The sequence below is a fragment of the Sagittula stellata E-37 genome, from assembly GCF_039724765.1.
GTDB lineage: Bacteria > Pseudomonadota > Alphaproteobacteria > Rhodobacterales > Rhodobacteraceae > Sagittula > Sagittula stellata.
In genome coordinates this window covers 619,632-734,974 of sequence record NZ_CP155729.1, presented here as the reverse complement: position 1 = coordinate 734,974, position 115,343 = coordinate 619,632, and the positions used below count along the sequence as shown (strand labels likewise).

83 protein-coding genes, 4 tRNA genes, 3 rRNA genes and 1 pseudogene (2 of these 91 cut by a window edge) are annotated in these 115,343 nt (G+C 62.3%); 46 read left to right on the top strand and 45 right to left on the bottom strand.

The features are described 5' to 3' along the window. Together ABFK29_RS03360 and ABFK29_RS03355 are read left to right on the top strand one after the other, a co-directional pair. Positions 1-1,151: the 3' portion of a phosphoenolpyruvate carboxykinase gene (locus ABFK29_RS03360; protein WP_040604085.1), read on the top strand. Its footprint begins 448 nt before the window's first position; only the last 1,151 of its 1,599 coding nucleotides appear in the window; its start codon lies beyond the left edge, outside the window; its stop codon occupies positions 1,149-1,151. A gap of 159 nt (positions 1,152-1,310) precedes the next feature. Next, on the top strand, positions 1,311-1,853 hold the full coding sequence (locus ABFK29_RS03355) for a DUF3859 domain-containing protein (RefSeq protein ID WP_005854634.1): 543 nt from the start codon (positions 1,311-1,313) through the stop codon (positions 1,851-1,853). Between the two features lie 97 nt (positions 1,854-1,950). Here ABFK29_RS03355 and ABFK29_RS03350 read toward each other — a convergent pair whose 3' ends face one another. The 5 genes from ABFK29_RS03350 to pobA form a co-directional block, all read right to left on the bottom strand. Further along, complete coding sequence (locus ABFK29_RS03350) at positions 1,951-2,781, bottom strand: 3-keto-5-aminohexanoate cleavage protein (protein ID WP_005854632.1); 831 nt, start codon at positions 2,779-2,781, stop codon at positions 1,951-1,953. 103 nt (positions 2,782-2,884) lie between these two features. Next, on the bottom strand, positions 2,885-3,487 hold the full coding sequence (gene pcaG / locus ABFK29_RS03345; RefSeq protein WP_005854630.1) for a protocatechuate 3,4-dioxygenase subunit alpha: 603 nt from the start codon (positions 3,485-3,487) through the stop codon (positions 2,885-2,887). After that, entirely contained in the window at positions 3,487-4,209 is a 723-nt protein-coding gene (pcaH, locus tag ABFK29_RS03340) for a protocatechuate 3,4-dioxygenase subunit beta (RefSeq protein WP_005854628.1), read from the bottom strand. The genes pcaG and pcaH overlap by 1 nt, the downstream gene beginning before the upstream one ends. 14 nt (positions 4,210-4,223) lie before the next feature. Continuing rightward, positions 4,224-4,616, bottom strand: a complete 393-nt coding sequence (gene pcaC / locus ABFK29_RS03335) for a 4-carboxymuconolactone decarboxylase (RefSeq protein ID WP_005854626.1) — start codon at positions 4,614-4,616, stop codon at positions 4,224-4,226. Positions 4,617-4,663: 47 nt separating this feature from the next. Then, positions 4,664-5,842, bottom strand: coding sequence for a 4-hydroxybenzoate 3-monooxygenase (gene pobA / locus ABFK29_RS03330; protein ID WP_040603982.1), 1,179 nt, complete (start codon positions 5,840-5,842; stop codon positions 4,664-4,666). Positions 5,843-5,921: 79 nt separating this feature from the next. Here pobA and pcaQ point away from each other — a divergent pair, with 79 nt between their 5' ends. The 3 genes from pcaQ (at position 5,922) to ABFK29_RS03315 (ending at position 9,054) form a co-directional block, all read left to right on the top strand. Continuing rightward, on the top strand, positions 5,922-6,881 hold the full coding sequence (gene pcaQ, locus ABFK29_RS03325; RefSeq protein ID WP_005854622.1) for a pca operon transcription factor PcaQ: 960 nt from the start codon (positions 5,922-5,924) through the stop codon (positions 6,879-6,881). A gap of 158 nt (positions 6,882-7,039) precedes the next feature. Continuing rightward, positions 7,040-7,540, top strand: coding sequence for a YbjN domain-containing protein (locus ABFK29_RS03320; RefSeq protein WP_005854620.1), 501 nt, complete (start codon positions 7,040-7,042; stop codon positions 7,538-7,540). Between the two features lie 116 nt (positions 7,541-7,656). After that, positions 7,657-9,054: a tannase/feruloyl esterase family alpha/beta hydrolase gene (locus ABFK29_RS03315; RefSeq protein WP_005854618.1), complete on the top strand. Its 1,398-nt coding sequence runs from the start codon at positions 7,657-7,659 to the stop codon at positions 9,052-9,054. Between the two features lie 3 nt (positions 9,055-9,057). On the opposite strand, the gene ABFK29_RS03310 is transcribed toward ABFK29_RS03315, so the two are convergent. Continuing rightward, complete coding sequence (locus ABFK29_RS03310; protein ID WP_005854616.1) at positions 9,058-10,845, bottom strand: SLC13 family permease; 1,788 nt, start codon at positions 10,843-10,845, stop codon at positions 9,058-9,060. 335 nt (positions 10,846-11,180) lie between these two features. Between ABFK29_RS03310 and proC the strand changes: the two genes are divergently transcribed. Further along, the gene (proC, locus tag ABFK29_RS03305; protein WP_005854614.1) at positions 11,181-11,996 is read left to right on the top strand and encodes a pyrroline-5-carboxylate reductase; all 816 of its coding nucleotides are present in this window, start codon (positions 11,181-11,183) and stop codon (positions 11,994-11,996) included. Next, positions 11,989-12,327, top strand: coding sequence for a tRNA-binding protein (locus ABFK29_RS03300; protein WP_005854612.1), 339 nt, complete (start codon positions 11,989-11,991; stop codon positions 12,325-12,327). The genes proC and ABFK29_RS03300 overlap by 8 nt, the downstream gene beginning before the upstream one ends. A 22-nt stretch (positions 12,328-12,349) precedes the next feature. Here the strand turns inward: ABFK29_RS03300 and ABFK29_RS03295 are convergent, their stop codons facing one another. Next, positions 12,350-12,595 (bottom strand): hypothetical protein, encoded by a 246-nt coding sequence (locus ABFK29_RS03295; protein ID WP_005854610.1) that lies wholly within the window; start codon positions 12,593-12,595, stop codon positions 12,350-12,352. A gap of 122 nt (positions 12,596-12,717) precedes the next feature. Between ABFK29_RS03295 and ABFK29_RS03290 the strand changes: the two genes are divergently transcribed. Next, a complete protein-coding gene (locus ABFK29_RS03290) occupies positions 12,718-13,836 on the top strand; it encodes a beta-ketoacyl-ACP synthase III (protein ID WP_040603979.1) in 1,119 nt (372 codons plus the stop codon). On the opposite strand, the gene ABFK29_RS03285 is transcribed toward ABFK29_RS03290, so the two are convergent. Next, entirely contained in the window at positions 13,800-14,270 is a 471-nt protein-coding gene (locus ABFK29_RS03285) for a GNAT family N-acetyltransferase (RefSeq protein ID WP_005854606.1), read from the bottom strand. The genes ABFK29_RS03290 and ABFK29_RS03285 overlap by 37 nt on opposite strands. A 79-nt stretch (positions 14,271-14,349) precedes the next feature. Further along, the gene (locus ABFK29_RS03280) at positions 14,350-14,928 is read right to left on the bottom strand and encodes a thymidine kinase (protein ID WP_040604082.1); all 579 of its coding nucleotides are present in this window, start codon (positions 14,926-14,928) and stop codon (positions 14,350-14,352) included. 208 nt (positions 14,929-15,136) lie between these two features. Here ABFK29_RS03280 and ABFK29_RS03275 point away from each other — a divergent pair, with 208 nt between their 5' ends. Next, complete coding sequence (locus ABFK29_RS03275) at positions 15,137-15,598, top strand: hypothetical protein (RefSeq protein ID WP_005854602.1); 462 nt, start codon at positions 15,137-15,139, stop codon at positions 15,596-15,598. On the opposite strand, the gene rimO is transcribed toward ABFK29_RS03275, so the two are convergent. From rimO to ABFK29_RS03260, 3 genes are all read right to left on the bottom strand, one after another. Further along, positions 15,595-16,953 (bottom strand): 30S ribosomal protein S12 methylthiotransferase RimO, encoded by a 1,359-nt coding sequence (gene rimO, locus ABFK29_RS03270; protein WP_005854600.1) that lies wholly within the window; start codon positions 16,951-16,953, stop codon positions 15,595-15,597. The genes ABFK29_RS03275 and rimO overlap by 4 nt on opposite strands. 117 nt (positions 16,954-17,070) lie before the next feature. Continuing rightward, a complete protein-coding gene (locus ABFK29_RS03265) occupies positions 17,071-17,655 on the bottom strand; it encodes a GcrA family cell cycle regulator (RefSeq protein WP_347100046.1) in 585 nt (194 codons plus the stop codon). A 131-nt stretch (positions 17,656-17,786) separates the two neighbouring features. Continuing rightward, on the bottom strand, positions 17,787-18,926 hold the full coding sequence (locus ABFK29_RS03260; protein WP_005854596.1) for an ATP-binding response regulator: 1,140 nt from the start codon (positions 18,924-18,926) through the stop codon (positions 17,787-17,789). A gap of 382 nt (positions 18,927-19,308) precedes the next feature. On the opposite strand from ABFK29_RS03260, the gene betC reads away from it, so the two are divergent. Beyond that, positions 19,309-20,829 carry a choline-sulfatase gene (gene betC, locus ABFK29_RS03255; RefSeq protein WP_005854595.1) on the top strand — a complete coding sequence of 507 codons (1,521 nt, stop codon included), beginning with the start codon at positions 19,309-19,311 and terminating at the stop codon, positions 20,827-20,829. A gap of 51 nt (positions 20,830-20,880) precedes the next feature. Here betC and ABFK29_RS03250 read toward each other — a convergent pair whose 3' ends face one another. The 8 genes from ABFK29_RS03250 to ABFK29_RS03215 all read right to left on the bottom strand — a co-directional run bounded on the left by ABFK29_RS03250 (position 20,881) and on the right by ABFK29_RS03215 (position 32,170). Further along, a complete protein-coding gene (locus ABFK29_RS03250) occupies positions 20,881-21,882 on the bottom strand; it encodes a C45 family autoproteolytic acyltransferase/hydolase (protein WP_005854593.1) in 1,002 nt (333 codons plus the stop codon). Positions 21,883-21,893: 11 nt separating this feature from the next. Continuing rightward, a complete protein-coding gene (locus ABFK29_RS03245; protein ID WP_005854591.1) occupies positions 21,894-23,345 on the bottom strand; it encodes a biotin carboxylase in 1,452 nt (483 codons plus the stop codon). A gap of 15 nt (positions 23,346-23,360) precedes the next feature. Continuing rightward, positions 23,361-26,114 (bottom strand): aminotransferase class I/II-fold pyridoxal phosphate-dependent enzyme, encoded by a 2,754-nt coding sequence (locus ABFK29_RS03240; RefSeq protein WP_005854589.1) that lies wholly within the window; start codon positions 26,112-26,114, stop codon positions 23,361-23,363. Between the two features lie 48 nt (positions 26,115-26,162). Then, positions 26,163-27,131 (bottom strand): carbon-nitrogen hydrolase family protein, encoded by a 969-nt coding sequence (locus ABFK29_RS03235; RefSeq protein WP_005854586.1) that lies wholly within the window; start codon positions 27,129-27,131, stop codon positions 26,163-26,165. An 89-nt stretch (positions 27,132-27,220) separates the two neighbouring features. Next, complete coding sequence (locus tag ABFK29_RS03230) at positions 27,221-27,646, bottom strand: universal stress protein (RefSeq protein WP_005854585.1); 426 nt, start codon at positions 27,644-27,646, stop codon at positions 27,221-27,223. Positions 27,647-27,658: 12 nt separating this feature from the next. Continuing rightward, on the bottom strand, positions 27,659-30,424 hold the full coding sequence (locus ABFK29_RS03225; RefSeq protein WP_005854584.1) for a TRAP transporter permease: 2,766 nt from the start codon (positions 30,422-30,424) through the stop codon (positions 27,659-27,661). A 109-nt stretch (positions 30,425-30,533) separates the two neighbouring features. Continuing rightward, entirely contained in the window at positions 30,534-31,499 is a 966-nt protein-coding gene (locus ABFK29_RS03220) for a TAXI family TRAP transporter solute-binding subunit (RefSeq protein ID WP_415857456.1), read from the bottom strand. Positions 31,500-31,645: 146 nt separating this feature from the next. Continuing rightward, positions 31,646-32,170 (bottom strand): cupin domain-containing protein, encoded by a 525-nt coding sequence (locus ABFK29_RS03215; protein ID WP_005854582.1) that lies wholly within the window; start codon positions 32,168-32,170, stop codon positions 31,646-31,648. Positions 32,171-32,415: 245 nt separating this feature from the next. On the opposite strand from ABFK29_RS03215, the gene gabT reads away from it, so the two are divergent. Beyond that, positions 32,416-33,846, top strand: a complete 1,431-nt coding sequence (gene gabT, locus ABFK29_RS03210) for a 4-aminobutyrate--2-oxoglutarate transaminase (protein ID WP_005854581.1) — start codon at positions 32,416-32,418, stop codon at positions 33,844-33,846. A gap of 126 nt (positions 33,847-33,972) precedes the next feature. After that, positions 33,973-35,292 (top strand): aspartate aminotransferase family protein, encoded by a 1,320-nt coding sequence (locus ABFK29_RS03205; protein WP_005854580.1) that lies wholly within the window; start codon positions 33,973-33,975, stop codon positions 35,290-35,292. 397 nt (positions 35,293-35,689) lie between these two features. Here the strand turns inward: ABFK29_RS03205 and ABFK29_RS03200 are convergent, their stop codons facing one another. Then, positions 35,690-37,129, bottom strand: coding sequence for a DUF6880 family protein (locus ABFK29_RS03200; protein WP_040603973.1), 1,440 nt, complete (start codon positions 37,127-37,129; stop codon positions 35,690-35,692). A 220-nt stretch (positions 37,130-37,349) separates the two neighbouring features. Between ABFK29_RS03200 and ABFK29_RS03195 the strand changes: the two genes are divergently transcribed. From ABFK29_RS03195 to ABFK29_RS03165, 7 genes are all read left to right on the top strand, one after another. After that, a complete protein-coding gene (locus ABFK29_RS03195; protein ID WP_005854576.1) occupies positions 37,350-38,504 on the top strand; it encodes a tyrosine-type recombinase/integrase in 1,155 nt (384 codons plus the stop codon). Between the two features lie 335 nt (positions 38,505-38,839). Then, positions 38,840-39,850, top strand: a complete 1,011-nt coding sequence (locus ABFK29_RS03190) for a ParB N-terminal domain-containing protein (protein WP_005854574.1) — start codon at positions 38,840-38,842, stop codon at positions 39,848-39,850. An 83-nt stretch (positions 39,851-39,933) separates the two neighbouring features. After that, positions 39,934-40,257, top strand: a complete 324-nt coding sequence (locus ABFK29_RS03185) for a hypothetical protein (protein ID WP_157136372.1) — start codon at positions 39,934-39,936, stop codon at positions 40,255-40,257. 23 nt (positions 40,258-40,280) lie between these two features. Then, positions 40,281-41,738, top strand: coding sequence for a DEAD/DEAH box helicase (locus ABFK29_RS03180; protein ID WP_347100039.1), 1,458 nt, complete (start codon positions 40,281-40,283; stop codon positions 41,736-41,738). Next, positions 41,735-42,736: a ParB N-terminal domain-containing protein gene (locus tag ABFK29_RS03175; RefSeq protein WP_005854568.1), complete on the top strand. Its 1,002-nt coding sequence runs from the start codon at positions 41,735-41,737 to the stop codon at positions 42,734-42,736. Before ABFK29_RS03180 ends, ABFK29_RS03175 begins: the two co-directional genes overlap by 4 nt. Positions 42,737-42,990: 254 nt before the next feature. After that, positions 42,991-44,619: a hypothetical protein gene (locus tag ABFK29_RS03170; RefSeq protein WP_005854566.1), complete on the top strand. Its 1,629-nt coding sequence runs from the start codon at positions 42,991-42,993 to the stop codon at positions 44,617-44,619. Positions 44,620-44,640: 21 nt separating this feature from the next. Then, the gene (locus tag ABFK29_RS03165) at positions 44,641-46,188 is read left to right on the top strand and encodes an ATP-binding protein (RefSeq protein ID WP_005854564.1); all 1,548 of its coding nucleotides are present in this window, start codon (positions 44,641-44,643) and stop codon (positions 46,186-46,188) included. An 86-nt stretch (positions 46,189-46,274) separates the two neighbouring features. On the opposite strand, the gene ABFK29_RS03160 is transcribed toward ABFK29_RS03165, so the two are convergent. Together ABFK29_RS03160 and ABFK29_RS03155 are read right to left on the bottom strand one after the other, a co-directional pair. Further along, a complete protein-coding gene (locus ABFK29_RS03160) occupies positions 46,275-49,139 on the bottom strand; it encodes a DEAD/DEAH box helicase family protein (RefSeq protein ID WP_040603971.1) in 2,865 nt (954 codons plus the stop codon). 2 nt (positions 49,140-49,141) lie between these two features. After that, positions 49,142-51,634, bottom strand: a complete 2,493-nt coding sequence (locus ABFK29_RS03155) for a hypothetical protein (RefSeq protein ID WP_040603968.1) — start codon at positions 51,632-51,634, stop codon at positions 49,142-49,144. Positions 51,635-51,710: 76 nt separating this feature from the next. Here ABFK29_RS03155 and ABFK29_RS03150 point away from each other — a divergent pair, with 76 nt between their 5' ends. From ABFK29_RS03150 to drmB, 3 genes are read left to right on the top strand one after another with little or no spacing between them, the layout of a single operon-like run. Next, positions 51,711-53,969: a UvrD-helicase domain-containing protein gene (locus tag ABFK29_RS03150; protein ID WP_083803382.1), complete on the top strand. Its 2,259-nt coding sequence runs from the start codon at positions 51,711-51,713 to the stop codon at positions 53,967-53,969. Beyond that, positions 53,966-57,130, top strand: coding sequence for a helicase-related protein (locus tag ABFK29_RS03145; protein WP_198135665.1), 3,165 nt, complete (start codon positions 53,966-53,968; stop codon positions 57,128-57,130). Before ABFK29_RS03150 ends, ABFK29_RS03145 begins: the two co-directional genes overlap by 4 nt. A 1-nt stretch (position 57,131) precedes the next feature. Further along, positions 57,132-59,015 carry a DrmB family protein gene (gene drmB, locus ABFK29_RS03140; protein WP_157136371.1) on the top strand — a complete coding sequence of 628 codons (1,884 nt, stop codon included), beginning with the start codon at positions 57,132-57,134 and terminating at the stop codon, positions 59,013-59,015. Between the two features lie 131 nt (positions 59,016-59,146). Here the strand turns inward: drmB and ABFK29_RS03135 are convergent, their stop codons facing one another. From ABFK29_RS03135 to istA, 3 genes and pseudogenes are all read right to left on the bottom strand, one after another. Then, positions 59,147-59,542 carry a hypothetical protein gene (locus ABFK29_RS03135; RefSeq protein WP_005854553.1) on the bottom strand — a complete coding sequence of 132 codons (396 nt, stop codon included), beginning with the start codon at positions 59,540-59,542 and terminating at the stop codon, positions 59,147-59,149. Between the two features lie 92 nt (positions 59,543-59,634). Continuing rightward, the gene (gene istB, locus ABFK29_RS03130) at positions 59,635-60,363 is read right to left on the bottom strand and encodes an IS21-like element ISPkr1 family helper ATPase IstB (RefSeq protein WP_040604073.1); all 729 of its coding nucleotides are present in this window, start codon (positions 60,361-60,363) and stop codon (positions 59,635-59,637) included. After that, positions 60,293-61,862: pseudogene (gene istA / locus ABFK29_RS03125) on the bottom strand (IS21 family transposase). The gene istB and the pseudogene istA overlap by 71 nt, the downstream one beginning before the upstream one ends. Before the next feature lie 178 nt (positions 61,863-62,040). Between istA and ABFK29_RS03120 the strand changes: the two are divergent. Beyond that, complete coding sequence (locus ABFK29_RS03120) at positions 62,041-63,954, top strand: hypothetical protein (RefSeq protein ID WP_005854547.1); 1,914 nt, start codon at positions 62,041-62,043, stop codon at positions 63,952-63,954. Between the two features lie 243 nt (positions 63,955-64,197). On the opposite strand, the gene ABFK29_RS03115 is transcribed toward ABFK29_RS03120, so the two are convergent. From ABFK29_RS03115 to ABFK29_RS03075, 9 genes are all read right to left on the bottom strand, one after another. Continuing rightward, positions 64,198-64,274, bottom strand: a tRNA-Met gene (locus ABFK29_RS03115). Positions 64,275-64,338: 64 nt separating this feature from the next. Beyond that, positions 64,339-64,453 (bottom strand): 5S ribosomal RNA (rrf, locus tag ABFK29_RS03110). Positions 64,454-64,681: 228 nt separating this feature from the next. Then, positions 64,682-68,129: ribosomal RNA gene (locus ABFK29_RS03105) — 23S ribosomal RNA — on the bottom strand. A gap of 452 nt (positions 68,130-68,581) precedes the next feature. Then, positions 68,582-68,658, bottom strand: a tRNA-Ile gene (locus ABFK29_RS03100). 21 nt (positions 68,659-68,679) lie between these two features. Continuing rightward, positions 68,680-68,755, bottom strand: a tRNA-Ala gene (locus ABFK29_RS03095). 155 nt (positions 68,756-68,910) lie between these two features. Further along, a 16S ribosomal RNA gene (locus ABFK29_RS03090) occupies positions 68,911-70,359 on the bottom strand. Together the 16S, 23S and 5S rRNA genes with 3 tRNA genes alongside form the textbook arrangement of a ribosomal RNA operon. Positions 70,360-71,116: 757 nt before the next feature. Further along, positions 71,117-71,737, bottom strand: a complete 621-nt coding sequence (msrQ, locus tag ABFK29_RS03085) for a protein-methionine-sulfoxide reductase heme-binding subunit MsrQ (protein WP_005854545.1) — start codon at positions 71,735-71,737, stop codon at positions 71,117-71,119. 84 nt (positions 71,738-71,821) lie between these two features. Next, complete coding sequence (gene msrP / locus ABFK29_RS03080) at positions 71,822-72,724, bottom strand: protein-methionine-sulfoxide reductase catalytic subunit MsrP (RefSeq protein ID WP_005854543.1); 903 nt, start codon at positions 72,722-72,724, stop codon at positions 71,822-71,824. A 157-nt stretch (positions 72,725-72,881) separates the two neighbouring features. Beyond that, on the bottom strand, positions 72,882-74,447 hold the full coding sequence (locus ABFK29_RS03075; RefSeq protein ID WP_005854541.1) for an FMN-binding glutamate synthase family protein: 1,566 nt from the start codon (positions 74,445-74,447) through the stop codon (positions 72,882-72,884). Between the two features lie 119 nt (positions 74,448-74,566). On the opposite strand from ABFK29_RS03075, the gene ABFK29_RS03070 reads away from it, so the two are divergent. Continuing rightward, positions 74,567-75,022, top strand: coding sequence for a hypothetical protein (locus ABFK29_RS03070; protein WP_005854539.1), 456 nt, complete (start codon positions 74,567-74,569; stop codon positions 75,020-75,022). A 186-nt stretch (positions 75,023-75,208) separates the two neighbouring features. Beyond that, the gene (locus ABFK29_RS03065) at positions 75,209-75,697 is read left to right on the top strand and encodes a fasciclin domain-containing protein (RefSeq protein WP_005854537.1); all 489 of its coding nucleotides are present in this window, start codon (positions 75,209-75,211) and stop codon (positions 75,695-75,697) included. Positions 75,698-75,973: 276 nt separating this feature from the next. Here the strand turns inward: ABFK29_RS03065 and ABFK29_RS03060 are convergent, their stop codons facing one another. Then, entirely contained in the window at positions 75,974-76,204 is a 231-nt protein-coding gene (locus ABFK29_RS03060; protein ID WP_005854535.1) for a hypothetical protein, read from the bottom strand. A gap of 146 nt (positions 76,205-76,350) precedes the next feature. Here ABFK29_RS03060 and ABFK29_RS03055 point away from each other — a divergent pair, with 146 nt between their 5' ends. The 4 genes from ABFK29_RS03055 (at position 76,351) to ABFK29_RS03040 (ending at position 77,976) form a co-directional block, all read left to right on the top strand. Beyond that, positions 76,351-77,055, top strand: a complete 705-nt coding sequence (locus tag ABFK29_RS03055; protein WP_040603963.1) for a M48 family metallopeptidase — start codon at positions 76,351-76,353, stop codon at positions 77,053-77,055. A gap of 94 nt (positions 77,056-77,149) precedes the next feature. Beyond that, positions 77,150-77,416 (top strand): DUF6455 family protein, encoded by a 267-nt coding sequence (locus tag ABFK29_RS03050; protein ID WP_040603961.1) that lies wholly within the window; start codon positions 77,150-77,152, stop codon positions 77,414-77,416. Between the two features lie 3 nt (positions 77,417-77,419). After that, positions 77,420-77,755 carry a DUF6455 family protein gene (locus ABFK29_RS03045; RefSeq protein WP_083803381.1) on the top strand — a complete coding sequence of 112 codons (336 nt, stop codon included), beginning with the start codon at positions 77,420-77,422 and terminating at the stop codon, positions 77,753-77,755. Next, a complete protein-coding gene (locus ABFK29_RS03040) occupies positions 77,713-77,976 on the top strand; it encodes a DUF6455 family protein (RefSeq protein ID WP_005854529.1) in 264 nt (87 codons plus the stop codon). Before ABFK29_RS03045 ends, ABFK29_RS03040 begins: the two co-directional genes overlap by 43 nt. A gap of 89 nt (positions 77,977-78,065) precedes the next feature. On the opposite strand, the gene ABFK29_RS03035 is transcribed toward ABFK29_RS03040, so the two are convergent. After that, the gene (locus tag ABFK29_RS03035) at positions 78,066-79,049 is read right to left on the bottom strand and encodes a complex I NDUFA9 subunit family protein (protein ID WP_005854527.1); all 984 of its coding nucleotides are present in this window, start codon (positions 79,047-79,049) and stop codon (positions 78,066-78,068) included. 146 nt (positions 79,050-79,195) lie between these two features. Here ABFK29_RS03035 and ABFK29_RS03030 point away from each other — a divergent pair. Further along, positions 79,196-79,282, top strand: a tRNA-Leu gene (locus ABFK29_RS03030). 320 nt (positions 79,283-79,602) lie between these two features. Here the strand turns inward: ABFK29_RS03030 and ABFK29_RS03025 are convergent. The 4 genes from ABFK29_RS03025 to ABFK29_RS03010 form a co-directional block, all read right to left on the bottom strand. Beyond that, positions 79,603-80,784, bottom strand: coding sequence for a Gfo/Idh/MocA family protein (locus tag ABFK29_RS03025; RefSeq protein WP_005854525.1), 1,182 nt, complete (start codon positions 80,782-80,784; stop codon positions 79,603-79,605). 458 nt (positions 80,785-81,242) lie between these two features. Beyond that, positions 81,243-83,252 (bottom strand): DNA/RNA non-specific endonuclease, encoded by a 2,010-nt coding sequence (locus ABFK29_RS03020; RefSeq protein ID WP_005854523.1) that lies wholly within the window; start codon positions 83,250-83,252, stop codon positions 81,243-81,245. Between the two features lie 203 nt (positions 83,253-83,455). Further along, positions 83,456-84,466, bottom strand: a complete 1,011-nt coding sequence (locus ABFK29_RS03015) for a Gfo/Idh/MocA family oxidoreductase (RefSeq protein WP_005854521.1) — start codon at positions 84,464-84,466, stop codon at positions 83,456-83,458. 215 nt (positions 84,467-84,681) lie between these two features. Continuing rightward, positions 84,682-85,902, bottom strand: coding sequence for an ROK family transcriptional regulator (locus ABFK29_RS03010; protein WP_040603959.1), 1,221 nt, complete (start codon positions 85,900-85,902; stop codon positions 84,682-84,684). Positions 85,903-86,184: 282 nt separating this feature from the next. On the opposite strand from ABFK29_RS03010, the gene ABFK29_RS03005 reads away from it, so the two are divergent. The 14 genes from ABFK29_RS03005 to infB all read left to right on the top strand — a co-directional run bounded on the left by ABFK29_RS03005 (position 86,185) and on the right by infB (position 108,021). Beyond that, positions 86,185-87,210: a sugar ABC transporter substrate-binding protein gene (locus ABFK29_RS03005; RefSeq protein ID WP_005854518.1), complete on the top strand. Its 1,026-nt coding sequence runs from the start codon at positions 86,185-86,187 to the stop codon at positions 87,208-87,210. A 144-nt stretch (positions 87,211-87,354) separates the two neighbouring features. Then, positions 87,355-88,425: an ABC transporter permease gene (locus tag ABFK29_RS03000; protein WP_005854516.1), complete on the top strand. Its 1,071-nt coding sequence runs from the start codon at positions 87,355-87,357 to the stop codon at positions 88,423-88,425. After that, a complete protein-coding gene (locus ABFK29_RS02995) occupies positions 88,422-89,222 on the top strand; it encodes an ATP-binding cassette domain-containing protein (protein ID WP_040603957.1) in 801 nt (266 codons plus the stop codon). The genes ABFK29_RS03000 and ABFK29_RS02995 overlap by 4 nt, the downstream gene beginning before the upstream one ends. A gap of 173 nt (positions 89,223-89,395) precedes the next feature. Next, entirely contained in the window at positions 89,396-91,774 is a 2,379-nt protein-coding gene (locus tag ABFK29_RS02990) for a glycogen/starch/alpha-glucan phosphorylase (protein WP_005854512.1), read from the top strand. Beyond that, positions 91,771-93,975: a 1,4-alpha-glucan branching protein GlgB gene (gene glgB, locus ABFK29_RS02985; RefSeq protein ID WP_005854510.1), complete on the top strand. Its 2,205-nt coding sequence runs from the start codon at positions 91,771-91,773 to the stop codon at positions 93,973-93,975. Before ABFK29_RS02990 ends, glgB begins: the two co-directional genes overlap by 4 nt. 32 nt (positions 93,976-94,007) lie before the next feature. Then, positions 94,008-95,264 carry a glucose-1-phosphate adenylyltransferase gene (gene glgC / locus ABFK29_RS02980; protein ID WP_005854508.1) on the top strand — a complete coding sequence of 419 codons (1,257 nt, stop codon included), beginning with the start codon at positions 94,008-94,010 and terminating at the stop codon, positions 95,262-95,264. A gap of 7 nt (positions 95,265-95,271) precedes the next feature. Beyond that, the gene (gene glgA, locus ABFK29_RS02975; protein ID WP_005854506.1) at positions 95,272-96,711 is read left to right on the top strand and encodes a glycogen synthase GlgA; all 1,440 of its coding nucleotides are present in this window, start codon (positions 95,272-95,274) and stop codon (positions 96,709-96,711) included. Further along, the gene (gene glgX, locus ABFK29_RS02970; protein WP_005854504.1) at positions 96,708-98,792 is read left to right on the top strand and encodes a glycogen debranching protein GlgX; all 2,085 of its coding nucleotides are present in this window, start codon (positions 96,708-96,710) and stop codon (positions 98,790-98,792) included. Before glgA ends, glgX begins: the two co-directional genes overlap by 4 nt. Then, positions 98,789-100,729: a 4-alpha-glucanotransferase gene (malQ, locus tag ABFK29_RS02965; RefSeq protein WP_005854502.1), complete on the top strand. Its 1,941-nt coding sequence runs from the start codon at positions 98,789-98,791 to the stop codon at positions 100,727-100,729. Before glgX ends, malQ begins: the two co-directional genes overlap by 4 nt. 19 nt (positions 100,730-100,748) lie before the next feature. Then, positions 100,749-102,365: an alpha-D-glucose phosphate-specific phosphoglucomutase gene (locus tag ABFK29_RS02960; RefSeq protein ID WP_005854500.1), complete on the top strand. Its 1,617-nt coding sequence runs from the start codon at positions 100,749-100,751 to the stop codon at positions 102,363-102,365. Between the two features lie 294 nt (positions 102,366-102,659). Next, positions 102,660-103,229 carry a ribosome maturation factor RimP gene (gene rimP, locus ABFK29_RS02955; protein WP_005854498.1) on the top strand — a complete coding sequence of 190 codons (570 nt, stop codon included), beginning with the start codon at positions 102,660-102,662 and terminating at the stop codon, positions 103,227-103,229. A 3-nt stretch (positions 103,230-103,232) separates the two neighbouring features. Beyond that, a complete protein-coding gene (gene nusA, locus ABFK29_RS02950; RefSeq protein WP_005854496.1) occupies positions 103,233-104,849 on the top strand; it encodes a transcription termination factor NusA in 1,617 nt (538 codons plus the stop codon). A gap of 4 nt (positions 104,850-104,853) precedes the next feature. Next, on the top strand, positions 104,854-105,501 hold the full coding sequence (locus ABFK29_RS02945; RefSeq protein ID WP_005854494.1) for an RNA-binding protein: 648 nt from the start codon (positions 104,854-104,856) through the stop codon (positions 105,499-105,501). A gap of 9 nt (positions 105,502-105,510) precedes the next feature. Next, on the top strand, positions 105,511-108,021 hold the full coding sequence (infB, locus tag ABFK29_RS02940) for a translation initiation factor IF-2 (RefSeq protein ID WP_005854492.1): 2,511 nt from the start codon (positions 105,511-105,513) through the stop codon (positions 108,019-108,021). Between the two features lie 179 nt (positions 108,022-108,200). On the opposite strand, the gene ABFK29_RS02935 is transcribed toward infB, so the two are convergent. The 4 genes from ABFK29_RS02935 to ABFK29_RS02920 all read right to left on the bottom strand — a co-directional run bounded on the left by ABFK29_RS02935 (position 108,201) and on the right by ABFK29_RS02920 (position 111,251). After that, a complete protein-coding gene (locus tag ABFK29_RS02935) occupies positions 108,201-108,341 on the bottom strand; it encodes a hypothetical protein (RefSeq protein ID WP_005854490.1) in 141 nt (46 codons plus the stop codon). A gap of 182 nt (positions 108,342-108,523) precedes the next feature. Then, complete coding sequence (gene mutT / locus ABFK29_RS02930; protein WP_040603954.1) at positions 108,524-108,922, bottom strand: 8-oxo-dGTP diphosphatase MutT; 399 nt, start codon at positions 108,920-108,922, stop codon at positions 108,524-108,526. Positions 108,923-109,039: 117 nt separating this feature from the next. After that, positions 109,040-110,257, bottom strand: a complete 1,218-nt coding sequence (gene argJ, locus ABFK29_RS02925) for a bifunctional glutamate N-acetyltransferase/amino-acid acetyltransferase ArgJ (RefSeq protein ID WP_005863960.1) — start codon at positions 110,255-110,257, stop codon at positions 109,040-109,042. Positions 110,258-110,261: 4 nt separating this feature from the next. After that, positions 110,262-111,251, bottom strand: coding sequence for a peptidylprolyl isomerase (locus ABFK29_RS02920; RefSeq protein WP_005863958.1), 990 nt, complete (start codon positions 111,249-111,251; stop codon positions 110,262-110,264). A 170-nt stretch (positions 111,252-111,421) separates the two neighbouring features. Between ABFK29_RS02920 and secA the strand changes: the two genes are divergently transcribed. Both secA and ABFK29_RS02910 read left to right on the top strand, forming a co-directional pair. Then, positions 111,422-114,148, top strand: coding sequence for a preprotein translocase subunit SecA (secA, locus tag ABFK29_RS02915; protein ID WP_005863957.1), 2,727 nt, complete (start codon positions 111,422-111,424; stop codon positions 114,146-114,148). A gap of 195 nt (positions 114,149-114,343) precedes the next feature. Beyond that, positions 114,344-115,343 carry the 5' portion of a hypothetical protein gene (locus ABFK29_RS02910; protein WP_005863955.1) on the top strand. Its footprint extends 101 nt past the window's final position, so only the first 1,000 of its 1,101 coding nucleotides appear in the window; its start codon is at positions 114,344-114,346; its stop codon lies beyond the right edge, outside the window.

Sequence of the window (115,343 nt, the reverse complement as noted above, 5' to 3'; positions counted from 1 at the left end):
GCTTCACCGCCGATTTCACCATCATCAACTGCCCCAGCTTCAAGGCCGACCCGGCCAAGCACGGCTGCCGGACCGAGACGGTGATCGCGCTGAACTTCGAAAAGAAGCTGATCCTGATCGGCAACACCGAGTATGCGGGCGAGAACAAGAAATCCGTTTTCACCCTGCTGAACTACATCCTGCCGGGCAAGGGCATCATGGCCATGCACTGCTCTGCCAACCACGCGCCGAACAACCCCGTCGATACGGCCGTGTTCTTCGGCCTGTCCGGAACCGGCAAGACGACCCTGTCCGCAGACCCGGACCGCGTGCTGATCGGTGACGACGAACACGGCTGGTCCGACCGCGGCACCTTCAACTTCGAGGGCGGCTGCTACGCCAAGACGATCAACCTCTCTGCCGAGGCAGAGCCGGAGATTTACGCCACCACCGAGAAGTTCGGCACGGTGATCGAGAACATGGTGTTCGATCCGGAGACCTTCGACCTAGACTTCGAGGACGATTCACTTACCGCCAACATGCGCTGCGCCTACCCGCTGCACTATATTTCCAATGCGTCGAAAACGGCGCTTGGCGGACATCCGAAAAACATCATCATGCTGACTTGCGATGCCTTCGGTGTGCTGCCTCCCATCGCGCGGCTGACCCCGGCGCAGGCGATGTATCACTTCCTGTCCGGCTTCACCTCCAAGGTGGCGGGAACCGAGCGCGGCGTGACAGAGCCAGAGCCCACCTTCTCCACCTGCTTTGGCGCCCCCTTCATGCCGCGCCGCCCGGAAGCCTACGGCAACCTGTTGCGCGAGAAGATCGCCAAGCACGGGTCGTCCTGCTGGCTGGTGAACACCGGCTGGACAGGCGGAGCATACGGCACCGGCTCTCGCATGCCGATCAAGGCCACGCGCGCCCTGTTGCACGCCGCGCTGAACGGATCGCTGAACAGCGCGCCGTTCCGCAAGGACCCGAACTTTGGCTTCGAAGTGCCTACCCATGTCGAGGGCGTGCCGGACATGCTGCTCGACCCGCGCAAGACCTGGGACGACAAGGAAGCCTACGACGCGCAGGCCGAGAAACTGGTCGGTATGTTCGCAGAGAACTTCGCCCAGTACGTGCCCTACATCGACGACGACGTGAAGGCCGCAGCGCTCGGCTGACGCCCATCGCATAACATGAGCTCCAGTCCTTCGCGGTCCACCCGCGAAGGACTTTTTCGTTTTCAGGCGGTCTCTTGCCGTGGTGCGGAAATCCTGCCTGCGCCCACCTGCCGAGCCGTGCTAGATATAGGCGGCAACCGGTTCTCGAAAGGGAAGACCATGTTTCGCACCTGCCTGATCGCCGCCTTCCTGACGATGTCCGCTGCCGCCTCTGCGCAGGAGACCGGCGGCTTCGTGCGACCGCCGCTGTCCGATATGCAGTTCGGGGTGCATTGCGATGTTGCCAAGAACGGCAGCCGCGAGGAGCCGGGCACGGTTTCCGGTATCATCAACCTCATCGACCAGCACCAGACGGTGGACGTGGTAACGCAGATCGTTCCGGCGGAACTAGGCATTTCCTTCGGCATCGGCGCATGGCTGGACGCGGAGTCCGAACCACTGCTGTTAGAGGTTGTGGTGAGCCATCCGCCCATGGGCGAGAATGGCCAGGAAGTGGAGATCTGGTCTGCGCCGCTCGACCCCGGCGAACCGGCGGTCAACCTCTTCACGTTCGAGAAACCCTTCGAAATGGTGGAAGGGCCGTGGCGCTTCCAGCTCAGGAAAGACGACGAGGTGCTGCTTGAACAGAATTTCCTCGTCACCCCACCGGGGACCGTGCCCGCCGTGCAAAACGCGTGCTTCAGTGCGATGATCATGTCCTGAGCGCACACCGGGCATCCGGCCACACGCCATGCGGCGGCCAGATAGCCATCGTGCTTACCGTCGCGCCAATATTCCGGCCGCTTCCGGGATGGGCGCCTCAGGCGGCGCGCAGCCCCAGCATCTCGCGCGCCTGTGCGTAGGTCGCCACGGGGCGCTCGTATTTCTCGCAGAGTTTCACGGCGCGCTCCACGAGCGCGGCGTTCGACGGAGCGAGTGTGTCGCGGTCCCAGCGAACGTTGTCCTCAAGCCCCGTGCGGGTATGCCCGCCGGCGGCAATGCACCACTCGTTGACTTCGACCTGGTGCCGACCGATCCCGGCCGCGCACCATTCGGCGTCCGGCGCCAGCCGTTCGACCGTCTTGATGTAATAGTCGAAGACCTCGCGGTCGCAAGGCATGGCGTTTTTGACACCCATCACGAACTGAACATAGAGCTTGCCCGGGATACGCCCGTCACGGTTCATCTCGGCGGCCTTGAAGATGTGGCTGAGATCGAAGGCCTCGATTTCCGGCTTGATCCCGTAGGTCTTCATCTCGGAGGCGAGCCAATCCACGAGGTCCGGCGGGTTCTCGTAGACCCGGCTGGGAAAATTGTTCGATCCGACCGACAGCGACGCCATGTCGGGGCGCAGCGGCAGCATTCCGCCACGCGTCTGCCCCGCCCCGGAGCGACCTCCGGTCGAAAGCTGGATGATCATGCCGGGACAGTGTTTCTGGATGCCTTCCACCAGCCGCGCGAACTTCTCAGGGTCAGAAGTCGTGGATTCGTCGTCGTTGCGCACATGCGCGTGCATGATCGACGCCCCCGCCTCGAACGCGGCCTGCGTGCTTTCCACCTGCTCTTCGATGGAGATCGGCACCGCCGGATTGTCCTTCTTCTTCGGTACGGAGCCGGTGATGGCGACGCAGATGATGCAGGGTTTGGTCATGAACAGCCTCGGGCGTTGGTCCTTTTGGGACCTTCAGGATAGTGAGTATTTGCGAAACAGAGAAGCCGGGAGACCGCTAAAGTCCCCCGGCGTCAGGGTATCATCAGATATCAAAGAAGATGGTTTCATCCGGCCCCTGCAGGTGGATGTCGAAGCGGTAGGCATCGCCATCCTTCCGCGCCAGCAAAGTCGGGACGCGCGACTGATGCTCGATCCGGGTGAGAATCGGATCCTCGGCATTGGCCTCTTCTTCGTCGGCGAAATACATCCGGGTGTGCAGGCCGAGATTGATACCGCGCGCGACGATCCAGAAGGTGACATGGGGCGCCTGGAGGCGGCCATCCGGGAAGGGCACCCGGCCGGGTTTCAGCGTCTCGAAAGTGAATTCGCCGGTGTTCATGTCACCGGGCGAACGGCCCCAGCCGGTGAAGCCCTCGGCCCCGCCCTTGCCGGCGAACCTGCCTTCGGCGTCGGCCTGCCAGACCTCGATCAGGGCATCCTTCAGCGCGTTGCCCGCGCCGTCGATCACGCGACCCTTGATGGTGATGCGCTCTCCGGCGGGATCGCCGGTGATCAAGCGCGTGCCGAGGTCCTCCGGGTACACGCCCTCTATCCCGAGGAAGTTGGGCGTGCAGCCGATGTGAACGTAGGGGCCCGCCGTCTGCGAGGGGCTTTCCTTGGCACGGTGCGTCATCGGTCCGGTCATCACATCCCCTCCATGCGGTTTTCGAACATCGTCTGGCGGCGGCCGCGCAAAGTGATGTCGAACTGGTAGCAAAGCGCGTCCATCGGGATCGATCCGGCGCGGTCCAGCCGGGCGACCAGCGTCTCGATCGCCTCGCGTGAGGGGATGGTGCCGACGATGGGGCATTGCCAGATCATCGGGTCGCCCTCGAAGTACATCTGCGTGATCAGCCGCTGCGCGAAGCTGTGACCGAAGACGGAGACGTGGATATGGGCCGGGCGCCAGTCGTCCGGGCCGTTGGGCCACGGATAGGGACCGGGCTTCACGGTGCGGAACTCGTAGAAGCCGTTCTCGTCGGTGATACAGCGCCCGCAGCCCCCGAAGTTCGGATCGAGCGGCGCAAGGTAGCCTTCCTTCTTGTGGCGGTAACGCCCGCCCGCATTGGCCTGCCAGACCTCCACGAGCGTGTGCGGCACGGGGCGGCCGAATTCGTCGCGGACGGTGCCCTGAACGACGATGCGCGGCCCGATGGCCATTTCGCCGGGCGCGGCGAAGTTGGTGATCAGGTCGTTGTCCTTCGGTCCGAGAAGGTCATGCCCGAAGACCGGGCCGGTCTCTTCCGACAGTGACGTCGCTGCACCGATGGGCGCGAAGCGCGGACTGCGCGCGACGCTGGTCTTGTAAAGCGGGGTCAGCGCCGGCGGGTGCCAGCCCCTGTCCCGCGCGGTGTATCCGTTGGTCATTCGGGTCTTCCTCCTCAGGGGTGCGCGTTTCCCTGGTCTTCCATTTCGGCATAGGTCTGTTTGGCAAGTTTCAGAGCGTGGTTCGCCTTCGGCACACCGGCGTAGATCGCCACGTGCTGGAAGGCTTCGGCCACGTCCTCCTTCGATGCACCGGTGCGCGCGGTGGCGCGGATGTGCATCGGGATCTCATCGAAGCTGCCGGTCGCCGCCAGCACCGCCAGCGTCAGCATAGAGCGCTCCCTGTCGGTGATCCGGTCCGACGCCCAGACGTTGCCCCAGGCGGTTTCGGCGATCATCTCCTGGAACGGCGTGTCGAACGGCGTCTTGGCGGCCTCGGCCCGGTCCACATGGGCATCGCCGAGGATGCGGCGGCGCACTTTCATGCCTGTTTCGTAACGGTTGGTCATGTATCCTCCGCGGGGCGCGACGATCCTTTCGGAGATCGGCGCCCATCTCAGTATGGCAGGCCGACGTAGTTGATGGCCATGGTTTGCTGCGCGCTTTCGACAGTGGCGAGGTGTTCGATCTCGGCGCGCTGGATTCGCAGTTCGTAGGGATCCGTGTCGGGAAAGCGGTGCAGCAGCTTCGTCATCCACCAAGAAAAGCGCTGGGTCTTCCAGACGCGGGCCAGCGCGCGTTCGGAATATCCTCCCATCGCGGCGGCATCGCGTTCTTGGTAGCGCGCCTTGAGCGCCTCGAAGAGATAATGGATGTCCGAGGCCGCCGTGTTCAGGCCCTTCGCACCGGTCGGCGGCACGATATGGGCCGCGTCGCCCGCGAGGAACAGCCGCCCGTATTGCATCGGCTCGCAGACGAAGCCACGCAGGGGGGCGATACTCTTTTCGATAGACGGGCCGGTGACAAGCGTCTCGGCGATGCGGCTGGGGATGCGGCGCTTGAGCTCTGCCCAGAAGGCGTCGTCGGACCAGTCCTCGACCCTGTCGGTCAGCGGCGCCTGCAGGTAATAGCGGCTGAGCCTCTCGTTCCGCATGGAGCACAGCGCGAAGCCCCGCTCCGAATTGGCGTAGATCAGTTCATGGTGCGCGGGCGGCGTTTCGGACAGGATGCCAAGCCAGCCGAAGGGATAGACGCGTTCGAATTCCTTGCGCTTCTCTGCCGGGATCGCCCGGCGGGAGGGACCATGGAAACCGTCGCAACCGGCGATGTAGTCGCATTCGATGGTCTTGCGCTGGCCGTCGTGCGTGAAGGAGACCGTGCAGCCCTCATCGCCGTCCAGCGCGGCGTTGCCAAGCTCGACCTCGTCCACGTCGTGAAGCGTCAGACCGCCAGTCTGGTCGCGCGCCTCGTACAGGTCGCGCGTCACTTCCGTCTGGCCGTAGACCATCACCGAGGTGCCCGTGTGCTTGCGGAAGTCCACACGAACTTCCATGTCCTCGAAGGAAATCACCGTGCCGTCGTGCGGATAACCCTCGGTGTCCATCCGCGTGGCGACCTTGGCCTCCTGCAGCAGGTCGACGAACCCCTGTTCGAGCACGCCCGCCCGGATCCGGCTGAGCACATGCTTGCGCGAGCGTCGTTCGAGCACGATAGCATCGATACCAGCCTGATGGCAAAGCTGGCCCAGCAACAGTCCGGACGGTCCACCGCCAACAATGCAAATCTGAGTTTTCATGACGATCTCCCTTGGACGCATTTGATAATGAACTATTGCAGCTTGTAAATTGAGATTTGAGGCGATTTAGTTAACCATTATGACAACAATCTCCCGTATCACGCAGGTCAAGCTGCGCCATCTTGAGGCTTTTTCGGCCATCGCCCGTCTTGGCAGTCTGAAGGCCGCCTGTGCCGCGCTGCACCTGTCGCCCCCGGCGTTGTCCAAGACGCTTAAGGAACTGGAGGAGGGGCTTGGCACCACGCTGATGACGCGCGACCGGGGCGGCACCCGCCTAACACCGCAGGGCGCCCTGTTCCTGGATTTCACGAACCAAAGCCTGGCCGCGCTGCACCGTGGTATCGCAGGGGTCAGCGATCTTCGGGACGGAGGGCGCGAGACGCTACGCGTCGGCGCACTTCCCAGCGTCGCGGCGCGGCTGATGCCCGAGGCCGTCGCGCGCTTTCGCCGGGCGGCGCCGGACACGCAACTGATGTTGCGCGATGGCTCTCATGGGGTACTAACCGACGCGCTGAAGTCCGGAGCGCTCGACATGATCGTAGGGCGAATGGGGGCCGCGGAAGCCATGCAGGGGCTGTCCTTCACGCAGCTCTACCTCGAACCCGTGGTCTGCGTTGCGCGCGCCGGCCACCCCCTAACGAAAGCGCCTGTCAGCGTGGATGCCCTGGCGGACTGGTGCATCCTCTACCCGCCGGAAGACGCCGCGATCCGCCCGTTGCTGGATCGCTGGTGCCTGGCGCAGGGGCTGGCCCCCTTCCCCGAACGCATCGACTGCGTCTCCGGGGCGTTCGGGCGCAACTACCTGCGCGTATCGGATGCCTTGTGGTTCATTTCCGAAGGCGTCATCGCCCAGGACCTTGCCGACGGGAGGCTGGTGTCCCTGGACTTCGACCTGAGATTGACGGCGGGACCGGTCGGCCTCATGACGCGGCCCGACACGGTGACATCCCGTAGCCGGCAACTGTTCGAAAAGGCCCTGCGGCACGCCGTACACGATTCTACACTTTACGAGTCCGAATCGGAAAGAATCCACAAGTAAATTAAGTTATCAACAAAGTTTTGCTTTACACCGCCCCATGGCCGCAGGCACGATATCTAGCGAGGGCATGGGGTACGCCCCCAAGACCCTTGAGCAGGCAGCAAGTGCTGGGGCGCATACAACCACCCGGCGCTACAAAAGAAAAATGAGGTGGCGGCATGGCTTTATCCGAGCAGTATCTGACGGACGAATTGCATCCTATCGACATCGTCGAGAACATCGCCCAGTTCAACGACTGGGATTTCGACCGCGTGACCGACGACCAGATCGCCATGGCGGTCGAGGGGCAATGGCGGACGTATTCCGTCACGCTTGCATGGAGCCACCCGGACGAAACCCTCCGCCTGATCTGCACCTTCGAGATGGAGCCGTCGGCAGACCGCATGCATGTCCTGCACGAAGGGCTGAACGCGGTGAACGACCAGTGTTGGGCCGGCTGCTTCAGCTATTGGGAAGAGCAGCGCCTGATGGTCTACAAGTACGGGCTGATGCTTGCAGGCGGCAACATCGCCTCGGCCGAGCAGATCGATACGATGATTACCGCCGCCGTGCTGTCGGCTGAACGCTATTACCCGGCCTTCCAGCTTATGGCTTGGACCGACCGCAGCGCGAAGGACGCCTTGCAGATCGCCATGGCCGAAGCCTACGGACGCGCCTGAGCGCCCGATCAATGTCCGTTCCCGCGAAGGGCGCCCCGCACGGGCGCCCTTTTTTCTTGAGAACACACGCCGCTCCCGCAATTCTACCCAAGGGAGAAAGCCCAAGGGAGGACATCATGAAGACCACATTTGCCGCGCTGGCGCTATGCGTCGGCGCGACCCCGCTATTTGCCCAGCAATCGGAAACGGACTGCACCGCGTTGCGCGACGTCGTGTTCAGCGGCGGTTACGTCACTTCGGCGCGGGCCGTCGCGGCACAGAACAGCCTGCCCAGCTACTGCGAGGTGCGCGCAACCGCACTTCCCTCGATCTCGATAGAGGTGCGCCTGCCCCTCGAGAACTGGAACGGCAAGTATTACCAAGCGGGCTGCGGCGGCTTTTGCGGCATTCTCGGGCGGGCCGATGCCGGGGCAAGCTGGGTCAATGCCATGCGTCCCGGGCTGGAACTGGGCTACGCCACGGCCACCTCGGACAGCGGGCACCACGCGCTGTCGGTCGTCGACGCGGCCTGGGCGGCGAACAATCCCCATGCGGAGCGGGACTGGGGCTGGCGCTCTATCGGGGAAACCAACCGAGTGGCGGGCGTCCTGATCGACGCGTTCTATGGCGGGCAGGCAGAACAGGCGATCTTCCAGGGATGCTCCACCGGGGGGCGCATGGCGCATGTCGCCGCGCAGCGCTATCCGGAGATGTTCGACGGCATCATATCGGGCGCACCTGCGATGGATTACACCGGGCTGGTCGCCACGGCGATGGCCTTCTTCGTGCAGGCCAAAACCGCCGACGACGGCAGCCAGATCCTCGGCCCGGACGACGCCAAGGCAATCGGCGACCTCGTGATGCAGCAATGCGATGCGACGGACGGCACAGAGGACGGGCTGATCGAAGATCCCCGCGCGTGCGAGATCGACTACAGTTCCCTAGGTCTGTCGAATACCAAGATGGATGCGCTGATGAAGTGGCGCGAGGGGCCGCGCAACGCGGCGGGCGACCAGTTGTACCCCGGCGGCATCCCGGAAGGGTCGGAACCGTTCTGGTGGCTCTGGCTGACCGGCAACGCAGAGGGGGCGGCGCCGCTGGTGCCCGCGTTCACCACCGGCTTCACGCAATACATGGCCTTCGCCGACGATCCCGGCGCGGAATACTCGCCGCTCGATTTCGACATCGAGACCGATCCGGCCCGGCTGGAAACGATGGCCGAGGTCTACAACGGCGACAATCCCGATCTGTCGGCCTTCCGCGCGGCGGGCGGCAAGATGATCGTCTATCACGGCTGGGCCGATGCCATTGTGACCCCTTACAAAACCGTCGACTGGTACGAACAGGCATCCGAAGCTGCCGGGGGTGAGGAAACGCTGAAGGAAAGCGTCCGCCTCTTCATGGTGCCCGGCCTCGACCACTGCGGTATCCTGCCGGGGCCCGGCGGCATCAACGCGGCATCCCTCGACCCTATGGCGCCGATGGAACGCTGGCTGAACGACGACACCCCGCCGACGTCGATCATGGCCGAGTGACGCTCACATCGGAAAGAAAAAGCTGATCGCCAGCACGGCGGTCAGCCCGACAATCAGGTTCATCGGCACGCCCATGCGGAGGAAGTCGGAGAACTTGTAGTTGCCGGCACCGTAGACCAGTGTGTTGGTCTGGTAGCCGATAGGCGTGGCAAAGCTGGCGCTTGCCGAGAACATGACCGCCACAACGAACGGTCGCGGATCTACACCCAACTGTGCGGCGAGCGAGATCACGATGGGCGTGAAGATGACCGCCACCGCGTTGTTGGTCACGAGTTCCGTCAGGATCGAACCCACGGCATAGATCGCGATAAGCGTGACGAAAGGCGACAGGCCGTCGAGAAAAGGCATGAGCCAGCCGACCAGCAGTTCAACGGCACCCGTGTTCTCCAGTCCCTGCCCGACGATGAGCATCGCGAAGATCAGGACAAGCACACCGCCATCGATGGAATTCCACGCCTCGTCGTTGTCGATGCAGCGCAGGACGAGGATCGCAGCCACACCGATCAGCGCCAGGACACCAATCGGCATAAGATCGAGCGCGGCCAGAACGACGATGCCCACCAGCGCCAGAACCGCGATGGGCGCCTGCCTACGGCGATAGGCGCGGCCGCCCGGTGCCGTGACGTTCACCACGTCGCCCGAGCGCGTCAGTTCCTCGAACCCCTCCGGCGTGCCTTCCAGCAACAGCTTGTCAGCGGGCCGCAGATGTACGCCGGACAGATCCGCCCCGGCGATATGGCGCGGGCGGTAGGCACCCAACACGCGGACGCCGGCACGCCGCCCCAGGGCCAGATCGGCGATCCGAAGGTCGGAACTGCGCCGCGAGGGTGTGACGATGGCCTCGACCACCTTCACCTCTGCCTCCGGATCCAGTTCGATGGACCGCCGCAGGCCGACCCGCAGACCGGGCTGTTCCGCAAGTGTCAGGAGTTCGGACGTCTGCGCGATGACGATCAGCGCGTCGCCCCGCTCGATCACCCGCTTGCCGAGGTCGCTGCGTTCGATCCTGCCGCCGCGCCGGATACCGGTCACGCGAACGCCGGACCGCTGGAAGTCGGCGATCTTTCCAAGGGCCGTGCCGACATGCGGGTAGGCGGACCTGACGGTGATCTCGGACAGGAACGCCGTTTCCGCGTCCTCGGTGCCGCTTTCCTTCTGTGCCCGGTCTGGCAAGAGCACCTTGCCCAGGATCATCATCGTCAATCCACCGACGACGGCAACGGCCAGTCCGACCGGCGCAATTTCGAAGATCGAAAACGGCTTGATCCCGGCGTCCTTTGCCACCCCGTCAACGAGAATGTTGGTCGAGGTGCCGATCAGAGTGCATGTCCCGCCCAGGATCGCCGCATAAGACAGCGGGATCAGCAGCCGCGTGGGCGCAAGTTCCAAGCTTTGCGCAAGGCGGATCACCACAGGGATGAGCACCAGCACGACCGGCGTGTTGTTCATGAAGGCAGAGGCCGCGATGGTCGCGAAAATGAACAACCCGATGGCCATCATCGGGCGAGCCTGCGCCTTGTCGATGACAATGCCCGCCAGCGCGTCCAGCACGCCCGTCCGGACCAATGCACCGGAGACGACGAACATCGCGGCAATGGTGATGGGGGCCGAGCTTGAAAACACCGCCATGACCTGGTCGCTGGGGACCATGCCCAGGATGATGAAAAGCGCCGCCGCTCCGGAGGCGGTCACCTCGGGCGGGAATTTCTCGAACGTGAAAGTGATGAACAGGATCACGAGGATCGCAAGTGCGACCAGCGGCGCATCCGTTCCGTAAAGGTGGTCGAGCATCAAGGTTCCCCGGTTCACAGAATACACACCCTTCGGCACAAGTCCCGAGCACGGTCAAGGTTCCGCCCGGTCGATGGGACTGCGTGTGATAGTCTGTCCTTTTGCGCAGACGTGTGCCCCGACACGAAGCGAAGTCAATGGGCCGCGCAACCGCACGACCACTTCGCCATCGAACTTCGCCAGCCGCTGCTCATTTTGCAGAAGAGAGCTTCCTTCGGCTCGTGACGGCGGTGGACAGCCCGTCCCCATGCCGCTTTCCACGTCGCCCGCATTGCCCTTTGCCTCCGCTTGGGGCTACGTCTTGGCGGTGCCACTAAGCAGCAGGAGGAACAGGTATGAAAGACGGGATACTGGCCGAGAAGGGGCTTGTGCTGCTGGGCTGCGGCAAGATGGGATCGGCGATGCTGGAAGGCTGGCTCAAGCGCGGACTGCCGGCAAATTCCGTCTGGGTGACGGACCCCAACCCCTCGGACTGGCTGAAGGGTCGCGGCGTACACCTGAACGAGGAACTGCCGGCCGAGCCAGCCATCGTCCTGATCGCCGTCAAGCCGCAGATGATGGGCGAGGCGCTGCCCACGCTTCAAGCCATGGGCAATGGCAGGACACTGTTCGTCTCCGTCGCTGCGGGCATTTCCATCGGAACTTACGAAAGCATCCTCGGCAGCGACACCCCAGTGATCCGGGCCATGCCGAACACCCCCGCCGCGATAAGCCAGGGGATCACCGCCATGATCGGTAACAGCAAGGCGAGCGACGCTCATCTCGACCTCGCCGAAACGCTTCTGTCTGCGGTGGGAGAGGTCGTTCAACTGGAAGCGGAGACGCAGATGGACGCGGTCACCGGCCTTTCGGGCTCAGGCCCGGCCTACGTCTTCCATTTGATAGAATGCATGGCCGCCGCCGGTGAGGCACAGGGGCTTGCGCCGGATCTGGCCATGACCCTCGCCAAGGCGACCGTTGCGGGCGCGGGTGCGCTTGCCATGCAGGCGGATGACGACCCTTCGCAATTGCGGCGCAACGTGACCTCTCCGAACGGCACGACTCAAGCCGGTCTGGATGTGCTGATGAACGAGGAAGACGGGCTGGCGCCCCTGATGAAAACAACCGTGGCCGCGGCCGCCAACCGATCCAAGGAACTGAGCAATGGGTGAGATCACATTCGACGATTTCATGGCGGTGGACATCCGCGTCGGCACCGTGACCCGGGCCGAACCGTTCCCCGAAGCGCGCAAGCCCGCGATCAAGCTGTGGATCGACTTCGGGCCGGAGATCGGAGAGAAGAAGTCCTCGGCCCAGATCACGGTTCACTATGTGCCGGAAGACCTGGTCGGCCGCCAGGTTTCGGCCGTGGTCAACTTTCCGCCCAGACAGATCGGACCGTTCATGTCCGAAGTGCTGGTTCTCGGATACCACGACGCGGAAAATGCTGTAACGCTCGCGCGCCCAGACCACCCGGTCCCGAACGGCGCGCGGCTCTGCTGAGGACGCGCCGGACGAAAATGCGTCAGAGTTCAGGCGCCTTGGGGTCGGGGACGATACCCACCCCGCCTGAATAGTGCCAGTTGGGATCGTTCTTCTTGATCCGGACAGAGATGACTTTGCCGACGGGCCAAGCCGCCACGAGGCCGATCACGCCTGCGACTGCGAAGGCAGTCCAGCTATACCAACCGAAGATGAAGAAGACGATCAGCGCGGCGCCTGCGATGCTGGCGCCCGCGATGTGCGCGATGAAATACGCCAAGCGGTCCATGTCGTTGCTCCTTTGCGTCTGGGGACTGCAAACAAAACGCGCGGCACGGAGACGGGTTCCGCCACGCGCTGCTTGACACACCTCCTGCGGTGCGGATGCTGGCCGCAACGCAGGAGGAGACCATGTTCAGACCCGCCATCACGGGGCACGGGGTATTCACCCCATCCGAGAGCATCACCAATGACGAACTGGTGGCGGCGTTCAATGCCTATGCCGACATGTGGAACGAGCGGCACGCCGAAGACATCGCCAGCGGCGAGGTGCAGGCGATGGACCGGTCCACCTCCGATTTCATCTTCTCCGCCTCGGGCATCGAGCGGCGCTACGTGCTGGACAAGTCGGGCGTCCTCGACCCCGAGCGCATGTTCCCCCACCTGCCCGCCCGGCCCGACGAAGCGCCATCCATCATGGCGGAAATGGCCGTGGACGCCTGCGGCAAGGCGCTGGACATGGCGGGACGTGCCGGTGCGGACGTCGATCTTGTGATCTGCGCGGCGTCGAACCACGAACGCGCCTACCCTGCCATCGCGATCGAGATCCAGCAATTGCTGGGCGCACAGGGCTTTGCCTTCGACATGAACGTCGCCTGTTCGTCGGCCACCTTCGGCATGCAGGCTGCGGCGGACATGATCCGGTCGGGCAGCGTACGGCGCGCGCTGGTGGTCAATCCGGAAATCTGCTCTGGCCATCTCGAATGGCGTGACCGCGACTGCCACTTCATCTTCGGCGACGTATGCACCGCCGTCCTGATCGAAAACGCGGAAGAAGCACAGGGCGCGCGTTTCGACATCGTTTCGACCCGTTGCGCGACGCAGTTCTCCAACAATATCCGCAACAACAACGGCTTTCTGCGGCGGACCCACGACCAGATGGAAGACCGCCGCGACATGCAGTTCATGCAGAACGGCCGCAAGGTCTTCAAGGAGGTGCTGCCGATGGTCTCGGCGCATATTCTCGGCCACATGCAGGCGGAAGGCTGGGAAGCCGACGACCTGAAGCGTCTCTGGCTGCATCAGGCCAACAAGACGATGAACGATTTCATCGGAAAGAAGGTTCTTGGCCGCCCGCCCGAGGAAGGTGAACAGCCGAACATCCTGCAGGACTACGCCAACACGTCCTCGGCCGGGTCGATCATCGCGTTCTCGAAGAATTCCGGCGATCTCTCTCCCGGTGACCGTGGCGTGATTTGCTCATTCGGCGCAGGTTACTCCGTGGGGTCCGTGCTGGTGGAGCGCGGCTGAACCGGCTTTTCGAAGAAGACCCGGTCGAAACCGTCCTGCATCTGCCGATGCGTCTCGACGTAGCCGAGGTGCGGGTACATGGAGAGGTTCTCTGTCATCTTGGCGTTGGTATAGAGGCTGACACGGTCCAACCCCAGACGTGCGGCTTCCGACTCGCAATAGCCGATCAGCGCCTTTCCTATGCCCCGGCCGGAAGCGTCTGGCGCCACGCCCACCGCATCCAGCGTCATGTCGCGCCCCTCGGACCAGAACACGATGTAACCAAGCGGCGGTGGGCCGTCATGGACGTACACGGCACCCTGCCCGATCTGCGCTTCGATATCCGCATCCATGGGCGCGGGGCGACGCCCGATACGCGACACGTACCGGGCATAGGACGCCTCGGCGATCTCTTGGATCCGTGCAAGGTCCTTGACTGTCGCCCGCCGTATCACCCTAGGCACCGCGAGTTTGGAAGGCGTTCGCTTCGGCCAAATCGTAGCCCCGTGGTGACGGCCTGAGCCCTACCCATACCTAGCGCCCGACCTTTTGCCGCCAGTGACGGCGGCACAGGCTGACGTAGGTTTCGTTGCCGCCGATCTGGACCTGCGCACCGTCCAGCAGTGCGCGGCCCTCGGCGTCCTGCCGGATCACCATCGTCGCCTTTCGACCGCAGTGGCAAATGGTCCGCACCTCCCGCATAACGTCCGCCAGAGCCAGCAGCGCGGCCGAGCCCGGGAACAGTTCACCGCGGAAATCCACTCTCAAACCATAGGCCATGACGGGCACGTCGAGGTCATCGACCACGCGGGCAAGCTGCCAGACCTGTTCGGTCGTCATGAATTGCGCCTCGTCGACGAAAATGCAGGCCACTTCACCCTTCGCCCGCCGCGCCTCGATCATCTGAAAGAGGTCGGAATGGGTGCCGAAAACGTCCGCCTCCCGCGCGAGCCCGATGCGCGACCCGATCCGCCCTTTTCCAGCGCGGTCGTCGAAGGCCGCGATCATCAGGTATGTCTCCATGCCGCGTTCATTGTAGTTGTGCGCCGCCTGAAGAAGCAGCGTCGACTTGCCCGCGTTCATGGTCGAGTAATGGAAGTGCAGCTTGGCCATGATCCGCTTTTGCGTCAGCCAACCGGCGGTGGCAAGAGCGGCCAAGGCTGTCCTCGCCGGATCGCGGGGCGGCCTGCCTGCACCGGGTGTCAGAGTGAGCGCCCTGTTGCCAGTGGGTTGATTTCGCCATGACGTCGGCGCCTTCCGCGGGTAATGGGACTGCAACGCGCCACCCGCGCACCATGGCCCCCAAAATGAGAGAAACACGATGGCGAACGTCGGAAACTACCTGAAAAAGCACAGCGAAGCCCTGGTGAAAGACGTCGGAATAGAGCGTGCCTGTGCGCTTGCAGGCAAGTCCAAGGCAACACTGGGCCGGTACTACTCCAATCATGTTGAACACACGGAGCGCTTCATGCCGGTGGATGTAGTGGCGGCGCTGGAAGAGAAGGCCTCCTACCCGCATGTCACTGCCGCACTGGCAGAGCTCAAGGGCATAACGCTGCACTTCACCGAGGACCGCCGCAACGCGCGCACGCCGGGCGGGATGAACTCCGATGTGATCGCCCTGTCGCAACGTTTCGCCATGCTGATGGCGGAATATCACACGTCGATGGTCGACGGCGACATCTCGGTCAACGAAGCCAAGCGGATGCTGAAGGAAACCCTGGAAATCCAGAAGGTGCTGATCGACATCAAGATGCACCTGGAGGAGGAGACCGCCGGTTAGGTCAGCCGTCCCCAGAGGTCATATTCCCCGGCCTCGTCCACTTCGACCGTCACGATCTGACCCGGCTGCAACGCCCCGGCGCCTTCGTCGATGAACAGGTTGCCGTCGATCTCAGGCGCGTCCGCCTTCGTCCGACAGGTGGCGATGCCGTCCACGTCCACGTCGTCGACGATGACGTCCAGCCGTTGCCCCACCTTTGCGGCCAGCTTGGCCTCCGAGATCGCCTGCGCCTTTTCCATGAAACGCGCCCAGCGTTCGGCCTTCACTTCTTCCGGAACGTGATCCGGCAGCGCATTGGAGCGGGCGCCATCCACGTTCTCGTACTGGAAGCACCCCACACGGTCGAGCTGCGCCTCGTCCATCCAGTCGAGCAGATGCTGGAATTCCGCTTCGGTCTCGCCGGGGTAACCGACGATGAACGTGGAGCGCAGCGCAATGTCCGGGCAGTCCGCCCGCCACGCGGCGATCTCGTCCAGAGTGCGTTCAGCGGCGGCGGGCCGGGCCATGCGGCGCAGGGTGTCGGTGTGGCTGTGCTGGAAGGGGATATCGAGGTAAGGCAACACCTTGCCCTCCGCCATCAGCGGGATCACCTGCCGCACGTGCGGGTAGGGGTAGACGTAATGCAGCCGCACCCAGGCGCCCAGGTCGCCAAGGTCGCGGGCCAGGTCGACAAAGGGGAATTTCGCGTCGCGGTCCTTCCAGTCCGTCCCGTAGGCAGAGGTGTCCTGGCTGATGACCAGAAGTTCCTTCACACCGGCCTCCACCAGCTTTTCCGCCTCGCGCAGGACGGCGCGGGCCGGACGGCTTTGAAGGCGGCCGCGCATGTCGGGAATAATGCAGAACCGGCACTTGTGATTGCAGCCTTCGGAAATCTTCAGATAGCCGTAATGCCTCGGCGTGAGAGAGACACCGGTGGACGGAAGAAGGTCGATGAAGGGATCGGGCGACGGCGGCACCGCGCCATGGACGGCATCCAACACCTGCTCGTACTGATGCGGACCAGTCACCGCCAGCACTTTGGGATGTGACCCCGTAATGTACTCCGGCTCCGCCCCCAGACAACCGGTGACGATCACCCGCCCGTTTTCCGCCAGCGCCTCGCCGATGGCATCGAGGCTTTCAGCCTTCGCGCTGTCAAGGAAACCGCAGGTGTTCACGATCACCGCATCGGCGCCGGAATAGTCGGACGAAATACCGTAGCCCTCGGCGCGCAGGCGGGTCAGGATGCGTTCGCTGTCCACCAGCGCCTTCGGACAGCCGAGGGAGACCATGCCGATGGTCGGCTGGCCGTCGCGGACAGTGTCGGTGATGCGGGCGCGCGCAAGGTCGGGGCGAAGATCTGGGGGATTCTGCATGGGCCGCCTATACTGCACCCTTCGTCACCGGTGAAGACCCGGTCGTCATCCGCTACGAAACAAACGCCCTTGGCGGGCATCTTCCCGCCAATCCCCTCACGGCAATCGGGCGTGCAGTTACCGCCGCCGGTCGCGGCGCGCGCTCATCGGCTGGAACGCGACGCCGACGTGGGCCTCGCAGTAGGGCTTGCCCTGCTGGACGGGCAGCCCGCAGAACCAGAAGTCCTCCGTCGCGGGATCGCCGACCGGCCACTTGCAGGTCCGTTCGGTCAATTCCATCAGGGTCAGCTTCTTCGCCTTCTTTTCGACTTCGTTGACTTTCGCCAGCGCCTCAGGGCTGATCTCGTTGGTAGAAGGCTGCGGCGGCAGAGGCTGGCCCGCCGGAATGATCTGCTTGCGCGCCGGGGACTGCGGCGCGGGTGCGGCCGCAGCGGGTGCCGGCGCGGGCTCTGCCGGTTTGGCTTCGGAGGCAGCGGCGGGCTTCGGCGCCGGTTTCGGCTTGGCCGCCTGCGGCTTGGCTTCCGGCTTCGCTTCTGCCGGAGCGGGCGCGCTGCCCGCGCGGTTCGACAGCCCGAGGCGATGTACCTTCCCGATCACCGCGTTGCGGGTCACGCCGCCCAGCTCTTTTGCGATCTGGCTGGCCGACTGACCCTCCGACCACATCTTCTTGAGCATTTCCACGCGTTCATCTGTCCACGACATCGGAGCTTCCTATTGAAAAAGCGGCCGCGTTTGTCCCGGCCGCCTGACGGTCTATTCGTTTGAGGCCATATTCTAATCATCGCGCCCAAAGTTACAAGGCGGTGCGATTCTGCTGGGCGGCAGCCCGCGGGTCAGCGCAGCGCGCGGGCCACGTTTTTCAGGGTCGCCGAGGGACGCGTGATCTGTGTTTGGCCAACCTCCCCTTCCGGGCGCGGAAGATCGAGGACAAAGCGTGCACCCTCCCCCGGCTGGGAGATACAGCTCAGATGGCCGCCGTGGCGCGCAGCGATACGACTGCACGTCGCAAGCCCCAGTCCGCTGCCCGGAAACTCGCCTTCGCCGTGCAGACGGGCGAAGGGCTCGAAAACCTGGATCCGGTGCTCTTCCGCGATGCCTATTCCGTTGTCCGCGACTTCGATCCGCCAGCCGAAAGGCGTTGTCGCGCCGGTTATTTCGACGCGGGGACGCGCGGCACGATTGAATTTGATGCCATTCGCCACGAGGTTTTGAAGCAACTGCAGCAGCAGGACCGGATCGGCGTGGACGCTGGGCGCGTCGCCGACCAGGAGAAGGTCGGCCTCCCGTTCCATCAGGTCCGCGTTCAGCGCCATTCGCAGGTCCGTCACGATGTCCACGAGGTCTACGGTCGTTTGCCGGGGTTTCGCATCCGCCCTGCACAATCCGTAGAGCGACACGATCAGCCGCTCCATCCTCTGGGCGCCACCCCGGATGAACTCCAGAACCTCCGCATGGGTGTGCTTGTGTTCGGGTGCAAGGTCCTCGATCAGCATGTCGATGCCGCCGCCGACCGACCGCAGCGGCGCGCGCAGGTCATGAACGAGGACATGCGCAAAGGTTCTCAAGCTGTATTGCTGGTCGTCTATCCTGCGGGCCATTTCCGTGCGTTGAACGGCATTTGCCACGGCGCGGGACAGTCCCTCCGCCGTGATCTTCGTCAGCACGCAATAGTCCTGCGCCCCGCGCTTCATCACGTCGACCGCAATGCCCGCGTCCGCGGGGGCGGCAATGTAGACCACCGCCATGAACGGGCACGTCAGCGCGACTTGCGTCACCAGTTCCGGCCAGCACGGGTCCTCGCTGTCGGGGACGAGGATCACGCAATCGATGCGAGGCAACTCGGCGATCCGTTGGAGGCAGGCCCTCCCATCGGTCGTGAATTCCAGATCGGACGCCGGCGCACCCTCCTTCAGCATTCCGGCCACCTGGGACCGGCGGGCATCTGTCTTGCCCACGACAAGAAGCCGCGTCATGGTCGCGGACCGTGTGGCAGTCCGACCCGAAAGAAACCTTTGCGTTGGCGGTTCTTGGCGCAAGGCATGAGTCGGTAGCTCCTCCAACATTTGGTGCGAAAGCTGGCGGGATAGTCGCCAGCATGTGGACGTCGGGCCGCCCAACGCGAGACAGTGTCGCGGAACTGCGCTCGACCGCCTTCGGCTTTGTAGCCAGAGGACGGTTATCAAATGGTTATCCGCAGCACACCTGCACACCGGCCTCGCTTTCCGCTTGGCGGGTCCGCCCCACGTGGTGCAATGATGTGCAAATGAAACCGCGCCACCGGAAGAGCCTGCAGTACCAGCCGCCCCCACCCTTGGGCTGAACCCTTCATCTGCCCATTCATTCCGGAGAAAACACGTGACCCGTCCCAACATCGTCGTGATCATGGCCGATCAGCTTGCGCCGCATTTCCTTGGCGCCTACGGCCACAGGTCAGCAAAGACGCCCAATATAGATGCCCTCGCGGCACGCGGCATGCGTTTCGATGCCGCCTACTGCAATTCACCGCTGTGCGCACCGTCGCGCTTCGCCCTCATGTCCGGCCAGCTCATCAGCCGGATCGCAGCCTTCGACAACGCCTGCGAATTCCGCGCCTCCGTGCCGACCTTTGCCCATTACCTGAAGGCGCTCGGCTACCGCACCTGCCTGTCCGGCAAGATGCACTTTGTCGGTCCCGACCAGAAGCACGGCTTCCAGGATCGCGTGACCACCGACATCTACCCCGCCGACTTTGCCTGGACGCCCGATTGGGAAGCCCCCGATGAGCGCATCGACAAGTGGTATCACAACATGCAGACGGTCAAGGAAAGCGGCGTCGCCGTCGCCACTTACCAGACCGACTACGACGACGAGGTGGAGTTCGCCGCTCGCCGCTGGCTGATCGACCGTGGCCGCGACCGGGCCGCCGGGGATCAGACGCCGTTTTGCATGGTGGCCAGCTTCATCCACCCGCACGACCCCTACGTCGCCAAACCCGAATGGTGGGACCTCTATTCCGACGACGACGTCGACATGCCGGAGTACTCGCTGGCCCCGGAAGAGCAGGACCCCGGATCGCGCCGCGTGATGGACGGGATCGAGGCCAGCTACATTCCCCTCACCGATGAAGAGGTCCACCGCGCACGCCGCGCCTACCTGGCCAATGTCAGTTACTTTGACAGCAAGGTTGGCGCGCTGGTGAAGACGCTGGAAGACATCGGCGAGCTGGACAACACGCTGCTGGTCGTCACGGCAGACCACGGCGACATGCTGGGCGAGCGCGGATTGTGGTTCAAGATGAACTTCTTCGAACATTCGGCCCGCATCCCGATGATTATGACGGGACCGGGCGTGGCCAAGGGAGCCGCCCCGAACGCCTGTTCGCTGATCGACCTGCTCCCGACCTTCATCGAAGCGGGCGGAGGCGACACGTCGATGCTGGGCGAACCGGTCGACGGACGCTCCCTGATGCCGCTTGCGCGTGGGGAAAACGATCCGGTCGACGTGGCGATCGGCGAATACTGCGCCGAGATGACGCCTTCGCCGGTGTTCATGATCCGGCGCGGGTCACTGAAGTACATCCACTGCGATCCCGACCCCGCGCAGCTCTACGACCTTTCGAAGGACCCGATGGAGAAGGTGAACGTCGCTTCCGACCCGGCCTATGCCGACGCCGCATCCGCCTTTGCCGCCGAGGTGGCCGAGCGCTGGAACAGCGCGACGCTGCGGGAAGACGTGATCCGGACCCAGAAGTCCCGGCGCGCGCTGCATGCCGCAATGGAGGCAGGCGCTGGCGAGCACTGGGACTACAACCCGCCGCGCGATGCCACGCAGGAATACGTCCGCAACCATATGGACTGGGCCGTGGCCAATAACCGTTACAGGTTCCCGCCGCTCTGAGGGATGATCTGGGCAGGTCTGCCGCGTGCTGTGGCGGGCCTGCCGCTGCGTCTATGCGCCGCCCGGATAGTGCGCAGGGGCCGTGGTCATTTGCGGGTAGGCGATGGACATCACGCCCTCTTCGAAGGCGTCGAAGCTCTTCGACCATTGCCGGCCCGGCCAGAAGACCTCGACCCGGCCGGTCCGCGGCCTGTACGCGGCGGTGTAGAGCGTGCCGAACCCGCGGTCGAAGGCCAGCGAATAGAGCGGCGGACGCAGGAAAGCACGGATGAACTTGTCCTCCGGCTCCGGATGCAGCGTGAGCCTTTGCAACAGGTAGCGTTCACGTTCGACGGTCGCGGTCAGCCGTGCGTGGCTGCGCCATTCGACCCGCTCCTGGTGGTTGGTCGCGACGGCCGCGTGGGTGATCTGTGGCGCCCGGTCCGGGGCCAGATAGGCGGTCGCGAACCGCCGTTCCGCATCCAGCACGGTGACGTTGTAGCTCATGTGGCTGGGCACGCGCGCCAACACGTCGATGGCCTCGGGCACCGTGGTGCAAGTCTGGAGAATGTAGCGCAGCAAAAGCGGCACGCCGAACCCGACACCGGCTTCGCGCCGCCCACCGAAGGTCAGCGAGACCGCAAGCCCGTCCTCGTTCATCCCGTCCACCAGCCCGAACAGCCCGTCCGACATGCCGATCACCCGCCGCCCCTGCCAACGTGTCCGGAGCAGAACCGCATCGACCGCGTGCGGATTGTAGTCGTAGTTTCGCACCATCAACGGCTTGTCGCCGGGCCAGATCGCCTGACTGCACCCGGTCAGATACCGCGGCGGGCAGTAGAAACTGAGAAACCGCGCCTCGCGATCGCCCCCCCCCGCCAATTCGACCAACCGCTCATAGAGCGGCACGATTTCCGGCATGTGGGTGCGCATCGCGTTCAGACCTTCCATGTAGGTCGGACGCACGGCCACGCCTTCGCGCGCCCACCAGGTCAGGTAGGCGTTGCGGTATTCCGAGAAAAGCCCGGACCATTTCGGCCCGGGCTCATCTTCATGGATGGCGCGGAACAGCATTCCCTTGAAACCTACATGATCTTGAAGGCCGGGTCCTCGAACGCAGTGGCCGAGGGCAAAGCCCGTGCCTTGTAGCTGGCCTTGATGCCGTCAATCCAGCGCTTGGACTTTTCGGTCAACTGGAAACTCTGCGTCATGGACCGGCCACGGGTGACGAGGATGCCCAGATCGGCGCCTTCGTAGCGATAATCGCCCACATTGGAGATGCGGAGGAAGAAGGCCTCGTTCTCGGTCTCCACCGCGCGGCGGTGATAGTCGAAACGGTTGAATTCGACAGAACCGTCGTCGTTCATCCGGTAAATGCCGGACTGCGGCGCCTCGGTGATGATGTCGACGCTGTCTTCGGTGTGCTTGATGACCATCTGGCTCCAGGAATCGATCATGTCGGGATCGGCCCAGCGGGCGTTCAGTTCATCCACGTCGAGTTCGAAGGGCTTCTTCGAGAACTCCAGCAGGTGGAACAGGAAGAGCGGCGCGTCGGCATGGGCAAAAGCGGCGTGGTTCGTCATCGACGATGCGCCGGTGATGCGCGGGTTCAGTTCGCCCAACCAGATGTCGTCGTTCTTCTTGTCGATGAGGAAGTCCAGCTCGAAGTACCCCCGGTAGCCTTCCTTGCGAAGCTGTTCGCCGAACTGGAAGGTGAGCGCACGCGCCTTCTGACGCTGCTTGGGACTAAACGCGGTGGAGAAGATCTCGTTCCCGCACCAGCCGCCGCGATATGGTGTCAGTTCCTTGAACCCCACCAGTTCTGTCATCAGCGGGCCGACGATGGTGCCCTGCGACGTTGCGCACGCTTCGATCGCCGAACCGCGGCAGTCGATGCGCTTCATGATCTTGATCTCGCCCTCGCCGACGATGTCGTGCTCGTACTTGCGGAAATCGGCCTCGGACTTGATGAAGAAGGTGGTGTGGCCGCTGTCGCCAAAGGCGGACTGCAGCACGAGGTCGTCGCCCAGCCCCGCCTCCTCGCAGATCTCCTGCAGGTGCGCGTAGTCCTTCACTTCCGACAGGGTGTTCGGCACGGACGGCACATCGGCCTTGTTGCCGACGCGAACCGTCTCGATCTTGTTGTCCATCGCAGTGCGCAATTTGGCCTTGGGGAACCAGACCTCGCCGCCCAGGTCCTTGGCAAGCTTCTCGGTCTTTTCGTCGAACATCAGGAAGACGAACTTCGGCTTGCCGCCGCGTGACTTCACGAGGTCCACGACCTCCTTGTGTTGGAGCAGGTAGTTGTTGATGTCCTCGATGGACTGGAACTCGTCATGTGGCATCTCCGATGGCACGAAGACGTTCGGATGGCGCCCGTCGAAGCAATCCATGTAGCATATGTACTTGAAGTTCTTCACCCATTCGTCGAGCCCGAGCAGGTTGAAGTTCGTGGCTGACACGAAATAGATTGGATCCTTGTTGGTGTGGAAATACCGACGGATCTCAGAAATGTTCTTCAGTGTTTTCTTGGCCATTATGGTTCACCTCCCTCAGGATTTCTTTGACATCACGGCATCGAGCGCGGCTTTGGTAAAGACGCGCAGGCCGAGATCGGCCCGGTATCCGTGGATTTCGCTGACATCGAGCGCGCGCATGAATTTCAGGATTTCGGGGCTGATCACCTGCCCGGGCACGAGGATCGGGAAGCCCGGCGGGTAAGGAATGATGAAACTCGTCGATACGAGTTCCTCGCCGCTTTCGAGCCGCTCCATCAATGCGTCGTCCAGCGCGAGATAGTCGCAGTTGTCTTCTTCGTAGGCCAGGAAGTAGGCCGTCCGGATATCGCCCTCGGGCGTGTCGCCATCTGCACGGAAAGCGTCGTGGAACCGGCTGAAGTCAGGCAACGGCGGGACGTGTTCCACCAATGCGGCAACGCGGTTCTCGAAGGATCTCCGCTCCATCTTGGAGGCATCGTCCAGGAGATCGTCCAGTTCGTTCGCGATCTCCACCAGCACTTCGATGAGGTAAGCGACCGAAGACCGCGTCGTGCCGATGTTCGTCATGAACAGAACGGAGTTGCGCGAGGTCTTGTTGATCTGGATGCCGTATTTGTCCATCAGGATCTTGGTCTTGAAGGTGTCGCCGTCCCAGCCGGTGCCACCCACGGCAAGCGTGATCCGCGTGGGATCGAGCACGAATTCGTCCTCTGCCCACATCGCCCATTTGTCGGTCCACCCCTGCCGCGGATCGTAGTAATGCGTCGACTCGCTGGCCCGATACGTTTCCGGCACCACGTCCGCGATGGTCAGCACCTGGAAGTACTTCTCCAGCAACGGATGGGTCGAAACCGCGCGCCGGATCGACATGGCGCTTTCGACCTGCCGCTGCACGAACTCGAACCCCTCAAGCTCCACCTGCCTGCGCCCCACGTCGAGCGAGGCGATGATCTGGTAGTTGGGCGATGTCGACGTGTGGGTCATGAAGGCTTCGTGGAAGGCCTGTTCCACCTCGCCCTTGAAGTCCTGATCGTTGACGTGGATCATCGAGCCCTGTCGCAACGCCGTCAGCGTCTTGTGCGTCGATTGCGTCGCGTAGACCCGCACACGGGCATCGGGCGGCGGCACCAGCCGCGTGTTCATCCACTCTTCATCGCTGGCGTCGGCAAGCTTGGCCTGCTGCGCTTCCCAGGCTGCGGCGGTCTCTGGTTCTTTCAGCTTCTCACGCAATGTGTTGGCCGTCGCCATGGCGGTGCGCTGGCGGTAGGTCGGCTCGAACCGGGCGAACCCGAACCATGCCTCATCCCAAAGGAAGACGAGGTCCTTCTTGATGGCGAGGCATTCCTCCATCACCCGCTGCACGTTGTAGACCAGTCCATCGAACGTGCAGTTGGTCAGGGTTATCATGCGCACGCGGTCCAGCTTGCCCGCGGCCTTCAGTTTGAGCAGGTGGTGCTTGATCTCGGTCAGCGGCACCGCGCCGTACATCGAGAACTGGTGCAGCGGGTAGCTGTCCATGTAGACGACGTTCGCCCCGGCCAGCACCATGCCGTAATGGTGCGACTTGTGGCAGTCCCGGTCGACAAGCACGATGTCGCCCGGCCTGACCACCGCCTGCGTGACGATCTTGTTGCAGGTCGATGTCCCGTTGGTGGCGAAGTACGTGTGCTTGGCTCCGAACGCCCGCGCCGCCATGTCCTGCGCTTCCTTGATCGGACCGCGCGGTTCCAGCAGACTGTCGAGCCCGCCGGACGTAGCCGATGTTTCGGCGAGGAATATGTTGGGGCCGTAGAACGCGCCCATGTCCTGAATCCAGTGCGACCGGCTGATCGACTTCCCGCGCGAGATCGGCATGGCGTGGAAGACGCCCGTGGGTTGCTTGGAATACTCCTTCAACGCGGTGAAAAACGGCGTCTTATAGCGCCGGTTCACGCCGCGTAGGATGTTCAGGTGCAATTCCAGGAAGTCTTCCTGATTGTAGAAGACGCGCCGACAGATCCCCAGATCGAGACCTGCGATGTCCTCTGCCGAACGATCCGTGATGAGATACGCATCCAGTTCCGGACGGACCCGCGCGATCAGCCGACAGGCTTCGGGACCGTATTCGTGCGGCTGGATGGCTTCGACATCTTCAGGATCGCCGACACGCTTAAGATAGCGCGACAGGATCGGCAGGTCGTTGCGCGACTTCAGGGCCAGCCCCGGCCGTACCACCACCGCCTGGACGTTGTGGTTGAACAGGATGCCGATCAGCGCGTCCTCGATAGACGGGACGACGACCGGCTCGTAGATGAACGGATCCTCCGACCGGCGCATCCGCAACAGGCTGTGGCGCAGGAAACGCTCCTGCTGTTCGCTGACGTCATCGACGATCAGCACCTCGAAATAGGGACGCCCGAGCGCGCGCGCCTCCGGCGACAACGCGGCTTCGTCCTCGAAATCCTCGTTGTCGAGTTCGTCGGAGGAAAGCGGCACGGTGCGGCGGCGGTACGCCCCCGAGGCGAGGGCGCGCGCCACCCGGCGCACCGCCGTCAAAAGTTCATCGTAATTGCCATGGTTCAGCAACCTGCGCAGATGGGCAAAGCTGCTGGCCCCGGGAAAGGCCCAGTAGGCCTCGATCACTTCGAGCGAGTCGAAGAGGTGCTCGGCGGTCTGGAGCAGTTTTTTGCCCTTGCGACCTTCCGCGCCTTCACGCGACAACCCCTCGGCGGCTTCCCTGAGCGCGCTCCACCTGTCGGAACGAAGCTGGGTCGCGCTGTAGTATTCGTTGATCGACGGAAGCGATCTGTCGCCGGGTTGAGAGTTCATCGCAAGCTCCTCTTCTTACGCGTCCGCTTCTTCCATGGCGCCTCCGGATCACTCCGATCCGGTCTTGCCGTGGAAAACCGAGATATTCTGAGGTGGGGCGTCGGGGTGCTCGGAATATCCGAGCGCCGTCCGAGGATCCGATGTCCTCAGCCCGCGCGTGGCCCCCTGTCGCGGCATTTCCAATGGTCCAAGCGTGTTGAGATAGGCATCGGCACCACTTGCGCGGTTGTATACCGTGAAGTCGGCCTCGCGATCGCGGAAGCTCTTCAGCACCTGCCCCAGACCTTTCAGACCAGTCTCGCGCTGGCGGCGGACCTGCTCCAGGTCGACCTCGATCGGGAACATGTCCTCCTGCCCGGCCGACTGGTGCAGCACGGTGGCCGAAGGATCGACAACAAGCGAACGCCCGACCCCGCCTGCCGCCAGACCGTTCACGTCGAAGACGTAGCACTGGAACTGCGCAGCGGTCGCACGGGCGATGGCCAGTTCCGCGTCGCGATCCGTGGTGCCGGTCAGGACCGGGTGCAGCAGGACCTCCACGCCCTGGCTGGTCAGCTGGCGCGTGGTTTCCGGGAACCAGATGTCATAGCAGATCGACAGGCCGAAGCGGCCCACTTCGGGCACATCGAAAACGCAGAAGTTGGTCCCGGCAGAGATGCCCGCCTCATAGGGGCGGAAAGGGAACATCTTCGAGTACTTAGCCACGATGTCGCCATCGGGGTTGATGACCACAGAGGTGTTGAAAATGCGCCCGTCTTCGGTGCGCTCGAACATGGAGCCGGGGATCAGCCAGATCCCGTAGCGGCGGGCATCGTCCTGAAACTGTTGCAGGGCGTCGTTCGGGAAAGGCAGGGCAAAACGATCCAGGGGACCGTAGGGCGCCAGCTCGGAAAACAGGACCATCTGCGTCCAGGGAAAGCGGGCCATCAGGACTTCGATCCTGTGGCGCATGCCTTCTACGTTGGAATGCAGGGCCGCAACGTGCATCTGCACGCCCGCGATGGCGAAGGGTGTCATAAACGGACAGTCTCCAGTTGGTGTGGCCGACCGCCCCCAAAAGGGGCGGACTGGCCAGTTGTGTATGGCGCCGCGATGCGCCGTTGGGTTCAGCGCACCACCAGCACCGGTTGCTTTGCGTGACGCACCACCTTGTCGGCGTTTGAACTCACAAGGAAGGTCATCAGCTCTTCCGGCGGATGGGAGGCCATGACAATCAGGTCCGCCCCAAGGTCGTTGGCCGCAGACAAGATGTGTTCAGGGATATGTCCGTGACCGACATGGGCCAAGGCTTTGCTCCCTTCCGTCAACTTGCTGGCGATGAAGGCGTCGAGATCGGACTTCATCTTCTGCAAGGCCTTGGTTTCGAAGTCCGCTGGCAGGAAGGCAGCGATCGAGGCGGCGCCGATGTCGTGGACGATGCCGAGAAGGTGGATCGTACCCGTTTCACCGCTCAGCTTCTGCGCCATCGGCAGGGCCTTTTCCCAGGAAGACGGGTGGTTCAGATCAATCGGCAAGAGGATGTTGTCGAACATGTCCAGTCTCCTTCAGGCGTGGGCCACTTGCGGCTGGGGGCGGCGGCGACGCTGCAACCAGACCACAAGTGCCAGGATAAGCAGCGCCGGCAGGTACATCAGGTACTTGGACGGCTGCGCCTGTGGCGCGAGCACCTCGACGATTTCCTGATCCCAGTCGAGACCGACCTTCTGTGCGGGGCTGTCGAAAGCGACGTTGTCGATGATGACACTGCCATCGCGGTCGATGGTCTCGATCCCCGTGGCCATCAGCCTGTCGGCACCGGTCTCGCCCTCGGGCACCGTCAGAGGGGCGGTGAAGGTCACCGGATCACCCACGGCGTTCAGACCGTCCACGGTCAGCCTGATCTCGGTTCCCGGCTGCGCATCGCCAAGCGCCTGCTCGAACCGTGCCGGTTCGACCTGGGCAAAGGGCGGAGCCACCATATCCATCCAGAACCCGGGACGGAAGAAGGTGAAGGCGATGAGCAGAAGCAGCACCGACTCCCAGATCTTGTTCCGCGCCAGGAACCAACCCTGCGTGGCTGCGGCGAACAGCAGCATGGCGATGGTCGCCGTGATGAACACGAATATCCCGTGTATCCAGTCCACGTCGATCAGCAGCAGGTCGGTGTTGAAGATGAACAGGAACGGCAGCGCCGCGGTCCTGAGCGAGTAGAAGAACGCCACCACGCCTGTCCGGATCGGGTCGCCGCCCGACACAGCCGCCGCCGCGAAGGACGCGAGCCCCACTGGAGGCGTCACGTCGGCCATGATCCCGAAGTAGAAGACGAAGAGGTGCACGGCTATCAGCGGCACGATCAGGCCGTTCTGCTGGCCGAGGGTGACGATAACCGGCGCCAGCAGAGCCGACACGACGATGTAGTTCGCCGTGGTGGGCAGGCCCATCCCGAGGATCAGAGAAAGGATCGCGGTCAGGAACAGGATGGCCAGGATGTTCCCGCCCGACAGGACCTCGACCACGTCGGCCAGTGCCGAACCCACGCCGGTCTGGCTGACGGCCCCCACGATGATACCGGCCGTCGCCGTGGCGATTCCGATGCCGATCATGTTGCGGGCGCCCGCTTCCAGCCCCTCGATCAGTTCACGGAAGCCGTTGCGCATCGCGCCGCCCAGATCGCCTTCGCCGCGGAAGATCGCTTCTAGCGGACGTTGAGTGACAAGGATGAACACCATGAAGGCCGCTGCCCAGAAGGCAGACAGGCCCGGCGACAAGCGGTCCACCATCAGTGCCCAGACAAGGACGACGACCGGCAGCAGGAAGTGCAGACCGGCCCGGATTGTCGGACCGGGCACCGGCAGCTTCGTGACCGGCGCGTTGGGATCTTCCATCTTCAGCCGGTTTTCGCGGCAAGCCACACGCAGAAGGCCCACGTAGACCGCGACCAGCAGGGCGAAGACGATGTACCCCGCATAGGCACCGAACGCAGGACGAATCCAGCCCATGCCGTAGTAGACGGCGAAGCTGAGCGCACAGATCACGGCGATGGTGAACGCGAGGCTCATAAGCCACGCGACGAGCGGCTTGGGTTCGACCACGCGGGGCAGACCCTGCATGTTCGCCTTCATCGCCTCGAGGTGCACAATATAGACCAGCGCGATGTAAGAGATGACGGCGGGCACGAAGGCGTGCTTGACCACATCGAAATAGGGGATACCGACGTATTCGACCATCAGGAAGGCAGCGGCCCCCATGACCGGGGGCATGATCTGTCCGTTGACCGAGGACGCCACCTCGACCGCCCCGGCTTTCTCGGACGAAAAGCCCACGCGCTTCATAAGCGGGATGGTGAAAGTGCCGGTTGTCACCACGTTGGCGATGGAAGAGCCGGAAATCAGGCCGGTCATGGCAGAGGAGACGACGGCCGCCTTGGCCGGTCCGCCCCGCATGTGCCCCATGAGAGAGAAGGCCACCTGGATGAAGTAGTTTCCCGCGCCTGCCTTATCCAGCAACGACCCGAACAGCACGAACAGGAACACGAAGGAAGTGGAGACCCCCAGCGCGATGCCGAACACGCCTTCGGTTGTGATCCACTGGTGGTTCACGACCTCCGAAAGGTTGTTGCCCTTGTGTGCGATGATGCTGGGCATGATCGGCCCGAGGAACGTGTAGACGAGGAACACGGTCGCCACGATCATCAGGGCCGGGCCGAGCGCGCGACGCGTCGCTTCGAGAAGAATCATGATGCCGATGACCGCGACGACGAAATCCGGCGTGATCGGCGCGCCGACCCGTTGGGCAATCGCGTCATAGGCAAAGTAGAGATACAGCGACGAGCAGGCGCCAAGCACGGCGAGCACCCATTCCCATGGCGGCACGCGGTCCTTGGGGGATCCCAGCAGCACGGCGGCGATCATGCCGATGCCAACGAGCGGGATCCACCAGATCGCCGTGTCGTCCTTTGCGCCGTACATGAAGAGGAATGTCAAAATCGCCGGAACACCGACGCCGAGAATAAGCTGTACGGTCGAGCGGGCTGCCGGATAGGCGAGAAAGGCAAGGAACAACGCAAAGGCAAGGTGGAACGACCGCGCTTCGGTGTCATTGAAAACGCCGAACCTCAGCATGAAGGGCAGCGGGCTGGCAATCCAGAGCTGGAAAAGAGACCAGACGATGGCCGTCCAGGTGATCAACTTGCTGATCGCAGGCGAAGGCGACCTGCCGCCCGTGTCCGAGGAGGCGACCAGCTCGTCGATTTCCGCCTGGCTCAGTCCACTCTTCCCGGCGGCTGCGTTTTCCACGGCGGCCGCTTCGAATTGGTTGTCTCTGTCAGTCATATCCGTCCCCCGGTTGCCGCTGTTTTTTCAGCGCCGGCCCATCATGCGTGGGCTCGGGGCACCCCCGCGTTTTGCGGAGGTGCCGGTCTTTTGACTCAGGTTCTTGGGATCACTCGATCCAGCCGCGCTCGCGGTAGTATTTCTCTGCGCCCGGGTGCAGCGGTGCGCTGAGACCGGCAGAGATCATCTCTTCTTCTTTCAGGTTGGCGAAGGCCGGGTGCAGGCCCTTGAAGCGGTCGAAGTTGTCGAAGACCGCTTTGACGACTTCGTACACCACATCGTCCGGAACGTCGGACGACGTCACAAAGGTCGCCTTCACGCCGAAGGTCTCCACGTCATCGGGGTTGCCGGCGTACATGCCGCCCGGGATCACGGCCTTGGCGTAGTAGGGGTTTTCCGAAACCAGCGTGTCGATGGCCTCACCGGTCACCGGCAGCAGTTTCGCGTCGACCGTGGAGGTCGCTTCCTGGATCGAACCGTTCGGGTGGCCGACGGTGTAGATGATCGCATCCACCTTGTTGTCGCCCAGTGCAGCCGACTGCTCAGCCGGCTTCAGTTCTGAGGCGAGTGCGAAGTCCGCATCGGACTTGCCCATCGCGTTCAGCACGACGTCCATGGTGGCCCGCTGGCCCGAACCCGGGTTGCCCACGTTCACGCGCTTGCCGAACAGGTCGTCGAAGCTGGTCGCGCCGCTGTCGGCACGTGCCACGACGGTGAAGGGCTCGCTGTGAACGGAAAAGACGGCGCGTTCCTTGTCGAACTGCTTGCCCTCGAATTCGGACGTACCGTTGTAGGCGTGGTACTGCCAGTCGGACTGGGCCACGCCCATGTCCATGTCGCCTGCGGCAATCGCGTTGATGTTCGCGATGGAACCGCCGGTCGACGGCGCGGTGCACTTGATGCCGGTTTCAGCCGTGTTCCGGTTGACCAGTCGACAGATGGATTGCCCCACCACATAGTACACGCCTGTCTGGCCGCCGGTGCCGATGGTGATGAAACGGTCTTCGGCGGTCGCGACGGTGCCGATCATGGCAATGGCCGCGCCCAAAGTGGCGATTCTGAATGATTTCATCATGTTCTCCCTGTTTCTTGGACCGCTTGCTATTCTTGCATGCGGCCCCGTTGGTACGGAAAAGGCTAGCAGCCTTTCACAGCTTGACAAGCCAAAGTCCAAACCGACCCGCTTGACGCACGTCGCGACACGGTGTTGCGCCGGGGTTATCAAAACGTTGGCGGTGTGCAGGCACTGATGACCACGCATGGGGCATCGCTGATATTGCGGAACCGGTGCGGGAGCTGGCTGCTGAACAGATAACCGTCTCCCGGATTGAGCACCCGTATCTGGTCGGCGACCGTCACTTCGATCAACCCGGACACGACGATGCCCGCCTCTTCTCCTTCGTGCCGCAGCAGCTCCGGACCAGTGTCCGAGCCGGCGGGATATGTTTCGTGCAGGACCTGAAGCGAGTGCCGCGAGGCGTCGCCAAGTTGCCGCAAGGACACACGGGCAGCGCCGACGCCCAGCCCGATATCCTGCGGGGAAAGTTCGATGTATTCGTCCGGCGCGTAGAAGTACTTCGGCGTCTTGCGCTGTTCGACAACCGAGAAGAACTCGGACAGGTTCATCGGTATGGCGTCGAGCAGCCGCTTGAGAGAAGCGACGGAGGGGCTGGACTTGTTCTGTTCGATCAGGGAAATCGCGCTGCTGGTCAGTCCGGCACGACCGGCCAGGTCACGCTGGGACATTCCGCGCGATTCGCGCACTTCCCGAAGCCTTCCGCCAATGTCCAAGCGATGAATCTCCTTTGTCGTCTTGTCAATTTTATTAAGCGACGGGATTTTCAGACGGTCAACTGAATTCTTGAAGCAAGCGAATTCAGATAGTTGCAGGCGTCGCTCCGCTCAAGAAGGTGGCGGCCGCCAAATCGGTTGACAAATAAAGTGGCCAAGCATCAAGTATATTGATTGCATCGAGCGCAGGGAGACCCGCCATGACCACTGCAACTGAACCGCGCAAAGGCCGCTCCCGCAGCGCGCCCAAATCGTCGGCCACAACCGCAAAAAAGCGTCCCGTGACGGAGAAGGTCAAGTCGGCACCTTCGGTCACGAGCCGGACGTCATCCGCATCAAACGCAGCCCTGCTCGCCCGTCGCGAAGCCGCCGTCGCGCGCGGCGTGGCCTCTGCCGCTCCGGTCTTTGCCGACCGTGCCGAGAATGCAGAGCTCTGGGATGTCGAAGGCAACCGGTTCATCGACTTCGCCGGCGGCATCGCCGTGCTGAACACCGGGCACCGTCATCCCGACGTGATCGCCGCTGCCAAGGCTCAGGAAGACCGGTTTACCCACACGTCGTTCCAGGTTGTTCCCTACGAACCCTATGTCGCTCTGGCCGAGAAACTGAACGCACTGGCACCCGGCGACTTTCCGAAGAAGTCGTTGCTCGTCACCACCGGTGCCGAGGCCGTTGAGAACGCGGTCAAGATCGCCCGTGCCGCCACGGGACGCCCGGGCGTGATCGCCTTCACTGCCGGGTATCATGGTCGCACGCTGTTGACCCTTGGCCTGACTGGCAAGGTTTCGCCCTACAAGCGTGATGTCGGGCCTTTCCCGACCGATCTCTACCGCGTTCCGTTCCCGAGCCAGCGTGACGGTATCACTGTCGCCGATTCGATCCGCGCGCTCGAAACGCTCTTCCTTACCGATGCGCAGCCCGACCGGGTGGCCGCAATCATTCTTGAACCGGTGCTTGGCGAAGGCGGCTACCATCCTGTACCCGCCGAGCTGTTCCAAGCCCTGCGGGCAATCTGCGACCGTGAGGGCATCCTGCTGATCTCCGACGAGATCCAGGCCGGCTTCGGCCGCACCGGAACGTGGTTCGCGGTGGAACACTCCGGCGTGGCACCCGACCTGATCACCGTCGCCAAAAGCATGGCTGGCGGATATCCGATCGCCGGTGTCGTGGGCCGCGCCGACGTGATGGACGCCATGGCCCCGGGCGGTCTGGGCGGCACCTACGGGGGCAATCCGGTCGCCTGTGCTGCCGCGCTTGCCGCCATCGAGGCCATCGAGTCCGAAGGGCTTCTTGCCCGGTCGACCTCGATGGGAGAGGCCATGCGTGCGCGGTTCGCGGACATGGGTGCACGCGTTGCACCTTACCGGATGTGGGACATTCGCGGCATCGGCGCGATGCTGGCGGTCGAGTTCGTCACCGATTTCGAAACGGCCACCCCGGACGCGGCTTTGACCAAGGCAGTCGTGGCCCATGCCCTGAAGCGAGGGCTGATCCTTCTGGCCTGTGGCATGCACGGCAATGCCGTCCGCATCATGGTGCCACTGACCGCGTCGGATGCGATCATCGACGAAGGCATGGCGATCTTCGAGGCGGCGCTTGCCGCCGCCATGGCCGATCAAGCGGCCTCCTGATTGGCGGCCTGAACAACCTGAGACTGACAAGCCGGAGCAGCACAGCTCCGGCTTGATTGTTTGGGCCTTCGCAGGTCACGCTGAAGTTGGCCGTTTGCACGTCGTCCAGCCACACGGGAGCCTGTCATGTCTCACATTTTTCCACGCCATACCCGGCAAAGCCCCCCTGTCGCCGTCAAGGGCGATGGCTGCTACCTGATCGATGCCAGCGGAATACGGTATCTGGATGGATCGGGCGGCGCCGCTGTGTCCTGCCTCGGCCATAGCGACAGGACCGTCACAGATGCCATCAAGGCGCAAGTCGACGAGCTGGCCTTTGCCCACACCGGTTTTTTTACGTCAGCCCCCGCCGAAGCGCTCGCCGATCTGTTGATCGCCCACGCGCCCGAAGGTATCGACCGCGTCTATCTCGTATCCGGCGGGTCCGAGGCCACCGAGGCAGCAATCAAATTGGCACGCCAATACTGGGTGGAGAAAGGCGAACCGCAGCGCAGCAAGCTGATCGCCCGCAAGCAAAGCTATCACGGCAACACCATCGGGGCGCTCAGTGCTGGCGGCAACGCGTGGCGAAGGGCTCAGTTCGGCCCCTTGTTGCTGGACGTCAGCCACATAGACCCCTGCTATGAATACCGCTACCGGCATGACGGAGAAAGCTTGGAGGCCTACGGCCTGCGTGCGGCGCAGGCCCTCGAAGATGAGATACTGAGACTTGGCCCCGACACGGTCATGGCCTTCATGGCCGAACCCGTGGTTGGCGCGACAGCAGGGGCTCTGCCTCCTGCTCCGGGTTACTTCAAACGCATCCGCGACATCTGTGACCGCTATGGGGTGTTGCTGATTCTGGATGAGGTGATGTGCGGAATGGGCCGCACGGGATCTTTGTTTGCCTGCGAGCAGGACGGAATTGCGCCGGACATCCTGTGTATCGCAAAGGGACTGGGGGCCGGGTATCAACCCATTGGCGCGATGCTGTGCTCTGCCGAAATATATGGCGCTATCGAAGCAGGATCGGGTTTCTTTCAACACGGGCACACCTACATCGGCCACCCTACGGCCGCTGCCGCCGGACACGCGGTGCTGACGGCCCTGGTGGAGCGTGACCTCGTATCACGCGTGAAGGACCAGGGGCGGAAGTTGGAGGAGTGTCTGTTCGAACGTTTCGGCCAGCACCCAAACGTCGGAGACCTGCGCGGTCGCGGTCTTTTCCGGGGGATCGAACTGGTCGAGGACAGGAGCACAAAAGCCCCGTTCGACCCGGCGAAAGGTCTGGCTGGCAAGATCAAGAAGGCCGCGTTCGAAGCGGGACTTATCTGCTACCCGATGTCCGGAACGATTGACGGACGGCACGGCGACCACATCCTTCTGGCCCCTCCGTTCATCATCGAAGACGACCAACTGACGGAGTTGACGGACAAGCTGGCAGAGGCGGTCGACGCGGTGATTTGATGACGGATTGGATATATGAATGTTCGTTCCTTCGCGTGCCTTAATGCATATGACGACCAGACCAACCGTCAAACCACTGGAATCGTTGCGACCACCAATCTGCGCGAAACCTCGAACGACAAAAACCTTCCAAGGGGAGGTTTTTATTCAGTATATTTAGGGAAATTTGGTTGCGGGGGTAGGATTTGAACCTACGACCTTCAGGTTATGAATCGTGTCGAACGTATCATGAACAATCACTCGGAAGCGCGCGTTCTTTCGCAGTTTCCGACACTTGCCTATCCCGAGGGCGAGGCTCCGCTGCGCACGATCTGTCGGGATTGCGCAGCGTTTTTCGGCCTCGTGCTTCCATAATGCTTCCAACGGGCCGAGACCTGATTTTCCGGTAGCACGACCATCAGGCGGCGGTGAGCGACCAGAAGCCGAACTTCCTGCCATGCTCCTCCTTCAGCCGGGCGACATATGCGTCGTGCGTCTCGAACGCGCCGAAGTCCGGGATGTCCCGCGCGAGCCGAGCGCAGGAGACCACGTGCTCGGCGGCATAGCGATATCGCTTCGCACGGGATCTGGTGAGCGTGAAATCGATCATCGCGCGGAGCACCAGCGTCGCGGCCAGCGGATGACGCTCTGACAGGGCCTCCCCCGCGGGGGCGAGATACTCGTAGTGATCCCCGTCGATCTCGTCGTGCCGGGCCAGAAGGATCTCGGCGGCGCGATCCAGCGCCGGCCAGTCGAGGAAGAACTGCAGGGCGTGAAGAAGGCTCGGATAGGCCATGACTTGCGCCATCGCCCGCTCTTCGGCCTCAATGTCGTCGAAGTCGGGCAGCCGCTTGAGGTACGCCCGCAGGTAGCTGTCGGAGAGCGTGCGTTCGAAACAGTCCCACCGGAACGCCTGCGCCTCCTCGCCGCGACCCAGCACCTCCAGCGTCTGCAGGCGGATGTCCTGCCATGCCAGTGGAACCCGCAACCCGTCGCCGAGCTCCGCGCGCTCGAGAAACCCCAGCGCCTCACCCGCCCTGCCGGCCGCGAGCAGGCGCTGCGCGATCTCGGCCGCGATCTGCGGCACCTTGCGGGTCTTCGGATCGTACTGGGCGATGAAGCCGTCGACGTCTCCCTGCGCGTCGGCGATGTTCCTCAGCGCCATGGCGACCGTGCTGGTGCGCCCACGCGCCCGCATCTCGTGCTCATACGTGGTGCCGCCCGTGCCCCAGCCCACCGCTCTCCATTGGTCTTTCGGCGGCACCGGCACGGACGAACGACCGAGTTCTTCGGCCATCGATTTCAGGGTCGCCAGCCCCTCGGCGCCGAGCGCCGGAGCCATGATGCCGATCAGGCCGTCATACTGGCCATAGCCGTTGTCCTGCAGCGCATCGAGAACAGCGTCGGCGAGCGCCTTCGGGTCCGGCCGGACCTTCGCGGCGAGCCGGCCCAGATCGGCGCAGGCCTGGTGGAAGATTCCGATGACGGTGCCGCTGGAGTCGTCGCAGCGCTCGAACACCGGCCTGGCGAGCGCCATGAACCGCCACATGAGCGCCAGCGCCTCATCCAGATCGGCCGGCGCGATCTGCTCAACGATGGCGCGGCGCTGGGTTTCGAGATCCGTGACCAGCGCCTTGCGGTTCTTCCAGGTGATGAAGCTGCGCGCGCGAGCGATGCTGGTCAGGCGTTTGGTGATCTCCCACGCCACCTCCCTCGGGCTCTGGGCGCCGGCCAGCGCGAGCCGGAGCTTGCGCTTGGCCGCCGCGTTGCCGGTGCTGACCTCGATCAGCAATTGCGCCAGGCGCTCGGCGCCTAGCGCTTCGAGGTTCTTCGCATTCAGGGTGGTCTTGGAAGCCATCGGATCGCCAGTTTCTTTTTCACCGAGCCTATCAACGGTCCGCGGGCACCGGAACCTGCGTTCTGATTCGCTGGGCTCGTCGATTTCCCGCATCAGCGCGCCGAAACGCCTTGCGCGGAAACGCGAGGCATTTCCTTTTTCTTCGCAATTTCAATGTGTTCGTTGAATTCCGCCCACACTCCGGCACTGTGGAACGGCGAAAGAACCACCGAAGAGCGCCATGCCCAGGATCACCAAACGCCTCGTCGACACCGCGGAAGCCCGCTCCACCGAATACTTCGTCTGGGACAGCGAGATCCCTGGCTTCGGGCTACGGGTGCTGCCGAGCGGGCGCAAGGGCTACGTGGTCCAGTATCGCGCCGGACGCCGGTCCCGGCGGATCAGCCTCGGGCCCAGCACGGTGCTGACCTGCGAGCAGGCGCGCAACCGCGCCATCTCCATCTTCGCCGCCGCACGCAATGGCGAGGACCCCGCCGCTGAACGCGACGCTGGGCGCAAGGCGATCACGGTGAAGGAGCTGGCGGAGCGGTTCGACAAGGAGCACATCGCGATCCGCGTGAAGGCGAGCACGGCCAAGGAGTACCGCCGCAACCTCGAACGCTTCATCCTGCCCGCGCTCGGCCAGCTCACGGTCACGGGCATCACCCGGGCGGACGTGGCGAAGTTCCACCACGACCTCCGCCACATCCCCTATCAGGCGAACCGCCGCCTCGAAGTGGTCTCGAAGATGTTCGGCCTCGCCGAGATGTGGGGCCTGCGTCCGGACGGCACCAACCCGCGAAAGCACATCCGGAAGTATCCCGAGGAGAAGCGCGAACGCTTTCTCAGCGCGGCGGAACTGCGCCGGATCGGCGAGGTGCTGCGCGAGATGGAGGCGGAGGGGATCGAACTGCCATCGGCCATTCTCGCCGCCCGCCTGCTGATCCTGACCGGCTGTCGGCTGAACGAGATCATGACGCTGAAATGGGCCCACGTCGATCTGGCCGAGCGCGTTCTGCGCCTGCCAGATTCCAAGTCGGGCGCCAAGGTCGTCCATCTCGGACAGCCCGTCGTCGACCTGCTCCGCGACGCTCAGCACATCGACGAGAACCCGTGGGTCATCACCGGCATCCTACCGGGCAAGCGCCTGAGCGATCTCCAGCCCTTCTGGCAGCGCGTTCGCGCCCGCGCCGGGGTGAAGGACGTCCGCATCCATGACCTGCGGCACACCTTCGCGTCGACCGCCGTCGCCTCGGGTCAGGGCCTGCCCATGATCGGCAAGCTGCTCGGGCACACGCAGGTCCAGACCACGGCCCGCTACGCCCACCTCGCCGCCGAGCCGGTGCGGATGGCGGCCGATGCGGTCGCGCAGAACCTCAGGCAATCCTTGGGATAAAGTCGCGCTGACGCGCCCCTTTTCGATTGATCGCGCAGCATGCGCCAGTTGTTTGGCACATGCTAGGCATCGATCGACACTTGGTGGTCGAGACAGTTGGACAGCCGTCCGCTCACCACACTCCATACGCGCGTCATGCGACCCTCCGAAGCCATAGTGACTCTGGACAATGCCCGTCAGCTTGGGACGAAGACCGACCTTGTCGGCAACCCGCGAGGCGTGAGCCAGTCTCCGCCCAGTTGACCCGGACCGGCTGCTGTTGATTATGATGAAGTATAGCCGTTGTGGCCGTGAGCGCTTTGGCATGCCTAACCCGCCAGTGACGGAGGAAGACGATGACATCCGGCGAATTTCAGAACCTACCGATCGATCAAGTAAAGCTTGATACGACGAACCCAAGAATTCGCCGATTTCTTGAGATATTCGATGAGGGCGTGATCGGTGATCACCATATAGGCCTTGCTCTGAACGCGCCATCGAGTGATAGCCCAACAGCTCTGGCCGACACCACAACGCCCTCCAGGCTAAGAGAGTCCATCATTGCCAATCGCGGTATTCGCCAGCCGATCATTGTGGATAGGCGAGAAGACGGCTCGCTCGTCTGCATCGAGGGCAACACGCGGCTGTGGATTTATCGCGATCTCCACAAGAAGGGTGCTACCGGAGACTGGTCGAAGATACCCGCTCTGGTACACAACCGCCTAGAACCCGAAAGCATCGATGCCATTCGTCTTCAGGCTCATCTTGTCGGGCCGCGCCCGTGGGATGCCTACTCTAAAGCGCGATATCTGCACGAGCTACAGAACGTGGAGTTGATGCCTCTTGAGAGAATTGTCGCTCTATGCGGGGGCAATCAGAGGGACGTAACGCGCTCGATTCAGGCCTACGCCGACATGGAGGAGTTCTATCGCCCGTTGTGTGAAGCGGACGAGTTCGATCCGGAGCGATTTTCCGGTTTCGTCGAGTACCAGAGCCCTCGCGTTCAGGAGGCTATCCTCATGAACGGCTTTTCGGGCACGGACTTTGCTGAGTGGATTAAGGATCGCCGTATCAACACCTTGCAGGAGGTGAGGCAACTTCCTGCAGTGCTGAAGGACAAGAACGCAAAGGCCATCTTTCTCAAAGACGGAATGAAGATGGCGATCAGGGCGCTCGATCGCGAGACGGACAACGTCGAACTTCAGAAGGCATCCCTCGCACAACTGGCCGCTGCGATTGCCAGCAAAGCGTACTCGATGCCGGAAATTCAGTCGTTCAGGGAAGATGACGGAGCCACATTGAGGCACGTTGAAGCGGCGATAGATGCTCTGCAGACCCTGCAATCATTGATAGTTGATGCTGGCTGATGTCCGGTGAGTCCGACGAGCACGCTCTACTGGTCTCCAGGCTGACGGCATACGTCAGAAAGAAGCACGGTGGAGCCGGGAACTTGGCGTTATATCTGGATGATCAGAAGATGGGGCGCGAGCGCCCGCAGCGCATTGGCGGCCATTTACCCGACCTATACGCTCAGGATGTGCCCCGCACATTCGTCGTTATCGGAGAGGCCAAAACGCAGGCGGACCTGATATCACCTCGCTCCCATCGGCAACTTGCCTCTTTCGTGCGCTACCTTGCGTTTCATGAGGCAGCGTTCTTCTACTTGGCCGTTCCATTCATTGCCAGGCCCACCGCTACGAAGCTGGTGCGTGAACTTGAGGCCGCCTACGGAGCCGTAGGATCGCACATTCTGACGATTGATACAGGCTACTAGATATGCTGCGCCCGGACCCAAGATTGAACCTCACAGCCAGGTTTAAGGCGTTTCCTTACCAGCTTGATGCGGTCGAGGCCGTAAAGGGGTTGGAATACGCAGCCCTCTTTCACGAGCAAGGGCTCGGAAAGACTAAGATTGCAGTCGATCTTGCCTTGCATTGGCTGGCCGAGAGGACGGTCGATACGGTGATGATCATCACGAAGCGCGCGCTTGTAGAAAACTGGCGGCAAGAGCTGGCCAGTCACACGCACATAAAACCGGGAATCCTCAGCCAGGATCGTAAGCACAACTTCTTCGTTTTCAACTCTTCTGCCCGAATTGTGCTTGGACACTTCGAGGTTGTGCGCTCCGAACAGCCGCGCCTTGAAATGTTCTTGAAGACGCGCAGAGTAGGCGTGATCCTTGACGAAGCGCAGAAGATCAAGAACCCCTCAGCGGCGCTGACGCAGGCGTTTCATGAACTTCGGGAAGGCTTTGCGCGGCGGGTCATCATGACAGGAACGCCTGTGGCCAACCGGCCCGAGGATATCTGGTCACAAGTCTTCTTTCTCGATGGGGGCGAAGCGCTCGGCGAAGACTTCGAAGCATTCCGATCAGACCTGTCATTGGACAACGACCTTCACCATAGCCCAGAGCGCCAGAAGAAATTCGCGGATGCCCTCGCGTCTGTATTTGAGAAACTTCGGGCGTTTTCCATCCGCGAAACAAAAAAATCAACCGGTATCGAACTCCCTGACAAGGTGGTGCGCTCTGTTACCACCAACATGGCACCGCATCAGGCAAAGCTCTACGACACATATCGCGAGCAAGCACGCGCGGAAGTCATGCAGGGCGGGCAACTGGCCGAGGATGACGCTGAAGCCGTCCTAAAGCGTTTGCTTCGCTTGGTCCAGGTTACGTCCAATCCGGCGCTGGTGGATGAGAACTACAAGGAGGAGCCTGGCAAAGTCGCTGAGCTGAACCGTCTTGTGCGCGAGGCAACCGACGACGGTAGCAAGGTTATCGTTTGGACTTCGTTCGTGCGGAACGCCGAATGGCTGTGTCGCCGCTTGGCGGAGTACGGTGCGGTCAGAGTGCACGGTGAACTACCGATAGAGGTAAGAAACCGGGCCATCGAAGACTTCAAGAACCGCGAAGATATAAGCGTTCTTGTGGCGACACCGGGTGCCGCGAAGGAGGGATTGACACTGACCGTAGCCAACCATGCCATCTACTATGATAGGTCTTTCAGTCTGGATGACTATCTTCAGTCACAGGACAGAATTCACCGTATCTCGCAGAAGCGCGAGTGCTACATATGGAACCTCATCTGCGATGATACGATCGATTGCTGGGTGGACAGCCTGCTAAGTGCAAAGCGTCTGGCCGCACAACTGCTGCAGTCTGACGTATGCAAGGAAGACTATGAGAAGGCCGCCGACTATGATTTCGGTCGTGCAGTCGCTGAAATTTTGAACCCCGTTGCGGAGGCAGAATGAGTCCGGACGAAGATTACATCCTGATCCGGCAGAAGAAGATACCTGCGGTTACACGCGACATACCGCATGAAGACTTGAACTTCTGGCCTGACAACCCGAGAGTTTACTCCCTTCTAGACCGCAGCGAGGCTGAACCAGACCAGGATTCGATCTATCGTTCGATGCTGAAGCTGGAGCATGTCAGAGCGCTTAGGCATGATATTCTCGACAATGGCGGGCTCATCGACCCCATCATTGTTCGCGACTGTGACTTTGTCGTCATCGAAGGTAACAGCCGCCTTGCCGCCTACCGCTCCTTGGCGGCTGACAACCCCGCCAAGTGGAACCTGGTTCGTTGCCGCATTCTGCCTTCCGACATAAGCGACGCAGATGTCTACGCGATGCTCGGGCAGTACCACGTCAAAGGGAAGAAAGACTGGGCACCGTATGAGAAAGCCGGCTTCGTGTACCGTCGCCATGTCGATCAAAAAATAGACATTCCAGACTTAGCCCGCGAGCTTGGGGTTAGTCCGCAACATGTCAGACACCTGGTCAATGTCTTCCAGTTCATGAAGGACAACAAGGACGAAAGCCGGGAACGCTGGAGCCACTATGACGAGTTTTTGAAGTCTAGAAAAATTAAGAAGGCCCGCGATGAGATAGCGGACTTCGAGCAAAAGGTCGTAAGGCTTATCAAGTCTGGAAAAGTCCGCGCTGTAGACATTCGCGACCAGCTCCCGGTTATCTGTGAGACGCCCCAGATCCTAAAGAAATTTTCGAAGGGGGATGTGGATGTCGAGGAAGCCTACACCGACGCCAGGCATGCCGGCGGCGACAGCGTCGAACTCAGCAAGGTAAAGCGCTTCCGCTCTTGGATTTGCGAACCGGATGTGCTCGATGAGATTGTTGAGCATAATCCGGGAGTTCGTCAAAAAATAGAGTTTGAACTTAAGAAGATCGAATCCAGAATCGCAACAATACGAGAGCAGCTCGAGAAGGCGAAATCACCGTCGCAATAGGATCCGGTCAGGTCCACGTCACGGTGCCTGCATGCCTGCCGTTGGCCTACCCGCCCAGTTGGGCGCTACACCGCTTGCATTTTGTGCCAGCGATCTATGCACCTACACGATATAGTGCCCGGGCGATCAGGATTCGGTTGCGAACACCGTTCCGTCAGGTCCATACACAGACTGAGCTACGAAGTGACCACTGCTAGATCGACAAGCTGGCCTGCGGTAGGTAAGGTGGAACAGAACACGAATCGAGGCAGACCATGGCCAACAAGAACATCCTTCTTGTAGAACCGGGCTACAGGAACAAGTACCCGCCGCTGGGTCTGATGAAGATTGCCCAGTATCACGGCCCGAACGGCAAGCGGGACAATGTTCGGTTCGTGAAGGGCGAAGACCCCTCGGCCTATGAGACGGCCTGGGACCGCGTGTACATCACGACACTCTTTTCGTTCGAGTGGGAGCGCACTGCCCGCAGCATCGACTATGCCCTCGACCTCGTGGGCGGCCAGGCCCACCGCGTCTTCGTCGGCGGCATCGCGGCCTCGCTGATGCATGAGAACTTTGTCGACGAACCGCGCTGGCGTGGCGTGCGCTTCATCAAGGGTCTCCTGGGCGAGGCGCCGGCCGTCTCTCTCGGCCTCGACCCATTTGACGAAGAACTCTATGCCGATGACGTAAACGGAAAGCCCATCGAGGACCTAGTACCCGACTACAGCATCCTCGATCACATCGAGTACCAGTATCCTGTGAACGACGCATACTTCACTTATGCCTCACGAGGGTGCGTGCGAAAATGCGCATTCTGCGGCGTCCCGAAGCTCGAAGGTGGTCAGCGCGATACTAATTCGCTGAGCGAAGTCGTCCAAGGGGTGAGTAAGCTCTACGGCGAGAAACGTGACCTGATCCTGATGGACAACAACGTGGTCGCCTCGGCCAACTTTAAAGAAATCATCGCTGAAATTATCGATCTTGGATTTGAGCGAGGCGCCAAGCTCAAACGGGGACGGTACGAACTGCAGCGGCGCGTAGACTTCAACCAAGGCGTCGATGCGCGCATCCTGTGCAAGGACCCAATGTACTTGCAGCAGCTAGCACGGATTGCGCTCAAGCCGCTTCGCATCGCCTTCGACCATCTAGGTGTAAAGAAGCCTTACGCCCAAGCGATCCGCTATTCGGCGGATGCCGGACTGACAGAGCTTTCCAACTACATGCTCTATAATTTCAATGACAGCCCGGCTGATCTATTTGAGCGTATGCGGCTGAACGTGACACTCAATGAGGAACTCAACATACGCATCTTTTCTTTCCCGATGCGCTACCAACCGGTCACTCGGCCTGATCGCGGACATGTCGGAAAGAATTGGAATTCATATTACCTGCGCTCGATGCAGGTGATCTTGCAGGCAACGCACGGTATCGTCAGTGGTGCACCTGAATTCTTCCGGAAGGCGTTTGGCGACACCTATGACGAGTTCGAAAGCATTTTGCTTCGTCCGCATCACTACATCTTCAATCGTTACTGGTATGAACAGTACGACGGGCGGCCTGAGTTCGATGAATTCCAAGCGACGATGAGGGCGCTTTCGGACGATGAGCGCACCGAGCTTCTTGGCTTCCTGTGTACGCGCGATAAGAACGACTATGCGCGTGACCTGAACGAGCTTGCCGCCGGCAAGCTACGAGAAGCTGCCCGGTTCTTTGTACCCATGTCCAAAACAGATGAGGCGCGGATTTGGGAGGCTCAAAAGCGCCGGCGTGTTGAAGATATCAACGCCTATCTGGTTCCTGAGGATGAGCGAGTCGAAGATGCCGGCCTGACCGATGAAGATGTGCAGCCGACCACGAATACGAAGACACAGCTGAAAGACATCACGCAGGTTTACGCGTGAGAGAGAAACGGGAGCGGAGACATGGCTGAGGCGGCGCATATCGATGACGAAGGCTTTGACGATGCAGAAATCTTCGTCGGCAAGGACGTGTTGGAGCTTCTTAGCAGCTCCATGTATGTCAATCCGCTCTCCATCTTCCGCGAGTACATTCAGAACGCCACCGATGCCGTCGATGATGCGGTAGCTGCCGGACTTCTTGCTTCCAGTAACGACGGCCTTATCGAGATTAATCTCGATCACATCGACCGCCGAGTTGTGATCCGCGACAACGGCACGGGTTTGGCCAATCAGACCTTCGCCAGGCGAATGCTCTCCTTTGGCGCAAGTGATAAACGAGGCACGGACGCACGTGGGTTTCGAGGCGTCGGCCGCCTTTCTGCGCTCGGTTATGTTCAGCAGCTTGTGTTCCGCTCGCGCGCCAAGGGCGACACGAAGGTTCTCGAGGCCACGTGGGACGGACGCGTTGTTAAGCGCATGCTGGCATCCAATGATAGGGACTCCGACCTGCGCTCCATTGTTCGAGAGGCGGTGACGCTTAAGCGTCTGGAACCCGACGACTATCCAGCGCATTTCTTCGAGGTCGAGCTCATCAAACCGCGCCGTATCGCCAATGACAGACTGCTCAACGAGATTGAGATCGAGAGCTTCGTGAGCCAGGTTTGCCCCTGTCCGTTTTCGCCCGAATTCTCTTTCGGTGAGGAGATCGCTGATCTGCTCTCTCAGCATGGCCGCGCTGGCAAGGCGTACCGAATTCACATCAACGGATCAGAGGAGCCGGTCTACCGGCCCTATCGCGACCATGTCGAATACTCAGACACGAAGCGCGCTTCGCTGCGCAGCCTGAAGACCTTCAAGATTGAGAGCATCGATGGCGAGCCGGCCGCTGTGGGCTGGCTCATCCATCATGACTACCAGGGTGCGATTCCCGCGGCACAGGGAGTCCGGGGTTTGCGCGCTCGTGTTGGCAATATCCAAGTAGGCCATGATCGCCTGTTCCTAGAGATATTCCCTGAGGATCGCTTCTGTTCTTGGACCATTGGAGAGGTTCACGTACTAGATGGTCGTGTCGTGCCGAACGGCCGCCGCGACGAATTCGAGAGCAACGCACATCTCGACAATATTATCGCTCACCTAAGACCTGTTGGCGCAGAAGTGGCGCGCGAGTGCCGTGTCTCCTCACAAAAACGAAACCGCCTCAAGACATTCGAGCTCGCGGCCGACAAGGTCTACGAGAAACTTGATGTCCTTAAGCAAGGGGCGATTTCGGATCGGTTTGCCAAATCAATCAGAGCTGAGATCGGCACGCTTCTCTCCGAAATGAGAAAAGCTGTGGAGTTTGATCTTTTCGAGGATGTTGATCGTCGTGCAATGCGGTCACGCCTTACAACGATCGAGAAGGCAGTCGATGCCCATGCGAGGAAAGCAGAAGGCGACATTTTTGAGCACCTGCCTGAACGCAAAAGAGCCACCTACAAGGAAGTCTTTGATCTGATTTACGATTGTTCAGTCAACCAAGTGACAGCGAAGAGCCTCATCGATCGTATGCTTGACCGGCTATCAAGGTCCTAGGTTTTGGCTAGGTTTCCAGCAGATTTCAGGCGCGACGACAAAGTTGGTTCCTGCCTGCGATCTCTATTTTGATCAGTTTTCAACGTTCAAATCCGCTCGAATGGAATCAGGATCACCTGCCAAACTCTCGTATCAATCAGCTTCTCCTCCCCCACAATCCTTTCGAGCCGTCGCGATGCGAAAGCCCCCAGCGCCTCGGCCTCGCGTTCCACCCTCATGGCGCGTGCTTCCGCGATGCGCGCCTGCCGTTCGTCGGACGAAATCTGCGCACGGAAAGCAGCTGCGCGCGCTTGCGCCTCACTTTTCGCGCGGTGCGCTTCCGCCGTCACCAGTTCGGATCTGCGTGCGACCTGCCCCGGATCGGGTAGGTGCGGCTTGATGGCGTGGGCCTTGGCCCGCCTACGCATCGCGGCCTCCCGAAGTCGGGGGATGGTGTCCGGCAGCGTTACGGGATCGCCCACTACGAGCCTCCCTGTCTTAGCACGTGGATCAAGAATGGCTGTGACGTGGGACGCCGGCAACCGCTCAAGATCGCCCCCCTCAGGGTTGATGGCCAGTCCTTCCAGGATAAGCCGGGTCGGCGCAGCGAGGCGCAGCCAGCGATCGTCGGCCTGTGAGCCGGCGCGAGCGTAGCGACGCAGATGGCGCGCGTCCTCGCTATTCAGGCCGTGCATCAGCCCGTCCCACCGGGCGTCGTCGTCAATTGGCAGCGACAGGCTGCATGCCGCTGCCGTCACAAGAAGGGGGCGAACGTCGGACAGCGCGGAATGACCGGGCGGATATCCCACCGAGGCCACCGGAACTCTGTCCCGTTCGAGCGCGGTATCGGCCAGATTCAGGAACGCGGCGCAAAGCTGTTCATGAAATTCGTCGCCGTGGTCTATGAAGTGCAAGTGGCGGGCGTCACCTTCGCGGTCCGTGGCCATCCTGAGCGGAGGGTCGGAAAGATGGCGTCTGTGGTGTAGAAAAGCGACCTGACCGGATCGTGGATTGGAACGTCGGTCGCCTTCGTTCCGACGCTCGAGCAGTTCCAACGATAAGTCACGCGTTGCGCCGGAGGCTTTCACGCCGAGGTCCGCGTACCATACACTGCCGTAGCGTGCGCCGTCTACCGATTGGTCCTTCCATCCTGTCCTCACGTCTAAAAGGCTCGACGCCCGGAGCGCCTCCAGCCAGGCAAGAAGCTCGGCCTCTTCTGGGCCGCGCGCGCCGTGTTCCGGTCGCGACGGCCGCAATCCGCCAGGCAGGCTTTTGCGTTCCAACATGGCGCGATGGCGCGCGCGGGCCGCGTCGGCCGTGTGAGGGTCGTACTGCGCGAGGCGGGAGGCTGCCAGTTCGCCGGTGCCGTCCCCACCCATCAGCTCCAAGTCAGCCAAGGCTGCCGGTGCTTCCCGGCCCGCGGCCAGCGCGCCGAGGTGCTTCTCGATCTTTTCGGCGCGCTCCACGCTCATCGGAGGTGTTGGGCGCTCGAATACTCCTAGTCGTTCGAGACCATCGACGACGTCTGACTCGGGCGACCCTGCCCATGTGATGGCGTGTATGCGAATACGCCCCTGATCCTTTCGCGCCTCCGCCGCCAGCGCCGCGCCCGGTCGTAGCCGGTCCAGACGACCGACCAACTGATCGATACTGCGGACGGTCCAAGGGCAGGAATAGAGGACGATGGTCTCGCACCCATGATGGAGATTTAGCCCGGCTTCGGCCCAATCGCCCAGCAGTAGGATGTCGTCGGAGCCGCTCACGAAATCGCCGATCGTATCGACGTTGCGCCGGATTGCCGCCTCGGCATCGGCCGCGGTCTGCTCACCGCGCGCTAGACGTGCGATGCTTGTCTGTTCGCCTTCCGAAGAACTCTGGAGGTAGGCGGGCAAGATACGTTCCAGGCGGGCCATCGTGTCGTTGTCTCCCGCGACCACGAGTACACGCGCGTTAGCATCCTCCGCACGGATCAACGCTAAGAAGTCGAGCAGCGCGTCCAGCCGGGAGTCGCCAATGTTCGCATCCGCACTATCAGGCATCTGGTAAAAATCTTTGGGTAGGGCGGCAAGCGCGTCGCGAGACGCCCGGCCGAGGCGGTGGAGCGCCCGTGCGCGGCTTATGGGATCGCTGCCGACGGTGCGCGCCAATACCTTTCGCGCTGTGGCGGCAAGACCGGCCTCGCGGACGAAAGTCGGGACGTTGGCGCGCGTGTAGTCGCGGCGTGGCATGTAGTCTGGCAAATCGGCCCGCGACCACCGGCAGATGCGTCGACCGAATGCATCCCGCTCGAACGCGGTTCGAGCCTCGTCTGCGGACCGGATCGAGGCCGCGGCTGTCACCTCGTCCCGCCTGATGACCTCCGTTGGGTCGTCCGCAGTAGCGGTGCGAAGGGGCTCCAACATGGAGACGAACCAATGCAGCATTTCCGGTCGGCCAAGCTCCGGCGTCGCCGTCAAAGCAATAAACTGGGCGAAGGGTCGGGCGCGGGCTAGGGTGTCGCGCTGTGCGACTGTAAAGCTCTGCGGCTCGTCGACGACGAGAAGGTCGTAGTGTTCGGACCCATGCCTCAGATGCACCGACAACGACGATGGCTTGATAATTCTGACTGAGACGTCGGCCTCATCCTCCGAGGTGTTGCCGTCGATGAAGGCCGCGTCGCAGTGGCCACGAGTGGTCAACTCCTGTAGCCACTGGCCGATCAGATGGTCTGGAACCACGAGCAGCGTCCGATGGTCCGGGTCCTGGAGGCGCAGGGCATTTAAGATCATAAGGGTCTGCACGGTTTTACCCAGCCCCACGCCGTCGGCCAGCAGATGCCGCAGCTCGGGCGCCTCCAGAATTCGGGCCACATTGGCCATTTGGTGGGGCAAGGGATCTGCAGCGACCCCTAGCGCGCCTAGAAGCGCGTGGTCGCGCTCCACGCGCCGGCGGAGCGCCTGCACACCGTGGGCCATGCGCAGGTAGGCGTTCATAGTCATTCGACCTCCCATCGAGCAGTTCTGAGCCGCAGAGCGGCATAGCGAATTGCCCGGGCAGTCATCCGATCCTCGAAAAGCGCAGTGACGATCGGGAGCCAGTCGGTCATTGCGAAAGCACGCGGGTCGGTCCAGAGCGACAGTGCCACCGGGATGTCGCTTCCGGAGATCCGTCGCGCCTGGCGAGCAAGGCTCCCACGATCGATCCTGAAGTCTGCGATGGCGCGGGCGACTTCAAGTGTTTCGGCGTTTTGGTAGTCGATGTTTCGAAGCGCGTTGGAGAGGCGCGGCGGGAGGATCATCGCGGCAAGGACGTGACGGCCGCTGCTTCGGACGGCGTGAGCGACGGCGGCCTGCCAGGCCTCCGGTGCGTTGTAGGCCTCAAAGTCAACGGGAGGGGCCGACCGCTCTGTGCGCGCGGGTGTCAACGATTTCCAAGCGTTATCGATGCGCTCGTCTGCCCTTTCCGCCCATTTCTCGTCGAGCGTCTTCTCGAGGCAGCTGGGGGGCACAACGTCGGCGAAAGCGTCAGCCAGCGCCGCGAGCAAGCCATTCAGATCTGCTTCTCCGATTTCCTGTCCGACCTCCCGCAGCTCAGCTACCCCCGCCAAATCGAGGCGGATCACTGCTTCAGCGAGGCTGTCACGGAACCGTTTGCCTTCCGACGGCCTTGATTCTTCTTGCAACCAGATCTCGCCGCACATCGTATTCACAATCGCGCGTTCGGCAACCTTGGCGGCTCCTCGGGCCTGGAGCTCGGCCACCACGTGGACGGGACGGGCACTACTCCAGCTAAGCCAGGCTTCAGTTTCGGCGCGCAGTCCTGGGCAGCTGTTCGAACGGCCGAGTTGCCGATGAACGTCCGGCGCCGCGGGCCGTGAATCGGTCATCCGCAAGTGACTTGGCCCTGCAACGATGAAATTTGGAGCCGAAACCCCGTCAACCACGAGGAGCTGGGCCCCAGTGCCTTGGACATTCGCAACCGGGATCGCGAAAGGATCATCGGCAGGAACGCGGCGAACGGGAAGGTCTTTGGACCCGTCGGGTACGGAGGCACGCCATCCGTCTTCGGCCTCGTACCATCGAATCTCAAGCTGTTCTTCCGCGAGTGAAAACGACCGATTATCCCCATCCCACCGAATGGTCAGCATCGCCGCTCGTATCGTCTCCTCCTTGTCCTCGAACCCGCGCAACCCTGATGACAGGTTGGACAGGCCCGGGCCTCTCGCTGCAAGCCGCCCGGGGATGGTGGGCAGGGTTTCGCGGGAGAGAACGGCAGGAGCGCCTGGGATGCGCAGCTCCAGGCGCATCTCGACGTCCAGAAGTTCCCGCGGCCATGTCCGAGCGCGGTCGTCGTCGGGCGGCTGCGCGAGCGACACGAATACCGAGAGACGATCTTCACGAAGGTCCGCGAGCACCGGGATACCAGGCTCCATGTGCACCGAGATTAGCGAAGGGATTGGTTCGGGACGGGTGAACCTCATGCTGGTTGTGCGGCGTACGTTGCGCTCGTCTTGGTAGTCCAAAACTAGTTGTTCACCATCACTAAGAATCAGACGCGCGGTCTCCCCGGTGAGAAGGCGTTCGGGCTCAGACACTTCATGGCGGGTGAAGCGAAGTGGCGTACGGGCATGGAGGACGACAGGCAGGTCCGCTGCGAAGAGCCTGGCGCCGAGACGAAGTCCACCGCGAAGTTCAAACGGCAACGCCGCCGCGCCATCGTCGTCTTGAGGCCCGTGCGGCTCGACCTCGTCTACCATGGCACGAGACCGTTCCCGCTGGCGCCGTCGACGCTCCACTCTCGCGCGGACGAGGGTGTCGCGGATATGCATTGCGGACATCATGTCGTTTTCGAGCCGGTTGACGATCGATCGGGATAATCGCCTGTCGGGCGCGTCGAGTATCGCGGTGGCGACGGACTCCACTCGTGCCTCTCCTGCCGCCCAATCGTTGAGCGCCAGCAAACCGCTCCGTCGACAGCATTGCTGCACGGCCCGGACCAAAGCGGAATCGGCCGGATCCAGCATGGCGACCTCCAGAAGCGCCTCGCTCAAACCGGCATGGATCTGGCGAGGGGCCAGTGCGTTGGTGAGCGGCCACGCGATGTGCCGGAATGCGCGCGAAAATGGAGTGTTGTCCGGGTGAGCAAGACCGACGGCATGATGCGCACGAAGGTAATGGTCGGTCAGTGTCTCGCGAGCACTGGCGGACAAGTGCAGACCGAGTGCAGCTTCCAGGTGCGGCCAGTAGCCGGAAAGCAGCCCCCTGTAGGCGTAGCCGATCTCGGCTGTAAGCGCGAGCAACGGCCAGCTGATTCCGGACCCGATAGCTCCAGTAGCTCGAAGCCGTCGTGCGATCTTGGAGGCGAGAGTCCGTGCATCCTCCACGTTGAGCCCGTGTTCGATGGCATAAACCGGCGCTCCATCACGTTCTTGGGCTAGAGCACGGTAGCGATCTCCCAGATACGCATCGATTTCCTCGTAGCTTAGCACGCTTGCCCAACCCCACTCCGGCCAATATCATCTCAAGGACTCTGGTTGTGGACGAGGGACAAACGGGGAGCAGGTCATGTCAAGGATATTTTCCGATGGCTCTCTTAGCCTAACGGCCTCAACAGATGGCGTCGGTGCCCAATCGGTGGAGGACACGACACTTCAGGACGAAATGGTCCACGCGCTCAAGCGGGCTGGTGTCTCGACGGCCCCCGAATTGGCCAAAATGATCGGCGTGGAGATAGATGATGCCTTCCACGAGGCGCTCGCAGCGCTTGTGGAGCATTGTGTCGTGGTTCGCCACACCACGCGCAACACGCCGGTCTATGTGGTCGCGCATACAGCGGTCAGCGTCATAGCCGGACGGTCTCTTGCCAATGGGTCTGCCGAATTAAACGACGGTCTGAAAGACGACGTGGAAACGCTTGAAGAGCTGCTGGGTCCACCCTCTTGGCGATATGAGGCCTCCTCGCTCGACCAGTTCGTTGGGAACGCGCAGAACGTACAGTCCGACGACGCCTCGGCTTGGGTCGCGATGATTGAACGCGGAGAAGACGCCTTTTTGCTGGACGGCGACTTGAGTAGCAAGCCTGCTCAACTCCGACGTTTGTCGGCCCTGACCCTGCACTGGCCGGAGCATGCGAGGAAGGAGCTAAACGGACCCTTGCGGATATGGGCAGGTATGGCGTCGTCGGCTCAGACGGATTTCTCTCAGGATCGCGTTGTCGCCCTTCCGCCCGACGCTCGCGCTGTCGTCGTCGCCGGACCAGGCGCTGGCAAGACCTTCACGATCCAGCGACGCATTTGCCGCCTTCTTGAGTCCGGTCTCAATCCCTCAGCCATCTCCGTCATTGCCTATTCACGGACCGCAGTCGCAGAGCTCCTCGCGCGTGTGCCCGTCATAGACGGGGAAGTGGTAGACATCCGCACGCTTGACTCGATCGCCGGCCTGTTCGTCAGCCATGCGACCGAAGACATAGGCGAAACGGACTATGAAGGTACGGTGCGCCAGGCGACTACGCTCATCGCGCGGGACGACCGAATCGCGCGGCGATGGCTGGATGGCCGTCGGCATCTGATCGTAGACGAGGCGCAAGACGTTGTTGGCCCGAGGCGCGATATGCTGACGGAATTAATTGGGGCCTTACCTGGAGACTGCGGCGTCACAGTCTTCGGCGATCCCGCGCAGGCGATCTACGACTACCGCGCGCGTGAATTCGGCCACGCGGGACCGATGGCGATAGACGCGATTCTTACGGCATCCGGGTTCGAGCGGTTTGAACTTGGAGGGAATCACAGGACGAGTCGATCATCGCTTCGACGTCTCGCTCGCGAGGGGCGCGGGATCGCCCTCGATGCCGCATCCGGTCATGCTGCCTTATCGAAGATGCGCGAGCTTCTCTACGAGGTCAGCGATGGGCCGCCGCCTGAGTCTGCGGAGGCCCGGCCCGTTGCTGAACTGGCGTTATTCCGGTCGCATGCGGCGGCCGCTCGTCATGCGGCGCGATTGGGTGAGGTCGGAATGCGGGTGCGCCTTTCCGACGACGGTATCCAGCTGGCACCTGCGTGGCTGGGACGCGCGATGGAGCTGTTACAGGGCCGCGGCCCGAATGCGATAGAAGAAGTCATCCGGAGTAACCCTACCCTGCCCGCTACGACGAAGGTCGCAGAGGCGCTTGCGGTGGCGCTCGTCGATGGACGCTACGATGCCAAGCGTATGGCCGAGGCGGTGCGGACCGGGCGTGCCCCCGCCCCTGAGCCGCCCATTGGACAGATCGCATCCACGATCCACGCAGCGAAAGGAAGAGAGGCACTGGACGTTGAGTTGCATCTGCCGGAGCCTCGCGACGGCTTGTCGGATACCGAGGCTGCCGAGGAAGCTCGCGTTCTGTACGTCGGAGCGACGCGCGCCAGACGCCACCTCTACGTCGCGCCCGAAACCGGCACCATGCGCGTGACGAAAGAGCGACATTGGCGGGCCGCACAAACCGGTGTTCAGGTGCAGTTGAGGCCGTCCGACGCACTCGGGATGACGGTCCTTGGGCAGCCCGATGGCCATGTTCGGGCACCGCTGCTCCGTTGGCGGAGAGAAAGCGGATGGGGAGTTTTCGCAGAGGTTGATGACAACGAGGTAGAGCTGGCGCGCTTCTCCGAAACCTTCGGTCGAGAAATAGCGTCGATCTGTGCGGCCGTGCAAGCGATCCCCTTTGTTCCGGTCGCCAGAGGCCAAATCCGGGTGGAATGGTATACGATTGCCCGGGAAAAAGGCCTAGAAGTGGCGCCCGTCACCGATGGCTTCGTCTGGATTAATTTTAAACGACAGGGGAACCCATGACCAATCTTCATGCACCTGGCGAAGCCGATGCGCCCTTCCGTGTGCTGCTCGACCGGCTGGCTGAGGACCTAATCGGTCCAGCACCGCTGGCCGGGCCTCTGCCCGATATCCCCTCAGAAGCTTTTATGACAGGGATATTGTTTCCAAAGGCGTCCAGGAGAGAACCCTCGACCACACCCGATGTCGGAGCCGAAGTCGGAGGAAAGGAAGATAAAGCTGAAATCGGAACAGCTGCCAGAATCGAAACTGCGGCACGGCCAGCAGCCGCCGGGCTGTCTTTCGCGCTAGCGACGAGGGATGGGGAAATACCATCCGTATCGGTTGAGGTAACGGGCGCACGGTACGAGGATGAACAAGAACCGCTCGCAGATGATGACCACGGCGCAAGCCGGACACGTCGAGTATGGTGGAGACGGGCCGTTTCTACTGACTTGCCTATCTCAGTCGATGAGAACGATGAACTTAGCCTTTCCGACAATGGATCGGAAGGCTTTGACGGATTGCATCTGACCATCGTCCAGTCGCGGTTCGAACATGGTACGCCGGGCGAGAGCGCGCGTCTAATAACCGTTGTGGTGTACAACGAGGGCTCGGGGCTGACCGAGTCGCTCGATCGGTATGAACAGAACCGCCAGGCTCTTTTCGAATTTCGCATGACAATCCGAGCGGACGAAGGTTCACGGTTTATTGGGCGTCCGTTGCGCAGCGGACCAGACACCGATGATGCCGACGAGCGGTCGGCAGATCTTCTGTGGCGAGATACAGTTGAATACGCGGTGGGACATACTTGTGCCGCGGCTTGGCACCCGCGTGACGGCGCGGTGAAGGAAGTCTCGACAGCTTGGCTTCCATCGACACGCGTCCCAGACACGAGTGCCTTAGGTCATGTCTGTTTTGAAAGTGTCCGCGACCGTCTTGCGGCGAGCGTGTTGGCAGAGGGCGGCTCTGAGACGCTGGAGGTCTGCGAGGCGCTTGTCGACTCCTACGAAGTCTGGATCAAAGAAACGGGAAAGCGCCTCCGGACTCTGGACTTGTCCGCGGCAAGGGCGGAACAGGCTAAAACGCATCTTGAAATATGCCGGACGGCCGCGCGGAGGATGCGCGGCGGAATTGCCACCCTCCGAGGTGACGCCGATCTGATGATGGCGTTCCAGCTTGCCAATGCGACTATGGCGCGACAGCAGGATTGGAAAAACCTTAGAAAACCTGAAGAACAACGCCGAACATTGGTCTGGCGGCCGTTCCAGCTTGGCTTTGTACTTCTCTCGGCAGCCTCGAGCGTTGCACCCGACCACGAGGATCGGGGCATCATGGACCTGATCTGGTTTCCGACCGGCGGTGGCAAGACCGAAGCCTACCTTCTGCTGACCGCGTTCACCATCTTCGCGCGGCGGCTTAAACGAGGCTCAGAGGGTGAAGGCGTCTCGACAATCATGCGCTACACCCTGCGACTTCTGACACTGCAGCAGTTCGAACGCGCGGCGGCGATGATCTGCGCCGCCAATCTCGAATGGGCCGAGCGGGGCTTCGACACCACTCGGACGCCGATTTCTTTGGGGCTCTGGTTGGGAGAGTCTACAACACCCAACAGGCGGGGCGATGCCGCGAAGCTTCTCGACGGAGCGAACCTCAAGGACGTCGGACGACCCGATCGCTTAATAAAGTGTCCCGCGTGCGACGAGAGCCTGGATTGGCATTCTGCGGGCGACGGCGTCGAGGTTACCTGTGGGACGGATGGGTGCGAGGTTGGCGAGGCAGGGCCGCTGCCGATCTATACGAACGACGACGATGTATACGACGAACGTCCGTCGCTGGTCATCGGAACGGCTGACAAGTTCGCGCAGGTGGCACGGAACGAAAAAACGGCGGCTTTGTTCGGTGCAGGCGCCTACGATCCCCCGGACCTAATTGTGCAGGACGAGCTCCATCTAATCTCGGGCTCGCTCGGAACCTTGAGTGGCCTGTACGAGACTGCCATTGACATACTGGCAACCCGCGACGGGCACCCGCCCAAGGTAATTGGCTCGACTGCCACGATCCGGAGCGCTGCATCACAGGTTCGTGCGCTATTTGCTCGTCGGACTATGCAGTTCCCACCGCCTGGCATTGACGCCGGTGATTCCGCCTTTGCCGTCGTCGAGAAAGACCCGAAAAAGCGAGGGCGCCTATATGTCGGTGCATCGACCATTGGGCATTCAAAGCCTGAGATGCTGCAGGCAGTTTGCGGGTCATTGCTGCAGTCGGCTTCAGTGCTAGACGGCAGCGAACGCGACGCCGCGTGGACCCTTCTTGGGTACTTTAACTCGCTCAAGGAACTTGGAGGATCAGTCTCACTTCTTCAGGTTATCGCACCGGAGACGATGAGACGGCTGGCTGCCTATCGAGACGAGCCGATCCGGCCGGTCGACACACAGATCGAAATCACAAGCCGCATCGGGTCCGAACAAATCGGAGAGACGCTGGCAAAGCTTGAGCGGAGGCACGATGCGGTAGGGGCCATCGACGTTGCGCTTGCGACGAACATGATCTCAGTCGGTGTGGATGTCGGGCGGCTGGGTTTGATGGTGGTGGACGGTCAGCCAAAAGGTGTTTCCGAATACATCCAGGCCACTAGTCGGGTTGGTCGCGACCGGACCGATGGGTTGGTCATTGGTCTGTTTACCGCTTACCGCCCGCGCGACAGGAGCCGTTTCGAAACACACGCGACATGGCATTCCGCTCTGTATCGCGACGTTGAAGCGACTTCGGTCACGCCTTTTGCGCCTCGTGCAAGGAGTCGTGCCTTGCATGCGCCTTTCGTGGCCATCGCCGCGCACCGCCACCCCGAGCTTTGGCAGGCTCCAGGCAGGGCAGAGGGTTTCCGACTTGAATTGGAAAGTATCATCGATGAGATCGTATTACGCTTAGGTAACCTCGGCGAGCAAGAAGCCTGCGAAGCTGCCGATACCCGGGAAGAATTGATGAAGTTTCTCGACAGTTGGTGCAGACGCGATGGCCTGTCCACGTGGTGGAGTGATAAAGGTGACGCCTCGCTGCTGATGTCTATGGAGCAGGCCGTGCAACGTCGCGCTGCGGGGCGAGCCTCCCGCCAACCAAAGCCAACGCCGAATACGCTCCGAGGCGTGGAAGCGACGGTGCGCATCGATCTAGAAGGAAAGTAAAATGCCGACGGGAAACGGACCAAAGATGGGCGAACTGCGGCGGGCTCAACTGGTCTCGACCCACGGCCCCGGCGCTGTAGTGGACTATCTCGCCGCGAAGAACGCGCCGGTCTCTGGGGTCACGCTTGGATTGGATTTTTGGAGAAAAGACGAGTGCCGCAGGATCGTGGAGCCCGTTTTGGAAAGGCTCTTAGGTGTGCGTGAACTCTATGAGCCACCGGTTAGCCTTGGCCGCGGAGACGAAGAGCGCATTCCGGCCCTACCCGCCGTGCGTTTCCCAACCTGGCAGGAATGTCCCGAATGCCATGGCCTTCGTCATCAGAGCCAATGGTTCGAAGAAACAGGTGGAGCAGGGCTTTCCTGTCAAGCTTGCAGCAACAAAATGGGGAGAACCATTTATGTCGTCCCCGCGCGCCTAATGATTATTTGCCAACGTGGTCATCTGGAAGATTTTCCATGGCGGGAATGGATCGAAGACAAGCATGCTGATGGCTGTCGCCAAAGTGGCAAGCTAAAATTGCGGTCGCGCGGTGCCGGCCTTCGAAATCTTTATGTCGATTGTGCCGACTGTGGTAATGGGGACAGCCTGCGCGATGCCTTCACCAAGGCGCAGCAGCTTACCGGCGGCTGTCTTGGCGGGCGTCCTTGGCTTGGCGACGATGCAAGAGAAATCTGCGATGCGCCGGCGAAAGAGGTGGCGACCGCGCTGCGTGGCAGCAGTAACCTCTTCTTTCCCCACGTCGCTTCCGTCCTCACGATCCCGCCGTGGTCGGACACGTTCCGTGCGGTACTGGAGGAATACGACCTCTGGAGCCGGATACAAATTGCTCGCGAAGACTTTGCAGAGGACGGTGATGAACGGGATCTGGAGCGCGCCATCTTGAAGGTTGCAAAGCGTCTTGCAGAAATCACGGATATGCCCGAGCCGGAAGCGCGGGATCGGCTTGATGCAATGCTCACCATTTTGGATAGCCTGCCCGACGCTGAGACACCTGGCGCGGACATGGCGATCAGACGCGAGGAATGGCGGCAGTTCTGCGATGCATCCGCCCCGCCAAGCGAGACATTCGAAGTTCGCAAAGAGGCCGTTCCAGATGTGCTGGCTCCGTGGTTGTCCGAAGTCGTTCGCGTGCCACGCTTGCGCGAGGTTCGTGCTCTCAAAGGGTTCACGCGGCGAAACCCGCCCGACGGGACGGATGCCCAGACCGTAGCGTCGCTGTCTTCGCGAAAGATCAACTGGCGTCCGGCCATCGCTTCCTCAGGAGAAGGCATCTTCCTGGCGCTCGACGAGGACAAGGTGGCAGAGTGGGAAGAAGTGGACACGGTCAAAGCGCGCGCGCGGCAGTTGCACGACGCGTGGGTAGCAGACTGGCAAAATCGGTTCGGCCGCCCCGACGAAACTCCGCCGCAAGCAGTCACCGCACGGGGCCTTCTTGTCCATGCATTTTCCCATGCAGTAATGCTAGAGCTATCTATTACGTCTGGATACGGTTCGGCCTCTTTGCTTGAAAGACTGTATGCCAATGCGGACGGCACGCCCATGGCCGGCGTTCTGATCTACACTGCCACCTCGGACAATGAGGGGACGCTTGGGGGGCTCGAACGCGAAGGACTGTCGCAGCGTATTGCAGGAACAGTACTTCGCGCGCTCAGAAGGCTCGAGTGGTGTTCGTCCGATCCGCTCTGCATGTCTGGGGTCAGTACAACAAGCGACCCACTGAACGGTGCCGCTTGCCATTCTTGCCTTTTCGTTCCTGAAACAGCTTGCGAACTGTTCAACCGAACGCTGGACCGTGCAGTGCTCATCGGCGGTGCTGGAGTACCGGGATTCTTTGAAGGACTGTTGTCAACTACGATGGGGCCTTGCGGCCCTTCGCCTTCGTAGGATCCTTGCAGCCAAAGCAGCGCCAAGTATTTTTGTTGGCCTCGCCCCACCCTCCGCGTAGGTTCTGTCCGCATTCGTGGGATGCGGACGAAGCCGTCCTCCGGGCGTTGTGGGGCCATATCGCGCCTCCCTCAGCCGATCTTGCAGCCCCAGAAGGACGTGTGGTCGGCGGCGAAATACCCGTCCGCGACCCGGAAATACCCCTGCAGCTCGACGGTGTCGCCGGCGGTCAGCGGCACCATGGTCTGTAGCCAGATCGCGGTGGCGAGCGAGACGTGGGTGGCGGAGATTTCGCCGAGGGAGCCGCGGATTTCCGTCGTGCCGTTCAGGACCAGCCGCCCGCGCATGCGGGCAGTGGTACTGGCATTGACCTTGTAGAGCAGCGTGGCGCCGAAGAGGTAGGTGCCGTCCGCGGGGGCGACGAAGTAGTTGTTCGCGGCGTCGAATGCCCCCTGATCGTTGTAGTCGGTGTTGTTGAGGCCGATCTTCGTGTCAATCGGCAGGCAATCTTGACCCCCTATCGGCATCCAAAAAAGCCCCCCCTGGAGCGCTCGGGTAGCTGGCCCGATGCGGTGTAGCCCTCACACAGCGCAGCCGTATCGGGTCAGCGGGGACTTGGTCATTCACGGGTCTTGAAGCGCCAGCTCTCGTTGCCGGTTTCGACGATGTCGCAGTGGTGGGTCAGGCGGTCGAGCAGCGCAGTGGTCATCTTCGCGTCGCCGAAGACCGAAGGCCATTCCCCGAAGTCGAGATTGGTCGTCACGATGATCGAGGTGCGCTCGTAGAGGCGGCTGATGAGATGGAACAGCAGCTGGCCGCCGGTCTGCGCGAAGGGGAGATAGCCGAGTTCGTCGAGGATCAAGAAGTCGAGGCGGCACAGCAGGTCTGCCGTGCGCCCCTGTCGATCGGCACGGGCTTCGGCATCGAGCTTGTTTACCAGGTCTACGACATTGAAGAAGCGCCCCCGCTTGCCGCGCCGGATGCAGGCCCGGGCGATGCTGACGGCAAGGTGCGATTTACCAGTCCCGGTGCCGCCGAAGAGGACGACATTACGCTGCTGTTCGAGGAACTCACCGGCGGCCAGATCGCGCACCAAGGTCTCGTTGACCGGTGTTTCCTCGAAGCTGAACTCGTCGACCTCTTTCGCCAGCGGTAGCTTGGCGATCGTCATCTGGTATTTGATCGAGCGCGCCTGCTTCTCGCTGATCTCGGCATTCAGCAGGTCGCCGACGATCTGTTGGGGCTCGTGCTGACGCTTCACCGCAGTGGTGATGATCTCATCGTAGGCGGCCTTCATGCCGTAGAGCTTCAGCTGGCTCATCGCGTCCAGCACCTGTGATCTTTCCATGGTTGGGTCTCCTGAGGCTGTCGTAGCGGTTGCAATCGGCGACGGGCTCGCAAGTCAGTCGCAACGCGGCCGGCGTATCAATGGTCAGCGGCGGTGGCGGCTCCCGATGCCGGGCCAGGATGTTGATGACGACTGAGGCTGCGGGAACGCCTTCGTTCAGGGCCTCGGCGCAGGCAGAATCCACCGCATCCAGCCCATCGATCGGGATCATGCTGAGGATCTGGACCATCTGCCGGTCGCCGTTCGGCACCTTGCCAAGCTTGCGCTGCACGCGCCTGATCGCCGACGGCAGGTCCCAGTCCCTGAAGGGCGCGCCATTGCGAAGAGCACCGGGCTTGCGAGCCAGAACCGGAATGTAGTGCAACGGGTCGTAGATGGCCTTGTCGCGCCCGAAGGCTCGGGCGTGCTGCCCCACGATCTTGCCGTCCTGCCAGAACTCGACCCGCTCGGCATAGGCACGGATCTCGACAGGTCGGCCAACGGCCCGGCCGTCCACGGAGTAGCGGTTCTTGTCGAACCGGACGAGACAGGTCTTCGAGACCGAGGCTGGCACGGCATGGAAGCCGTCGAACGGACCGACGTAGGGGACAAGACTCGCGCGCTCGTCCTGGAATACCTCCCAGATCGTTCGATCCCGAAGCTCCTGGTGCGGGTTGGCCTTGGCCCAGGCAACACAGCGATCCTCGAGCCAGGCGTTGAGTTCGGCGTAGCTCTTGAACTTCGGCCGAGGCACGAAGAACCGCCGTCGGACAACGCCGACCTGGTTCTCGACCTGTCCCTTCTCCCACCCGGATGCCGGGGTGCAGGCAACAGGATCGACGAGGTAATACCCGCACATCTGCTGGAACCGGCGGTTGTAGGCGCGGTCACGGCCGACGAAGATCGTGTCCACCGCCGTCTTCATGTTGTCGTAGATGCCCCGCGCGCAGGCGCCGCCGAAGAAGGCGAACGCATTGTCGTGGGCGTCAAATACCATCTCCTGCGTCTCACGCGGGTAGACCCGCACGAAGAGCATCCGACTGTGGCAGAGGCGGACGTGCGCCACCTTCACCGTGGTCGTCGCGCCATCGATCACTACGATCTCATGGCTCCAGTCGAACTGGTAGGCTTCCCCCCGGATCGAAGCTCAGCGGCACATAGACCGCGGCAGATTCCACCTCTTCCTCCTTCGACCAGGAGGCCGCGTATCGCCGGACCGCATCATAGCCACCGTCATATCCTCGGGCCCGGAGTTCCTCGAAGATGCGGATGCGGGTCAGTCGCTCGCGCTTGGGCTTCCGCGCGTTCACCGCCAGCATCTCGTCAAGCATGTCTTTCCAGGGCCCGATCTTCGGCAACGGCTGAATGGTCCGCTCATAGGTGAGCTCCGTCGCACCGGACCGGATCACCTTGCGCACCGTATTCCGCGATACTCGCAGCTCCCGGCAGATCTGCTTGATCGACTTCTTGTCCTGAAAATACGCCCGCCGGATCTTCGCTATCGTCTCCACGACCAACATCCCACACTGTGCTCCCCGATGACCTCGGGGGCATCATCCACATCAGTGTAAGGGGGTCATTTTTGGACGCCGATCACCCCTCTACGGGGTCAAAATTGCACGCCTGTTCACAAGCGTCCGTGTAAAGCGGGTAGGCTACAACTTAACCGATTGGGCCTGGCTGCGGAGTGGCCAGGTAGTGTTCGACTTCGCGCGCGATGGGATCCTGGCGCCCCATCGCCAGAAGAAGTTCGTAGATGTCGTTGCCGAGCTAATGTTAGCCGACGACGACCTTGCGCGGCGTCTTCAAACACTGCTGCCGATTTGGACGCTACCCGAAGACCGGAAGGAGGCGCTGGAGTTCAAGCTGCTCTTCGCCGCGCTCGACCGGGCCAACTATCGGACCGTCATCGATACGGCGACGGGCGAGGAGAGCCAGCGCCTCGTGTACCCCGACGAACTGCGGCTCGAGGTGCAGTCTTGGCAGACCGAAAGCGCGCCAACCCTTGCGTACCTTCTTGTGCCAGACCAGTGCGAGCAGCGACTTCGGGGCAGCCACCCTCTTACCGACGATGAGGCCGCGTACCTCTTCAATCTACTCAAGGAGTGCGAAGCCGGGACCGAGGGGGACGATGAGGACGCGAAATCGAAATGTCGGTCCGCTGCAGCCGGCACCCTCATCGCACTGGGCGACGCTTGGCTCGTTCAGCATCCCGAAGCTCAGCAGCTCGCGTTCGAAGTCGTGCGCACTGGTGTGGCGGAAGTTGCGTCGACGGTAGAAGAGATTCGCGGACAACGCGCGGAGCGTTTTCGCGGCGAGCTGAAGTTCATCGCCCACGCGGTAATGCACCAGTGGCTCGCCGATGGAGACGGTGTTCAAGAGTGGGAGGCGGCCGTCGTGCGGCTTCTGACGAGCGGCGACACGGAAGCGACCGCCGTCTTAATCGGCGTTGCCTATGCCAACCGAGAACAACTTGGTGCGGCTTGGTGGCGGCTGCTCCGCGCCGGCCTCTTCTGGTCGGGACTTAACGTCCTCGCTCCGCACCACGGAGACGACGAGGAAGCGGAGCGCGCCTGGCTTATGTGGCTCGCGCGGCTGCGGCGCTTTCCGCTTCGTGGATCGAATGCGACGCCGGATGACCTCGACTTCGAGCGTATCGTCACAGGCGTAGAGCGGTTGGACTTCCGACGCCAGATGCGGCTTTACAATTCCGGCGCCCAGACTTGGCGCGGAAAGCCGGAACGCCGAAGGAGCGGCTCGCTAGACGACCACTTCCTCAGTGTTCTTTTCAACTGGCTTATCGATGGCGGTGGCACTGGCGACCGTCGCCTCGATACAGACTTGGCGCTGCGCATCTGGGACTACGACGCGACGCGCGCCAGGGAGCGGGAGAAGAACAAGTACGGCGAATACGACTTGCCAAGTCAGAACTTCGGCTACGACATCCTGTTGAAGCTAGGAGCCTTGACGATAGCGGCGCCCCAAGGAGAAGAGCGGGAAGTTTGGGAACCGGTTCTCTGCCACGGTCCGGCAGCGCACTACGCGCTGCAGCACTTCATTAGGGGATTGTTTCTACGTCTGGGGAAAGATGATGACGCGGAGGCATTCGAACGTGTCTGGCGCGCTACCGCGGAGTACGGCCTTGCCGCCGATTGGTCTCGACCAGGTCTCTGGTTCTACGGCGAACGCTTGATCTGCGACCTGCTCGGCTTCGGCAACGAGGGTGCGTTGGCCCGGCTGAAACCCGGCGCGGCTATGCGTATGAAGGATGTCTACGAGCGCTGGGCCGCCGCACACTTGGCTCGAGACGAAGAATGCGTCACCCGCTTCTGCCACTTCTTGACGACAAGCTTTGTAGCCACGCTTCGTCTTGACGGCCTACGCTGGCTGGCAGCCATGTTGAAGGAGCGAAAGCCCTCTGGTTACTGGTATCGTGAGGAAACAGGCGACGCGCTGGTGGAGCTTGTGGCGACGGCATTGACTTCCGACGGCCAGGCACTGTCGCAATATGATCAGGCGCGGCAGGCGCTTGTCGAGATTTCGGCTGCCCTTGTCGCCAAGAGCATTCCAAGCGCCCTGAGTCTGCATGAGCGCATCAAGCTGCTGCGATAGCCGGGGTCATTCCGGGTACCTAGCGGTCACGTAGTCAAAGCAGAACGGCTTCTTTCGGCCGAGAACGGCCACCGACGCTGAGGTGAGGCCTCGCCACAGGAGGGTGTCGAAGAACGAGCGCGCATTTCGCGGTTGCACGAACACCTTCGGCCCCTCTTGCTTCCACAGTGCTTCCACGGCCGGACAAAACGCAAACGCCGCCCCGGAGGGCGGCGTGTAAGCGTTTGAAAACGCGTAGGATTTTGGTTGCGGGGGTAGGATTTGAACCTACGACCTTCAGGTTATGAGCCTGACGAGCTACCGGGCTGCTCCACCCCGCGCCAATTCCGTGTATCACTGATACTTTCTCTGTATCGTTTATATAGATGTTTTGGTTTTTGCTAGGTTTGGCGGTGACCTACTCTCCCACGTCTTGAGACGCAGTACCATTGGCGCGGTGGCACTTAACGGCCGGGTTCGGAATGGATCCGGGTGTTTTGCTCACGCTATGACCACCAAACCGAGTAAAAACCAAAACCCGTTGCACTTTTGGGCATGGTGGCTTTTGGAGTATTGGCTATGCCGATCCCCTGTTTCCACGCTCCCCAATTCGGGTGCAACGGTACAATCAACATCGTTTTCCAAGTCAGTACACTTTGGAAGTGTATGCTTGTGTTCCGTAACCGGTTTGAAGTTTCACCGCGACGCTGTTTGCGCCGTGTGATTTCGAACCTTGCTGTTACTGGATCAAATCAAGCCTATCGGACCATTAGTACCGGTCAACTGAATGCATTGCTGCACTTACATCTCCGGCCTATCGACGTGGTGGTCTTCCACGGTCCTCAGGGATACCTTGTTTTGAGGGGGGCTTCCCGCTTAGATGCCTTCAGCGGTTATCCTTTCCGATCATAGCTACCCAGCACTGCCGTTGGCACGACAACTGGTCCACCAGTGGATCGTTCACCCCGGTCCTCTCGTACTAGGGGCAACTCCTCTCAAGTATCCTACACCCACGGCAGATAGGGACCGAACTGTCTCACGACGTTCTAAACCCAGCTCACGTACCTCTTTAAATGGCGAACAGCCATACCCTTGGGACCTGCTCCAGCCCCAGGATGAGATGAGCCGACATCGAGGTGCCAAACACTGCCGTCGATATGGACTCTTGGGCAGTATCAGCCTGTTATCCCCGGCGTACCTTTTATCCGTTGAGCGATGGCCCTCCCACTTGGGACCACCGGATCACTATGGCCGTCTTTCGACTCTGCTCGACTTGTCAGTCTTGCAGTCAGGCTGGCTTCTGCCATTGCACTCAACGAGCGATTTCCGACCGCTCTGAGCCAACCTTCGCGCGCCTCCGTTACGCTTTAGGAGGCGACCGCCCCAGTCAAACTACCCACCACGCAGGGTCCCGGACCCGGATAACGGGTCGCGGTTAGACATCAAGCAGAACAAGGGTGGTATCTCAAGGATGACTCCACCAGGACTGGCGTCCTGGTTTCAAAGTCTACCACCTATCCTGCACATGTTGTGCCTGATGCCAGTGCGAAGCTGTAGTGAAGGTGCACGGGGTCTTTCCGTCTAACCGCGGGAAGCCTGCATCTTGACAGGCAATTCAATTTCGCTGAGTCGATGTTGGAGACAGCGGGGAAGTCGTTACGCCATTCGTGCAGGTCGGAACTTACCCGACAAGGAATTTCGCTACCTTAGGACCGTTATAGTTACGGCCGCCGTTTACCTGGGCTTCAATTCAGAGCTTGCACCCCTCCTTTTAACCTTCAGGCACCGGGCAGGCGTCAGACCCTATACGTCGTCTTGCGACTTCGCAGAGCCCTGTGTTTTTAATAAACAGTCGCCACCCCCTGGTTTGTGCCCCCGGCACTCATGTACCGGGCCTCCTTCTCGCGAACTTACGGAGGTATTTTGCCGAGTTCCTTCAACATCGTTCTCTCAAGCGCCTTGGTATTCTCTACCAGTCCACCTGTGTCGGTTTAGGGTACGGTCTCATGAAGGGCTATTTCCAGGAACTGTCTTGGATACGCCCCAATCCGATAAGGGACGCACGCCGCCACAATCCGTCACATCCTTCTGGCCCAGGAATATTAACCTGGTTCCCATCGACTACGCCTTTCGGCCTCGCCTTAGGGGCCGGCTTACCCTGCTCAGATTAGCTTTAAGCAGGAACCCTTGGACTTTCGGCGAGAGTGTCTCTCACACTCTTTGTCGCTACTCATGTCATCATTCTCGCTAGTGATCTCTCCACCGGATCGCTCACGCGCCGGCTTCACAGAAAGCACTTATGTCTGCGCTACCGCTTCGCTACTTGAGCGCGGTTGCCCGCACCGTTCATAACGACGCGATAGAAGAGACAAAGTGCTATATCACACTACGCTCCGCTACCATGCTCTCGCATCCTCAGCTTCGGCTCGTGGCTTGAGCCCCGTTACATCTTCGCCGCAGGACAACTTGATTAGACCAGTGAGCTGTTACGCTATCTTTAAAGGATGGCTGCTTCTAAGCCAACCTCCTGGTTGTTTTGGTCGTCCCACCTGCTTTCCCACTTAGCCACGAATTGGGGGCCTTAGCTGGAGGTCAGGGTTGTTTCCCTCTTCACTACGGACGTTAGCATCCGCAGTGTGTCTGCCATCTAGTACTCCCGGGTATTCGGAGTTTGGTTAGGATCAGTAAGCCTGTGGGGCCCCATTACCCATCCAGTGCTCTACCCCCCGGGGTATTCGGATGACGCTCTACCTAAATAGATTTCGCGGAGAACCAGCTATCTCCGAGTTTGATTGGCCTTTCACCCCTAGGCACAACTCATCCCGACCTTTTTCAACAGGTGTGGGTTCGGACCTCCAGTACGTGTTACCGTACCTTCATCCTGGTCATGCCTAGATCACTCGGTTTCGGGTCTGATCCATCTAACTCGACGCCCTATTAAGACTCGCTTTCGCTGCGCCTACACCTAACGGCTTAAGCTTGCTAGATAGACCAAGTCGATGACCCATTATACAAAAGGTACGCCGTCACAAGACTGGACACTGATGACAACCGCTATCTGGTTGGAATGCTCACGTGGAACGCAACTGTCTCGATCCCGGGGTTGTTGTCGTAGATCCCCGCATTCGAGCGGTGATCGTAGCTGAGGCCGAAGCGCCAGCCCTTCCGGTTTTCGTATCCCAGCTCGATCCCGGAACGGAACTCTATCGGTCCGCCGAGGTCGTATCCGCCGTTATCGAAGTAGAGACCAGGCATCGCGTGCAGTTCGGCAAACAGCGGAGAGTTTCCGAAGTTCACCGTGTAGGTCTGGCCAAACCCGATCCAGGTTTCGCCTTCTTCGCCAACCGAGAGACCGATGGCCTCTCCGAACGGCCCGCGTTTGTGGGGCAGATCGTAGCGAAGGTAGACCTCCGACGCAGGCTGTGCCTGTCGTTCCAAAACCTCGCCGGCCGAGATCATCAGCCGCGGCGTCGCAGGCGACGTCCCGAGGCATCCGTTGGCCGTACCGCAGTGGTTCATGCCCATGTCGGTCAGACCGAGCACCAGCATCAATACTGCGAAGGTTCCGTCAGCCATGTTCGTATCTCCCTGATCTTCAAGGAGGTCATGGCCCAGATTGTCATTAGAGTCCAGTCAAGCTCCGACTGATTGTAGGCGTTCGGTTTCAGGTACTGTTTCACTCCCCTCGTCGGGGTGCTTTTCACCTTTCCCTCACGGTACTGGTTCGCTATCGGTCAGTAAGGAGTACTTAGCCTTCGAAGGTGGTCCTCCGATCTTCAGACAGGATTTCACGTGTCCCGCCCTACTTAATACGTCCAATCGAGCTTCCAATACGGGGCTGTCACCCGCTATGGCTGATCTTTCCAGATCATTCTTGTCACTCTCATGGCTCGGCTGGTCCCCGTTCGCTCGCCACTACTAGGGGAGTATCATTGATTTCCTTTCCTCCGGGTACTTAGATGTTTCAGTTCCCCGGGTTTGCTCTTAAAACCCTATGTATTCAGGTAATAAGTACCTGTTTTACCCAATTATAAACAGCAGAGCTGATTATAACCGAGTATCAGGTGGGTTGCCCCATTCGGAGATTCATGGATCAAAGCCTATTCTCGGCTCCCCATGACTTATCGCAGAGTATCACGTCCTTCATCGCCTCTTACTGCCAAGGCATCCACCAAACGCCCTTCTCGCGCTTGATTTGATCCAGTAAGAGCAAGGTTTCTAATCGACCCGAAGGTCGAATGCAGAACTGTTTAGGTAGCAGCTCCACGCCCCGCTGGTTCACAGGGCCTTGCAAAGAGCAACACGGTCGGCAGACCGCCCCGCTCTCTTACTGGACAAAGCATACTTTCCCGCGGAGATCATTGATCTCCGCTGTATCGATCATGCAATCGATACGTTGGTTAGTGTACTTGACTTGGACAACGATTGCTCGTTTCGAAGGGGATATATCCGCCTGGCCGGCTAGACCAGGCATCAACCTCTCCCGAAGGAGACCCAACGAGATTGCTGCTTACTTACAGCAATCAAGCAACGTTGATTGTTTCTATATATACGATGTCAGTGAATGTGTCCGATTGGACGGATAAGAACCCGAAGGTGCTTATCGATCTAATCGTCAGCGTGTCGTGTCCCTGCAAAGCAAAGAGAATGGTGGGTCGAGGAGGACTTGAACCTCCGACCTCACGCTTATCAGGCGTGCGCTCTAACCACCTGAGCTACCGACCCATTCTTTCGGGCCTTGCTTGATGGTGGAGCCTAGGAGGATCGAACTCCTGACCTCCTGAATGCAAATCAGGCGCTCTCCCAGCTGAGCTAAGGCCCCGTGCTTTGGAACCCCGCACGGCGATCCGCGCGGAACCTAGCGTTCTGAAGAGATATGAGGACGGCCTGGTCCAGTTTTTGACCGGCTTTGTTTGCCGATCTTCTGCTAAGTGCTTCACGAGAAGAACAAGTTCTTCTGACTAGAAGCATCCTTAGAAAGGAGGTGATCCAGCCGCAGGTTCCCCTACGGCTACCTTGTTACGACTTCACCCCAGTCGCTGATCCTACCGTGGTCCGCTGCCTCCCGAAGGTTAGCGCACGGCCGTCAGGTAGAACCAACTCCCATGGTGTGACGGGCGGTGTGTACAAGGCCCGGGAACGTATTCACCGCGTCATGCTGTTACGCGATTACTAGCGATTCCGACTTCATGGGGTCGAGTTGCAGACCCCAATCCGAACTGAGACAGTTTTTGGGGATTAACCCATTGTCACTGCCATTGTAGCACGTGTGTAGCCCAACCCGTAAGGGCCATGAGGACTTGACGTCATCCACACCTTCCTCCCGCTTATCACGGGCAGTTTCCCTAGAGTGCCCAGCCGAACTGCTGGCAACTAAGGATGTGGGTTGCGCTCGTTGCCGGACTTAACCGAACATCTCACGACACGAGCTGACGACAGCCATGCAGCACCTGTCACTGCGTCCCCGAAGGGAAAGCCCGATCTCTCGGGTTAGCACAGGATGTCAAGGGTTGGTAAGGTTCTGCGCGTTGCTTCGAATTAAACCACATGCTCCACCGCTTGTGCGGGCCCCCGTCAATTCCTTTGAGTTTTAATCTTGCGACCGTACTCCCCAGGCGGAATGCTTAATCCGTTAGGTGTGTCACCGAATTGCATGCAACCCGACGACTGGCATTCATCGTTTACGGTGTGGACTACCAGGGTATCTAATCCTGTTTGCTCCCCACACTTTCGCACCTCAGCGTCAGTATCGAGCCAGTGAGCCGCCTTCGCCACTGGTGTTCCTCCGAATATCTACGAATTTCACCTCTACACTCGGAATTCCACTCACCTCTCTCGAACTCTAGACTGATAGTTTTGGAGGCAGTTCCAGGGTTGAGCCCTGGGATTTCACCCCCAACTTTCCAGTCCGCCTACGCGCGCTTTACGCCCAGTAATTCCGAACAACGCTAACCCCCTCCGTATTACCGCGGCTGCTGGCACGGAGTTAGCCGGGGTTTCTTTACCAGGTACTGTCATTATCATCCCTGGCGAAAGAGCTTTACGACCCTAAGGCCTTCATCACTCACGCGGCATGGCTAGATCAGGCTTGCGCCCATTGTCTAAGATTCCTCACTGCTGCCTCCCGTAGGAGTCTGGGCCGTGTCTCAGTCCCAGTGTGGCTGATCATCCTCTAAAACCAGCTACTGATCGTAGGCTTGGTAGGCCATTACCCCACCAACTACCTAATCAGACGCGGGCTAATCCTTCCTTCCCCCAAAGGGCGTATCGAGTATTACTCCCAGTTTCCCGGGGCTATCCTCAACAGAAGGGCATATTCCCACGTGTTACTCACCCGTCCGCCGCTCACCCGAAGGCGCGCACGACTTGCATGTGTTAGGCCTGCCGCCAGCGTTCGTTCTGAGCCAGGATCAAACTCTCAAGTTGAAAGCAGGTTACCCTGCTATCCTTGACGTTCGAACCTCTGCACATCTCCAATACTTCAAGACCAGCTTTGGGGGCGTGGTCCCTATATCCACCCGGCTAAGGATTGGATACGCATTGGAAGTCATCTGTTTGATAACGTGCTTTTGGTTTCATCAGAAACCGAAAGCCGCTCCAAACAGTGAAGCTGACACTTCATCATCGGACCGAAGTCCTAGAAGCGTTGATATGAGAGGGTTGATCCATCGATCAGGACCAGAGCCGCCCACATATCTCTTCAGATACCAGCAATTTCAAATAACGCAGAGACAAAAACCGAACCGGTGCGCCCTAACTTCCCGGCGCGCCCGCCCGTCAATGCCTCAGATGTTTGCCTCGCTTCCCCTCCAGAACCCCTCGTTGGCGTCCCGTCCGTTCCGTCTGGCGTCCCGTGTGGCGCCTCAGCGCCGCCGGTGAGGGGGTATCTACGGTTACTCACCAAAACCCGCAAGCAGTTTTTTCAGGTTTCGTCGTCTTTTTTTCATATTTCTCGTTTTTGCGTTTATTTTCAGCATGTTGCGCGGCAACTTTTTTTGAAGGAGCCGCCGCGAATGCCCGCTTTGTACGCCGCGGACAAGTGTGACTCGCCCTGCACAAACGGCTATCCCCAAGCTTATCCCCAGGTGGCCCCTACGTAACCCGGTGCAAACCGCGATTCACGCGCATCCCGACTCGCGAGTCACCCCTCGCGGGGGAGCTTCCGCAAAAGAAAAGGCGGCCCTCAGGCCGCCCTTTCCCGATTCACTGTCTTGCGACGGCGCTGCGGCCATCGAAGGGCCAGCAGCACGATAACAACCGCCATGTAGAAAAGCGGCTCCAACAGAAAGCCCTTCGCAAGCATGACGAAGTGCAGCGCCCCGAGGATGGCCACGGCATAGGTCGCCTTGTGCAGCTGTCGCCAGCGGGGTCCGAGTTTCCTGATCGACCAGTTGTTCGATGTCGCAGCCAGCGGCAGCATCAGGACAAAGGCGGCCATGCCGATGGTGATGTAGGGGCGCTTCACTATGTCGGCCCAGATCTGCGACAGGACCTGCACATCCAGGACAAGCCAGACCAGCAGGTGCAGAGTGACATAGTAGAAGGCCATCAACCCGATTGCGCGGCGGAACTTCAGAACGTTGATCGACGCGTAGCGGCGCAGCGGTGTTATCGTCAGTCCGGCGATCAGCAGCCACAGCGCCCACTGCCCCAGCTCATGCTCAAGCGCCTTGATCGGCTCGACACCGAGCCCGCCCGTTGCGCCAAGGTACACGAACCACGGTGCCGGCAGGGCCAGCGCGACGTAGACGATCCATGTGGGCACCCGTCGCGCGAACCTGTTGAAGGCGTCCCGCGCGAGCATCACAGGGGAAGAGGTGTCGGATGCCTTGAGGCGATGGTTCACGGTCAATACTCCTGTGATCGTTCGGTGCGCGTGGCGCGGCGGTCAGAAGTTGGCCTTGAGATCCATGCCCTCATAAAGAGAGGCCACTTCGTCATAGCCATTGAACATCAGGGTGGGTTCGCGCCTGGAGAACAGACCGCCCCCGATCTTGCGTTCCGTCGCCTGGCTCCAGCGAGGATGGTCCACCTCGGGGTTCACGTTCGAATAAAAGCCGTACTCGCGCGGGTTCGCCTTGTTCCAGGAGGTCGGCGGCTCTTTGTCAGTCAGGGTAATCCGATCAATCGACTTGATAGACTTGAAGCCGTACTTCCACGGAACGATCAGTCGGATCGGGGCGCCGTTCTGGTTCGGCATCGGTTTTCCGTACAAACCGGTCGCCATGAGGGTAAGCGGGTGCCGCGCCTCGTCCAGCCGCAACCCTTCGACGTAGGGCCAGTCGAGAACCGGATAACGAAGCCCCGGCATCTCATCCGGACGATAGACCGTCTCGAAGGCCACGTACTTCGCTTCGGGCTTCACGCCTACCATCTCCAGCAGATCGGCCAGTTCGAAACCGTTCCACGGCACGACCATCGACCAGGCCTCCACACAGCGGAAACGGTAGACGCGCTCCTCGATGTCCATCTGGCTCACGATGTCGGCCATGGAGTAGTCGCCCGGCTTCTCGACAAGACCACCGATGGTAATGGCCCAAGGGTCCGTGGTCAGCGTGTGCGCGTTCTTCACCGGATCCGTCTTGCCGGTCCCGAATTCGTAGTAGTTGTTGTACGAGGTGATCTCTTCGAAGCTGTTCGGCTCAAGCGCGTCCTGCGCGCGTGCGCCCATCGGCAGGGCCGCGCCCAACCCGGCTGCGCCGAGCGCACCGAACAACTGCCGGCGATTCAGGAACAGGTGTTCGGGCGTGGCGTCTGCCCGGCTCAGGTCATTTGTCCAGCGGCGGCTCATTCTCGGGTCTCCTCGTTTGCTGAAGAGGAAGATAAGCCAACTCCGCTGAATCAAAACAAACGATGTCTCACGTTGGCGCTACGCGCATGAAACAATCGGTGCGCTAGTCAGGAAGGGCCGCCGGGCGACGGATCGGACGGCTCCGGCCCGTGCGCGGTCACTCCGCCGCGTCCTTGACGTCCATCCGACGCAGCGCGTCTTCGAACTGCTTGAATCCACGCGCCCGGGCCATGCCTTCCAGACCAAGGTGCACGGACGGGTGGATTTCGTTCATCTGGACGGAAGAGCCGTCGTCCTTGACCACGCGGACATGGCGACGGCGCATCTGGCGCGGCTCCGCCACACCGACGGAATGGGCGATTGTCTCGACCTCGCTGATGACAGCCTTGGCGTAGGCCGCGACCCGCTTGTCCTTCTCCTCGACCACCAACCCCTTCTGGAGAGAGGGAATGTGCGTGGTGATGCCGGTCGGGCAGGTATTCTTGTTGCACTTGAGCGCCTGGATGCAGCCGAGGGCGAACATGAACCCTCGTCCGGAGACGACAAAGTCCGCCCCCATGCAGATCGCCCAGGCCACGTCGGCCGGCGACACCAGTTTGCCGGCGGCGATGATCCGGATGCGGTCGTGCAGACCGGCCAAGTCGCGCAGGTCCACCATGCGGATCAGCGCGTCGCGCAACGGCAGGCCCACAAGATCGATGAGCGGCATGGGGGCCGCACCTGTACCGCCTTCGCCGCCGTCGACTGCGATGAAATCCGGTGCGCATTCCTCTCCACGTTCCTTGATCTTGCGGAAGAACTCGAACCACGGCTCCGCAGAGCCGATGCACGTCTTGAAGCCGACAGGTTTGCCGGTCACCTCGCGGATGTGACAGATCAGGTCCAGAAGCCCGTCAAAGTCGTCAACTTCGCGGTGCCGGTTCGGAGAGATCGCGTCCAGCCCCATGGGGACGCCGCGGATCGCGGCCACTTCTTCATCGATCTTGGCCGCGGGAAGGATGCCGCCCTTGCCCGGCTTGGCACCCTGACTCAGCTTGATCTCGAACATCTTGATGTTGGGCTTGGCGGCGATCTCTCTCAGTTTGTCGTCGCTGAGGTTCCCGGCATGATCGCGGACGCCGAATTTCGCCGTCCCGATCTGGTAGACCACTTCGCAGCCGCCCTCTTCGTGGTAGGGGGCCAGACCGCCCTCCCCCGTGTTCATCCAGATGCCCGCCATCTTCGCCCCGCGAGAGAGCGCCCGCACCGCCGGTTTCGACAGCGCCCCGTAGCTCATGCCCGAAATGTTGAAGATCGACTTCGCCATGTAAGGTTCGCGGCAGTAGGGCCCGATCTCCATCGGTTCGGTCGAAGCGTACTGGTCGTCGAGCGGAGGGAAAACCGCATTCATGAAAATGGGCGTGCCAGGAATATTCAGGTTGCGCGTGGAGCCGAAGGCCACCGTGTTCGATTTCTTCTCTGCAGCGCGGTAGACCCAGTTTCGTTGCGCACGGTTGAAGGGCATCTCCTCCCGGTCCATGGCAAAGAAGTACTGGCGGAAGAATTCGCCCAGTTCGGTGAAGATCCCCCGGAATCGCCCGATCACCGGATAATTTCTGCGGATCGCGTCGCCGGTCTGCTGGCGGTCGAGGAAGTACATGACGATCACGGCCGCCACGCCAACCCCGATCACGAAGACGAAAAACAGCGCCAGATACTGCAGCGCCAGCATTGCATATTCCATATTCGCCTCCCCGAATGTGTTGATTTGTCTCAACGCGCATATGTCTTATGCTGACTACTCTGACACCATTGCGACACGTTTGGCACCCCCGTCAGCGTGATCAGCATAAGGGAGGATTCATGAAACACCTCATAAGAGCGCTCGCCGTTTCCGCCTGCGCCGCCGTGGCGACAGGTCCGGCGCTGGCGCAAAGCGCCGTCACCTACGATACGGACCAGAGCTTTGACGACGTGATCTTCGGCCTAGAGAACGCGATTCTCGACGCCGGGCTGGTTGTCGACCACGTCTCGCACACGGGCGATATGCTGGAGAGGACGCGCGAAGACGTTGGGTCCGATGTGGTGCTGTTCGAACATGCGGACGTCTACAGCTTCTGCTCGGCGCAGATCAGTCGGGAAGTGATGGAAGACGACCCGATGAACATTCGCTTCTGCCCCTACGACATCTTTGTCATCGTCCGGCCAGAGACCCCCGACACCACCACGATCGGTTTCACCCAGTATCCCGATGGTGCCATGCAGAAGGTACAGGAGATGCTGGATGGCATCGCGCGAGCCGCAATCGGGATAGAGTGATCTTCACGGGCGATCACGCTGCGTCACGACAAATTCACTGGAAACCGGAACGGCGCGCGGCTTAGCGGCGCGCCGCTTTCTATCAAGGGCCGAGGTCGGCAGAATGGCATGATCCGGCGACGCAAACGCCCCGTAGTCCTCCTCGATGCATCACCAAGGCATCGACATCAAACAGGAGGACCCGAAATGATCCGCAAGACCTTTTTCGCAGCCGCTGCCGCCATCGCCCTCGCCGTTCCCGCCTACGCGGGCTCTCACTCCATGTCCAAGGACGTCGTGGATACCGCGACCGAAGCGGGCAGCTTCGAAACCCTGCTTGCCGCCGCGACCGCCGCAGGACTGGTCGACACGCTGAAGGGCGAAGGCCCGTTCACTGTCTTCGCGCCGACCGACGCAGCCTTTGCCGCGTTGCCGGCCGGCACCGTCGACGACCTGTTGAAGCCCGAGAACAAGGACAAGCTCGTCGATATCCTCACCTATCACGTCGTCCCGGGAAAGGTGATGTCGACCGACCTGTCGGATGACATGACAGCAACCACCGTCGAGGGCGGCGACGTCATGATCGACCTGGACAACGGCGTCATGGTGAACGACGCGACCGTGACCCAGGCCGACATCGAGGCATCGAACGGCGTGATCCACGTTATCGACAAGGTAATCATGCCCGGCATGTGATCGGTAGCCGGATCCCGAACAAACGGCCCGCTCGCGCGCGGGCCGTTTCCTTTAGGCACAACCGGCACCGCCACACCGCTCAAAGGCGCGTTCGGCAATGAGCCTGACAACCAAACCTGATTGCTCGCCGGGGGGGGGCACGATGCTGAACGAACCTGCGGAGGATCTCGACGCCACGGCGTTCGTTTTCTGAGGTCCCGCCTACGCGAACGTCACAGCCGCGCCACAGCCGACTCGATTCCTGGAAATCGCCGCCCGGCAGAGACCTGAAAGCCGTCAGCCGTTGCGCCTGTAGATGCCCTCAGGCAGGTTCACCGCCGCGATCAGGTCGTTCATCTGGGTGATGCTGAGCGTCACGGTCATCTCTCTCTCCGTGCGCGGGTCGTATTGTGTGACCGTCACGCATTCCTCGAAACTGGAGATGATGACATCTTCCTGCAGGTGCGTCCCGCCCTCGTCGACGAGGGTCACAACCGTTGCGTCAAAGTCGTGCTCGATGCTGAACATGGCCCAACCGTAGCGCGCCCCAATGACAGAGAAAACCGGAATCGGCGGCTTGGGCGGAAGTCCGTCACGGTTGCGTGGACGGGGTGGCGCCAGGGCCATGGGGCGACTATCCTGCACACCATCACTCAATACGTCCCGGAAGACAGATGTTCAGATTCGCACTCCTGGCCGCGCTGGCCCTTGCTGCCTGCGGTACAGTACCCCTGCCTTCGCCCGTCCCTTCGCCTGTGGGTGCGACGGCGGCGCAATTGCGCGCCAACCAGGCCGCCCGCCAGTTCGTCGAGGTGGTGGACGCGGTCGAACCCGTGGCGGAACAGATGTGCCGAGCCCGAACCTCTGGCCTGAACTGCGACTTCCAGATCGTCGTCGACGACCGCGCCGACCAGCCCCCCAACGCGTTCCAGACAGTCGACCGCTTCGGGCGTCCGATCGTGGCGTTCAACCTCGGCCTCATCAACTCTGTCGAGAATGCAGACGAGCTGGCTTTCGTGATGGGCCACGAGGCAGCGCATCACATTCGCGACCACCTGACCAAGACCCGGGAAAGCGCCACGGTCGGCGCCGTGGTCTTTGCGGGCATTGCCGCCATCAGCGGTGCAGAGGCCGAGGCGATCAAGAACGCCGAACAACTCGGCGCTGCGGTTGGCGCGCGCACATACTCGAAGGAATTCGAGCTTGAGGCGGATCAGCTGGGCACCATCATTTCGGCGCGGGCAGGCTATGACCCGGTGCGCGGCGCAGCCTTCTTCGCGCGCATCCCCGATCCGGGAAACCGCTTCCTCGGTTCGCACCCTCCCAACGCGGCACGCCTGGAAGTCGTGAAACGCACGGCGGCCAGCCTCGGACTCTGACCCGTTTGCCGCGCGTTGACCTGAGTCAAGGCGCTGTGCGTGCAGTCGGCTAAGCTCTCGCCCAACCGATCAGGACAGCGAGGGAGATCCGGAGATGCAAAGCAGGGAAACTTTGAAACGCCACGCCGCGCTGGTGGATCACATGGCGGGCACGCAGGGGCTGGACCTTGAGGAACTGATCCTGCGTGGCAAACTGACCATATCCGAACTTGACGATGCCGTCCTGCGCTGCACGGGCTGCACGCAGCCGGGGTCCTGCGAAAACTGGCTGGCCGCCATGGCGGCGGCGCCGGAAAACGACGCTCCGCCGCCCGCCTATTGCCGAAACACGTCGTTGTTCGCCGAGTTGGCAGGGGGGTGAGTCATGGCTGACGGAACTGCCTATCCACCCGTTCTGGGCGACCAGATTGAACATTACTGGCTGGTTCAACGCATGGCGAAGGCCACCGGTGTCGATCTCGTGAAAGCGATGGATGCCGGGCTATTGACGCAAGAGGATTGGGCTGCAATCGTCACGCGATGTCGCGGATGCCAATGGGCAGAAGGATGCGGTGACTGGCTCGACCAACCGGTCGACGACACACGGCCCTTTCCGAAGCCGTGCCTCAACCGCAGACGTCTGGCCGGCATCGGGGATCATTTGGAGGAGCTTTGCGCATGTCACAGCACCTTGGAGAGCCATCCCGGCACTTCTTCCTGACGCGCAGTGTCGCGCGGGTCATGGGGGTCAGCCTTGGCGAGACCCTTCGGTCTGGGCGACTTGAGCCGGAACGCTATGCCGACATGGTCACGCGTTGCCGGGGTTGCACTCTGGTCGACTCCTGCGAGGATTGGCTTTCGGCGCAAAGTCGGATCAGTGCGACACCGCCGCCGGGTTGCTGCAATGCCTCGGATCTGCACCGCTTGCGGGACCTGCACTAGTACCGCGGCGCCCCGCCAACCACACGAATTGAAGAAAAAAGGGCGGCACCCGGTGCCGCCCTTTCCGAATCCGAAGCCCGGGCTGCGCTTTACTGCATGCGCAGGTTCTTGGCCGATTCCTTGATCGCATCGTATTGGCCCGACGGACGGAACCGCCAGAGATAGTCGGGCAGAACCGCCTCTACCGCCGTCGGCTTGATGCCGAGATCGGCAAAGGTTTTGGCCTCGCCGGATACCACATTGTCGTGATGCAGGGTCTTCACCTGGTCGCGCGTGATCTGCGCCGGGACGAGCCCCAGCGTCAGCTTGTCGACCAGCCCCATCACCGACGCCATGGGAGCGGCGATGAAGAAGGGGATGTTCAGGATCAGCTTGCGGCGGTGGATGACCTTCAGCATGTCCTTCATCAACTCGCGGAAAGTCATGACATCCGGTCCGCCCAGCTCGTAAACGCCCGGCTTTGACTGACCAAGAATACCCATCACGGCAGCCCGCGCGACGTCATCCACGTAGACGGTCTGGAACCTGGTCTCGGCACCGACGAGCGGCAGAACCGGACCGAAACGGGTCATAGTGGCGAACCGGTTAAAGAAATCGTCCTCCGGCCCGAAAATCACGGAAGGCCGCAGGATCACGGCATCGGGCATGTGTTCCAGCACGCCGGCCTCACCCTCACCCTTCGACGAAGCATAGGCGCTGCGGGCCTCCGTATCCGCGCCGATTGCAGAGATGTGCACCATACGGTCGATGCCGCGTTCCTTGGTGATTCGGGCGATACGCGTCGCGCCCTCCGCCTGCACAGCGTCGAAGTTGTTCTTGCCGGAGATGTCGAAGGTGCCCACGCAGTTGACCACCGCGTCCGCCCCTGCCGTTGCGGCGCGCACGCTGTCGTCGTCACGGATATTGCAGAACACCGGTTCGACCTGGCCCACGACGCCGTACGGCTTGACGAACAAAGCCTCGTTCGGACGGCGGACGGCGACGCGCACGCGCCAGCCTTCTTTCGCCATGCGGCGGGCGATGTAGCGGCCGACGAATCCGGAGCCGCCGAAGATGGTGACGAGTTTGGACATGGCCTGTCTCCCTTGCGCCGATATCCCCCGGTTTAAGGGTCCGGGGCGGCGGGAGCAAGGCGCCCGATTGCCGCGCGAAAATTCTTTTCAGCGCCTTGTTGACACCGACGCGCGACAACCGTAAACCCCGCCCTCACCAAGCCCGTGCCCAGATGGCGGAATTGGTAGACGCGCTGGTTTCAGGTACCAGTGACTTAACGGTCGTGGAGGTTCGAGTCCTCTTCTGGGCACCATAGAAAGCCGCCGAGAGTAAGCTCTTGGCGGCTTTTTTTGCATTCTGGCAACATTGCGCGTGCGGCTCTGTCGGCTCCACCAAACTGCGACACGTGACCGTGTCTCATGGCATCGAACGACATTTGGCGGCTCCGTCGCAAAGATGCAGCCATGTTGCGAATCTGATCGGATTGCACACCGCAAACGCTCGGGCTCCAGGCCTCCTAAAACACGCGCATGCCCCGCTGATCGCCATTCCCATCACCGGCAATGCCGCGAGCTCCATGGGAACCTCGCTGACTTTCTGCAATCGCGACCTCGGCCTGGAACGCCATGCGCGTCACCCAGACGAGTCGCCTGCCGGGTCGCGAAACATCGGCGGGCGGGCATCTTTCCATGCGCCTTCCGACTTGCCGCTTTCGGCGACGGCCACGACCGCCGCCATGGACCGCAGCCCGTCTTCCGCGCGAGGAAAGAGATTCGCGGCTGGATCGATTTCCCTGTTCTCTTTCTGCGCCCGGATCGCCTCGGCCAGATCCTTGTAGATATTGGCGAAAGCCAGCGGCATCCCTTCCGCATGGCCGATGGTGACGCGGGTTGTGCGGTCTGCTTCGGGCGACAGCCCCGTCTCGCCGCGCTCGATGACCTGCAGGCGTCCGCCGAGGGGCATCCAGTAAAGCTGGTTGGGTTGCTCCTGCGACCAGCGAAGTCCGCCCTTTTCGCCGAAAACCTGGAGCGTCAACCCGTGTTGACGACCGATGGCGACAGACGACGTCCAGAGTCGGCCCACCGCGCCACGGTCGAAGCGCAGGTTCACCATGGCGTCGTCTTCCAGCACCCGGGAACCGATGCACGAGACGGTGTCGGCCGACAGCCGCTCCGCCTCCTGGCCGATCACGAAACTGGCCATGTGAAGCGCATGGATACCGCAGTCGGCGAATTGGGCCGAGATACCGGCCTGCGCCGGATCGTAACGCCAGCGAACGCGCGGATTGTCCGCGTCCGCAGCGTCCGCATGGTGACCATGGGCGAATTCCGCCTTTACCAGCCGGACGGCCCCGAGGTCGCCGCGTGCCACCATGGCCCGCATGTGCCGCACCAGAGAATACCCCGTGTAACCGTAGTTCACCGCGCAGATCCGGCCCGAAGCGCGGGCGATGCGAACGATCTCTTCGCCTTCCTCAACAGTCATCGTCATCGGTTTTTCGCACAAGACGTGGAAACCGTGTTCGAGGAACGCCTTGGTGATCTCGAAATGGGTGGCGTTTGGAGTGGCGACCGTCACGAGATCGACGCGGTCATCACGTGCCTGCTCGCCCGCCAGCATCTCCTGCCAGTCGCCGTAGGCGCGATGCGCCGCGAGGCCAAGCCGTTGGCCATATGCACGACCTGCGTCCGGGCGGTGATCCAGCGCACCCGCGCTGAAGGTAAACAGCCCGTCCAGCCCTGCACCCAACCTGTGCGCCGGACCGATCTGGCTGCCTTCGCCGCCACCGATCAGTCCCCAAGCGAGCTTGCCCATCTCTTGCCTCCCGTAGCCCCATCAACGCCGATCCGGCGGTCAACCATTTCCGGTTGGCGATGTCCCCGGACGCGCCATTCTCAATCCCGACTGGACCGTTTCTTCACACTGTCGCATCATGCAATGATCGGCGTGTCCGACCAGAGCGATACGTGTCACGACGAGCACGGCCGAGGCCAACCGGTCAAGAACTATCCTACGCCCCCCCTGCGATACCCAGCGCATGACGTCGGTTGCCTTCAGGGCGCCGCCCTGGAACGACACCAATCGACACCGAGATGGCGAGGCATGGCCGCCTGTGTCACCACACCCGCATTTACGATTGCGTTCATCAGGGCGGGCAAGCGCCTTGTCCGACACACAATCGGCTGACCGGATCGCCTTGGAACAACCGTCCCCAGACCGGAAGCTGGCCAACAACAACGATGCCCATGTCGCATAAACCCGATAGAAAACTGTTAGAACCACCGGATCTGCGTGCCGGTCAGAAGCGGCACCGTGACCGGGCCGGTGCCAAGCGATTCCTGCTGGCCCAGCGGATCGATCTCGGCCAGACCGCCGAAGTGCAGGCCGGTTTCGGCCTCGATGGAACGTATGGACACCTGCGCCGCTTCGTTCGTGTGACTGGACTGGAAGACCCCAAAGACGAACTCGTCCTGACGCGGCAGGTTCGCCGTCTGGTCCATGCGGTAGCCGGTGGCCGAGAGGTGCCCGGTCCGTTCGTGGACAAACGCGATGATCTTCCAGAAGGCCACCGGCACCTGAACGCCGAAGAACACAGGGTCGTCGTCCTTCAGTACCGGGCCGGTGTAGACGCAGATGCGCATGTCGTCGTCGATGGCGTTCCTCAGTGCGTGGTCTTCCAACTCGAGCCAGATCGGCGCGTTGAAGGACTGCATCTGCGGCGTGGCGTTGGTGACATGCATCGAATCCTCGTTGCCCAGACGCGCTTCGGCGGCGTTGCCCCAGCCGGGATCGTTGCGCCGTGTCATGTGCCCGCGCGAGAATTTGGGCGGGTTGCCGTAGCACTCCTTCTTGATCTGGAACCGCTTTTCGATGCGGCCATCGTATTTCCAGCCGACGCGGCGGGCAGCCTTGGGCTCCGCGCCGTTGATGTTAACCGCCGACCATAGGCAAAGACGTCGGGCCGCATTCATTGCGACGGAAAAGTGCTGATACTTCAGGACCGTTTCGTCCTGCCCGTCGAAGTCGAATCGCAACAGGTCGGTCTCGTCTATCAGCTGCGGCAGGGGGCAGAGCAAACCTCCATCCCCGATGAAATCCGGCCGGAAGCCCCGCCTGTCGCGATAGCTTTCGGCAGGGGCCTCTGTGTTGTCGAGAAGGTCATCGTCCGATTGTATGAAGGGTGCTACAGGCCGCGTCTGAACGCTGACGGCGGGGGCGGGATCGCCCAAAGTCACGGTGATGGTCAGAGGAATCGTCGTCGTGACGGACGTGCGCGGCGCTTCGGGAGGTGCGGCGGACGGCGCAGGCCGAACCGGTCGGATGCCGGTGGTGACCTGCCGCAGCGCCTTTGCCACGACGTCGCTGCGCACGGCGTAGTTGGTCCGCATGAAGGCGCCGGAATAATGCAGCCCCAGCGCCAAGCCGCTGTCGAGGTCGATGACGGCAGAGCCCGAGTTGCCGCCAAGCGTCGTGCAGTCGTGGTAAAGGCGGCTGTCCTCAAGGAAGGTGACCGCGCCGGGCGCGAGGCGTTTGTGGTTGTATCGCGCGCCGAAAATGTCCTCCATCAGGGTGAAGTCCGGGGTACGGCTGTCGAAGGCGGGATAGCCGATAACGGCGGCATTGTTGGTCAGGGCCGCCTCTTCGGCCAAGGGAACCGGCATGGCAAGACGGTGATCGCCAGAAGCCCGTTCAACCCGGAAAAAGGCAATGTCGGGACCGGGGGCCGGCGTGATATCCAGCACCTGCGTCAGACGGAAGACGCGGGTGTCGGGGTTGTCGAACTCGGAAAGGAAATCGACGTCTGCACGGATCGGGCGGCCACCGGACTGAGTGAACGTGAAACCATCGCCACCCGCCTGCGCGAACTCCTGCGCGACGTGCCGGTTGGTGACGACGATGTGCTCGGCAACGAGCCAGCCTGTTCCCACCCATGACAAGGGGGCGTTGTGCAGGTTTATTCGACCGACGGCACGGATGACAGGGTCCAGCGCTTCCGCCGCCGCCGAGAGGCGCGCCTTCCACACGTCGCTTTCCGCCTCAGACGCGAACTCCAGCACCGCCGCGTTTTCGCGCACGTCCAGCACTGGGCGGTTACGACGCAAGATTATGCTTTCCTTTAGAAATATCCCGTCGAGGTCTGCGGCGCCGCGCGTGCCTGTCAGACCGACGGTGACGTCCAAAGCCTCTTCGGCGAGTTCGGGATCGCTGGCCACGATCTGGCGGTTGAAGGCTGTCAGACGCTGAAGGCTGTCGCGCGCCACGCGCTTTGGGGACTGCGCCATGGGGAACTCCGGGAAATGAGTTTGTGCAAAATGAAAGGTCGCTCACTCATAAGGCGAGACCAGACTCTTCAAATCAAGCCTGGTTTCCCGAAAACGTCACGACGTAGGGGACAGAGCTGCGCCGCTGATCGTACTTTCGCGCGTGCCGTTCAGTCCCACCCGATCTGTCTAGGCCAAGTAGTGGCCAGCCGATGTCGCAGCATTCACCGCGGCGCATAAAACGACGGTCTTTCGACAAGTGCGATGTCCTTGCGGATGCCTTCCGCCAGCGCCGCCACGCCGGTTTCCGCTATCACCGAAGCTACATAGCCATCCCAAGCGGTGGCCGCCCGTTCGGGGTACTCGCCGCCCTTGACCCATTTCAGGAAGGCCTTGTTCTGCTGCCGGTACGCCTCTGCGTAACGGTCCCGCCAGTCGGGGTCGTGCGCCTGCGATTTGATCGCGTCCTTGTCCGTCCGCGTGTATGTGACGTGGTTCGTGGCGATCGAGCCGCTTTCGCCCACCAGTTCTGCCTTCACGTCGTAGCCATAGGCCGCGTTGTTGTTCACCTCGACGGTCACGATCTGGTCGTCGGCTGTCTGGATGATCATCACCACCGGCGCCACCTTGTCGTCGGACCGCTTCGGCTGGCTCGCGGTGATGGTTACGGCCTCCGATTCAAGCATGTAGCGCAGGATATCGAATTCGTGCGGCGCCGAGTTCGTGATCGCCATGGCCCCGGTGAAATCGGCAGACGGCGTGGATCCGTTGCGGTGCCAGTTGTGCATCATCAAGGGGCGGCCGATATCCCCTCCGGTCAGCGCAGCGCGCATCTGGATGTACGCCGGGTCGTAGCGGCGCATGAACCCAACCATGATGTGTCGTTCGCCCGAGGCCTCTTCAGCCTTCATGACCTTCAGGCATTCGGCTGAGGACTGTGACAAAGGCTTCTCGCACATTGTCTTCTTGCCGGCCCGGATACAGGCGAGGCTGAGCGGCGCGTGGGTAAAATCTGGCGACGCGATGATGACCGCGTCCACGTCCTCACGCGAGACGACATCTTCGGGATCGGTCGCGATGTGCCGGGCACCGAGGGCCTCCCCCACCTTGCGGGCGCGGGCGTCGTCCTTGTCGCAAAGCACCTGAAGCGTTGCACCTGGGAGGTCTTCGGCGACGATGCGGGCGTGGTCGGCGCCCATGATCCCGGCACCGATGACGGCAATGCGGATGGCCATGTCTGTCTCTCTGCAACAATAACGATGGGGCAAGCGTGTCGCGAAGTTGGTCGTGACGGAAGCCTGCGCCGCACTTTGGTCTCAAAATCTATCAGACTGCGGCGCACCGCTTGAGGGTTGTTTCACTGTCCGCCATCTTGGCAACGGCGGGTCGATACCGGCAAGCGCCGCGTCATCGCACAGCCCAGAACAACGCCGTACGGACCAACCTGACTTCAGGCTTTCAGGAAGGCATTGCGGTCGACAAGGAAGCGGTCGGACAAGGGAAGACTGGCAGCCCCCAGGGCGCGCGCGTCGTGACCGATGGTGCCGGGCCTGATCTCGGGCACGTCAATCCCTGCCACGCCGATCTCTTCGAGCCGCTCCCGAGTCCGCTGAACGATCCTGGACCTCACGGCTTCGGGCAGCCATCCGTCAATCATCACCGCCTCGAAATCGATGAGGCAGGTGGCGGAGAGGATGGCATAGGCAAGTCCGTCAACGGCCCTCTGCATCCACGGTTCCAGAACCTGCTCGTCCAGTTGCCAGGCCTGTGGCGTCGACCAGATCATCTCCGACTGCCCGCCTGCGGCGATCACCATTTGTTCAAGCGTGATGAGCGACGCGACATCGACCAACTGGCGCACCTTCGCCCCCTCGATCCCGATCGGAATGGAGCCCAGAGCTGCGGCGTTGCCGGTGCGACCGGTGTAAAGCGTGTTGTCCAGCACCATGCCACCGCCGACGAAGAAGCCGATAAAGAAGTAAAGGAAATCACGCGGCCGGTTCTTGTCCCCGAAGACGAGCTCCGCCCCGCAGGCGGCCGAAGCGTCGTTGCGCAAATAGACGGGAAAGTCCCAGCGGTCGGCGATATCGGCGGCAATGTCACGGTCCTGCCAGTCGGCCATGTCCTCCTGCGCCACCCCAAGCGGCTGAGCCCAGTCATGCAACCGGAAAGGAATCGCGATGCCCAGACCGGCCACGCGGGCGCGCTGCGTTGCAGAGAGCTTGCCCAGCAGGATCTCAATCGATTCGTTTGCAAAAGCGATCACATTGTCGGGGTCGGGATAGCGGTGAGTGACGCTGACCCTCCCTTCGACATGTCCGCGAAAATCGGTCAGGATCAGGTCGAGGCTGCGCCGTCCGACCTTGAGACCCAGAAAGTACGCGCCATCCCCTGCAAGGTTCATCGGAACCGAAGGCTGACCGACCTTGCCGCGCACAGGCTCCCCTTTCTTGAGGAGGCCATCCGCTTCAAGTCCACGCATGATGACAGAAACGGTCTGCGCGGACAGACCGGTCAGGCGCGCGATCTCCGCCTTGGCGAGCGGGCCGACCTGACGGATCAGCGTCAGGACCAGCCGTTCGTTGTGCGCCCGCACCCCGGATTGGTTGGAGCCGCGCGCACCGTCCAGAACAACCGGGGCAGCCTCCCCTCCCTGAACACTTTCCTTCATGATGCCATCGACCTTTTGTGCTATCCTCCCGTCAGGGCGCCCTTGCTGCACTGTAGCAGCTAATGCCGCGTCGCGGCAGGATTTTTTCGACGTTCCGGCGCCTTGACCCACAATCCAAATCTTGCCCGCCAGCGTGCGCCTGTCAATAATAAATACATCTGATTTATTTATTGTTGACAGCTTGGCGTCGAATCTGTTCAAGTCGGGACAGAGAGCCGGAACACCGGTTTCTGGGCCACATCGTGTCGCGCGCCGGCCCCGCGACGATCTGGGAGGATACACATGAAAAAGCTTCTGACAGGCACCGCCCTGGCACTGGCAGCATTCGCCACCGGCGCCGCAGCGGAAAGCCACGGCATGGCGACCAGCGCTTGCCTGATCACCAAGACGGACACTAACCCGTTCTTCGTGAAGATGAAGGAAGGCGCGACCGCCAAGGCCGAAGAGCTTGGCATCGAGTTGAAGAGCTTCGCCGGCAAGGTGGACGGCGACCACGAAACGCAGGTCCAGGCCATCGAGACCTGCATCGCGGACGGTGCCAAGGGCATCCTGCTGACCGCATCCGACACCTCTTCCATCGTCCCCGCCGTGCAGCAGGCGCGTGACGCTGGCATCCTGGTGATCGCTCTCGACACCCCGCTGAACCCGATCGACTCGGCCGACGCGACCTTTGCCACCGACAACTTCCTTGCCGGGGAACTGATCGGCAAGTGGGCCGCCGCCAAGCTGGGCGATGAGGCCGCAAACGCCAAGATCGCCATGCTCGACCTCGGTGTATCTCAACCGACCGTGGGCGTCTTGCGCGACCAAGGCTTCCTTCAGGGCTTCGGCATCGACCTTGGCGACCCGAACAAGTGGGGCGACGAGGAAGACGAGCGCATCGTCGGAAACGACGTGACCGCGGGCAACGAGGAAGGCGGTCGCAAGGCCATGGAGAACCTGCTCGCCAAGGACCCGATGATCAACGTCGTCTACACCATCAACGAGCCCGCCGCCGCAGGTGCCTACGAGGCGCTGAAGTCGATCGGCCGTGAGAACGACGTGCTGATCGTGTCCGTCGACGGCGGTTGCCCCGGTGTGCAGAACGTGGCGGACGGCGTGATCGGCGCGACGTCGCAGCAGTACCCGCTCCTGATGGCCTCGAAAGGGATCGAGGCGATTGCAGCATGGGCCAAGGACGGCGTGAAACCGCAGCCGACCGAAGGCAAGGACTTCTTCGATACCGGCGTCTCTCTGGTCACCGATGAGCCCGTCGATGGGGTCGAGTCGATCTCTGTCGCCGAAGGCACCGAGCGCTGCTGGGGCTGATCCTTCGGCTAAAGCGCTGCGGCGCATGAAAAAACCCGGAGGGGCGACCTGCGCCCCTTCACCATGGACGCGCGCGATGCCTCGGGTTTAGGCTGAAGGCAGGCGCGCACCAAAGACGCAGCCACATATCAGGGAGGAGCCCCCATGTCCGAGACTGCCTCGAAAGGGCAGGACTACGAGTCGTCGTTGTCGCGCGCCACCAGTTCGGTCGCGGAATTCGAACGACGCAAAGGTCTTGTGCCGAAGATCCGGGGGGCGTTGCATTCCACGCCCGCCCTGGTTCCGCTCATCGTTCTCGTGCTGTCGATCGTCGTGTTCGGCATATTGCTTGGGTCGAAGTTCTTCTCGCCATTCGCGTTGACGCTGATCCTCCAGCAGGTGCAGATCGTCGGCATCGTGGCGGCAGCCCAGTCGCTTGTCATCCTGACGGCTGGCATCGACCTGTCCGTCGGCGCGATCATGGTGCTGTCGTCCGTCGTGATGGGCCAGTTCACTTTCCGCTATGGCATCCCGGCACCGGTCTCCATCCTGTGCGGTCTCGCGTGCGGGACGCTCATGGGCTTCATCAACGGCTGGCTGGTGGCCAAGGTCAAGCTTCCGCCGTTCATCGTCACGCTGGGGATGTGGCAGATCGTTCTGGCGACCAACTTCCTCTATTCCGCGAACGAGACGATCCGCGCGCAGGAGATCGAGGCGCAGGCGCCCCTGCTCCAGTTTTTCGGCACGGTGATCGCGCTTGGCGGCGCCCGCCTGACCTACGGCGCGATCTTCATGCTGCTGCTTTTCTTGTTCCTCGCTTACATGCTGAACCAGACCGCCTGGGGCCGACACGTCTACGCCGTGGGGGACGACAAGGAGTCGGCGGAACTCTCGGGCATCGAGGCCAACAAGGTCCTGATCTCCGTCTACATGGCCTCCGGGCTGATCTGCGCCTTTGCCGGCTGGGCCCTGGTCGGGCGGATCGGATCGGTGTCTCCGACATCCGGCCAGCTTGCCAACATCGAATCCATCACCGCCGTGGTGATCGGGGGCATCTCGCTCTTCGGCGGACGCGGTGCGGTCATGGGCTCGCTCTTCGGGGCGCTGATCGTGGGCGTGTTCACCCTCGGGCTGAGGCTGCTCGGTGCGGACGCACAATGGACGTACCTCCTCATCGGCGTGCTTATCATCGGGGCCGTCGCAGTGGACCAGTGGATCAGGAAGGCATCGGCATGACCATTCAGCCAGTCGTTCAAGGCCGGAACATCGTGAAACACTACGGCCACGTCACCGCAATCGATCATGCGGATTTCGATCTCTTCCCCGGTGAAGTGCTGGCGGTGATCGGGGACAACGGCGCAGGGAAGTCCTCCATCGTGAAGGCGATCTGCGGCGCGGTCCAGCCCGACGAGGGCGAGATCAAGATCGAAGGAAAGCCGGTCCGCTTCCACTCTCCTCTGGACGCACGGGACATGGGGATCGAGATCGTCTACCAGCAACTCGCGTTGTCCCCGGCGTTGTCCATCGCGGACAACATGTTCGCCGGGCGGGAACTGCGGAAACCGGGTTTCATGGGGACGGTCTTCCGTCAACTCGACAAGAAGAGGATGGAGGAGTTTGCCCGCCAGAAGCTGACCGACCTCGGCCTGATGACCGTGCAGTCGATCAACCAGGCGGTCGAGACGCTCTCGGGCGGACAGCGTCAGGGTGTCGCCGTCGCGCGCGCCGCAGCTTTCGCAAAGAAGTTCATCATCATGGACGAACCGACTGCGGCTCTGGGTGTGAAGGAAAGCCGCCGCGTGCTGGAGCTGATCCAGGACGTGCGCGCGAAGGGCATCCCGATCATTCTGATCTCCCACAACATGCCGCACGTCTTCGAGGTGGCCGACCGCGTGCACATCCACCGGCTGGGCAAACGGCACGCCGTGGTCGACCCGAAGAAGATTTCCATGTCGGACGCGGTCGCCATCATGACCGGCGCCATGGAACCGCCGCCAGTCGAAGAACAGCAGCTTACCCCCAAGGCTGCATGAGAAACAGGCGCCCGCGCACCGGCGGGCGCCGCACACACGCTGAGACGGTCAGGAGGCTTGCCAATAACTCGGGCATCCGCCAGTTGTTAGCGGTATCGGAATATTAGGCTGACTTGCCGGGCAGCCACGCTAGTGTTGAATGAAGCAATGAACCCCCGCCGAGGACCCCTCCCATGAAAGACGAAATCCTGCGTCATCTGCGTTATGGCCTTGGCAAGGACGCGGCGCATTCGTCGGTCTACGACTGGCGCATGGCGTTGTCCCGCGCGTTGCGCGACCGCATGGTGGATCATTGGATTCCCTCCACCCAGGAAGCCTATGCCTCGGGCTCCAAACGGGTTTACTACCTGTCGATGGAATTCCTGATCGGGCGGCTGGTGGAGGACATGGCCTCGAACCTCGGGCTGGTGGACGAAGCGAAGGCGGCGCTGAAAGAGCTCGGGCAGGATTACGAAACCATCGTGAAGGACGAACCCGATGCCGCACTCGGCAACGGCGGTCTCGGACGACTTGCAGCCTGCTTCATGGACAGCCTCGCGACGCTCGGGATCCCGGCGATGGGCTACGGCATCCGCTACGAACACGGGCTGTTCGAACAGGATTTTGTCGAGGGTCAGCAGGTCGAGCGTCCGGAAACCTGGCTTCAGCAGGACCACATCTGGGAATTCGAACGCCCCGAAGTGCAATACCCGATCACCTTCGGCGGCCATGTGGAGCATCATGACGGCAAGGCACACTGGCATCCCTCCGAAACGGTGATCGCCACGGCGTTCGATACGCCGGTGATCGGTTGGGAAGGACGGTGGGGCAACACGCTGCGGCTTTGGGCTGCGATGCCGACGAAGGTGTTCGATCTAGCAAGCTTCAACCGTGGCGACTACCTCGCCGCCGGGCGGTCAGAGGCACTCGCACGCACGATCTGCCGCGTCCTCTACCCCGACGACACGACGGAGACCGGCAAGGAACTGCGCCTGAAGCAGGAGTACTTCTTTACCTCGGCTTCCATCCAGGACCTTCTCCGGCGGTTCCTCTCGACCCATGCCGACATCCGCACCCTGCCCGATGCCGCTGCGATCCAGTTGAACGACACCCACCCGGCGATTGCCGGGCCGGAATTGGTGCGCGTTCTGGTCGACAAGCACGAACTGGGCATGGACGAAGCCATCGCGCTGGCCCGCCGCTGCCTTGGTTATACGAACCACACGCTGCTGCCCGAGGCGCTGGAACGGTGGCCGGAATGGCTGTTCGGGCGCGTGTTGCCGCGCCACCTCGAAATCATCCGCGAGATCGACGCCGACCACCTGCGCCGCCACGAAGGCGCGCCGAAGATCCTTGACCATGGCAACGTGAATATGGGCGAACTGGCGTTCATCATGGCGCACAAGGTCAACGGCGTTTCCGCCCTGCACACCGATCTGGTGAAGAAGACGGTCTTCAACGACCTGCACAAGATCCACCCTCAGCGCATCGTGAACCAGACAAACGGCATCACCCAACGCCGCTGGCTGAAGACCTGCAACCCGGCGCTGTCCGGGCTGATCACACGCGAACTGGGCAACGGCTGGGTCACCGATCTGGACCTCCTGTCACAACTCAAGTCGCGCACCGGCGACGTGGCTTTCAAGGAGGAATTCGTCGCGGCGAAACGCGCCAACAAGGTGCGGCTGGCGAACTGGGTGACGGAAACCATGGGCATTTCCATCGACCCTGACGCCATGTTCGACGTGCAGATCAAGCGCATCCACGAATACAAGCGCCAGCTGATGAACATCCTCGAAACGGTCGCGCTCTGGAACGAGATGCGGGCGCACCCGGATGCCGGCTGGACGCCGCGGGTGAAGATCTTCGGGGGCAAGGCCGCGCCCGGCTATCACGTCGCCAAGGAGATCATCCACCTGATCAACGACGTGGCCGCGGTCATCAACTCCGACGAGATCACGAAAGACCTGCTCAAGGTCGTCTATCCACCGAATTACAATGTCACCATGGCGGAAGTGCTGATTCCAGCCGCCGACCTGTCGGAGCAGATTTCGACCGCCGGCAAGGAAGCGTCGGGCACCGGCAACATGAAGTTCGCCCTGAACGGCGCGCTGACCATTGGCACTCTGGACGGCGCGAACGTGGAAATTCGCGAACACGTGGGGCCGGAAAACTTCTTCCTCTTTGGCCTGACCGCCGAAGAGGTGATGGAGCGCCGGACACAGCCCGGCTTCGCCCGCGCCGCCATCGAGGCTTCACCGCGCCTGCAACGGGTTCTCGGCCAGATCGTCGAAGGCCGTTTCTGCCCGCAGGACCAGGGGCGGTATCACGGGCTAGTGGGGATGCTCTATGACAGCGACTATTTCCTCGTGACATGCGATTTCGACAGTTACTACGATACCCAGCGCCGCGCCGACGAGGCGTACAAGAACGCCCGAAACTGGGCTGCCATGGCGTTGGTCAACACGGCGTCGATGGGCTTTTTCAGCTCCGATCGGACGATCAAGGGGTATGCGCACGACATCTGGCATGTCGGATCGCGCCTCGGCGCCGGGGAGGAGGCCGCCGAATGAACCTGATAGAAACTGCGGACGCGGACCGGCTGCTGTCAGGACAGCACGCCGACCCGTTTTCCGTTCTCGGCATGCACGATGTGGACGGCGGCATCGTCGTTCGCGTGCTGCGCCCGGGTGTCGCCGGGGTGGAGGTGCTGGACCGCAAGACGGGTCGCGCCGCCGCCACGCTTGAAAGGGTCCGCGACGATCTTTTCGCCGGGGTGATCCCCCGCCGCAAGAAGCGCTTTGCCTACACGCTCCGCATGTCGGAAGGCGACGAGACATGGGTTGAGGAAGACCCCTACGGCTTCGGGCCGGTCATGGGAGAAATCGACGAATACCTTCTCGGCGAAGGCACGCACGGGCAGCTCTGGCAGGCGCTTGGTGCGCATGTGATCGAACATGGCGGGGTGATGGGCACGCATTTCGCGGTCTGGGCGCCCAACGCCCGGCGCGTTTCGGTCGTCGGCGGTTTCAACGGCTGGGACGGGCGGAGGCATGTGATGCGACGCCGCGGCCAGACCGGCGTGCACGAGATATTCCTGCCCGGAGAGGGTGAAGGCACGGTCTACAAGTACGAGGTCCTGAACCGCGATGGCGCGCTGATGCCCCTGAAGGCAGACCCTGTCGGGTTCGGGGCGGAACTGCCGCCCAAGACCGCCTCGGTCGTGCGCGACCTGTCCTCGTACACATGGAACGACGCGGGCTGGATCGAACAGCGGGGCGCACTGCAGCGCTTCGACAAGCCGATCAGCATGTACGAGGTCCACCTTGAAAGCTGGCGGCGCGTACCGGAAGACGGCGACCGCCCGTTGACCTACCGTGAACACGCCGATCAACTGGTGGCCTATGCGGCCGACATGGGCTTCACCCATATCGAACTGACACCGATCTCCGAATATCCGTTCGGCGGCTCCTGGGGTTATCAGCCCATCGGGCTGTTCGCGCCGACCTCGCGGTTCGGCACGCCCGACGATTTCCGGGCCTTTATCGACGCCGCGCATCAGGCCGGGCTTGGCATCATCATCGACTGGGTCCCGGGCCACTTCCCGACCGACAACCATGGCCTTGGCCGGTTCGACGGCACCGCGCTTTATGAACACGCCGATCCGAAGGAAGGCTATCACCCCGACTGGAACACGCTGGTCTACAACTACGGCCGGGCGGAGGTTGCCAACTACCTGATCGCCAACGCGAAGTTCTGGCTGGACGAGTACCGCATCGACGGACTGCGCGTGGATGCCGTGGCCTCCATGCTGTATCGCGACTATTCCCGCAAAGCAGGCGAGTGGGTGCCCAACAAGCACGGCGGACGCGAGAACCTCGAAGCCATCGATTTCCTGCGGCACATGAACGAACAGGTCTACGCCGCGCATGGCGACATCATGACCATCGCAGAGGAATCGACCGCCTTCCCGGGCGTCTCGGCGCCGACCGACGCGGGCGGCCTCGGGTTCGGGTTCAAGTGGAACATGGGGTGGATGAACGACACCCTTCGCTACATGGCCGAGGACCCGATCAACCGGAAATACCACCACGACAAGATGACCTTCGGGCTGCACTACGCCTTTTCGGAGAACTTCATCCTGCCGATCAGCCATGACGAAGTCGTGCACGGGAAGGGCAGCCTTCTGGGCAAGATGCCCGGCGACGAATGGCAGAAGTTCGCGAACATGCGCGCCTATCTCGGGTTCATGTGGGGGCACCCCGGCAAGAAATTGCTCTTCATGGGCTGCGAATTCGCGCAGTTCGGTGAATGGAACCACGATCGGAGCCTCGACTGGCACCTTCTGGACTACGCCCCGCACGCAGGCGTTCAGCGGCTCGTCAGGGATCTGAACGCACTCTATCGTGCATCGCCCGCGCTTTATGAACTCGACGCCAAGTCGGACGGCTTCACCTGGATCGACGGCGGCAACGCCGAGGACAGCATCTTTGCCTGGACCCGCCAGGGGCTGGACGGGGCTCCGGTGCTGGTGGTTGCCAACTTCACGCCGGTGACACGCCACGGCTATCGCATCGGAGTGACGCGCGAAGGGCACTGGGAAGAGGTCCTGAACACCGACGCAGCGATCTACGGCGGATCCGGGCAGGGCAACCCGGGTGGCTGCACCTCCGAAGAGGTGTCTGCCCACGGGCGCCGCAACTCCATAGAGATCACGGTGCCGCCTCTGGCCACGGTGTTCTTCCAATACTCCGGAACCGGAACGGGGAGCTGACGGTCGGAGATAAACCTTAAAGGGGGGTAACGATGAACAACGACAGATTCAGTCTCGCGCAGCAGACCATGGCATACGTGCTGGCCGGCGGGCGGGGGAGTCGCCTGAAGGAACTGACGGACGTCCGGGCCAAGCCCGCGGTCTATTTCGGCGGCAAGACGCGGATCATCGACTTTGCCCTCTCCAACGCGGTGAACTCCGGCATCCGCCGGATCGGCGTTGCAACCCAGTACAAGGCACACAGCCTGATCCGCCACCTGCAACGCGGCTGGTCTTTCTTCCGGGCGGAGCGCAACGAGGGTCTCGACATCCTTCCCGCCTCCCAGATGCTGGACGAGGAGAACTGGTACAAGGGTACGGCGGACGCGGTCACGCAGAACATCTCGATCATTCGCGGCTACGGCCCGAAGTACATCCTGATCCTGGCAGGTGACCATATCTACAAGCAGGACTACTCCTATATGATCGAGCAGCACGTGCAGACCGGGGCAAAGGTCACCGTCGGCTGCATCGAGGTGCCGAAGGAAGAGGCCAAGGGCTTCGGCGTCATGGACGTGGACGCCACCGACAAGATCCTCAGCTTCGTCGAGAAGCCCGCCGATCCGCCGACCATGCCGGGCGACGACACCCGGTCGCTGGCCTCCATGGGGATCTACGTCTTCGAGGCGGAATATCTCTACGAAATCCTCGACAAGGACCGCCCTGACGATGCCTCCGAACACGACTTCGGCAAGGACATCATTCCGTCGATCGTGGCGGAAGGCGGCGCCTATGCCCATCCGTTCAGCCGTTCCTGCGTCATGTCCGGGCTTGAGAGCGAACCGTACTGGCGTGACGTCGGCACGGTCGATGCCTATTGGAAGGCCAACATCGACCTGACCGACTTCGAACCGGCGCTGGACATATACGCCACCGACTGGCCGATCTGGACCTATTCGGAGCTCGTCCCGCCGGCAAAGTTCATCCACAACGAGGAAGGCCGCCGCGGGCAGGCCGTGTCCTCGATGGTCGCGGGCGGCTGCATCGTGTCGGGCTCTTCGCTGTATCGCTGCCTGCTGTTCACCGGCTGCCGGACACATTCGTTTTCGCAACTCGAAGGTGTGGTCGCGCTGCCCTACGCGGAAGTCGGGCGCCGGGCCTTTGTCAAAAACGCGGTGCTGGACCGCGGCGTGAAGGTGCCGCCGGGTCTGGTGATCGGCGAGGATCCCGAGCTCGACGCCAAACGCTTCCGCCGGACCGAGAACGGGATCTGCCTCATCACCCAGAAAATGATCGACGCGCTGGAGTAAGCCTCGCATGAACGTCCTGATGGTCACCTCGGAATGCGCCCCGTTCGTCAAGACAGGGGGGCTTGCAGATGTGGTCGGCGCGCTACCCGGCGCGCTGGCGCCGTCAGGCGTGGATGCCCGTGTGATGCTGCCCGTCTATCCCGCGCTGTTCCCGCTTCTGGCCAAAGGGACCGAGGTGGCGACCTTCGGCGATCTGCCGGGGGGAACGGGGCGGCTCGTGCAGGTGGAGGCAGAGGGGCTGACGCTGCTCCTGCTCGATGCGCCGCAGCTCTTCGACCGCCCGGGCAAACCGTACAATGGCCCGGACGGCCGCGACTGGGAAGACAATCACCGCCGCTTTGCAAGCCTCGCGCAGGCGGCGGCGCGCATCTGCTTCGACGGGCTGCCGGGCTGGGTGCCGGACATTCTGCACGCCCACGACTGGCAGGCGGCTCTCGCCCCGGTCTACCTGAAGCAGACCGGCCGCACCGTGCCGAAGACCGTCATGACCATTCACAACATCGCCTTCCAGGGCCGCTACGGGCCGCATGTGCTGGGCGAACTGGGCCTGCGCCCCGACTGGTTCCACGCCGACGGCCTGGAATACTACGGTGACGTGAGCTTCCTGAAGGCGGGGCTGGTCTACGCGGACCACGTGACCACCGTCTCGCCGACCTACGCACGCGAGATCCTGACGCCGCATTTCGGGATGGGACTGGAGGGCGTGCTTCAGGCCCGAACGGAAAGCCTGTCGGGCATCCTGAACGGCATCGACACGGACGTCTGGAACCCCGGGGACGACGCCGCCCTGCCCGCGCCCTACAACGCGGCGAACCCGAAGAACAAACGGCAAAGCCGCACGGCACTGGCCGAACGACTGGCGCTCGACCCCGACCACGACAGTCCGCTGTTCTGCGTCATCTCGCGCCTGACGGAGCAGAAGGGACTGGACGCCCTGGCTGCCGCGATCCCGCATCTGGTGGAGGCGGGCGGGCAACTGGCCGTGCTGGGCACCGGCGAACCGGGACTGGAGGCCGCCTTCACCAAGGCGGCGCAGGACTTCCCCGGCAAGGTCGGCACCTACATCGGCTATGACGAGGCGTTCTCGCACCTCATGCAGGGGGGAGCCGACGCGATCCTGATCCCGTCCCGCTTCGAACCCTGCGGGCTGACCCAGCTTTATGGGCTGCGCTATGGCACACTGCCCGTGGTGGCACGGACCGGCGGGCTCGCCGATACGGTGATCGACGCCAATGCCGCCGCACTTGCGGTCAAGGCAGCGACCGGCTTTGTCATGAACGACGTCACGCCCGAGGCGATTTCGGCAACGCTCGACAGGGTGGTGGAACTTTATGCGCAGCCCGGCGTCTGGAAAGGGATGATGCGTGCAGCCATGCGTCATCCGGTGGGTTGGGAGGAGTCCGCCAAGTCCTACGTCAGCCTTTATGAGATCCTCACCGCATCATGACCGACACATACGAGACAAGACCGGGGCGCCCCAATCTTCTGGGCGCCCATTGGGATGGCGAGGGGGTGAATTTCGCCCTGTTCTCCGACCATGCTCACAAGGTCACCCTCTGCCTCTTTTCCGAGGACGGCGGGACGGAAACCCACCGCATCGACCTGCCCGAACGGTCCGGTGCCATCTGGCATGGCTACGTCCCCGGGCTGGCGCCGGGCCAACTCTACGGCTACCGCGTCGACGGCCCTTATGCGCCCGACCGTGGCCATCGCTTCAACGCCAACAAGCTGCTGCTGGATCCCTACACTCGTGAACTGCACGGCGGGTTCACGCAGGACCCCGCGATTTTCGGATACATGCAGGGCGGCGACGACCTCAGCTTCGACGACCGCGACTCCGCTCTGTTCGTGCCGAAGTCTGTCGTCTCGCACCCCGAAACATTCCCTCTGGACGCCCGCCCGCTCCGGCGTGGATGGGATGACGCGCTGATCTACGAAGCCCACGTCAAGGGCACCACGATCACCCACCCGATGATCGCGGAGGAAAAGCGCGGCACCTACGACGCCATGGCCTCCGACGCGATGCTGGAACACCTGACCAAACTCGGCGTGACGATGGTCGAACTGCTGCCCGTGCAGGCGCTCAAGCCCGAAGGCGTCCTGCTGGAGCGTGGGCTGACCAACTACTGGGGCTACAACACCGTTGCCTTCTTCACGCCAGAGCCGCGCTATCTCGGCCCGTCGGGCGTAAAGGGGTTCCGCGCGATGGTGGACCGTTTCCACGCCGCCGGGATCGAGGTCATCCTCGACGTCGTCTACAACCACTCTGCCGAGGGCGATCAGCACGGGCCGACCCTGTCCTTCCGGGGCATCGACAACGCTTCCTACTATCGCCTGCTGGACGGCCAACCACGGTACTACGTGAACGACACCGGCACCGGCAACACGATGAACTGTGCGCACCCCTCGGTACTGCGGCTTATCCTCGATTCCATGCGTTTCTGGGTGCAGGCCTACGGCGTCGACGGCTTTCGCTTCGACCTCGCCACGACGCTGGCGCGGGAACCGCAGGGCTTCGACCGGCACGGCGGCTTCCTCGACGCGCTGCGGCAGGACCCTGTGCTTTCAGGCGTCAAACTGATCGCCGAGCCGTGGGACATCGGCCCCGGCGGCTACCGGCTGGGCCAGTTCCCGCCGGAGTTCGCCGAATGGAACGACCGTTACCGCGACACGCTGCGCCGCTTCTGGCGGGGCGACGCGCGGGCGGCGCAGGACCTCGGCGGCGCGATACTGGGCTCGGCCGATCTGTTCGACACGCGCGGCAGGCGCGCGTGGGCATCCGTCAACTTCGGCGCGGCACACGACGGGTATACACTCGCCGACGTCACCGCCTACACCGAACGCCACAACGAGGCGAACGGCGAGGAAAACCGCGACGGCCACCACGACAACTTCTCCGACAACTTCGGGGTCGAGGGGCCGACCGACGACGCCGACATCAAAGCCGCCCGCCGCCAGAGGGTGCGCAACATGCTGGCCACGCTCATGCTGTCCCAGGGCACGCCAATGATCCTTGCCGGGGACGAAGGCGGCAACACCCAGAACGGCAACAACAACGCCTACTGTCAGGACAACGAGACATCGTGGCTCGACTGGGAGGCGATGGACGGCAACCTGATCGAATTCACCTCCGCGCTGTCCGCCATCCGCAAGGCTCATCCGACCCTCGGACAAAGCCGGTTCCTGCACGGCGCCAAAAGGTCGGACGGCACAAAGGATGTGGAATGGCGTGCCTTCGACGGCTCTGCCCTGAACTGGCGCGATCCCGGCCTGTCGTCGCTCTGCATCCTGTTGCGCGGTTCTGCCGAGAACCCCGGTGGGGACGCTTCTGCGGACATGATGCTGCTGGCCTTCAACCGCGAGGACGCCGACCAAGAACTCGACCTGCCGGATATCGCGCCCCGCCACTGGCGGCGCGAAATCGACACGTCGACCGACCTGCAAACCCCGCTGGACATCGCCGACCCAAGGATCACCGTCCCGCGCTCCTCCCTCTCGGCCTTCTCCGCAGTCGAGGTCGACGCATGACCGAAGCGCTGCGCGCGCTGGCCGAAGCGAACGGCATCCATCCCGGGTTCCACGACCTGTCCGGGCGCTACCTCACGGCGGCGCCCGAAACGCTGACCGCGCTGTTGCGCGCCACCGGCACCCCCGTCACCACCGAAGCGGAAGCGTCTGAGGCGCTCGCCACCCTGCGCGCCGCCGAAGACGCCCGACATCTTCCAGCCGAACTGCTGCTGACCGAAGGCGAAAGCCGTGCCCTCCCGGTGGCCTGCGCGTGGACCGTCACGGACGAGAACGGCACCGAACGGGTTTCTGGCGGGCCGACCGACCCGATCCCGCCGCTGCCCTATGGCTATTACTTGCTCCACGGCGAGGCGCGCGGCTGGACGGAGGAGACATTCGTCGTTGTCCGACCCGCCGCCGGCGCCCCTTCCGTCGCAGACCTTGCCGGCCTGCCCCGCGCATGGGGTGTCGTCGGCGCGCTCTACGGGTTCCGCTCCGAATGCAATGGTGGGCTCGGCTCCTACACCGACCTGGCGGAGGCCGCCGAAGCTTTGGCGACGACGGGATCGCAGTTCCTCGGGATCAATCCGATCCACGCCTTGGGCTGGGCGGCGGTCGACATGCTCTCTCCCTACTCACCCACACATCGTGGGTTCCTCAGCACGGACCACATTGCCGTGCCCGGGCTCGGGCCGACACCGCCCGCCGACCTGATCGACTACATCGCTTTTCGCAAACAGCACCGCGCCGCGCTGGAAGCCGCCTACGCCGCTTTCCACGACGACCCCGATTTCGACACCTACCTTTCCGCGCACCCCGACCTCACGGACTTTGCCGCCTACGAGGCGCTGAGCGAACGGTATGGCGAAGACAGCCGCACATGGCCGGCAGCGCTGCGCACACCCGGTCCGAAGGCCACCGCGGCCGCCGGGACACGCGCGCGTTTCCACGCCTGGGCACAATGGCAGGCCGAAAAGCAGACCCGCGCCGCGCAACGGCGCGCAAGGGAGGCGGGCATGGGGTTCGGCCTTTATCTCGACCTGGCCGTCGGATCGCGGCCCGGTTGCGCCGAAAGCTGGATGAACCCGGAAACCGTGGCCACCGGCGTCTCCATCGGGGCGCCGCCGGACTACCTGAACCCCGAAGGCCAGTCGTGGAACCTTGCCGTTCACGCGCCGAAGCGGCTGTCCGCCAACCGGTATCGTCCCTTGCGCGACATGCTGCACCGTCTGATGTCCCGCGCCGGCATCCTTCGAATCGACCATGCTTTGGGCCTCCTGCGCGCCTACTGGCAGCCGGAGGACGGCAGCCCCGGCGGCTATGTCTCCCAGCCGTTCGACGCCCTTCTGTCGGTCATCGCCATCGAGGCGCGCCGCACCGGCTGCCTCGTGATCGGCGAAGACCTCGGCCTTGTCCCTGCCGGCTTCCGCGAACGGATGAATGCCGCCGGTCTGCTTTCCTACTCTGTCTGGCAGTATGAAACCAACGACGACGGCACGCTTGTCCCCGCTGCCGACCTGCGCCCGCATGCGCTGGCCTGCTTCGGCACGCACGACACGCCGACACTCCGGGGATTCTGGTACGGGACGGACATCACGTGGTGGCAGGCGATGGGCTGGCAGTCCGAAGGCGAGAGCCGCAGCCGCCTCGACCAGCGGTCGCGCCAGCGCGCAGGCCTGCGCGAGATGTGCGGCATCCCCTCCGACGCGGCGCCCACCGCAATCGCAAGCGCCATCCACGGCGCACTGCTGAACGGGCCGAGCGTCCTGACGGCGCTGCAACTCGACGACCTGCTGGGGCAGGTGGATGCCCAGAACCTGCCCGGCACCATCGACGAACACCCCAACTGGCGCCGCCGCCTGCCGGTTGCGGTGGCAGAACTGGCCAACGCCGAGCAGATTCGCGATACCTTGCCGCAAAGGCCCGAGTCGGACAGCACTCGGGCACCTGCGCATTGAACGGAAAGGACTTTGCCCGATGACGCCCGTAACCAAACCGATCTCGCCTTTCGAGGGACAGAAACCCGGCACTTCGGGGCTGCGCAAGAAGACCCGGGTGTTCATGCAGCCGGGCTACGTCGAAGCCTTCGTCCAGTCGATCTTCAACGCCATCGGCGGCTGCGCGGGCAAGACCTTCGTGATTGGCGGTGACGGCCGCTACTTCAACGCCGAAGCCATCCAGACGATCCTGCGCATGGCCGCCGCGAGCGGGGCGGCACGGGCCATCGTCGGACAGGGCGGACTGCTCTCGACCCCGGCCGCGTCGAACCTGATCCGCGTGCGCGGCGCCGACGGCGGGCTGATCCTGTCGGCCAGCCATAACCCGGGCGGGATCGACGAGGACTTCGGCCTCAAGTACAACATCTCGAACGGCGGGCCTGCACCCGAAGGTGTGACGGCGGCGATCTTCGACCAGACGAAGACGCTGAGGGAATACTATACGCTGGACACCGACGACCTTGACCTCTCGGCGATCGGTGAGACCACTCTGGGCGGCATGACGGTCGAGATCGTGGATCCGGTGACGGACTACGCCGCGCTGATGCAGACGCTCTTCGACTTCGACGCCATCAGGGCGTTGATCGCGGATGGTTTCACCCTGCGCTTCGACGCGATGCACGCGGTTACCGGCCCCTACGCCAAGACGATCATCGAAGGCATGCTGGGCGCGCCCGAAGGCACCGTGTTGAACGGAGTGCCGTCCGTGGACTTCGGCAAGGGACACCCGGACCCCAACCCGATCTGGGCCAAACCGCTGGTCGACATGGTGATGTCGTCGGACGGTCCCGACTTCGCCGCGGCCTCCGACGGCGACGGAGACCGAAACATGATCCTTGGAAAGGGCGTCTACGTCACCCCGTCCGACAGCCTCGCCGTGCTCGCTGCAAACGCGCCCCTGGCCCCGGGCTACGCGCGCGGACTGGCCGGCGTTGCCCGGTCCATGCCCACATCGCGCGCCGCCGACCGTGTGGCGGACAAGCTGGGCATCGGCGCCTACGAAACCCCGACCGGCTGGAAATTCTTCGGCAACCTCCTCGACGCAGGCAAGGCCACACTCTGCGGCGAGGAAAGCGCCGGAACTGGTTCCGACCACGTGCGCGAAAAGGACGGTCTTTGGGCGGTTCTGCTCTGGCTCAACATCCTGGCGAAACGCAAGATGAGCGTAAAGGACATACTTCTGGACCACTGGCAAACCTACGGGCGCGACTACTACTCCAGACACGACTATGAGGCCGTGGACAGCGCCGTGGCCGAAGGCATCATGGGGGACCTGAAAGCGCTGGCGGACGGCCCACTGCCCGACGGGATCCAGAAGATCGACAGCTTCTCCTACACCGACCCCGTGGACGGCTCCGTCAGCCACAATCAAGGTATGCGCGTGTTCTTCGACGACGGGGCCCGGGCCGTGATGCGGCTCTCGGGCACCGGCACCGAGGGCGCTACGATCCGAGTCTACCTCGAACGCTACGAGGTGCCGGACGGCGATCTGACGAACGAGACACAGGACGCGCTCGCCCCCATCGCCGCGGCGGTGGATGAGCTGACCGGTCTCAAGGAACGCTCCGGGCGTACCGCACCGGATGTGATGACCTGAAAAGGGGCTCCGCCCCCGCCCACTGCGTGGGCTCCCCCGAGGTATTTGAACCAAGATGAAGGGGAATACGCACCTGTGCCTTCATCTTGGCGAAAGTACCTCGGGGGGAGCCGAAGGCGGGGGGCGGCGCCCCCTCCCCTTTTCGGGCAGCGAATCCGCTTGCGTCCTGCGGCGCGCTCGCCTATATCGCCCTCAACAGCGAGGAGCTGGGGCCGCGAGGCCGCAGCGCCCACCGATAAGATGAGCGGGCCGCTGGCCCGCTTTTTTGTTTCTACGCCCGAAAGGCCGATAGACATGACCAATATGATCGCAAAGACCGGTATGGACCTGCGCCTTGCCGAGATCGTCGCCCCGGTCATCGAGGACATGGGGTTCGAACTTGTCCGCCTCCGCCTGCAGAGCGGCAACACGCCGTTGCTGCAGATCATGGCCGAGCGCCCGGAAGGCGGGATCGAGGTCGATGAATGTGCCGAGATCTCGACAGCCGTGTCTGCCGTGCTGGATGTCGAGGACCCCATCGTGGAGGCCTACACGCTGGAGGTCTCCTCTCCGGGGATCGACCGGCCCCTGACACGGCTCAAGGATTTCGACACGTATGAAGGCTATGAAGCCAGGCTGGAGACCACCGATCTCATCGAGGGCCGCAAGCGGTTTCGTGGTATCCTTGCCGGGGTCGAAGGGTCCGAGGTTCTGATCAACGTGGACGAGGGCACGATCGGCCTTCAGTTCGACTGGCTCGCCGACGCGAAGCTGGTGATGACCGACGAGCTGGTCCGCGAGATGCTCAAGGCCCGCAAGACGGCCGCACTGGACGAAAACAAGTACGACGACATCGAGGCCGACGCGCCCGACCAGGAGGAATAAGAGATGGCAATCACCTCTGCAAACCAGCTTGAGCTTCTGCAGACCGCCGAAGCTGTGGCGCGCGAGAAGATGATCGACCCCGGTCTGGTGGTCGAGGCGATGGAGGAATCCCTCGCCCGGGCGGCGAAGTCCCGTTACGGCGCCGAGATGGACATCCGCGTCTCCATCGATCGCAAGACCGGCCGCGCGACCTTCACCCGCGTCCGCACCGTGGTCGAGGACGAGGAGCTCGAGAACTACCAGGCGGAGCTGACCGTCCAGCAGGCCAAGCAGTACATGGCCGATCCGAAGGTGGGCGACACCTTCGTAGAGGAAGTCCCGCCCGTCGAACTGGGCCGCATCGCCGCTCAGTCCGCCAAGCAGGTCATCCTCCAGAAGGTCCGCGAAGCCGAGCGTGACCGCCAGTACGAGGAATTCAAGGACCGCGCCGGCACGATCATCAACGGTCTGGTCAAGCGCGAGGAATATGGCAACGTCATCGTCGACGTGGGCCGGGGCGAGGCGATCCTGCGCCGCAACGAAAAGATCGGCCGCGAGAGCTATCGCCCGGGCGACCGCATCCGCTGCTACGTCAAGGACGTGCGCCGCGAGACCCGCGGCCCGCAGATCTTCCTGTCGCGTACCGCACCGGAGTTCATGCGCGAGCTCTTCAAGATGGAAGTGCCGGAAATCTACGATGGCATCATCGAGGTAAAGGCCGTGGCCCGCGACCCCGGTTCGCGCGCCAAGATTGCTGTGATTTCCTATGATAACGGCATCGACCCCGTCGGCGCCTGCGTGGGTATGCGCGGTTCCCGCGTGCAGGCCGTCGTCAACGAACTGCAGGGCGAGAAGATCGACATCATCCCATGGAACGAAGATGTGCCGACCTTCCTCGTGAACGCGCTGCAGCCGGCCGAAGTGTCGAAGGTGGTCCTGGACGAAGAGGCCGAGCGCATCGAGGTCGTCGTGCCGGACGAGCAGCTTTCGCTCGCCATCGGTCGTCGCGGCCAGAACGTGCGCCTCGCGTCCCAGCTGACCGGTCTCGACATCGACATCATGACCGAGGAAGAGGAATCGAAGCGCCGTCAGAAGGAATTCGAGGAGCGCACCCAGCTGTTCATGGACACGCTGGATCTCGACGAGTTCTTTGCCCAGCTTCTGGTCTCCGAAGGGTTCACCAACCTGGAGGAAGTCGCCTACGTCGAGATGGACGAACTGCTGGTCATCGACGGCGTGGACGAGGGCACCGCGGCCGAACTGCAGACACGCGCGCAGGAATACCTTGAGGAGCAGGCCCGCCAGGCAGAAGCCCGGGCCCGCGAACTGGGTGCGGACGACAGCCTGCTGGCTTTCGAGGGCCTGACCCCGCAGATGGTCGTCGCCCTCGCCGAGGACGGCGTGAAGACGCTGGAAGACTTCGCCACCTGCGCCGACTGGGAACTGGCCGGCGGCTGGACCACCCAAGACGGTCAGCGCGTCAAGGACGACGGACTGCTGGAGAAGTTCGGCATCGACCTCGATGAAGCGCAGAACATGGTGATGACCGCCCGCGTCATGCTGGGCTGGGTCGACCCGGAGGAGCTGGTCGCCTCTTCCGAAGACGCGGAAGAGACCGCCACAGAAGAGGCCGAGGAGTAAGCGATTGACCCGAGGGGGCAGCGACACGAACCGCGAAGACGGACCTGAACGGAAGTGCATCGCCACGGGTGAAGTGCAGCCGAAGAATGGCCTCGTGCGCTTTGTCGCGGGCCCTGACGGAAGGATTGTGCCCGATCTGGCTGGAAAGTTGCCGGGAAGGGGACTATATGTCTCTGCTGACCGCGCCGCGCTGGAAAAAGCCGTTAAAAAGGGCCTTTTCTCCCGCGCCGCGAAGCAACCCGTTCAGGTTCCTGACGGCCTGGCGGATCTTCTCGAACAGATGCTGGCCAGACGCGTGATCGACCTGATCTCGCTGGCCCGCAAGTCCGGAGAAGCCATAGCGGGTTACGAGAAGGTGAAGGCCATGCTCCAGATGGAGGAGGCCTCTGTCCTGATCCAGGCCGAAGACGGCTCTGGCCGGGGCAAATCAAAATTGAGCACGCCGTACGGCGGGCGCTATATCGGCTGGTTGACCGCAGATGAGTTGGGCGCGGCGTTCGGTCGACAAACTGTTATACACGCCGCGCTTGGCTCTGGCGGACTCGTGCCGCGTATTGTAGAGGAAGCCATGCGCTTGAAAGGACTCCGCGTTGCGCCCGAACCGATGGGCACGAAAGCGGCTCGCGGCGGCGAAACCCGCCGGAAAGGATGAAGACGTTTGATGAGCGATAACGACGGCAAGAAAACCCTGGGGGTTCGTGGTGGCGGCCGGTCCGGCAGCGTGAAGCAGAGCTTCAGCCATGGACGTACCAAGAACGTCGTGGTGGAAACCAAGCGCAAGCGCGTTGTGGTGCCGAAGCCGGGTGCCGGTGGGGCATCGGGTGCAGGCGGCGGCAAGGGCGGTCCTGTGGGCGGCTCCGGCAAGCGGCCCGCCGGCATTTCCGACGCAGAGATGGAGCGCCGCCTGAAGGCGCTTCAGGCTGCCAAGGCCCGCGAAGCCGACGAGCAAGCCAAGCGCGAGGAAGAGGAAAAGGCACGCGCCGAAGAGCGTGAGCGCCTCCGCGCCGAAAAGGAACAGAAGGAACGCGAGCAGCGCGAGGCCGAAGAAGCCCTGCGCCGCAAAGCGGAAGAAGAGGCCCGCAAGGTCCGCGAGGCGAAGGAAGCCGAAGAGCGCAAGGCGAAGGCCGCCGCTCAGGCCGCTGCCCAGCCCGCGCCCGCAGAAGGCGAGCCCGCCCGCAAGACGCGTGATGCCAAGGACAAGGCCGCGCCCGCGCGCCGCGAAAACGACAACGACGACCGTAACCGCGGTCGTGGTCGTGACGATTCCGGTCGCCGCTCGGGCAAGCTAACGCTGAACCAGGCGTTGTCCGGTGGCGAGGGCGGTCGCCAGAAGTCGCTCGCCGCGATGAAGCGCAAGCAGGAACGCCAGCGCCAGAAGGCGATGGGCGGCCAGCAGAACCGCGAAAAGATCGTGCGCGACGTCAAGCTGCCGGAGGCGATCACCGTCGCCGAGCTTGCGAACCGCATGGCGGAGCGCGTGGCCGACGTGGTGAAGGCGCTGATGCAGTCCGGCATCATGGCGACTCAGAACCAGTCGATTGACGCGGACACCGCCGAACTCGTCATCGAGGAATTCGGCCACCGCGTGACCCGCGTGTCCGATGCCGACGTCGAGGACGTCATCGCATCGGTCGAGGACAAGGAAGAGGATCTTCTGCCGCGTCCGCCGGTCATCACGATCATGGGCCACGTCGACCACGGCAAGACCTCGCTGCTCGACGCGATCCGTCAGACCAGCGTGACGTCCGGCGAAGCCGGCGGCATCACCCAGCACATCGGTGCCTATCAGGTGACGACGAAAGACGGCCAGGTGCTGTCGTTCCTCGACACTCCGGGCCACGCGGCCTTCACCTCCATGCGTTCGCGCGGGGCTCAGGTGACGGACATCGTCGTGCTCGTGGTCGCCGCGGATGACGCCGTGATGCCGCAGACGGTCGAGGCGATCAGCCACGCGAAGGCGGCCAATGTGCCGATGATCGTGGCGATCAACAAGATCGACAAGCCGTCCGCGAACCCGACCAAGGTGCGCACCGACCTTCTCCAGCACGAGGTGATCGTGGAAGAGATGTCCGGTGAGGTGCAGGACGTCGAGGTTTCGGCTCAGACTGGCCAGGGCCTGGATCAGCTGCTCGAAGCCATCGCGCTTCAGGCCGAGATCCTTGAACTGAAGGCCAACCCGAACCGTGCCGCCGAAGGCGCCGTGATCGAAGCGCAGCTTGACGTGGGCCGCGGTCCCGTGGCGACAGTTCTGGTGCAGAAGGGTACGCTGAAGCAGGGCGACATCTTCGTTGTGGGCGAGCAGTACGGCAAGGTTCGCGCGCTCATCAACGACAAGGGCGAACGCGTGAAGGAGGCCGGCCCCTCCGTGCCCGTCGAGGTCCTCGGCCTCAACGGCACACCGGAAGCGGGCGACGTGCTCAACGTGACGTCGACTGAGGCGCAGGCCCGCGAGATCGCGGAATACCGTGCCCACGCCGCCAAGGAGAAGCGCGCCGCCGCCGGTGCGGCGACCACGCTGGATCAGCTTCTGCAGAAGGCCAAGGACGACGAGAACGTCTCCGAACTTCCCATTCTGGTGAAGGCGGACGTTCAGGGTTCTGCCGAGGCAATCGTGCAGGCGATGGAGAAGATCGGCAACGACGAGGTACGCGTGCGCGTGCTGCACTCGGGCGTCGGCGCCATCACCGAAACCGACGTCGGCCTTGCCGAAGCGTCGGGCTGCCCGGTCATCGGCTTCAACGTCCGTGCCAACGCACCGGCGCGGAACGCCGCGAACCAGAAAGGCGTGGAGATCCGCTATTACTCGGTGATCTACGACCTCGTGGACGACGTGAAGAAGGCCGCGTCCGGCCTGCTGTCCAACGAAGTGCGCGAGAACTTCATTGGCTACGCCGAGATCAAGGAGGTCTTCAAGGTCTCCAACGTCGGCAAGGTCGCGGGCTGCCTGGTCACGGAAGGCGTTGCGCGCCGCTCTGCCGGTGTGCGCCTCCTGCGCGACAACGTGGTGATCCACGAGGGCACACTGAAGACGCTCAAGCGCTTCAAGGACGAAGTGTCCGAGGTCATCTCTGGCCAGGAATGCGGCATGGCGTTCGAGAACTACGACGACATCCGCCCGAAGGACGTCATCGAGATCTTCGAGCGTGAAGAAATCGTGCGTACGCTGGACTGACGCCTGCGTATCGACCGGATGAACGAGGCCGCGCCCCTTTGGGACGCGGCCTTTTCGTTTGAAATTGATGGGTTACGACGGCGGCGCCGACCCGAAAAAACGAAAGGCCCCCGCACAAGCGGGGGCCTTTTCGACCTTCGTATTGAGCCGCCCCGAAGGGCGGTGTCACCGAACCGCCGTCAGGCGGCGACTTTGCCCACCACGGGAAGCCCGGTATAGACACGGTTGCCCACCCGCACTGTCATCCGACCATCTGGCAGCTGTTGTTCCAGCATACCCTGCACAGAAATGTAGTTACCGATCGTGATCGTCTTCAGCATATTTAATCCTCCCAGATGCAGATGACACAGATGACCATACTAGAACCGGGCAAAATTACTATCTTCTTAAGACACAAAAATGACGCAATTCCGCGTGTATATTATGCAAATAGGAAATTTCGAGATGCATTTTTGAACTTTCAACCCAATAAGTCACCTTGCGTTGTGGACAATCAGAAGCTCTACAACCAGTCGCGGAGAATCGGAATCAGAGGGATATCCGCCGGCGGCATGGGATAGTCCTTCAGTTGATGCGCCCTCACCCACTTCAGCGCCTGCCTTTCCTTGCCCTGCACCACACCCTTCCATTTGCGGCAGGCAAACAGCGGCATCAGCAGGTGGAAATCGTCATAGGTGTGCGAGGCGAAGGTCAGCGGGGCAAGGCAACTGTCCCAGGTCTCGATCCCCAGCTCCTCGTGCAGTTCCCGGATCAGCGCGGCCTCGGGGGTTTCGCCGGACTCGACCTTGCCGCCGGGAAACTCCCAGAGTCCGGCCATGGACTTGCCCTCCGGACGCTGCGCCAGAAGAACGCGCCCGTCGGGGTCGATGAGCGCGACAGCGGAAACGAGGATGATCTTCATGGGCGGCGCTCCCTTTTTGGCGCGGGATCGTGGGGGGCCAGCCCCCCACACCCCCCGAGGTATTTCGGCCAAGATGAAGGAGCGGGCGTCCGGTGCGTCGGATGTGAGGCTCGACGACTACGAGCGGTAGTCGGCGTTGATGGTGATGTACCCGTGGGTCAGGTCGCAGGTCCATACCGTGGCGGAGCCGTCCCCCAGCCCGATGTCCACGTTGATCGGGATCTCGGGTTGCTTCATCACCGCTGCGCCTTGCTCTTCGGCGTAGCTTTCGGCGACCCAGCCCTTTTCCGCAACCAGGACATCGCCGAAGCGGATCGTCAGGCGGTCACGGTCGGCAGCGGCGCCGGATTTTCCGACGGCCATGACGATGCGGCCCCAGTTCGGATCCTCACCTGCGATGGCGGTCTTGACCAGCGGCGAGTTGGCGATGGAGAGCGCATGGGTGCGGGCGTCGGCGTCCGTAGCGGCGCCGGTCACCGTGACGGTCACGAACTTGGTGGCGCCTTCGCCGTCGCGGACCACCTGGTGGGCGAGGTCGCGCATCACGTCCTCTACCGCCGTTGCGAAATCGGCATTGCCGGTGACATCGACGCCGGAGGCCCCCGTGGCCCCCATCATCAGGGTGTCGGAGGTGGAGGTGTCGCTGTCGACGGTGATGTTGTTGAAGGTGCGGGCGTTGGCCTCCGACACGATCTTTTGCAGGTCGGCGCGGCCGATCTTTGCGTCGGTGAACATGTAGACCAGCATGGTCGCCATGTCGGGCGCGATCATGCCCGAGCCCTTGGCGATCCCCGCAATCTTCACTGTCTGGCCGCCCACCGATACCTCGGCGAAAGCGCCTTTGGGGAAGGTGTCGGTGGTCATGATGGCCCCCGCAGCATCGGCGATCGCTTCGGTCGAGAGCGCCGAGACGGCCTCGTCGAGCTTGGCGATGATGCGGTCGTGGGGCAGCGGTACGCCGATCACGCCGGTCGAGGCGGTGAAGACGCGCTCCTCGGGCAGGCCGGTGGCGGCGGAGACGGCCGCGCAGATGGCCGCGACCGAACCGTCCCCGGCACGGCCCGTGAACGCATTGGAGTTGCCTGAGTTCACGAGGATCGCGGCACCTTCGCCGCCCTCGCCCGCCAGTTTGGCCTGGCAATCGAGGACCGGCGCGGAGCGCGTCGCCGAGCGCGTGAAGACCCCCGCCACGACCGAGCCCGGATCGAGCACGGCCAGCATCACGTCATTGCGGTTCTTGTATTTCACCCCTGCCGCAACGGCAGACAGGCGTACGCCCGCGATGACGGGAAGGTCCGGAAAGGTTTCCGGGGCAAGCGGGGACTTCGGCGGCATTCTCTCAGTTCTCCAGTAGCTGCGTCTCGGACAGGATAGACGGATCGACGGTGCCCTGCGGCATCCGTGTGATGTCCATCTGCCGCATCAGCGAGTCGATGTGTTCTTCTACCTTGTCCTGCTGGATCTTCTGCACGATTTCCGCACGCACGGCCTCAAGCGGCGGCGCCTCCTGGGTCCGCGTCTCGTTCAGCTTGATCACGTGCCAGCCGAACTGGGTTTCCACCGGGCCGGTGACATCGCCGGGTGCCAGCGATTCGACCGCGACCTGGAACGGCTCAACCATCATCCCGGCGCCGAACCAGCCCAGAGAGCCGCCGTTGGGACCGGAGGGACCGGTCGACTTCTCGCGCGCGACGGTGGCGAAGTCGGCACCGCCCTTGACCTCGGCCAGAACCTCTTCGGCAGCTTCCTTCGTCTCCAGCAGGATGTGCGAGGCGTTGTATTCCTTGCCCTGATCCACGTCGACGAAATCGCGCTGGTAGACGGCTTGCACCTCATCCTCCGTCACGGCGCGCTCGGCCACCGTGGTGATCGCGACGGCCGCCATCAGCGAGCGGCGTTCGTTCTCCATGGACAGCCGCACGAGGTCGGTTTCCTCCGCGTCCTTGGACTGCGACAGGACCTCCTGCTGGATCAGCTGCTGCAGAAGACCGTCCCAGAGCTGGGCGTCGGGGATCTGCTGGTACTGCTGCGGCAGGCTGGCCTTGGCGACCATCATGTGACCGACCGTGATGTCGGTGCCGCCGACCGTCGCCACAACCTGTGCGAGATCTTCGGCGGTAAGGGCAGCGCCATCGGGCGCGGTCTCTTCGGGGGCGGCGCCTTCGGCCACCGCGCCGTCTTCGTGCCCCGCAGCGTCGGTCGAATGGTCTTCGGTCGTGGTTTCCTGTCCGTGTCCGGCGCTTTCCGCCGCTGCGGGCAACGCCAGCGTCAGCGCGAGAAGCGCGGTGCTGAGCGTGAGTGTGACCCGACTTTGCGTGGTTTTAGACATACCGTCCTCCTGATGCCTGTCCCGTGATAGCGGGCGGCGTTGACACTTTCCGGCCTGCCGACTACATGCCGCAAGGGCCCTGCGTGGCCGGTCTCCTGGCCTGTCATATGGGCTCGGTACGAGGCGGGCAAGCAGATGCCGCACACGAAACCGGGAACAGGTAACCAGGCATGTTGGGAAAAATCGCGCGCAAGGTGTTCGGAACGCCGAACGACCGCAAGATCAAGACCACCCGCCCGCTGGTGGAGAAGATCAACGCGCTGGAGCCCGAGTTCGAAAAGCTCGACGACGCCGGCCTGATCGCAAAAACCGAAGAATTCAAGGAACGCGTGGCCAAGGGCGAAAGCCTTGACCAAATCCTCCCCGAAGCCTTCGCCAACTGCCGCGAGGCCGCGAAGCGGGCGCTTGGCCTGCGTGCCTTCGACGTGCAGCTCATGGGCGGCATCTTCCTGCACCAAGGCAACATCTCGGAGATGAAGACCGGCGAGGGCAAGACGCTGGTCGCCACCTTCCCCGCCTATCTGAACGCTCTGACCGGGCGCGGCGTGCACATCGTGACTGTGAACGACTATCTGGCCACGCGCGATGCCGAGTGGATGTCGAAAGTCTACACGGCGCTCGGCATGACCTGTGGCACCGTCTACCCCCGCCAGCCCGAGGAAGAGAAGGCGCAGGCCTATGCCTGCGACATCACCTACGCCACGAACAATGAGCTGGGTTTCGACTACCTCCGCGACAACATGAAGTCGGAGCTGGACCAGATCCATCAGCGCGACCATTACTACGCCATCGTCGACGAGGTGGACTCGATCCTCATCGACGAGGCGCGGACGCCGCTGATCATCTCCGGCCCGTCCGAGGACCGGTCCGAGCTTTACATCTCCGTCGACAAGCTGATCCCCGAACTGGTGGAAGAGCATTACGAGGTCGACGAGAAGACCCGAAACGTGACCTTCACCGACGAAGGCAACGAGTACCTCGAAGAGCACCTGCACGCCCGGGGCCTGCTGCCCGAGGGCCAGACGCTCTACGATCCGGAATCCACGACCGTCGTGCACCACGTCAACCAGGCGATCCGCGCGCACAAGCTGTTCCAGAAGGACAAGGACTACATCGTCCGCGACGGCGAGGTCGTGCTGATCGACGAGTTCACCGGCCGTATGATGGCCGGTCGACGCCTGTCGGACGGCCTGCATCAGGCGATTGAGGCCAAGGAAGGGCTGGAGATAAAACCGGAGAACGTCACGCTGGCGTCGGTGACCTTCCAGAACTATTTCCGCCTGTACGACAAGCTCGGCGGTATGACCGGTACGGCGCTGACCGAGGCCGACGAGTTCATGGAGATCTACGGCCTGGGTGTCGTGGAGGTTCCGACCAACCGGCCCATCGCCCGGATCGACGACGACGACAAGGTGTTCCGCACCGCGCGTGAAAAATACGCTGCCATCGTCGAGGAGATCGGCGAGGCGCACAAGAAGGGCCAACCGGTTCTCGTCGGCACCACCTCCATCGACAAGTCCGAGATGTTGAGCAGCCTGCTCCAGCAAGCCGGACTGCCGCACAACGTTCTGAACGCCCGCCAGCACGAGCAGGAGGCGCAGATCGTCGCCGACGCCGGCAAGCTGGGCGCGGTGACCATCGCGACGAACATGGCGGGCCGCGGCACCGACATCAAGCTGGGTGGCAACGTCGAGTTCAAGGTGATGGAGGCCATCGCTGCCAACCCCGAACGCCATCCCGACGAGATCCGCGCCGACATCGAGCAGGCCCATGCCGCCGACGAAGGCGCCGTGAAGGAGGCCGGCGGTCTCTTCGTTCTGGCGACCGAGCGTCACGAAAGCCGCCGTATCGACAACCAGCTTCGCGGCCGTTCGGGCCGTCAGGGCGACCCTGGCCGTTCCTCCTTCTATCTCTCGCTCGAAGACGACCTGATGCGTATCTTCGGCTCCGACCGCCTCGACAACGTGCTGGGCAAGCTCGGCATGAAGGAAGGAGAGGCGATCGTGCACCCCTGGGTGAACAAGTCTCTGGAGCGCGCGCAGGCCAAGGTCGAGGGCCGCAACTTCGACATCCGCAAGCAGCTTCTGAAATTCGACGACGTGCAGAACGACCAGCGGAAGGTGATCTTCGCACAGCGGCGCGAGATCATGGAGGCAAAGGACCTGTCGGAGATCGTCACCGACATGCGCCACGACATCATCGACGAGCTGGTCGATACCTATTGCCCGCCAAAGACCTACGCCGACCAGTGGAACAGCCAGGGGCTTTACGCCGCCTGCATCGAGAAGCTGGGCGTCGACGCGCCGGTCATGGCTTGGAGCGAAGAGGACGGCGTCGACCAGGACGTGGTCGCCGAACGCCTGCGCGAAGCCTCCGACAAGGTGATGGCCGAAAAGCAGGAGGCCTTCGGGCCGGAGACAATGCGCTCCATCGAAAAGCAGGTCCTCTTGCAGACCATCGACAAGAAGTGGCGCGAGCACCTTCTGACGCTGGAACATCTGCGGTCTGTCGTGGGCTTCCGTGGCTATGCGCAGCGCGACCCGCTGAACGAGTACAAGACCGAGGCCTTCCAGCTATTCCAGAACCTCCTTGAAGGTCTGCGCGAGACGGTGACCGAACAACTCGCGCAGGTTCGCCCAATGTCCGACGAAGAGCGTCAGAAGATGATGCAGGAGCTGCGCCAGCAGCAGGAGGCGATGCAACGCGCGCTCAAGGCCCGGGCCGACGCGGCCTCCGCGCAGGCCGCGCTGCCCGAAGACGGAGCGAGCGCGCCCGATGGTGCGGCGCCCGCCTTCGACGAAACCGATCCGGCGACCTGGGGCAACCCCGGACGCAACGATCCCTGCCCTTGCGGGTCCGGCAAGAAGTTCAAACATTGCCACGGCAGCCTGACCTGACCCGAGTCGCAAATGGTTAAGAAAGGGGTGTCCGTGTCCTGCGGGCACCCTTTCGTTTCAAGCGACATACCGTGACAATTCCTTAATTTTTTTGCCAAATAGGTGAAACGCCGCGATCTGTCCGCCTTGCAGCCCAAAGATGGCCACGTTTCCGAGCGATTTTCGTCCCCGACCCCAAAGGACAGGAGCCAAGGAATGTCCAAGCTGCTGGAACTGACGAAAAACCACAAGAAAAGCCTCGCGCTTGGCGGCATCACCCTGAGTTGTGCACTGGGGATCGGCTACATCATGCAATACGGGATGGCCCTGCCCGGACAACATCAGGCGCTCATCCCGACGATGGAAGAAATCGCAGTGACCGGTGTGACACCCACGTCCTCCGGCAACGTCGGCGCCGCGCGCTCGCCTATGGCAGAGGATACGGGCACCACCAGCCCGGCGCCCGCCGCCCTGGCGGATGCGCCCGCGCTTGCCATGATGACCGGCATCCCCGCGATAACGCCCCGCGCCGCGGAACCGAAGCCTGAGGCTCAATCCGTCATCACCCTGGCCGCCGCGGACGACAGCGCTCTGGAAAATATGGCCGCTCCGTCGCGGGCCCCCGCGCCCGTCGCAAGCTGCGGCGTCTCCATGACGGCGGAGGCCACCGCAGGCGCAATGGTCGACCTGACGCTCTCTGCGCCCTGCAACGGGTCCGAACGCGTGACCCTGCACCATCAGGGCATGATGTTCACGGATGTGACCGATGCCAGCGGCAACCTGGACGTGACCGTTCCCGCGCTGGCCGAAAACGCGCTCTTCATTGCCAGCTTCGCCTCCGGCGACGGTGCGACGGCCATGACCGAAGTGTCCTCCCTGCCCTTCTACGACCGTGTCGTGGTACAGTGGAAAGGCGATGCCGGTCTTGGCCTGCACGCCCGCGAATTCACCGAGGAGTATTTCGGCCCCGGCCACGTCTGGTCCGGCGCCGCTGGCGACCTCGGTGCCGCCGCGAAGGGGATCGGCGGCTTCATGACCGCACTTGGCCATTCCGATGCTCCCGATGCGCTGCGGGCAGAGGTGTATACCTTCCCCACCGGCACGGCACAGCGCGACGGCGACGTGCACCTGACGGTCGAGGCCGAGATCACCGCGACGAACTGCGACACGCCGGTCGAGGCGCAGACACTGGAACTGCGCGCCGATGCCAAGCTGC

Excerpts from the sequence above, each read along its gene's own strand:
- ABFK29_RS03355 (WP_005854634.1), top strand. The coding sequence starts at position 1,311 with ATGTTTCGCACCTGCCTGATCGCCGCCTTCCTGACGATGTCCGCTGCC.
- ABFK29_RS03350 (WP_005854632.1), bottom strand. The coding sequence starts at position 2,781 with ATGACCAAACCCTGCATCATCTGCGTCGCCATCACCGGCTCCGTACCG.
- pcaG (WP_005854630.1), bottom strand. The coding sequence starts at position 3,487 with ATGACCGGACCGATGACGCACCGTGCCAAGGAAAGCCCCTCGCAGACG.
- pcaH (WP_005854628.1), bottom strand. The coding sequence starts at position 4,209 with ATGACCAACGGATACACCGCGCGGGACAGGGGCTGGCACCCGCCGGCG.
- pcaC (WP_005854626.1), bottom strand. The coding sequence starts at position 4,616 with ATGACCAACCGTTACGAAACAGGCATGAAAGTGCGCCGCCGCATCCTC.
- pobA (WP_040603982.1), bottom strand. The coding sequence starts at position 5,842 with ATGAAAACTCAGATTTGCATTGTTGGCGGTGGACCGTCCGGACTGTTG.
- pcaQ (WP_005854622.1), top strand. The coding sequence starts at position 5,922 with ATGACAACAATCTCCCGTATCACGCAGGTCAAGCTGCGCCATCTTGAG.
- ABFK29_RS03320 (WP_005854620.1), top strand. The coding sequence starts at position 7,040 with ATGGCTTTATCCGAGCAGTATCTGACGGACGAATTGCATCCTATCGAC.
- ABFK29_RS03315 (WP_005854618.1), top strand. The coding sequence starts at position 7,657 with ATGAAGACCACATTTGCCGCGCTGGCGCTATGCGTCGGCGCGACCCCG.
- ABFK29_RS03310 (WP_005854616.1), bottom strand. The coding sequence starts at position 10,845 with ATGCTCGACCACCTTTACGGAACGGATGCGCCGCTGGTCGCACTTGCG.
- proC (WP_005854614.1), top strand. The coding sequence starts at position 11,181 with ATGAAAGACGGGATACTGGCCGAGAAGGGGCTTGTGCTGCTGGGCTGC.
- ABFK29_RS03300 (WP_005854612.1), top strand. The coding sequence starts at position 11,989 with ATGGGTGAGATCACATTCGACGATTTCATGGCGGTGGACATCCGCGTC.
- ABFK29_RS03295 (WP_005854610.1), bottom strand. The coding sequence starts at position 12,595 with ATGGACCGCTTGGCGTATTTCATCGCGCACATCGCGGGCGCCAGCATC.
- ABFK29_RS03290 (WP_040603979.1), top strand. The coding sequence starts at position 12,718 with ATGTTCAGACCCGCCATCACGGGGCACGGGGTATTCACCCCATCCGAG.
- ABFK29_RS03280 (WP_040604082.1), bottom strand. The coding sequence starts at position 14,928 with ATGGCCAAGCTGCACTTCCATTACTCGACCATGAACGCGGGCAAGTCG.
- ABFK29_RS03275 (WP_005854602.1), top strand. The coding sequence starts at position 15,137 with ATGGCGAACGTCGGAAACTACCTGAAAAAGCACAGCGAAGCCCTGGTG.
- rimO (WP_005854600.1), bottom strand. The coding sequence starts at position 16,953 with ATGCAGAATCCCCCAGATCTTCGCCCCGACCTTGCGCGCGCCCGCATC.
- ABFK29_RS03265 (WP_347100046.1), bottom strand. The coding sequence starts at position 17,655 with ATGTCGTGGACAGATGAACGCGTGGAAATGCTCAAGAAGATGTGGTCG.
- ABFK29_RS03260 (WP_005854596.1), bottom strand. The coding sequence starts at position 18,926 with ATGACGCGGCTTCTTGTCGTGGGCAAGACAGATGCCCGCCGGTCCCAG.
- ABFK29_RS03250 (WP_005854593.1), bottom strand. The coding sequence starts at position 21,882 with ATGCTGTTCCGCGCCATCCATGAAGATGAGCCCGGGCCGAAATGGTCC.
- ABFK29_RS03245 (WP_005854591.1), bottom strand. The coding sequence starts at position 23,345 with ATGGCCAAGAAAACACTGAAGAACATTTCTGAGATCCGTCGGTATTTC.
- ABFK29_RS03240 (WP_005854589.1), bottom strand. The coding sequence starts at position 26,114 with ATGAACTCTCAACCCGGCGACAGATCGCTTCCGTCGATCAACGAATAC.
- ABFK29_RS03235 (WP_005854586.1), bottom strand. The coding sequence starts at position 27,131 with ATGACACCCTTCGCCATCGCGGGCGTGCAGATGCACGTTGCGGCCCTG.
- ABFK29_RS03230 (WP_005854585.1), bottom strand. The coding sequence starts at position 27,646 with ATGTTCGACAACATCCTCTTGCCGATTGATCTGAACCACCCGTCTTCC.
- ABFK29_RS03225 (WP_005854584.1), bottom strand. The coding sequence starts at position 30,424 with ATGACTGACAGAGACAACCAATTCGAAGCGGCCGCCGTGGAAAACGCA.
- ABFK29_RS03220 (WP_415857456.1), bottom strand. The coding sequence starts at position 31,499 with ATGATGAAATCATTCAGAATCGCCACTTTGGGCGCGGCCATTGCCATG.
- ABFK29_RS03215 (WP_005854582.1), bottom strand. The coding sequence starts at position 32,170 with ATGTCCCAGCGTGACCTGGCCGGTCGTGCCGGACTGACCAGCAGCGCG.
- gabT (WP_005854581.1), top strand. The coding sequence starts at position 32,416 with ATGACCACTGCAACTGAACCGCGCAAAGGCCGCTCCCGCAGCGCGCCC.
- ABFK29_RS03205 (WP_005854580.1), top strand. The coding sequence starts at position 33,973 with ATGTCTCACATTTTTCCACGCCATACCCGGCAAAGCCCCCCTGTCGCC.
- ABFK29_RS03200 (WP_040603973.1), bottom strand. The coding sequence starts at position 37,129 with ATGGCTTCCAAGACCACCCTGAATGCGAAGAACCTCGAAGCGCTAGGC.
- ABFK29_RS03195 (WP_005854576.1), top strand. The coding sequence starts at position 37,350 with ATGCCCAGGATCACCAAACGCCTCGTCGACACCGCGGAAGCCCGCTCC.
- ABFK29_RS03190 (WP_005854574.1), top strand. The coding sequence starts at position 38,840 with ATGACATCCGGCGAATTTCAGAACCTACCGATCGATCAAGTAAAGCTT.
- ABFK29_RS03175 (WP_005854568.1), top strand. The coding sequence starts at position 41,735 with ATGAGTCCGGACGAAGATTACATCCTGATCCGGCAGAAGAAGATACCT.
- ABFK29_RS03170 (WP_005854566.1), top strand. The coding sequence starts at position 42,991 with ATGGCCAACAAGAACATCCTTCTTGTAGAACCGGGCTACAGGAACAAG.
- ABFK29_RS03165 (WP_005854564.1), top strand. The coding sequence starts at position 44,641 with ATGGCTGAGGCGGCGCATATCGATGACGAAGGCTTTGACGATGCAGAA.
- ABFK29_RS03160 (WP_040603971.1), bottom strand. The coding sequence starts at position 49,139 with ATGAACGCCTACCTGCGCATGGCCCACGGTGTGCAGGCGCTCCGCCGG.
- ABFK29_RS03150 (WP_083803382.1), top strand. The coding sequence starts at position 51,711 with ATGTCAAGGATATTTTCCGATGGCTCTCTTAGCCTAACGGCCTCAACA.
- ABFK29_RS03145 (WP_198135665.1), top strand. The coding sequence starts at position 53,966 with ATGACCAATCTTCATGCACCTGGCGAAGCCGATGCGCCCTTCCGTGTG.
- drmB (WP_157136371.1), top strand. The coding sequence starts at position 57,132 with ATGCCGACGGGAAACGGACCAAAGATGGGCGAACTGCGGCGGGCTCAA.
- ABFK29_RS03135 (WP_005854553.1), bottom strand. The coding sequence starts at position 59,542 with ATGCCGATAGGGGGTCAAGATTGCCTGCCGATTGACACGAAGATCGGC.
- istB (WP_040604073.1), bottom strand. The coding sequence starts at position 60,363 with ATGGAAAGATCACAGGTGCTGGACGCGATGAGCCAGCTGAAGCTCTAC.
- msrQ (WP_005854545.1), bottom strand. The coding sequence starts at position 71,737 with ATGCTCGCGCGGGACGCCTTCAACAGGTTCGCGCGACGGGTGCCCACA.
- msrP (WP_005854543.1), bottom strand. The coding sequence starts at position 72,724 with ATGAGCCGCCGCTGGACAAATGACCTGAGCCGGGCAGACGCCACGCCC.
- ABFK29_RS03075 (WP_005854541.1), bottom strand. The coding sequence starts at position 74,447 with ATGGAATATGCAATGCTGGCGCTGCAGTATCTGGCGCTGTTTTTCGTC.
- ABFK29_RS03070 (WP_005854539.1), top strand. The coding sequence starts at position 74,567 with ATGAAACACCTCATAAGAGCGCTCGCCGTTTCCGCCTGCGCCGCCGTG.
- ABFK29_RS03065 (WP_005854537.1), top strand. The coding sequence starts at position 75,209 with ATGATCCGCAAGACCTTTTTCGCAGCCGCTGCCGCCATCGCCCTCGCC.
- ABFK29_RS03060 (WP_005854535.1), bottom strand. The coding sequence starts at position 76,204 with ATGTTCAGCATCGAGCACGACTTTGACGCAACGGTTGTGACCCTCGTC.
- ABFK29_RS03055 (WP_040603963.1), top strand. The coding sequence starts at position 76,351 with ATGTTCAGATTCGCACTCCTGGCCGCGCTGGCCCTTGCTGCCTGCGGT.
- ABFK29_RS03050 (WP_040603961.1), top strand. The coding sequence starts at position 77,150 with ATGCAAAGCAGGGAAACTTTGAAACGCCACGCCGCGCTGGTGGATCAC.
- ABFK29_RS03045 (WP_083803381.1), top strand. The coding sequence starts at position 77,420 with ATGGCTGACGGAACTGCCTATCCACCCGTTCTGGGCGACCAGATTGAA.
- ABFK29_RS03040 (WP_005854529.1), top strand. The coding sequence starts at position 77,713 with ATGTCACAGCACCTTGGAGAGCCATCCCGGCACTTCTTCCTGACGCGC.
- ABFK29_RS03035 (WP_005854527.1), bottom strand. The coding sequence starts at position 79,049 with ATGTCCAAACTCGTCACCATCTTCGGCGGCTCCGGATTCGTCGGCCGC.
- ABFK29_RS03025 (WP_005854525.1), bottom strand. The coding sequence starts at position 80,784 with ATGGGCAAGCTCGCTTGGGGACTGATCGGTGGCGGCGAAGGCAGCCAG.
- ABFK29_RS03020 (WP_005854523.1), bottom strand. The coding sequence starts at position 83,252 with ATGGCGCAGTCCCCAAAGCGCGTGGCGCGCGACAGCCTTCAGCGTCTG.
- ABFK29_RS03015 (WP_005854521.1), bottom strand. The coding sequence starts at position 84,466 with ATGGCCATCCGCATTGCCGTCATCGGTGCCGGGATCATGGGCGCCGAC.
- ABFK29_RS03010 (WP_040603959.1), bottom strand. The coding sequence starts at position 85,902 with ATGAAGGAAAGTGTTCAGGGAGGGGAGGCTGCCCCGGTTGTTCTGGAC.
- ABFK29_RS03005 (WP_005854518.1), top strand. The coding sequence starts at position 86,185 with ATGAAAAAGCTTCTGACAGGCACCGCCCTGGCACTGGCAGCATTCGCC.
- ABFK29_RS03000 (WP_005854516.1), top strand. The coding sequence starts at position 87,355 with ATGTCCGAGACTGCCTCGAAAGGGCAGGACTACGAGTCGTCGTTGTCG.
- ABFK29_RS02995 (WP_040603957.1), top strand. The coding sequence starts at position 88,422 with ATGACCATTCAGCCAGTCGTTCAAGGCCGGAACATCGTGAAACACTAC.
- ABFK29_RS02990 (WP_005854512.1), top strand. The coding sequence starts at position 89,396 with ATGAAAGACGAAATCCTGCGTCATCTGCGTTATGGCCTTGGCAAGGAC.
- glgB (WP_005854510.1), top strand. The coding sequence starts at position 91,771 with ATGAACCTGATAGAAACTGCGGACGCGGACCGGCTGCTGTCAGGACAG.
- glgC (WP_005854508.1), top strand. The coding sequence starts at position 94,008 with ATGAACAACGACAGATTCAGTCTCGCGCAGCAGACCATGGCATACGTG.
- glgA (WP_005854506.1), top strand. The coding sequence starts at position 95,272 with ATGAACGTCCTGATGGTCACCTCGGAATGCGCCCCGTTCGTCAAGACA.
- glgX (WP_005854504.1), top strand. The coding sequence starts at position 96,708 with ATGACCGACACATACGAGACAAGACCGGGGCGCCCCAATCTTCTGGGC.
- malQ (WP_005854502.1), top strand. The coding sequence starts at position 98,789 with ATGACCGAAGCGCTGCGCGCGCTGGCCGAAGCGAACGGCATCCATCCC.
- ABFK29_RS02960 (WP_005854500.1), top strand. The coding sequence starts at position 100,749 with ATGACGCCCGTAACCAAACCGATCTCGCCTTTCGAGGGACAGAAACCC.
- rimP (WP_005854498.1), top strand. The coding sequence starts at position 102,660 with ATGACCAATATGATCGCAAAGACCGGTATGGACCTGCGCCTTGCCGAG.
- nusA (WP_005854496.1), top strand. The coding sequence starts at position 103,233 with ATGGCAATCACCTCTGCAAACCAGCTTGAGCTTCTGCAGACCGCCGAA.
- infB (WP_005854492.1), top strand. The coding sequence starts at position 105,511 with ATGAGCGATAACGACGGCAAGAAAACCCTGGGGGTTCGTGGTGGCGGC.
- ABFK29_RS02935 (WP_005854490.1), bottom strand. The coding sequence starts at position 108,341 with ATGCTGAAGACGATCACGATCGGTAACTACATTTCTGTGCAGGGTATG.
- mutT (WP_040603954.1), bottom strand. The coding sequence starts at position 108,922 with ATGAAGATCATCCTCGTTTCCGCTGTCGCGCTCATCGACCCCGACGGG.
- argJ (WP_005863960.1), bottom strand. The coding sequence starts at position 110,257 with ATGCCGCCGAAGTCCCCGCTTGCCCCGGAAACCTTTCCGGACCTTCCC.
- ABFK29_RS02920 (WP_005863958.1), bottom strand. The coding sequence starts at position 111,251 with ATGTCTAAAACCACGCAAAGTCGGGTCACACTCACGCTCAGCACCGCG.
- secA (WP_005863957.1), top strand. The coding sequence starts at position 111,422 with ATGTTGGGAAAAATCGCGCGCAAGGTGTTCGGAACGCCGAACGACCGC.